The 113658-nt window shown below is 65.4% G+C and carries 106 protein-coding genes and 1 pseudogene (2 of these 107 cut by a window edge); 64 read left to right on the top strand and 43 right to left on the bottom strand.

Annotated elements, in window-relative coordinates; genetic code table 11:
* The 3 genes in view from AC07VM_RS01610 to AC07VM_RS01600 are tightly spaced (at most 44 nt apart) and all read right to left on the bottom strand, a layout consistent with a single transcriptional unit that may run on beyond the window.
* Positions 1 to 872 carry the 5' portion of a hypothetical protein gene (locus tag AC07VM_RS01610; protein WP_494909740.1) on the bottom strand. The gene continues 112 nt to the left of window position 1, outside the view, so 872 of the gene's 984 nt are visible here — the first part of the coding sequence; its start codon is at positions 870 to 872; its stop codon lies beyond the left edge, outside the window.
* Positions 869 to 1495 carry an RNA polymerase sigma factor gene (locus AC07VM_RS01605; RefSeq protein WP_494909739.1) on the bottom strand — a complete coding sequence of 209 codons (627 nt, stop codon included), beginning with the start codon at positions 1493 to 1495 and terminating at the stop codon, positions 869 to 871. Before AC07VM_RS01605 ends, AC07VM_RS01610 begins: the two co-directional genes overlap by 4 nt.
* A gap of 44 nt (positions 1496 to 1539) precedes the next feature.
* On the bottom strand, positions 1540 to 1995 hold the full coding sequence (locus AC07VM_RS01600; protein WP_494909738.1) for a hypothetical protein: 456 nt from the start codon (positions 1993 to 1995) through the stop codon (positions 1540 to 1542).
* Between the two features lie 339 nt (positions 1996 to 2334).
* On the opposite strand from AC07VM_RS01600, the gene AC07VM_RS01595 reads away from it, so the two are divergent.
* A complete protein-coding gene (locus AC07VM_RS01595; protein WP_494909737.1) occupies positions 2335 to 3021 on the top strand; it encodes a hypothetical protein in 687 nt (228 codons plus the stop codon).
* On the opposite strand, the gene AC07VM_RS01590 is transcribed toward AC07VM_RS01595, so the two are convergent.
* Complete coding sequence (locus AC07VM_RS01590) at positions 3014 to 5071, bottom strand: serine/threonine-protein kinase (protein WP_494909736.1); 2058 nt, start codon at positions 5069 to 5071, stop codon at positions 3014 to 3016. The two genes, AC07VM_RS01595 and AC07VM_RS01590, sit on opposite strands and share 8 nt — an antisense overlap.
* Positions 5072 to 5442: 371 nt before the next feature.
* On the opposite strand from AC07VM_RS01590, the gene AC07VM_RS01585 reads away from it, so the two are divergent.
* Both AC07VM_RS01585 and AC07VM_RS01580 read left to right on the top strand, forming a co-directional pair.
* Positions 5443 to 5787, top strand: coding sequence for a hypothetical protein (locus tag AC07VM_RS01585; protein WP_494909735.1), 345 nt, complete (start codon positions 5443 to 5445; stop codon positions 5785 to 5787).
* Positions 5788 to 6025: 238 nt separating this feature from the next.
* Positions 6026 to 6340 carry a hypothetical protein gene (locus AC07VM_RS01580; RefSeq protein WP_494909733.1) on the top strand — a complete coding sequence of 105 codons (315 nt, stop codon included), beginning with the start codon at positions 6026 to 6028 and terminating at the stop codon, positions 6338 to 6340.
* A gap of 165 nt (positions 6341 to 6505) precedes the next feature.
* On the opposite strand, the gene AC07VM_RS01575 is transcribed toward AC07VM_RS01580, so the two are convergent.
* The 3 genes from AC07VM_RS01575 to AC07VM_RS01565 form a co-directional block, all read right to left on the bottom strand.
* A complete protein-coding gene (locus AC07VM_RS01575; protein WP_494909732.1) occupies positions 6506 to 7453 on the bottom strand; it encodes an AbaSI family restriction endonuclease in 948 nt (315 codons plus the stop codon).
* 90 nt (positions 7454 to 7543) lie between these two features.
* A complete protein-coding gene (locus AC07VM_RS01570; RefSeq protein ID WP_494909731.1) occupies positions 7544 to 7990 on the bottom strand; it encodes a hypothetical protein in 447 nt (148 codons plus the stop codon).
* Positions 7991 to 8373: 383 nt separating this feature from the next.
* Positions 8374 to 8643 carry a hypothetical protein gene (locus AC07VM_RS01565; RefSeq protein WP_494909729.1) on the bottom strand — a complete coding sequence of 90 codons (270 nt, stop codon included), beginning with the start codon at positions 8641 to 8643 and terminating at the stop codon, positions 8374 to 8376.
* A 322-nt stretch (positions 8644 to 8965) separates the two neighbouring features.
* On the opposite strand from AC07VM_RS01565, the gene AC07VM_RS01560 reads away from it, so the two are divergent.
* The 5 genes and pseudogenes from AC07VM_RS01560 to AC07VM_RS01540 form a co-directional block, all read left to right on the top strand.
* Complete coding sequence (locus tag AC07VM_RS01560; RefSeq protein ID WP_494909728.1) at positions 8966 to 9559, top strand: hypothetical protein; 594 nt, start codon at positions 8966 to 8968, stop codon at positions 9557 to 9559.
* 38 nt (positions 9560 to 9597) lie between these two features.
* A complete protein-coding gene (locus tag AC07VM_RS01555) occupies positions 9598 to 10362 on the top strand; it encodes a hypothetical protein (protein WP_494909727.1) in 765 nt (254 codons plus the stop codon).
* Entirely contained in the window at positions 10349 to 10960 is a 612-nt protein-coding gene (locus tag AC07VM_RS01550; protein WP_494909726.1) for a hypothetical protein, read from the top strand. Before AC07VM_RS01555 ends, AC07VM_RS01550 begins: the two co-directional genes overlap by 14 nt.
* 2628 nt (positions 10961 to 13588) lie before the next feature.
* Complete coding sequence (locus tag AC07VM_RS01545; protein ID WP_494909725.1) at positions 13589 to 14089, top strand: hypothetical protein; 501 nt, start codon at positions 13589 to 13591, stop codon at positions 14087 to 14089.
* Positions 14090 to 14979: 890 nt separating this feature from the next.
* Positions 14980 to 15084, top strand: a pseudogene (locus AC07VM_RS01540) (Lsr2 family DNA-binding protein); the annotation flags it as partial.
* Here AC07VM_RS01540 and AC07VM_RS01535 read toward each other — a convergent pair.
* The 6 genes from AC07VM_RS01535 to AC07VM_RS01510 all read right to left on the bottom strand — a co-directional run bounded on the left by AC07VM_RS01535 (position 15085) and on the right by AC07VM_RS01510 (position 20886).
* Positions 15085 to 16011 carry a helix-turn-helix domain-containing protein gene (locus AC07VM_RS01535; protein ID WP_494909724.1) on the bottom strand — a complete coding sequence of 309 codons (927 nt, stop codon included), beginning with the start codon at positions 16009 to 16011 and terminating at the stop codon, positions 15085 to 15087.
* Positions 16012 to 16287: 276 nt separating this feature from the next.
* A complete protein-coding gene (locus tag AC07VM_RS01530) occupies positions 16288 to 17037 on the bottom strand; it encodes an alpha/beta hydrolase (RefSeq protein ID WP_494909723.1) in 750 nt (249 codons plus the stop codon).
* A 313-nt stretch (positions 17038 to 17350) separates the two neighbouring features.
* On the bottom strand, positions 17351 to 17947 hold the full coding sequence (locus tag AC07VM_RS01525; RefSeq protein ID WP_494909722.1) for a GNAT family N-acetyltransferase: 597 nt from the start codon (positions 17945 to 17947) through the stop codon (positions 17351 to 17353).
* Positions 17948 to 18124: 177 nt separating this feature from the next.
* Entirely contained in the window at positions 18125 to 18592 is a 468-nt protein-coding gene (locus AC07VM_RS01520; RefSeq protein ID WP_494909721.1) for a GNAT family N-acetyltransferase, read from the bottom strand.
* A gap of 2 nt (positions 18593 to 18594) precedes the next feature.
* Positions 18595 to 20004: an APC family permease gene (locus AC07VM_RS01515; RefSeq protein ID WP_494909720.1), complete on the bottom strand. Its 1410-nt coding sequence runs from the start codon at positions 20002 to 20004 to the stop codon at positions 18595 to 18597.
* Positions 20005 to 20007: 3 nt separating this feature from the next.
* Positions 20008 to 20886 carry a carbon-nitrogen hydrolase family protein gene (locus tag AC07VM_RS01510; protein ID WP_494909719.1) on the bottom strand — a complete coding sequence of 293 codons (879 nt, stop codon included), beginning with the start codon at positions 20884 to 20886 and terminating at the stop codon, positions 20008 to 20010.
* A 99-nt stretch (positions 20887 to 20985) separates the two neighbouring features.
* Between AC07VM_RS01510 and AC07VM_RS01505 the strand changes: the two genes are divergently transcribed.
* Together AC07VM_RS01505 and AC07VM_RS01500 are read left to right on the top strand one after the other, a co-directional pair.
* Positions 20986 to 21597, top strand: coding sequence for a TetR/AcrR family transcriptional regulator (locus AC07VM_RS01505; RefSeq protein ID WP_494909718.1), 612 nt, complete (start codon positions 20986 to 20988; stop codon positions 21595 to 21597).
* 111 nt (positions 21598 to 21708) lie between these two features.
* Entirely contained in the window at positions 21709 to 22584 is an 876-nt protein-coding gene (locus AC07VM_RS01500; RefSeq protein WP_494909717.1) for a carbon-nitrogen hydrolase family protein, read from the top strand.
* 489 nt (positions 22585 to 23073) lie between these two features.
* On the opposite strand, the gene AC07VM_RS01495 is transcribed toward AC07VM_RS01500, so the two are convergent.
* The 3 genes from AC07VM_RS01495 to AC07VM_RS01485 form a co-directional block, all read right to left on the bottom strand.
* On the bottom strand, positions 23074 to 23841 hold the full coding sequence (locus AC07VM_RS01495; protein WP_494909716.1) for an isocitrate lyase/PEP mutase family protein: 768 nt from the start codon (positions 23839 to 23841) through the stop codon (positions 23074 to 23076).
* Positions 23838 to 24545 carry a GNAT family N-acetyltransferase gene (locus AC07VM_RS01490; RefSeq protein WP_494909715.1) on the bottom strand — a complete coding sequence of 236 codons (708 nt, stop codon included), beginning with the start codon at positions 24543 to 24545 and terminating at the stop codon, positions 23838 to 23840. The genes AC07VM_RS01495 and AC07VM_RS01490 overlap by 4 nt, the downstream gene beginning before the upstream one ends.
* A 380-nt stretch (positions 24546 to 24925) precedes the next feature.
* Positions 24926 to 25186, bottom strand: a complete 261-nt coding sequence (locus AC07VM_RS01485) for an isocitrate lyase/phosphoenolpyruvate mutase family protein (RefSeq protein WP_494909714.1) — start codon at positions 25184 to 25186, stop codon at positions 24926 to 24928.
* A 200-nt stretch (positions 25187 to 25386) separates the two neighbouring features.
* Here AC07VM_RS01485 and AC07VM_RS01480 point away from each other — a divergent pair, with 200 nt between their 5' ends.
* The 6 genes from AC07VM_RS01480 to AC07VM_RS01455 all read left to right on the top strand — a co-directional run bounded on the left by AC07VM_RS01480 (position 25387) and on the right by AC07VM_RS01455 (position 30346).
* Positions 25387 to 25839 (top strand): GNAT family N-acetyltransferase, encoded by a 453-nt coding sequence (locus AC07VM_RS01480; protein WP_494909713.1) that lies wholly within the window; start codon positions 25387 to 25389, stop codon positions 25837 to 25839.
* A gap of 147 nt (positions 25840 to 25986) precedes the next feature.
* Complete coding sequence (locus tag AC07VM_RS01475) at positions 25987 to 26913, top strand: ABC transporter substrate-binding protein (RefSeq protein ID WP_494909712.1); 927 nt, start codon at positions 25987 to 25989, stop codon at positions 26911 to 26913.
* 92 nt (positions 26914 to 27005) lie between these two features.
* Positions 27006 to 27848 carry an amino acid ABC transporter permease gene (locus AC07VM_RS01470; RefSeq protein ID WP_494909711.1) on the top strand — a complete coding sequence of 281 codons (843 nt, stop codon included), beginning with the start codon at positions 27006 to 27008 and terminating at the stop codon, positions 27846 to 27848.
* The gene (locus AC07VM_RS01465) at positions 27845 to 28612 is read left to right on the top strand and encodes an amino acid ABC transporter ATP-binding protein (RefSeq protein WP_494909710.1); all 768 of its coding nucleotides are present in this window, start codon (positions 27845 to 27847) and stop codon (positions 28610 to 28612) included. Before AC07VM_RS01470 ends, AC07VM_RS01465 begins: the two co-directional genes overlap by 4 nt.
* On the top strand, positions 28609 to 29760 hold the full coding sequence (gene alr, locus AC07VM_RS01460; RefSeq protein ID WP_494909709.1) for an alanine racemase: 1152 nt from the start codon (positions 28609 to 28611) through the stop codon (positions 29758 to 29760). The genes AC07VM_RS01465 and alr overlap by 4 nt, the downstream gene beginning before the upstream one ends.
* A 13-nt stretch (positions 29761 to 29773) precedes the next feature.
* Positions 29774 to 30346: a cupin domain-containing protein gene (locus tag AC07VM_RS01455; protein WP_494909708.1), complete on the top strand. Its 573-nt coding sequence runs from the start codon at positions 29774 to 29776 to the stop codon at positions 30344 to 30346.
* Positions 30347 to 30864: 518 nt separating this feature from the next.
* Here the strand turns inward: AC07VM_RS01455 and AC07VM_RS01450 are convergent.
* Positions 30865 to 32214, bottom strand: coding sequence for a flavin monoamine oxidase family protein (locus AC07VM_RS01450; RefSeq protein ID WP_494909707.1), 1350 nt, complete (start codon positions 32212 to 32214; stop codon positions 30865 to 30867).
* A gap of 96 nt (positions 32215 to 32310) precedes the next feature.
* Positions 32311 to 33705, bottom strand: coding sequence for an APC family permease (locus AC07VM_RS01445; protein WP_494909706.1), 1395 nt, complete (start codon positions 33703 to 33705; stop codon positions 32311 to 32313).
* Positions 33706 to 34040: 335 nt separating this feature from the next.
* Here AC07VM_RS01445 and AC07VM_RS01440 point away from each other — a divergent pair, with 335 nt between their 5' ends.
* The 8 genes from AC07VM_RS01440 (at position 34041) to AC07VM_RS01405 (ending at position 42987) form a co-directional block, all read left to right on the top strand.
* Positions 34041 to 34625 carry a TetR/AcrR family transcriptional regulator gene (locus tag AC07VM_RS01440; protein ID WP_494909705.1) on the top strand — a complete coding sequence of 195 codons (585 nt, stop codon included), beginning with the start codon at positions 34041 to 34043 and terminating at the stop codon, positions 34623 to 34625.
* 255 nt (positions 34626 to 34880) lie between these two features.
* Entirely contained in the window at positions 34881 to 35987 is a 1107-nt protein-coding gene (locus AC07VM_RS01435) for an ROK family protein (RefSeq protein WP_494909704.1), read from the top strand.
* 105 nt (positions 35988 to 36092) lie between these two features.
* Positions 36093 to 37091 (top strand): sugar ABC transporter substrate-binding protein, encoded by a 999-nt coding sequence (locus AC07VM_RS01430; RefSeq protein ID WP_494909703.1) that lies wholly within the window; start codon positions 36093 to 36095, stop codon positions 37089 to 37091.
* Positions 37088 to 37468: an ATP-binding cassette domain-containing protein gene (locus AC07VM_RS01425; protein WP_494909702.1), complete on the top strand. Its 381-nt coding sequence runs from the start codon at positions 37088 to 37090 to the stop codon at positions 37466 to 37468. The genes AC07VM_RS01430 and AC07VM_RS01425 overlap by 4 nt, the downstream gene beginning before the upstream one ends.
* Positions 37435 to 38598 carry an ATP-binding cassette domain-containing protein gene (locus AC07VM_RS01420; RefSeq protein ID WP_494909701.1) on the top strand — a complete coding sequence of 388 codons (1164 nt, stop codon included), beginning with the start codon at positions 37435 to 37437 and terminating at the stop codon, positions 38596 to 38598. Before AC07VM_RS01425 ends, AC07VM_RS01420 begins: the two co-directional genes overlap by 34 nt.
* Entirely contained in the window at positions 38598 to 39593 is a 996-nt protein-coding gene (locus AC07VM_RS01415) for an ABC transporter permease (protein ID WP_494909700.1), read from the top strand. The genes AC07VM_RS01420 and AC07VM_RS01415 overlap by 1 nt, the downstream gene beginning before the upstream one ends.
* Positions 39586 to 40554 carry an alpha/beta hydrolase gene (locus tag AC07VM_RS01410; RefSeq protein ID WP_494909699.1) on the top strand — a complete coding sequence of 323 codons (969 nt, stop codon included), beginning with the start codon at positions 39586 to 39588 and terminating at the stop codon, positions 40552 to 40554. Before AC07VM_RS01415 ends, AC07VM_RS01410 begins: the two co-directional genes overlap by 8 nt.
* A gap of 189 nt (positions 40555 to 40743) precedes the next feature.
* On the top strand, positions 40744 to 42987 hold the full coding sequence (locus tag AC07VM_RS01405; RefSeq protein WP_494909698.1) for a glycoside hydrolase family 97 catalytic domain-containing protein: 2244 nt from the start codon (positions 40744 to 40746) through the stop codon (positions 42985 to 42987).
* A gap of 240 nt (positions 42988 to 43227) precedes the next feature.
* On the opposite strand, the gene AC07VM_RS01400 is transcribed toward AC07VM_RS01405, so the two are convergent.
* Positions 43228 to 44160: a DUF2971 domain-containing protein gene (locus AC07VM_RS01400; RefSeq protein ID WP_494909697.1), complete on the bottom strand. Its 933-nt coding sequence runs from the start codon at positions 44158 to 44160 to the stop codon at positions 43228 to 43230.
* Between the two features lie 997 nt (positions 44161 to 45157).
* Here AC07VM_RS01400 and AC07VM_RS01395 point away from each other — a divergent pair.
* Complete coding sequence (locus AC07VM_RS01395; RefSeq protein WP_494909696.1) at positions 45158 to 45604, top strand: hypothetical protein; 447 nt, start codon at positions 45158 to 45160, stop codon at positions 45602 to 45604.
* A gap of 292 nt (positions 45605 to 45896) precedes the next feature.
* Here AC07VM_RS01395 and AC07VM_RS01390 read toward each other — a convergent pair whose 3' ends face one another.
* The 5 genes from AC07VM_RS01390 to AC07VM_RS01370 all read right to left on the bottom strand — a co-directional run bounded on the left by AC07VM_RS01390 (position 45897) and on the right by AC07VM_RS01370 (position 48087).
* Positions 45897 to 46214 carry a hypothetical protein gene (locus AC07VM_RS01390; protein WP_494909695.1) on the bottom strand — a complete coding sequence of 106 codons (318 nt, stop codon included), beginning with the start codon at positions 46212 to 46214 and terminating at the stop codon, positions 45897 to 45899.
* Positions 46215 to 46275: 61 nt separating this feature from the next.
* The gene (locus AC07VM_RS01385) at positions 46276 to 46506 is read right to left on the bottom strand and encodes an antitoxin VbhA family protein (protein ID WP_494909694.1); all 231 of its coding nucleotides are present in this window, start codon (positions 46504 to 46506) and stop codon (positions 46276 to 46278) included.
* Positions 46496 to 46891 carry a hypothetical protein gene (locus AC07VM_RS01380; RefSeq protein ID WP_494909693.1) on the bottom strand — a complete coding sequence of 132 codons (396 nt, stop codon included), beginning with the start codon at positions 46889 to 46891 and terminating at the stop codon, positions 46496 to 46498. Before AC07VM_RS01380 ends, AC07VM_RS01385 begins: the two co-directional genes overlap by 11 nt.
* 101 nt (positions 46892 to 46992) lie before the next feature.
* Positions 46993 to 47397, bottom strand: a complete 405-nt coding sequence (locus AC07VM_RS01375; RefSeq protein ID WP_494909692.1) for a hypothetical protein — start codon at positions 47395 to 47397, stop codon at positions 46993 to 46995.
* 168 nt (positions 47398 to 47565) lie between these two features.
* The gene (locus tag AC07VM_RS01370) at positions 47566 to 48087 is read right to left on the bottom strand and encodes a hypothetical protein (protein ID WP_494909691.1); all 522 of its coding nucleotides are present in this window, start codon (positions 48085 to 48087) and stop codon (positions 47566 to 47568) included.
* Positions 48088 to 48846: 759 nt separating this feature from the next.
* Here AC07VM_RS01370 and AC07VM_RS01365 point away from each other — a divergent pair.
* The 12 genes from AC07VM_RS01365 (at position 48847) to AC07VM_RS01310 (ending at position 62928) form a co-directional block, all read left to right on the top strand.
* On the top strand, positions 48847 to 49812 hold the full coding sequence (locus tag AC07VM_RS01365; protein WP_494909690.1) for a hypothetical protein: 966 nt from the start codon (positions 48847 to 48849) through the stop codon (positions 49810 to 49812).
* Positions 49802 to 50671, top strand: coding sequence for a hypothetical protein (locus tag AC07VM_RS01360; RefSeq protein ID WP_494909689.1), 870 nt, complete (start codon positions 49802 to 49804; stop codon positions 50669 to 50671). Before AC07VM_RS01365 ends, AC07VM_RS01360 begins: the two co-directional genes overlap by 11 nt.
* Positions 50671 to 51705 carry an ImmA/IrrE family metallo-endopeptidase gene (locus AC07VM_RS01355; protein WP_494909688.1) on the top strand — a complete coding sequence of 345 codons (1035 nt, stop codon included), beginning with the start codon at positions 50671 to 50673 and terminating at the stop codon, positions 51703 to 51705. The genes AC07VM_RS01360 and AC07VM_RS01355 overlap by 1 nt, the downstream gene beginning before the upstream one ends.
* 87 nt (positions 51706 to 51792) lie before the next feature.
* Positions 51793 to 52428, top strand: coding sequence for a multiubiquitin domain-containing protein (locus tag AC07VM_RS01350; protein WP_494909687.1), 636 nt, complete (start codon positions 51793 to 51795; stop codon positions 52426 to 52428).
* Complete coding sequence (locus AC07VM_RS01345; protein WP_494909686.1) at positions 52425 to 52817, top strand: hypothetical protein; 393 nt, start codon at positions 52425 to 52427, stop codon at positions 52815 to 52817. Before AC07VM_RS01350 ends, AC07VM_RS01345 begins: the two co-directional genes overlap by 4 nt.
* On the top strand, positions 52799 to 54256 hold the full coding sequence (locus AC07VM_RS01340; protein ID WP_494909685.1) for a HesA/MoeB/ThiF family protein: 1458 nt from the start codon (positions 52799 to 52801) through the stop codon (positions 54254 to 54256). The genes AC07VM_RS01345 and AC07VM_RS01340 overlap by 19 nt, the downstream gene beginning before the upstream one ends.
* Before the next feature lie 810 nt (positions 54257 to 55066).
* On the top strand, positions 55067 to 55837 hold the full coding sequence (locus tag AC07VM_RS01335; RefSeq protein WP_494909684.1) for a TnsA-like heteromeric transposase endonuclease subunit: 771 nt from the start codon (positions 55067 to 55069) through the stop codon (positions 55835 to 55837).
* Positions 55834 to 57858 (top strand): hypothetical protein, encoded by a 2025-nt coding sequence (locus AC07VM_RS01330; RefSeq protein WP_494909683.1) that lies wholly within the window; start codon positions 55834 to 55836, stop codon positions 57856 to 57858. Before AC07VM_RS01335 ends, AC07VM_RS01330 begins: the two co-directional genes overlap by 4 nt.
* A complete protein-coding gene (locus AC07VM_RS01325) occupies positions 57858 to 58940 on the top strand; it encodes a TniB family NTP-binding protein (RefSeq protein ID WP_494909682.1) in 1083 nt (360 codons plus the stop codon). The genes AC07VM_RS01330 and AC07VM_RS01325 overlap by 1 nt, the downstream gene beginning before the upstream one ends.
* Before the next feature lie 359 nt (positions 58941 to 59299).
* Positions 59300 to 61060 carry a zinc-ribbon domain-containing protein gene (locus AC07VM_RS01320; RefSeq protein ID WP_494909681.1) on the top strand — a complete coding sequence of 587 codons (1761 nt, stop codon included), beginning with the start codon at positions 59300 to 59302 and terminating at the stop codon, positions 61058 to 61060.
* Between the two features lie 292 nt (positions 61061 to 61352).
* Positions 61353 to 61871 carry a GNAT family N-acetyltransferase gene (locus AC07VM_RS01315; RefSeq protein WP_494909680.1) on the top strand — a complete coding sequence of 173 codons (519 nt, stop codon included), beginning with the start codon at positions 61353 to 61355 and terminating at the stop codon, positions 61869 to 61871.
* Positions 61872 to 61881: 10 nt separating this feature from the next.
* A complete protein-coding gene (locus AC07VM_RS01310; RefSeq protein WP_494909679.1) occupies positions 61882 to 62928 on the top strand; it encodes a hypothetical protein in 1047 nt (348 codons plus the stop codon).
* Here the strand turns inward: AC07VM_RS01310 and AC07VM_RS01305 are convergent.
* A complete protein-coding gene (locus AC07VM_RS01305; protein ID WP_494909678.1) occupies positions 62900 to 63511 on the bottom strand; it encodes a flavodoxin family protein in 612 nt (203 codons plus the stop codon). The two genes, AC07VM_RS01310 and AC07VM_RS01305, sit on opposite strands and share 29 nt — an antisense overlap.
* Before the next feature lie 66 nt (positions 63512 to 63577).
* Here AC07VM_RS01305 and AC07VM_RS01300 point away from each other — a divergent pair, with 66 nt between their 5' ends.
* Positions 63578 to 63805: a hypothetical protein gene (locus AC07VM_RS01300; RefSeq protein ID WP_494909677.1), complete on the top strand. Its 228-nt coding sequence runs from the start codon at positions 63578 to 63580 to the stop codon at positions 63803 to 63805.
* 39 nt (positions 63806 to 63844) lie between these two features.
* On the opposite strand, the gene AC07VM_RS01295 is transcribed toward AC07VM_RS01300, so the two are convergent.
* Genes AC07VM_RS01295 through AC07VM_RS01285 form a run of 3 tightly spaced genes read right to left on the bottom strand, consistent with a single transcriptional unit; the run spans position 63845 to position 65280 of the window.
* Complete coding sequence (locus AC07VM_RS01295) at positions 63845 to 64447, bottom strand: GNAT family N-acetyltransferase (protein ID WP_494909676.1); 603 nt, start codon at positions 64445 to 64447, stop codon at positions 63845 to 63847.
* 44 nt (positions 64448 to 64491) lie between these two features.
* Positions 64492 to 64881 (bottom strand): ImmA/IrrE family metallo-endopeptidase, encoded by a 390-nt coding sequence (locus AC07VM_RS01290; RefSeq protein WP_494909675.1) that lies wholly within the window; start codon positions 64879 to 64881, stop codon positions 64492 to 64494.
* 24 nt (positions 64882 to 64905) lie between these two features.
* Entirely contained in the window at positions 64906 to 65280 is a 375-nt protein-coding gene (locus tag AC07VM_RS01285; protein ID WP_267415413.1) for a helix-turn-helix domain-containing protein, read from the bottom strand.
* A 94-nt stretch (positions 65281 to 65374) separates the two neighbouring features.
* Between AC07VM_RS01285 and AC07VM_RS01280 the strand changes: the two genes are divergently transcribed.
* Genes AC07VM_RS01280 through AC07VM_RS01270 form a run of 3 tightly spaced genes read left to right on the top strand, consistent with a single transcriptional unit; the run spans position 65375 to position 66986 of the window.
* The gene (locus tag AC07VM_RS01280) at positions 65375 to 65605 is read left to right on the top strand and encodes a helix-turn-helix domain-containing protein (RefSeq protein ID WP_267415411.1); all 231 of its coding nucleotides are present in this window, start codon (positions 65375 to 65377) and stop codon (positions 65603 to 65605) included.
* A 29-nt stretch (positions 65606 to 65634) separates the two neighbouring features.
* Positions 65635 to 66564 carry an aldo/keto reductase gene (locus AC07VM_RS01275; protein ID WP_494909674.1) on the top strand — a complete coding sequence of 310 codons (930 nt, stop codon included), beginning with the start codon at positions 65635 to 65637 and terminating at the stop codon, positions 66562 to 66564.
* Between the two features lie 38 nt (positions 66565 to 66602).
* On the top strand, positions 66603 to 66986 hold the full coding sequence (locus AC07VM_RS01270) for a PLDc N-terminal domain-containing protein (RefSeq protein ID WP_267415408.1): 384 nt from the start codon (positions 66603 to 66605) through the stop codon (positions 66984 to 66986).
* Here the strand turns inward: AC07VM_RS01270 and AC07VM_RS01265 are convergent.
* Genes AC07VM_RS01265 through AC07VM_RS01255 form a run of 3 tightly spaced genes read right to left on the bottom strand, consistent with a single transcriptional unit; the run spans position 66983 to position 69240 of the window.
* Positions 66983 to 67951, bottom strand: coding sequence for an epimerase (locus tag AC07VM_RS01265; RefSeq protein WP_494909673.1), 969 nt, complete (start codon positions 67949 to 67951; stop codon positions 66983 to 66985). The genes AC07VM_RS01270 and AC07VM_RS01265 overlap by 4 nt on opposite strands.
* The gene (locus AC07VM_RS01260; RefSeq protein ID WP_494909672.1) at positions 67948 to 68595 is read right to left on the bottom strand and encodes a DUF4166 domain-containing protein; all 648 of its coding nucleotides are present in this window, start codon (positions 68593 to 68595) and stop codon (positions 67948 to 67950) included. The genes AC07VM_RS01265 and AC07VM_RS01260 overlap by 4 nt, the downstream gene beginning before the upstream one ends.
* Positions 68596 to 68604: 9 nt before the next feature.
* Complete coding sequence (locus AC07VM_RS01255) at positions 68605 to 69240, bottom strand: TetR/AcrR family transcriptional regulator (RefSeq protein ID WP_494909671.1); 636 nt, start codon at positions 69238 to 69240, stop codon at positions 68605 to 68607.
* A gap of 108 nt (positions 69241 to 69348) precedes the next feature.
* On the opposite strand from AC07VM_RS01255, the gene AC07VM_RS01250 reads away from it, so the two are divergent.
* Both AC07VM_RS01250 and AC07VM_RS01245 read left to right on the top strand, forming a co-directional pair.
* Positions 69349 to 70155 (top strand): sugar phosphate isomerase/epimerase family protein, encoded by an 807-nt coding sequence (locus tag AC07VM_RS01250; protein WP_267415404.1) that lies wholly within the window; start codon positions 69349 to 69351, stop codon positions 70153 to 70155.
* On the top strand, positions 70155 to 71309 hold the full coding sequence (locus AC07VM_RS01245) for a Gfo/Idh/MocA family protein (protein WP_494909670.1): 1155 nt from the start codon (positions 70155 to 70157) through the stop codon (positions 71307 to 71309). The genes AC07VM_RS01250 and AC07VM_RS01245 overlap by 1 nt, the downstream gene beginning before the upstream one ends.
* Before the next feature lie 43 nt (positions 71310 to 71352).
* On the opposite strand, the gene AC07VM_RS01240 is transcribed toward AC07VM_RS01245, so the two are convergent.
* The gene (locus tag AC07VM_RS01240; protein ID WP_267415402.1) at positions 71353 to 72546 is read right to left on the bottom strand and encodes an ROK family transcriptional regulator; all 1194 of its coding nucleotides are present in this window, start codon (positions 72544 to 72546) and stop codon (positions 71353 to 71355) included.
* 114 nt (positions 72547 to 72660) lie between these two features.
* Here AC07VM_RS01240 and AC07VM_RS01235 point away from each other — a divergent pair, with 114 nt between their 5' ends.
* The 8 genes from AC07VM_RS01235 to AC07VM_RS01200 all read left to right on the top strand — a co-directional run bounded on the left by AC07VM_RS01235 (position 72661) and on the right by AC07VM_RS01200 (position 80929).
* Positions 72661 to 73770, top strand: coding sequence for a Gfo/Idh/MocA family protein (locus AC07VM_RS01235; RefSeq protein WP_494909669.1), 1110 nt, complete (start codon positions 72661 to 72663; stop codon positions 73768 to 73770).
* Positions 73767 to 75290, top strand: a complete 1524-nt coding sequence (locus AC07VM_RS01230) for a sugar ABC transporter ATP-binding protein (RefSeq protein WP_494909668.1) — start codon at positions 73767 to 73769, stop codon at positions 75288 to 75290. The genes AC07VM_RS01235 and AC07VM_RS01230 overlap by 4 nt, the downstream gene beginning before the upstream one ends.
* Positions 75287 to 76381, top strand: coding sequence for an ABC transporter permease (locus tag AC07VM_RS01225; RefSeq protein WP_494909667.1), 1095 nt, complete (start codon positions 75287 to 75289; stop codon positions 76379 to 76381). Before AC07VM_RS01230 ends, AC07VM_RS01225 begins: the two co-directional genes overlap by 4 nt.
* A complete protein-coding gene (locus tag AC07VM_RS01220; protein ID WP_494909666.1) occupies positions 76378 to 77436 on the top strand; it encodes an ABC transporter permease in 1059 nt (352 codons plus the stop codon). Before AC07VM_RS01225 ends, AC07VM_RS01220 begins: the two co-directional genes overlap by 4 nt.
* 14 nt (positions 77437 to 77450) lie before the next feature.
* Positions 77451 to 78644 (top strand): substrate-binding domain-containing protein, encoded by a 1194-nt coding sequence (locus AC07VM_RS01215; protein ID WP_494909665.1) that lies wholly within the window; start codon positions 77451 to 77453, stop codon positions 78642 to 78644.
* 78 nt (positions 78645 to 78722) lie between these two features.
* Positions 78723 to 79574 (top strand): sugar phosphate isomerase/epimerase family protein, encoded by an 852-nt coding sequence (locus AC07VM_RS01210; protein ID WP_494909664.1) that lies wholly within the window; start codon positions 78723 to 78725, stop codon positions 79572 to 79574.
* Positions 79575 to 79607: 33 nt separating this feature from the next.
* Positions 79608 to 80615, top strand: coding sequence for a sugar phosphate isomerase/epimerase family protein (locus tag AC07VM_RS01205; RefSeq protein WP_494909663.1), 1008 nt, complete (start codon positions 79608 to 79610; stop codon positions 80613 to 80615).
* A 20-nt stretch (positions 80616 to 80635) separates the two neighbouring features.
* A complete protein-coding gene (locus tag AC07VM_RS01200) occupies positions 80636 to 80929 on the top strand; it encodes a Dabb family protein (protein WP_494909662.1) in 294 nt (97 codons plus the stop codon).
* Between the two features lie 40 nt (positions 80930 to 80969).
* On the opposite strand, the gene AC07VM_RS01195 is transcribed toward AC07VM_RS01200, so the two are convergent.
* From AC07VM_RS01195 to AC07VM_RS01165, 7 genes are all read right to left on the bottom strand, one after another.
* Positions 80970 to 81410, bottom strand: coding sequence for a hypothetical protein (locus AC07VM_RS01195; RefSeq protein ID WP_494909660.1), 441 nt, complete (start codon positions 81408 to 81410; stop codon positions 80970 to 80972).
* Positions 81394 to 82050, bottom strand: a complete 657-nt coding sequence (locus tag AC07VM_RS01190) for a hypothetical protein (RefSeq protein WP_494909659.1) — start codon at positions 82048 to 82050, stop codon at positions 81394 to 81396. The genes AC07VM_RS01195 and AC07VM_RS01190 overlap by 17 nt, the downstream gene beginning before the upstream one ends.
* A gap of 167 nt (positions 82051 to 82217) precedes the next feature.
* On the bottom strand, positions 82218 to 82472 hold the full coding sequence (locus tag AC07VM_RS01185) for a DUF7660 family protein (protein ID WP_494909658.1): 255 nt from the start codon (positions 82470 to 82472) through the stop codon (positions 82218 to 82220).
* Between the two features lie 26 nt (positions 82473 to 82498).
* Positions 82499 to 82735 carry a hypothetical protein gene (locus AC07VM_RS01180; protein ID WP_494909657.1) on the bottom strand — a complete coding sequence of 79 codons (237 nt, stop codon included), beginning with the start codon at positions 82733 to 82735 and terminating at the stop codon, positions 82499 to 82501.
* Positions 82736 to 82746: 11 nt separating this feature from the next.
* Complete coding sequence (locus AC07VM_RS01175) at positions 82747 to 89664, bottom strand: polymorphic toxin-type HINT domain-containing protein (protein ID WP_494909656.1); 6918 nt, start codon at positions 89662 to 89664, stop codon at positions 82747 to 82749.
* 74 nt (positions 89665 to 89738) lie between these two features.
* Positions 89739 to 92837, bottom strand: coding sequence for a LamG-like jellyroll fold domain-containing protein (locus AC07VM_RS01170; RefSeq protein ID WP_494909655.1), 3099 nt, complete (start codon positions 92835 to 92837; stop codon positions 89739 to 89741).
* 206 nt (positions 92838 to 93043) lie between these two features.
* Entirely contained in the window at positions 93044 to 93343 is a 300-nt protein-coding gene (locus tag AC07VM_RS01165) for a hypothetical protein (protein WP_494909654.1), read from the bottom strand.
* 45 nt (positions 93344 to 93388) lie between these two features.
* On the opposite strand from AC07VM_RS01165, the gene AC07VM_RS01160 reads away from it, so the two are divergent.
* Together AC07VM_RS01160 and AC07VM_RS01155 are read left to right on the top strand one after the other, a co-directional pair.
* Positions 93389 to 93598, top strand: coding sequence for a hypothetical protein (locus tag AC07VM_RS01160; protein ID WP_494909653.1), 210 nt, complete (start codon positions 93389 to 93391; stop codon positions 93596 to 93598).
* Between the two features lie 698 nt (positions 93599 to 94296).
* Positions 94297 to 94758, top strand: coding sequence for a DUF4265 domain-containing protein (locus tag AC07VM_RS01155; RefSeq protein WP_494909652.1), 462 nt, complete (start codon positions 94297 to 94299; stop codon positions 94756 to 94758).
* A gap of 51 nt (positions 94759 to 94809) precedes the next feature.
* Here AC07VM_RS01155 and AC07VM_RS01150 read toward each other — a convergent pair whose 3' ends face one another.
* Positions 94810 to 95781, bottom strand: coding sequence for an NYN domain-containing protein (locus tag AC07VM_RS01150; RefSeq protein WP_494909651.1), 972 nt, complete (start codon positions 95779 to 95781; stop codon positions 94810 to 94812).
* A gap of 2 nt (positions 95782 to 95783) precedes the next feature.
* The gene (locus AC07VM_RS01145; RefSeq protein WP_267415389.1) at positions 95784 to 96770 is read right to left on the bottom strand and encodes a Gfo/Idh/MocA family protein; all 987 of its coding nucleotides are present in this window, start codon (positions 96768 to 96770) and stop codon (positions 95784 to 95786) included.
* 105 nt (positions 96771 to 96875) lie between these two features.
* On the opposite strand from AC07VM_RS01145, the gene AC07VM_RS01140 reads away from it, so the two are divergent.
* The 8 genes from AC07VM_RS01140 to AC07VM_RS01105 all read left to right on the top strand — a co-directional run bounded on the left by AC07VM_RS01140 (position 96876) and on the right by AC07VM_RS01105 (position 105845).
* A complete protein-coding gene (locus tag AC07VM_RS01140) occupies positions 96876 to 98282 on the top strand; it encodes an NtaA/DmoA family FMN-dependent monooxygenase (protein ID WP_494909650.1) in 1407 nt (468 codons plus the stop codon).
* 163 nt (positions 98283 to 98445) lie between these two features.
* A complete protein-coding gene (locus AC07VM_RS01135; RefSeq protein WP_267415387.1) occupies positions 98446 to 100080 on the top strand; it encodes a TIGR04028 family ABC transporter substrate-binding protein in 1635 nt (544 codons plus the stop codon).
* Positions 100081 to 100096: 16 nt separating this feature from the next.
* Positions 100097 to 101065, top strand: a complete 969-nt coding sequence (locus AC07VM_RS01130; protein WP_267415386.1) for an ABC transporter permease — start codon at positions 100097 to 100099, stop codon at positions 101063 to 101065.
* Positions 101062 to 101958 (top strand): ABC transporter permease, encoded by an 897-nt coding sequence (locus AC07VM_RS01125; protein WP_494909648.1) that lies wholly within the window; start codon positions 101062 to 101064, stop codon positions 101956 to 101958. Before AC07VM_RS01130 ends, AC07VM_RS01125 begins: the two co-directional genes overlap by 4 nt.
* The gene (locus tag AC07VM_RS01120) at positions 101955 to 103571 is read left to right on the top strand and encodes a dipeptide ABC transporter ATP-binding protein (protein WP_494909647.1); all 1617 of its coding nucleotides are present in this window, start codon (positions 101955 to 101957) and stop codon (positions 103569 to 103571) included. The genes AC07VM_RS01125 and AC07VM_RS01120 overlap by 4 nt, the downstream gene beginning before the upstream one ends.
* Positions 103568 to 104608 carry a putative FMN-dependent luciferase-like monooxygenase gene (locus AC07VM_RS01115; RefSeq protein ID WP_494909646.1) on the top strand — a complete coding sequence of 347 codons (1041 nt, stop codon included), beginning with the start codon at positions 103568 to 103570 and terminating at the stop codon, positions 104606 to 104608. Before AC07VM_RS01120 ends, AC07VM_RS01115 begins: the two co-directional genes overlap by 4 nt.
* On the top strand, positions 104605 to 105240 hold the full coding sequence (locus AC07VM_RS01110) for a CMD domain protein (protein ID WP_494909645.1): 636 nt from the start codon (positions 104605 to 104607) through the stop codon (positions 105238 to 105240). Before AC07VM_RS01115 ends, AC07VM_RS01110 begins: the two co-directional genes overlap by 4 nt.
* A complete protein-coding gene (locus tag AC07VM_RS01105) occupies positions 105237 to 105845 on the top strand; it encodes an alkylhydroperoxidase domain protein (protein ID WP_267415377.1) in 609 nt (202 codons plus the stop codon). The genes AC07VM_RS01110 and AC07VM_RS01105 overlap by 4 nt, the downstream gene beginning before the upstream one ends.
* A gap of 9 nt (positions 105846 to 105854) precedes the next feature.
* On the opposite strand, the gene AC07VM_RS01100 is transcribed toward AC07VM_RS01105, so the two are convergent.
* Together AC07VM_RS01100 and hrpA are read right to left on the bottom strand one after the other, a co-directional pair.
* Positions 105855 to 106799 (bottom strand): quinone oxidoreductase family protein, encoded by a 945-nt coding sequence (locus tag AC07VM_RS01100; protein WP_494909644.1) that lies wholly within the window; start codon positions 106797 to 106799, stop codon positions 105855 to 105857.
* Positions 106800 to 106838: 39 nt separating this feature from the next.
* Positions 106839 to 110756, bottom strand: a complete 3918-nt coding sequence (gene hrpA, locus AC07VM_RS01095) for an ATP-dependent RNA helicase HrpA (protein WP_494909643.1) — start codon at positions 110754 to 110756, stop codon at positions 106839 to 106841.
* A gap of 43 nt (positions 110757 to 110799) precedes the next feature.
* Here hrpA and AC07VM_RS01090 point away from each other — a divergent pair, with 43 nt between their 5' ends.
* The 3 genes from AC07VM_RS01090 to AC07VM_RS01080 all read left to right on the top strand — a co-directional run.
* The gene (locus AC07VM_RS01090; protein ID WP_494909642.1) at positions 110800 to 112098 is read left to right on the top strand and encodes a heparan-alpha-glucosaminide N-acetyltransferase domain-containing protein; all 1299 of its coding nucleotides are present in this window, start codon (positions 110800 to 110802) and stop codon (positions 112096 to 112098) included.
* A 73-nt stretch (positions 112099 to 112171) separates the two neighbouring features.
* Complete coding sequence (gene msuE, locus AC07VM_RS01085; protein ID WP_267415372.1) at positions 112172 to 112741, top strand: FMN reductase; 570 nt, start codon at positions 112172 to 112174, stop codon at positions 112739 to 112741.
* A gap of 47 nt (positions 112742 to 112788) precedes the next feature.
* Positions 112789 to 113658 carry the 5' end (the start) of a thioredoxin domain-containing protein gene (locus AC07VM_RS01080; protein WP_494909641.1) on the top strand. 933 nt of this gene lie beyond the right edge of the window, so only the first 870 of its 1803 coding nucleotides appear in the window; the start codon lies at positions 112789 to 112791; its stop codon lies beyond the right edge, outside the window.

Genomic DNA, 113658 nt, shown 5'->3' with positions numbered 1-113658 from the left:
AACGTCTCCTGCCTGTCCGGGATCACCTGAGACACTTCGACTCCGATGACGCTGCGCCCCAGGCGGTCGGTGGTTAGCCCACGGACGGAGAGTTCGTCGGTCTCGTCGAGCATGGCGAGAAGCGTTGCGTGTTGAGCGTCGTCTAGCGTCCAGTACTGCAGGAGGCCGGTGATGGCAGCGAGCAGGTCACCGGAAGAGGATTCTGGGGTCGCGCCGAAAGCGGCTAGCGCTGCAGCGACGCCGTCGCGCGAACTGCCGGTGAGGTTCAGGGCGGCAGGTGGGAGGGCCAGGTCCTCGGCAGGCATGACCGACTTCTCGATTAGCTGCCCTGGTTTGTAAGGACTGGGCTCAACTCCATCGGGTCGTACATTGTCCGACCAATAGGACTCGCCGGCGTAGACCGTGGTCGTTGACGGTTGCCCGGGGGCCCATTCGAACGTGACCCGCTGCGGGACGATCTCGACTTTCGCCGTGGCCATCTCGACGTTCCATCCCCAGATCGCGGACGCAACCTTGGAATCCTGAAGGATGTCGGGTTCTGAACTCAATTGCGCTTGCGCTTGTCGGAGGACATCGTCGAGGGGAGCAGACGGAGAGTAGTGGAGCGGTGGCGGGGTGAGGGCGACGGCGCGCTGCGAGGGGATCAGGACTGCCGTGGCGACGACCACGGCAATCAAGACGGCTGTCACTGCCGTGCTCAGCCCCGCCCAGACAAGCCGCTTCCCTCGGACACGACGACGAGCGCCGTACGTTCCTCGGATGATGCTCTCGCGAATCGCGATGGCGGCGGCGCCGGAGGCATCATTGCGGTCGCCCGCAGCGGGCCTCGACCGTCGGATAAGGTCGTCAAGGTCGTCGTCTGAGTAGCTCACGCGTCACGACTTTCCAGGTAGCGTCGAAGTTTGGTGCGTGCGCGGGTCAGTGTGGTCCATACCGCTGGTTGGCTGGTGCGGAGGACTTCGGAGATTTCGCCTGCAGTGAGCCCATCCCAGTATGTGAGGATGATCACCTGCTGTTCTCGGGCGCTCAGTGACCGAATAGCCGCGCGAAGCGCAAGTACCTCAATCGGGTCCAACGACTCAGCGGGTGTTTCCAGGCCTCGGGAGAGAGCCTCCATTGCCCGCTCGCGGGAGCGAGCGCGGCGGAGTCGGTCGCGAAGCTTGTTGTTCGCGGTGCGCAGCAGCCATGTCGTCCCGAAGGGGCGGTTCGGATCGAGCTTTCGCCAGGCGACGACGAACACCTCGGCGCTGATCTCGTCAACTTCGTCCGGATCGTCGACGAAGCACTCCACGTGGTGACGCACCCGCCCCCAGTGCGCGTCGAACAATCGTCGAAAAGCGACTTCCTTCTCTGCGGAGTGGTGCGGGTCCGCTGCACGCGTGCTCGCGGTCGTACCTGCCTGCGTCCCGCGCAACTCCGGCACCAACCGCGTCGGGTCGGACGCCATCCCTGCAAGAGCTGTTCGTGGTGAGAGCAGACGCTGAATGACGAACATCTCACTCACCTCGCTTAGCTCCGCCTTGGCCAGAGTATCGGGCGCTAGAGCGCGCAGCGCAGCGTGCTGACAGCACCTGCAACGTTGACACGGTTCCCGGCAGTCGCCGTCGCGAGCACGGTGCCGCCGGCGTTTCGAGCCTGAACCGTTCCTGACGAACGAGCATTCGCTATAGAGCCCACAGCACTCAGAGCGGCAGTGCTCACGACGGTGCAGGTGCCGAACGTCAGTCGCGTGCCGACACCGCCCGGAGCCGAGTAGGCGCAGTACTGACCGGTAGCGCACGAACCGACGGCACGGGCGAGTGAGTTAGGCACCGTCAGCGTCATCGCCAGGTCCGGCCACTCCACCTTGTGAGAGTCCACAATTGTGCCGCCGGGTACTGCGCTCATGGCGTACTCAACATCGGGATGCAGGCTTTGTGCATTAGCGTGGGCGGGCCCCCCGAAACCCATCAGCAGGGTTGCTGCGGCCGTAGCTGCGATGAGCTTCTTCTTCATGTCTGTCCGTTCGAGAGCTGGCGAGCACACTCTTCAACTCTCACCCGGTTTGGCGAGCGGATGGCTTGCGCTTCAGACGCTCTATTGCCGAACGACCAGAATCCTTACAGAAGTATTTCAGGCGAGGCAGCGCTCGGGTCAAGACAGCAATCCACAACGCGCGGTGAGGTGCGACAGAAGTCAGTTTCCGATTGGACGAGCAGCCGGCAGTTGTGTCGAGGCGCATAGGGGACGCGCATGTGACAGACGCGTAAGCTCAATACTGTTCCGACGAGACGTGCTCCCTTCTCTTGGCAAGAAGGACTGGGGCACTCACGCTGGATGTTCGGAGGAGACCAGATGTTCACCGCAGAGACAGAACTCGGCAGCCCCGTCGCCGCGTGGCTGCGCAGCACCGGCGGGGTCTGCATCGCCGAAGAGGTCGCCGTCGGCTACGGTGTGCCTGACATGGTGGCCGGTGTTGGCGAGCGTCGTCAGCTCAGCAACCGTCGCCGGCAGGCGGGGCCGGTCACAGACACGTTGCAGCTTGCCCTTCTCGAGTACTGTCGGACGTCTCGCACCGAGGATGAGCTGCGGGAGTGGGCGCCGGGGGCATACTCCGATCTCATGCGCCGCGCCCTGCGGCCGCTCCTCGAGCAGGAGCTTCTCACGGCGACCCTCACCGGGTACCGCGCCCGTCGCCAGCCGCGGGATCCGTTTGACCGTCTCGTAGCCGTTGAGTTGAAGCTGCGGGTGTCGGAGCGGGGGTTCGCCCAGGCCTACGCGTATCGGCTGTTCGCGGAGTCGTCATACCTCGCAGTGCCAGCTGCTCGCATCCGGCAAGCGCACATGGAGCGCGCCCGTCATCTCGGCATCGGTCTGCTCGCTGTATTTGAGCACGGGTGCGAAGAGGTCGTTGAACCGGAGGCGCGTTCGCTCGCGACCCCGAACCGACGAAGGCTCGCAAGCGAGCAGATCCTCGCCGCGAGCCTTCGCGTGGATGGGCTGCGTGCTGGTTCGCCAGCACGCAGCCCCTTGCTCAGCTGAGCGCCGCCTCCCACGCGGTCAGGAACCCGAAGTCGTCACGCAGCGGTGGCAGCTGCCTCACCGTGTCGCTGGCCTCACGGATCCAGTCGCGCATCTGCGAGATCCGTCGGCCAGACGGCAGGCCCGACAGGCGCGCTGCGTGCTCATGCTGAGCGACCTGGTTGTGTCGATGAAGAAGGACTCGCTGCTCGGGTGTCAGACTCTCGAGGTCCGTGTTGAGGGACGTGAGCTGACGTCCCTCGGGGGTGCCGAGATCCGCGACGCTCGCATGCTGCTTCGCGATGAGCGCGAACGCGGGCGCGGTGACCTGCGTGAGCAGCCGAGGGACGTAGACACGCTCGGTGGCCTGACCCCCGCGGCCGGTCGCCTCGGGGTGAGGTGCAGAGTTCATCTGGTTGCCGCTGACTCCCGTCGCCCAGCCCTGAGCGCCCATCGCGAGCAGCAGAAGGCCACTGCTCGCACGCTTGCCGACGACGACAGGCACATCCGCATCCCGCATCACCTCCAGAAGGTCCCGGAGCCCACGGAGCGTGTCCACGTCCGCGAGGGGCGCGAACGATGGCTGCATCGTGTGCATCAGCAGGTACAGGCGTGTCATCGACTGACCGGTGAGCAGAGTGAGAAGACGGTCGCGCTCGTCGTTGTCACTCAACCACTTCGAGTGCACGAGGACCGAAGTCCACAGTTCGCCCTGAAACAACCCGCCGGCGGCGATGTCCGTGTAGTCGGAAGCACAGGCTAGCGACGTGCGCACCCAGTTCAGCTCGCCCTCGCCCGCGTAGAAGTAGGGCGTGATGTACGCGTCGCCGCCCGTCGCAGCGTGCGTGTCCCACACCTGTCGGGTCCACTGGCGCCTTTTCGCATCATCGGCGAATCCAGTCAGTGCCGGACGGTCGCCATACGGCAGCTTCTTGAACCACGACGGCTGCACCTTCTTCGGGCTGCGGGCCATCCATGTCGAAGGGTCGATGACGACGGTGCCGCCAGCTGCCCTCGTCTCGGAGACGAACTCATCGGTTCGCTCACCCACCTGCGCCTCGATGATGGTGCCGGTGGCTCCGAGACGCGCCAAGAACCCGTCTGCAGCCCACGACTTGAGCTGTCCGACCGTGGGGTAATACTCGGCGATCTCCCCGTTTTCTTCAGCAGATTCGTGCCACGCGGCTAGCGCCGCATCGAGGTCGGCAAGCAGTTCCGCAGACTTCAGGTAGCGGCGATGCGGCTTCTTGTGCATCATCCGCTCGACGATCTCCGCGACCGGTGCAGGCACGGCGGGGACGACCGACCTGATGGATCGAGGTGTTACAGTCGCCGGCGCCGTCCAGCACTCGAAGACGTTGCGCGAGTAAAACGGCGCCACCCCCGTCAGCAGCAAGTAGGCGATGGACCCGAGGACGAACTGGTCGCTGCGCCAGTCGCCGTGCGTAGGGCTGGAACCCACCTGCTCGGGGCTCATCCAACCTGGCGTCCCCGGGGTAGGCAGGGCCGTCATCGACTCATCGTCCACGTGACGTGCAAGGCCCAGGTCGACAATCACGGGTGTGGTGTCGGCCCGGAGCATGATGTTGCGTGGGGTGAGGTCGCGGTGGGCTGTGCCCTGTGCCCAGATTGCGCTGGCAGCAGCAACCAACTGTCGGATCAGACGGAGGGAGTCACCGATAGAGAAGACCTCACCGCCGTCGAGGGACGTCCGCAGCGTGTGACCCTCAATGAAGTCCATCGTGATCCACCGATACTCGACATCCCCGAACTCGAAGGAACCCATTTCACGGAACTTCACCACGCCCGGATCGTCCACACGCCGTAGCGCGGCGAGCTCGCGTTCCACACGCTCGCTCTCCCCGATATCCGGGTCGATGACCTTCAAGGCGTAGACCTCGTCGGTTGTCGTCACGCGGAACGTGCAGGCGAACCCTCCCGTCCCCAAGTGTTCAATGCGGGCATCAGCTGGTGCGATGCGTTGAGCGACCTGCTCGAGCAGATCCCGGTTTGCGGGCACGAAGTTCTCCGATTCGTTGCTGTGTAGGAGGCAGCGTCGGGTGGCTGCCACGCGCGACTTTAACGGCCTAGATCCATCGAGTGGAGCGGCCGCGCGTAGCCTCGACGAGGCATGTCAGGAATCGGTCGGAACGGCAAAGGGGTGCGAGCGCAGCTGCTGAGCCGGCGCCTGGGGAGGAGCGGATCTGCCGTCGGGAGGCCCGAGCGCGGCACCATTTTCCCGGGGCTGCGCCGGGCTCCGTCGCGGTCCCGGTTCCACGCCTTTACAGGCGGCATGATGAGCGAGTGAACGATGCGAACGAGCGGGCCGAAGTATGACCGGTTTGTCCTCCTTTTGGCCTACAGACACCCGACCAGTCCCGCTATACGATCCGGGAACCGTTCTTCACCGTCAACGTCACAACTTGGTCAAAGGAGAGAGCAATGAAGACAAAGCGTGCCCGGCAGACAGCGCTAACCGCCCTGATAGTCGCTGTCCTGACACTGGGGGTTGCGCCCAGCGCCTCCGCCAACACTTGGCTCGGATACGGCGACAACTTCAAGACGAAGCAGACCTGCACGAATCGTGGCGTCTTCTTGCTTCAGGCCCAGCCTTATCCCGGCACGCGCTTCCTGGACTATCACTGCCAGAAGAGCAACATAGCCGGACGCTGGTCCTTGCTCATGCTGGTACAAGACAACCAGGGATGCCGTGTGGCGAAGTCCGATGACGTAGGAAGCACTTCGAGCGGACTACCGAGCCTCGTGGCGGTGCCGGCTGGCTGCTGACCGGACTGGTCGGCGGCAGGCCGTAGCTTCGCCGGGGGGTGGCCTCCGCGGGTCATATTGTGGAATCGAAAGGACTGAGATGACTTCGCAGGCGACCGACCTCTCTCGAGAGCGCGTCAAGTTTCTGCTAACTACCGCCTGGCCCACTTTGGTGACTGAGGTCGATGACTGGCTCAGGAACGCGCCCGAGGGGCGACTGACAGACCCTCCCGCAAGTAGCCTGATCACGCCAGCGACGGTGAACATCTACGAAGGACAGGTCTCGGGTTTCAGCTGGTTCGCTAGTTACTCGGATTCCGCGGATCTTATCGAAGCGCATGACGCACTGGGTGGCTTGATCACTGCCTTGCTCGGTGTGCCTGGTATCCAGGATCGTGAGCGTGATCACTCCAGCTATTGGGTGTCCGCACAGTTCGCGGTCGAAACCTACGCGCATGATGTATCCGCACGGGAAGTGTCCGGGCCGCTGAAGCCAACCCTGCAGGTTAACGTGGCGGACGCAGCGTTGGCCGCTTCCCAAGAGGCCGCTGTCAGCGGCCTGAATCCGCAGTAGACCTTCATGGGCGCGCGGTGTCCCGGGATGACACTCACTCCGCCGTAGCTCTCATAGGAAGTTCCACTCCACCGTTTCCCGCGGCATCGCACCGGCCTGGCCGAGCGCCTGCGCGTTGGCGCTCATCTCGCGCCCGAGAAGCTCGATGGCATGCGACGCTCGTCGTCACAGGTAGGGGGAGAGGTCGATCTCTTTTTCTTCGCGTCGGAAGGCGACGACTCGGCCGGTCTCGTCGAGGCTGTCCACGGCGAAGACGCCCAGGAACCGGTAGTAGGTGTCAAGGAACACCGGGTCCTTGAACTTCGCGAAAACGATGTTGCGCATCTGGTCGTTGTGCGGTCCGGGCTCGCCCTCCAGTTGGGTCTGGGTGAGGGTTTCGCCGTCGTCGCTGAGGACGTTCTTCCAGTCACTGCGGGGCGTGACGTTCTCCTGATGCAGGCCTGGCATCCACACCTGGAAGTTCTCACCGAGAGAGAAGGTCGCCATCTGCCAGTGCGCGACGTCCTTCCCGAATAAGGCGAGGACCTGCCTCATCCGTGGCATCTGAATGTCATCATCGATGGTCACCGTGCCGCGAGCACGCCAGTAGTCCGGCCGGTACCGGTCACCGTAGGAGTACGGGACGAATGTGCCAGCGTCGACCGCATCCGCCTTCCATCTCCGGATGTCGGCGATGAGCGCGTCGGTCTTCTCCTTGAGTGTGTCAAGCGGGTCCGTGGTCGGCACCTTTAGGTGCACGAGGGGCTTGATGTCGGAGATCTCCAGGACCGCCTGCTCGCGGAGCTTGTCCGCCTCCGGGGACCCCTTGGCAAAGTGGTGGCCCTCGTCGACTTCGATGCCCACTCGGAACTGCGGCAGGTACAGGTCCAGAAGCGCCATGCTCTCGTCGGTGAGACGAACGGGCTTCTGCGTAACGAGCTCGATCTCCGGGTCATCGAGCAGGTGCACGATGCGGCTGACCGCGTACACCTCGTACTTCTTGCCCCGAATGGATCGAAGCATCTTGCCGTAGTAGTCGACCTCCGAAGGCATCGTCCATGGAGTGCGCCTCTTCTTCTTGTCCTGCGTGTCGGACCCCGCCGCCTGGCGACTGTCGTCGGTTGCGATGCTCACGTCTCTCCCTCTCTCGGCTTCTTGTGGTCGTAAGGCGTTGGCTGAGCGTGTTTTGAGTCAGATTCACGAGGACCCGATGCGCGACAGCAGCTACGTGGCCCTGCCATTGTGGACGAGGGCCAGCGCATCGCGGAGCTCTTCGCGCCGTGTCGGTGGGGTTTCCAGCGGCCAGAACAGGAGAATCGCAGGAGCCCAGAGGAGCCCGCCAAAGATGTGTACGGTGCTCATCGCTAGGACCATCGAGAACGGGTCCCGGCCTTTGAAATGCGACACGGTGGCGTGGAACAGCACTGCGACGGCAATCGTCAGAAGGACCGACCACAGCGGCGAGCTGTACGTCGCGATGGCGGCGATCAGCCAAACCGTTGCACTCGCTCTTGTTTTCGCGACCACCCCGGAAGGGGTGTAGGCGAACCACGTGACAACCGCCGTGAGCACGAGGAAGACGCACGCCGGCTCGCTGAGATAGCGAGCTGCCCACTCGTCAGCGTACGCAAACGGCTCGGCGATCCAACCCCAGGACAGGTTGGCGGTCACTGACGCCCAGAATTCGAGTGGGCGTAGTCCGCTGAGAGAATCCGCCAGAGTTGCGATACCCAACAGAGAAGCTATGAAACGGAATGGAGCGTCCCAGCGGACGTTGAGGAGTGATCCGAAGTCCATCTCTATGCACCTCGAGCCGACGCGCATAGAGGGGCTGACTGACTACTCATCGGAGGCAACAACATGCTCATCTCATTCATCATTCTTGGTGTGCTCGGCCTCGGGAACGCTCTTCTGTGTCGCGCGCTGGCGGACCGCTATCGCGCGCAGCGCGCGGAGGCAAAGGGCGGCAACAGCTAACGAGCCGGACACGTTCTGGCTCGGGGTGTTCGTTGTCGGCGTCCGCGCGTTCGAACTGACGACGCGACTGCGTGATCTCAGAGGTTCTTCTGGATCCATTCGCTGGTCGCGTCGCGCAGACCACGCCACGCGGCTACGCCCGTCAGTTTGACGACGAGGAGCTTGTCGTCAGAGTCGATGTACTTCAGAGCAGCGTCACGAACTTCCTTGGTGGTCTTGTCTGTCACGATGAGCCAGGTGCTCTCGAGAGCGTGTGAGTACGTGCCGTAGGACTTCAGGTGCTCGATGAGCGCGTCATAGTCGCGTCTAGGGGCGGTCAGGTCATAGGTGACGAGATAACTGGTCATGAAAGTTCCTCTGGCTGGGTACGTAGCTCCAGGTTGGCAGCACCCGTCGACCCTGACACCGAGGTACGAGACCTCTCTTTGCGGCTCGATCCAGTTCCTTGCATTGTTTTGCCAACACAGCACGCAGGGCGGTCCGTGGAGAACGTGAACCCATTCTTGTGGTGGTACTTCGAGAGTGGCCGCCCCATCGGGAACCTCGCCAGCGGGCGCCTCAAGGGAAAGGAGTGTCAGGATTCGCTGTGTCGTGCCAAGAGCTGCCGATTTCCGTCTTGAGCGCTTGACCAAACTGGTGGAAACAACGCACAACGAGGAGTGTCAACCAATGAACATCAGAAAGATCTTCGCCATCGCTGCCGTCGCAGGGCTGGCCACGCTGGGCGCGACCGGGACGGCGTTCGCCTCGGACTACGTCGAGCCGGAGGTCTCGGGACCCATCGACCTGGACACGTTCGAGGGGCCTTTGACCGTCGAGGTCGACGGCCAGCTGATGGAGATCAACGTCGAGTACGGCCAGGCCGAAGAAACAGTCGCGGCGATTCGCGCGGGAGAGCCGGCCGCAATCCAAAGCGCACTATCTGACACGACAGTCGCGCCATTGGCTCTCTGCATCGATACTTGGAAAAACGCGGTGGCCGGCCCAGGCACGTACTGGACGTCCGCGAACGGTTGCTCGATCTGGGGTTCGAAGGGGTTCAAGAAGGGCTACGAGGTCTATAACGCTTCCGACATGAACGTCTGCTCACAGGGCAAGGGTTTCAACTCGGCCGGAACGCAGGGCTGGTACGGCTTCGGATGTGTCGCTTCCGGCGGTCGAACCGGAGGCTCGGTCGCCTGGGGTGAGGTCGCGGCGAACTCGCAGGTCCGTGCCCAGTCGGGGTCACTGGTGACCGGTGCCGCCTACCAGTGGAAGGGCTGAGTTCGCGGCTTCGGTGACGTGACGGAATACTGAAACTGATGCGAAGACTGACCACGATTGCGTTCGGCCTCCTCTTGTGTGCGCTTCTCACAGCGGGGTGCACATCGGGCGATGAGGCGAACGAAGCCGCCGATCCCGCCGATCCCACGTCAATCGGCTGGAGCAATCGTGAGGCAGCCGTCGCGGATGTGCTGGAAGGGGCGCCGTGCTCTGATGCGCGCCTCTTCCAGGGCGATCCCTATTTTCAAGACGAGATGTATGGGTTCGGTTGCTACGACGCCGATGGCACGCCGCTCCACTTCCGCATCTACAAGCACGAAGGGTCCGCGCAGAACGTTGTTGCGGAATGGACGGGGCTTGTCACGGTGGACTATCAGCTGACGTTGGGCGCAGACTGGTTCGCCGTCGGAGCGCCAGAGTCTCTGGACCAGCTCGGGAGGATCCCGCAACTCAGGGCGGCTGAGCGATTCTCTGCGGCCCCGCCGCCCGCCAGCCCGCTCTCCGACCGTGACATGAAGCAGCAGATATGCATCGCCTACGTCACGTCCGCGGTTGAGATGGCAGCGGAAGATCCGGCCGCGCTCAGCGATGTTGCGGATTTGGACCAGCTGTACCCGGAGATGTCCTCGCTGATACTGGACACACACGAGCAGGTGCGAACTGCAGTTGGAGCTGACACTCCCGACTCTCTGGACGTCTTGGCAGCCATCAGCGAGCACTGGCACACCATCTCTGATTACTGCACGAAGAACTCCCAAGGGGTCAAGGTCGTCGGGATGGGGCGAATTGATGGCTGGTCCTGACGTGATCATCTTGGGAACGCAACGCCGAACGCGCACGCTGTGGGTTGTGGCGGCAACACTGTTCCTTGCGTCCGCCGCTCTGTTTGCTCTTCAGAGCATGCCTGGCAGCATGGACAGCGAGACTCTCACGATCCTTGGCTGGCTAGTGACGGCGGTGTTCGCGCTGGCGTGCATTTCCTCGGCCGCAGCCCTCTGGCCGGGCCGCAGGGGTTCGACGGCGCTGCGGGGAGCGTCTGTAGCCAGTGCGATGTTTGCCGTGTGGACGCTCATCAACCCTTTGGTGTTGACTGCTTTCGCGGGGGACACCGTGCGCATCATCGACGCGCTGCTGAGGATCGTGACCGGCGGTATTGCGGTTGGTTGCGTCTTCCGCAGTAGCCTTCGCGCGCCGTGGCGTGTCATGCCGATGGTCGTTTTCAGCATCGTCGTAGTGGGCAGTCTTCTGGCGCAGGTGCCGTTGACGACTCGGGGGACCATGGACCTCGCAATTTTCGGAGGCAACCTTCTGATCCTGACGAAAGTCGGTGCGTCTGTCATCCTCGGGCTTGTCGCGTTGCAGTTTGCCCGCCTCGGGAAGACAACGACGCCCATCATCTAGATCGCGTCTACTCCAGGACACCTAGCTCGTTGCGCCATCGGAGATAGGCCTCGTGACGCTCGTGGCGCCATCGAGAGGCGTGCAGGGAGACTCTCACCCGAAAGGTGTACGAATTGCCGCCAGTTGCAAAATAGGCTAGACCTAAGCATCAGATCTCACAGGCATCTGTGTTGATTTCTTGCCCAGTGAATGTCAAGCGCCAAAAAGGTCTGTAAGGAATTGGAACGAGCTGCAAAGAGACAGAAATACGACAACGCGGACAGTGGTTCGAGCACCTATCATGCAGGCCAGACCGGGTTCTATCACGGATTTTACGGCACTGTCGCGGATGCCCTTGTTCAAGCTCGGCCAGGCTGATACCGTCGGAAGAACGGTCGCTAAGGTGCACGCAGATGTGCAGAAAAGATTGACGCAATGGACGTAAAAGTAGCAGGACCTCTCGCGATAGGAGCAACACTTATCGGTGCTTCCATCCTTCTTCCAGGCGCAGCGGTTCCCCCGGATAGCACCCCAGAAGACTTTATCCCGATCCTGTTTTCCGAACAGTCAGCGGAGGACACGATTCCCAGTCTCCTTGAGGCATCAGACCTCGACGTCGAGACGAAATCCTTGAGATTGTTGGGAACAGATGACGTCGCAACCTACTGGGTGGGAACTAGTGCGACCAACGATCTCTGTCTAGTGGCGTACATTCAATCGGACCAGTGGGTCGCCGGCTCATCTTGCGTTCCCATCACAGACTTCTATCAATCGGGTCTCGGCATTGGGTTAGAAAGCAGTTCCGGTTCTACTGAGGCGTACCTGCTCCCGGAAGATGTCGCGCCCTCGAATGTCGGGCTCACTCAAGGGGGCGACCCTGGCCTCAAGCGGGAAGGGTTCCAGGCGAATCTGGTAACAGTAGCGCTAGATACAAAGCCACCTGCTGTAACTAACTTTGTCCGCCCCAATGGTGTTGGATTTCAGCTCATTCCACTAAGGACGGAAGATCATGTCGACCACAAATAGATCGCCGCGGAGGGGGGCCACGCTCGGACGGGTCGCGGTCGTTGCTGCTGTCGCCCTGACATTCGCTAGCCTCGCCACGCCGGCCGCCGAAGCCGCAGAGTACCGATATGCGAATAAAGTCGATACTAACGACGGTGCAGTACACAGCACCGGGCTTCGCTCAAGCATCACGGGGGGAAGATCCTCAACGCACGGGGTTTCACTCGCGATCAATCATGTAATCACGTACAACCCTGCCCCGGGGTATGTAGAACACGGGCATGCCTATGGGGGAGGGGCAACTAATCTGTCCCACACGCGTGTTTCCAATGCATATAGCAAATGTTATTGGTTGCGACAAGGTACTGGTGGGCGCACCGAGATTAGCTGCTGGGTGACATATTGAAGATCCGCACTTCTTCAGGACGTGTAGTCCTAGCGATTGTGATTGGGCTGGCGCTGGCAGCCAGCCTGGTCGCTGGGAGTGGGATCTTCGGAATCCAGAAAGCCGGCATGCAGATTGGTGCGGTAATGGATCCCCTGAGTAATCAACTGGTATCGGTCACAAATCCGCGACAACAGACTCTACCGGCCATAGGGCTCGCCGCCCTCTGCTCTACCGTGATGTACGTGCTCGCGGTGGGGTATCGACGATTTGATGCCCGCGGTATGGTCTCCCTCTACTCATCCTTTGTGGTTGGGAGCATCGTCCTAGTTTTGTGGGGATGGCTCGCAGGTCCGATTACGGGCACGGCGACGGCAATTCAAGCGGGAACGATTCCGCTCGCATTTCCGGGTTGGATTGCGAGTGGCAGCAAAGAATCAGCAGTCCATCTAGTCGTCATTATCGCCACAGTCGTTCTGTTGCTGTCCTGGCGTCATGCCCCGACTCGCCAATTGCTCCCGTCCACACCGGTTGCAACGAGAGACGAATCTACGACGAGCTAATCTCTGCTTTCATGTCCGGGTCTCTCAGATGAGAAGCGTGTACCGCCCCCTCCTCGTTGGTCTGATTCTGCGGTTCACCGATGCGAGTGGCCCGATCAGGGGGGTTCCTTACAGACCTTCTGGAACTTGTTGCGATCTATGGCGTTTGTGCCCAGCGTCCGCTGTGATGGTTGCGTTCGTTCACGGTTCAATCTCCGGCAATGAGGCCAAAACAAGGAGGAACGGCATGGTCAGACCAAGTTCCAGAAGCAAGTTGTCGAGCACCGTACTCGTGTGCCTACTCGTCGGCGCGCTAGCGGGAATCGTTCCGCAAAGCGCGACGGCTGCGAGCAACCGCACCAACGACGGCTACTACACCATCGGCAGCCGAACATGGACGAGTTTCGCCCTCGTCCAGTCGGCGAACAAGTGGGCGAACGCCCACACCCAGACGTACTCTGACACAAGCGCAACGGGGACCTCCGGCTCTCGAGGCAGGCTCTTCAGCGGCTATGCGCCCAACGGGCCGATGAGCTGTGAAGGAAGCAACGTCTTCAACAGCGGAAGCAAGTTCGCGAGCGCGTGCTCTTGTACTCGAACCACTACGAACACCTGGTGGTCGTGGGGAGTGTCCCTTGCTTGGAACGGCGGGGGATACCAGAGCTTCTACACGTTCAAGACCACGAGCGTGAACTCGTAGAGAGGATGTGAGTCGTCATGAACAAGCGCACAAGCACTCGAATCAAGTCCTTGTCCGTCATCGGTGCAGGAGTTGCCGCAGTTGTCGTTGGATTCACTGCCAGCAACGTCGTTGCCGCAGTCCCGACCTTGATCGCACCGGCAGGAGTCACAGCCGACGTGCCCACGCAGCCGATGGCTCCCGGCGAGTATCCGACGAATCTCGCTGGCGAGACTTTCGGGTCTGCTGGCCAGGCGAACTCCCCCGAGAATGAACCTGACCTGATCGCGGCAGTCGCTGAGAACGGCGCCGAAGGTTTTGTCAGAAAGTCTGAGCTCGACGAGGCCAACGGGACGAACGCACTGAAAACCTTCAAAACGCCCGAGGATGCTGTCCATTGGCAAGAGACTGCAGGGGCGGAAGACCGTCGTGTTGCGGTCTACTCAGTCGATGGAGTCACTGTGGTGGGGGAATATCTGATCGTCGGGTACAACACTCAGATGGAGATGGAGAAGGAGTACGGCGAGAAGAAGCCCTAGACGCGGCGAGATTCCCGTGGGGACGGGGTGAGGCGCGCGGCTGAATTGGCAGACATGCCGCGCTCTGCGTCGGTATGGTCTGCTTCCATCCGTCGAGTATCCGTAGCGAGCGCACCAGCCGGCGGTTGGTGGCGCAGCGTCGAAGGAACGGTCCCGTCTGGCGCGTCACGACGCACGAAGGCCTGATAGTCAGAAACCTGAGGCGCTCGATGGTGATGGTCTCGAACTTCGAACAGATGCTCTCGCGGTGACGAGGGTCGACGGTCCCCGTCCGAGGCGCACCGGACAGGCGGATGGCTTTCATGAGACCGTGCTTGGCATAGGCAGATTGCTCTCGCTACATAGCCGCCAAACACGTGTGTAAGGACTCTCGCCGAGCGCCGAAAAGGCGCGGGCGGGTAACCGTCGACTTCAGTAGGCTCGGCGACAACCCGCGTGGGCGCGTAGTGACCGCGTTCAAGCACCGTCGCTTGTCAAAGGAGAGCACAATGACCACCTACATCGTGAACCGCAACTCGCAGGCGAACGGTGACTACGAAGTCCACGATGCATTGTCGACCCGTGGGTGCCTCCCCGCACCGGCTAACCAGGTTTCGCTCGGGAACTTCTCGTCATGTTCGGGAGCTGTTTCGGAGGCGAACAGCCGCGGGTACCGTCCGGCCAACGGGTGTTACTACTGCGCGAACAGCTGCCACACGAGCTGAGCCTAGGCGCTGACGCAGCGGGCGCACGTGTGACGTAGTTCAGGGCTTCCACTGCACCGACGAGTCGCTCGTCGCGGGAACGAGTCCGGAGCTAGGGCCGCCTCCCCTTGTCTGCTCTGAGACCGCGGTTCGAAGCGGCCCAGCGCTTCTACGTCCGCTCAAGGCCGGACACGATCCAAGAGCGAGACGGACGCCATCCGCGGATGGGCACGACAGAACGGCTACGAAGTCGGTGACCGCGGACGTATTGCAGAAGCGGTGGTCGGCGCGTATCGAGGCCGTTCTCACTAGTCAGTGCGGCGTGCCATGTGTTGAGGGGTCTGGGGCCGGGTTGAGCAGCAGGTGCGCACACTCGCGAGCCAGCGTCGTTCGCCGTCGGCCCTCTGCACTGGTGATTGATAGCCGGACGACGGCTCCTCGATCCGACCAATCCGTGTAGCCACGCATCCGGGGCGCGCTGTAGAGATCGGTCATCGAGCCGTGGGTCCGGGCGAACGTCCGTGGCGAGACCCCCGCACGTCGTCGGAACGCGGCCGAGAACGCGGCGAGCGATTCGAAGCCGACCGCCCGTGCTGTGCGTCCCACCTCGGCCCCGTTCGCGAGCATCGACATCGCCAGTTGCAGCCGCAGCTCCGCCCGCCAGTGCGAGAACGTCGTCCCGGTCTCCGCGGCGAACTGGCGCATGAAGGTGCGCACGCTCACCGACGCCTGGGCCGCCCAGGTATCGACCGTGCGTCGGTCTGCCGGGTCGGCGATGAGCGCATCCGTCACCGCACGCAGCCAGTGGCTCGCCGGGGTGGGCAGCCCGACATCCGTCTCCCGCGCGTCCGCGAGCAGGTCGAGGGCGAAAGCCTCCGCCCGCGCCCGGCGGGGAGGATCGGTGTAGCGCACCAGCTCGGCGAGTACCCGATCGAGCAGCGGGGGCACCGTGGTCACCACCACACGGCTCGTGAGCATGGCGACGGCATCCGGCTCGAACCAGGTGCACCGCATGCTGTTGCCGGGAACCGTGGTGACGTCGTGCACCACACCGGCCGGAATCCAGATGCTGGTCCCCCGTGGCGCGATGTACACGGCATCCGGAGTGACCACGGTCACGGAGTGGGTGATCGCGGAGAGCAGTTCGTGATCGTCGTGCACATGCGCCGGCCACTGCGCCCCGTCGGCCGTGGTCAGGATGTCGATCGAGTCCAGCAGCGGATCCGGGTCGATCGTCATGACCGCTCCAGATGCGGGAAGGGGGAAGGGGGAAAGGAAGGTGCCGGCATCAGTGTAAAACCGGACGTTCCGTCCGTCTGCGGCGGGCGTGAGCCTGACGGGTACTCTCCCCGCGACGATCTGGGGCTCTGATCGCATGAAGTAAGGAGTCATCTGGTCGTCGCTTTCTAGGTCCAATGAGCAGTGGGCAAGCCGCCGGAAGGATGACCGCGCTACCTGGCCGTCCTCGTGCGCCTCCCGCCCAGCGGGAATCGGCTAGCCGTATTAACGGGTTACTCAGATCGACTCGATGGCAGCGATCCTCTGCGGACGCCAGCTACGCGCGAGCTCGGAGGTTGGTGCGAGCCAGTCGTAATCGTGCGTGCAACCGGGGTGAAGGTGCAGCTCGACCTCCACCCCGGAGGCGAGCAGATTTGTCGCGTATGCGAGCGACTCGTCGCGAAACAAGTCGAGCGTCCCGATCTCGATGTAAGCCGGCGCAAGCCCTGTGTGATCGCCACAACGCGCGGCTGCGGAGTATGGAGATACACGCTCCGTACCGGCGGTGTCGCCGAGCAGTGCGCGCCAACTCAGTTGATTGTCTAGATGATCCCAGGTGACGAAAGGCGCGATAAACGGATCTGTGGCCTTCGTGTTCCGGTCGTCGAGCATGGGGTAGATCAACAGCTGTTTCGCGACGGCCACGTTGCGATCTCGTGCCCGGATAGCGCACGACGCAGCAATGCCTCCGCCGGCGCTATCTCCCATGAGAGCGATTCTGTTAGGGTCCACGCCCAGCCTGACGGCATTCGCAGCCAGCCACCGAAGGGCATCGAAGGCGTCGAGAGAGGGCTCTTCGCTGTGGGCGCTCGGAGCGAGCCTGTAGTCGATCGCGAGAAACGGCACCCCGGTCCATTCGACGTAAGTGCTGACGACGGGATCGAACAGCTCGACACTTCCGGCGACCAATCCGCCGCCGTGAAGGTAGACGACGGCGGAACTGAATCCGCGCGACCGGCGCGAATCTTGGTCGTACCAGCGAGCCATTAGCGGTGCTCCCGCCCGCGCGATGCTGATCTCTGTCCGCTGGACGGACGTGGACCGCGGAAGGTGCGAGAAGAGTCGAGCGATATCGTCGTCGGCGGTGGATCGCATCTCGCTGTCGTTTGTCGTTGACGCGGTCTCGAGTACCGTGGCGTCCTGGCCGACTCTTGAACGCTCCAGACTGCGGTGGAGTCTCATCATCCCGGATTGCGATTTGGACATGGGCATGGAGGCCTTTCAGAGCAAGGCCACGGGTTGTGGTGTGTCATATGGTACACCTTCAGCAACGCAAATTGGTGGCTGGGTTGAGGTTCTCTCAGGGGTGGCTAGCGTCTTTGAGGCGACCTTCAAGGCGCTGTCGGACGTCGGGCCACTCCTCGTCAATGATGCTGAAGCGCACGGAATTGCGTTTGCGCCCGTCGGGCATGATGCGCTCGTTGCGAACGACGCCTTCTTGCTTAGCGCCGAGGCGAAGGATCGCGGCACGCGAACGCTCGTTGATCTCGTCGGTCGTGAATTGCACGCGGACGCAGCGCCGCTCGTCGAACGCTTCCGTCAGCATCAGTAACTTGGTCTCCGTGTTCACGAACGTCTTCTGCCATGACGCGGCGAGCCACGTGCTTCCGATCTCCAACTTCCTGTTGGCGGGGTCGATTTTCCAGAAGCGGGTGGATCCGATGACGTTCCCGCTATCGCGGAGCACGATGACGAATGGCATTGCCGTTGCGGCGGCCCGCTCAGCGAGGGCTCTCGCGATGTAGTCACTGACGGTGTCAGAAGAAGGCACGACCGTATATGGCAGCTCCCAGAGATTCCCGTCTGAAGCCGCTTTGACGAGCGCCACGTCGTCGTTCGCCTTCATGGGGCGCAGAAGAACTCGAGTACCGATGAGCGAGGGGTTTGGGTGCACCATGAACCGGACGATAGCTCAAGCTCCTTCGCGTGGCGAACCCGGACCAGCGGCGGGGTGCACACGTCGCCGAGGTTCGTCGGTGAACATCTAACGAGGAGCTCGGCGTGAATGCCCAGCTCCTCGTTGATGATTTGGAGCTCCATCACCAGAGTGCGGGTGCTTGGTGCGCGCGCTTGTCTATGTCTTTATGTCGTAGGTGACCCATGACGTGGCATCTGCTACCGCGTCATACAGGGCGCGAGCGCGAGCGTTGTCGCTAGCCGTGATCCAACGGACGACGGAGTAGTTTTCGCTGCGCGCCGTGGCTTTGAGATGGTTGATGAGCGCTCGGGCGGCCCCAAGGTTTCGCGCGTCAGCACTGGTGAAAAGGTCGTCGAGATACAGTCCGACGGTGCCGGATGATGGGCGGCCGAACGCTCGAAAGTGTGCGAATCCGATGGGCTTGCCGTCGACGATTGCCAGCGCTGCTCGGATGCCGTGCGTCTCGTGTTGGATCCACTGCCAGACACGATCGACAACTGCGTCGTCCGGCTCTAGGGAGTAGAACTCCCGATATCCCCGGAAGAGGTGTTCCCATGTCTCTCGATCTGTGTGCTTCGGTGCGCGAACTTCAACGCTCGTTGTTTCGTTGTTTGGTCCTGACATCTCTAGCTCTCCTTCTCGACTTTCAGTGTGTCATTCTCGGCATCGGGTCCCGTGACATGGTTGAGCTCGAGCGTGGGTGGCTTCCGGCGGAAACCGCGGGTGAGGACGGCCAGATACGTTAGTCCGACTAGGAGCCATCCAACACCGAGGATGAGTGCGTTGGTTCCCAAGTGCACAAGGAGGTACAGGTCCACAGCTGCGCCGGCGAGGGGAATGAGCAAGTACCCAAACCGGGACGAGGGGATGCCGTCCTTTCGGCATCGAATGTAGTAGGCGACGACACAGACGTTGACCATGGCGAAAGCGAGGAACGCGCCGAAGTTGATCAGAGAGGCTGCAGTTTCCAACGAAAGACCGATCGCCAGCGTAGACGCGGCTCCGACAAGGAGGATGTTGAAGACCGGAGTGCGGAACTTGGGGTGGAGGTAGCCGAAGAAGCGCTTGGGGAGGACGCCGTCTCGTCCCATTACGTACATGAGGCGGGTGGCGCTCGCTTGGATCACGACGCACCCCGCGAACCCCCCAAGAATCTGGAGGATGTTCAGTACGTCGGCGAAGGTGGCACCGCCAACCTGCACTGACATCGTGTAGCCCACGGTGGACTCGTTCTCGAAGATGCCGCCGGGGTGGACGAACTGCATGACGAACGCAACGAGTGTGAAGAACGCGCCTCCGGCGAGCACGGTGATGACGATACCGCGGGGGATGTTGCGTTTCGGGTTGTGGGTTTCCTCACTCAACGTGCTCACGGCGTCGAAGCCGAGGAACGAGTAGGCAGCGATCGAGGCTGCGGCGATGACGCTGTTCAGCGTCGTGCTGGTGTTCCAGAATGCGCCCGTTGCTGCGCCTGGTGTTGCGCCGCCCTGTCCCAAGTAGATCACGCAAGCCGCGACGAACACTACGACGACCGCGATGGCCAGCGCGAGCAATGCCCGGTTTACGCGGTCGATGATGGTGATGCCCAGTACGTTCACCAGGGTGGTGAGCGCCGCATTGATCAGCAGCCAGGCCCAGATCGGGATCTGAGGGAACTGGGCGTTGAGGTACAGCGACTGGACGAGCCATGCGACGACCGGCAGGAAGAAGTAGTCCAGCATGATGGACCACCCGACCAGGAACCCTACGTGACGACCGAGTAGGCGGCCGGCGTAAGAATAGGCGGAACCGGAGGTCGGGAAGACCTTGGCAAGTTTTCCGTAGCTCAGGGCTGTCAGGAGCATGGCTCCCATGGCAATCAGGTACGCAGTCGGTGCGGCTCCGCCACTGGTGCCGGAGATGATTCCGAACGTCTGCATGACGATGGATGGGGACATGTAGCTGAGTCCGAACAAGACGACGCCGACGAGCGAGAGCCTTGTTGCGAGAGTCACTTTGGAAGCGCCAGAAGCGCTTTCCTGGGTGGTGGAAGCCATAATCTACGCTCCCAGTGCGTACGTCGGCGTCGCAGGTGTCCACCGCGCTGCTGACATTTCACCAGCATAGAGAGGTAGATCGATCGACTCTTTGCGCTCTGCGAAGAAGTCCCAGGGGCGGGTGACGCTCGCCGTACCCAACCTTCGCGTGTTCGAGACCTCATCCAGGTCGATGACTTCGGTCAACACGATCGACTCGTTGCTATTCGAGTCGATGCGGACACGACCGGATGGGTCTGCGAGGAGAGTGCGACCGTGGCTCCACGGGCCGGCGCCATTGATGCTTGCGACGAAGAGCTGATTGACAATCGCGTTGGCCTTTGCGATCGTGATCTCTTCTGTGCGGTCCGCCGTGTCAGTAGCAACGACGTTGAGGATGAGTTCTGCGCCTTTCCAGGCGAGGTGGCGGGCGTGTTCCGGGAACCAGCTGTCGTAGCAGATCGAGAGGCCGATTCGGCCGTGCTCGGGCATGTCGAAGACGACGAACTCGGTTCCGGATGCGACGGTTTCGACGGGGCGCCAGGGGAAGATTTTCCGGTAGGAGGCGACGAGTTTGCCTTCGGGTGAATAGACGACGGCGGTGTTGTAGACGGTGCCGTCTGCTGCGCGCTCGTGGACGCTGCCTGGGACAAGCCAGATGCCGAGGTCGCCGGCCAGCTCTGCAAGAACACGCCCCCGCGGCCCATCGAGTGCTTCCGCAGAATCGGCAATGAACCCGTCGGTCACCTCGTTATCCTGCGGTGTCGTCAGGTGGAACTCCGGGTAGGCGAACAGTTGGGTCGAGGGGTGTGCGCGTACTTCGTGCTCAAGGCGGGTTTGAAACTGGTCGAAGTGTGAGACGGGTGGAAGCTGGGCAAGAGCTAGTGACAGGGGTCTGGACATTTGGGGGCACCTCTCCTCATTGAACGGCAATTAACGAAAATATATTTAACGAACTGGGACCTGTCAAGGGGTGCGTCATCGTGTGGCACGATGGGGTCCGTGGCTAGACCGAAGGATCAAAGTCGGAGACGCGAGCAGCTCGTTGAGGCAGCCGCGCAGGCGATACTGCGCAAAGGCACGATCGACACCCGCCTCGCAGACATTGCTGCGGAAGCGGGCGTCACCTCGGCGAGCGTGCTCTATTACTACCCGGACACGCGGGATCTGTTTGTGAGTGTTCTAAGTGCGGGGACGGATGAGTACTGCGTCCGGAGGGAGGAGGCGGTTGAGGCAGCGGGTACGGCGACTGAGAAGCTTCGCGCATGCGTGGTGCATGGGGTGCCCCACGATCCGGCCTCTCTCGAGACCGTGCGGCTCTTGTTTGAACTCAGCTCCGTTGCGCTCAATAGCGCACCGGCCGCCGAGCTGAGTCGAGCATTCTCGGACCGCCAGGTCGCGACCTATCGGGACGTCCTCGACGCCGGTGCCCGCACTGGAGAGTTTGCGCTCGACGGCCCGACCGACGAGCTGGCGAGATCGTTTGTTGCGCTCGAGGACGGCTACGCCTACATGGTGCTTACGGGGGGTATCGCGACGGTCGATGCCGAGCGGTGGCTCCTTGGACACGCTCGCAGGGTGACAGGTGCTGACCTCTCGGGGGTCGAGAGGTAGGGCGTCGAGGGTGTGGCACGGTCGCTGCCAGGCTCGCTCACCGCTCTTGACGGAAACCGACTGATTAACTAATCTTTATTTAATCTAAGTTTCTGTTCGAAGGAGAGCCCCGTGTCCAGAAAGTCTTTGCCGCTGGCGATGGTCCAAGCGCCTGCCGAAACGCTCGAACAGTTTGCCGAAGGGCTGAGGAGGCGGGTGAAGGCGAACCCCGATGTTGTCCTGTTCGTGTACCCGGAGCTGCACTTGTGCTCACTTGGCGCGGCAGAGGCGGACTCCTACGCGGATTTCACTGAGAGCATGGCCGAGCCCTTGGATGGGCCGCGGGGGCGTGTTCTTGCAGAGCTGGCCGGCGACCTCGGCATCTGGCTTGTCCCAGGCAGCGTCCACGAGCGCGCAGCAGACGGCACCGTCTACAACACCGCCGTCGTCTATTCACCCGAAGGCAAACTCGTCGCCTCCTACCGGAAAATCTTCCCCTGGCGCCCCGTCGAAACCGTCGCATCCGGAACCGAGTTCGTCGTCTTCGACATGCCCGAGCACGGCCGAATCGGCCTCTCGATCTGCTACGACAGCTGGTTCCCGGAACACGCCCGCCACCTCGCCTGGAAAGGCGCAGAACTCATCCTCAACGTCGTACAGACGGCTACGGGTGACCGTGTTCAAGAGCTCGTTCTTGCGCAGGCAAATGCCATCGCGAACCAGCTGTTCATCGCAAGCGTCAACTGTGCAGCACCGACCGCTACGGGGCAAAGCCTGCTCGTCGACCCTGAGGGCCGTGTTCGCACCTCCACTCTCGGAATGGACGACCTTACACTGGTCGACGTCATAAACCTGGGCCAGGTCAGTGACGTTCGTAGGTTTGGAACAGCGGGAGTAACGCGACCATGGGCGCAGTTCTCCGACGCGGACCAGCCCATTCCCATGCCGTTCTACGCCGGGGAGATTAGCCCCGCACGATGGGCGGAAGCCCGTCGTGGTGAGGTGTAACCGGAAGCGTGGCGCGTAGTGCAAGCCAGATCGCCCAACACCGCGACGCGTCTCTCAGTTTGCCTTCAAACCCCGGGTAAGCCGGAGCGTTAACAAACACTCCGCGCAGATTTCTCGGACAGGAGACCTTCAAGTAGTGCGGTGAACGACGACAAGTGAGCGACACGCGAGATCAACGCGATCGAGAGATGCCTGAGGAGTTGGATCTGGTTCTCGTATCGTGCACGACCCACAACCCCGGATGCCAGCGAACGCGTTGGGGTGGGTCGAGGTGAGCTCGTCCTCCCGGCCAGACCAGCCGTCCCCCCCCGGACTGGTTTGACCGGGAGGACGACTTTGAGCTTTCGGTGCCAGGTACGGCTCGCCCGGTCAGTCCGGTGCCTCGGCTGTTCTCGAAACCTGGCAGCGATCGCCGAGTTACATCCCTGACAGGTGCCCCATCGGGGCGCACCAGGCCGCGGCACCGGCAGGCGCGCGAAGCTCGCATGGCTAGCGGTCTGTGGAGGCCCGGGTTTCCAGGTTCTTGAGTTCCCCGACGGCCTGGTCGAATGCTGCCCAGCTACGGCTGGCGAGACTGCCACCGACACTGCACCGCCGCACTCCGAGCTCCGCAAGCGCGAGAATATCCTCGTTGTACTCGTGCAGGACAACATTGACGGGCTTGGGGGCGACTGCGCTTACGAGCTCCGCTAGAGCGCCTCGGTCTGTGATGAACGGAACGAACAGGCAATCGGCGCCTGCTTCGGCATATTCGATCGCTCTTGCGATGCTGTCGCTTGTCGACATCTCGGGAACACGGAAGTTCTCATTGCGCCCGATCAACATCACTGCCGGATCTATGGCGTCGATGGCTTCTCGTGCAGCGAGGATTCGGTCTGTGGCTAGGTTGAGCTCGTACATCGTGCTCCCCGACCAGTCCTCGATCGAGACGCCAGCGATCCCCGTCTGAACCGCGAGTGAAACATTGCGTGCCACGTCATCAGGCGAATCAGCGAATCCATTCTCAAAGTCAGCATTCACGGGCAACGGTGTGGCGTTTACGAGCATTCGGAGATGCTCGAGAGTGGTCAGCAGGTCGAGTTCCCCGTCTTCCAGTCCCAGAGCCCAGGCCGCACCGGCACTTGTGGAGGCGATTGCCTTGAATCCTGCCTTCGCGAGCCTAACTGCGCTACCGGCGTCCCACGCGTTCGGGAGCACGAAGAACCCGGCTTCGTGCATCTGGCGGAAGGCGGCCGCCTTCTCCGTTCGTGACTTCATGGCCGATACTCCTCAAGTCGTCGTACTTGGCTGCCGGCCTGGTCGAAGTTTCTTGGATCGAGCCACGCGCGTAGCGCGGCGGAGAGCCCGGGCCACTCGTCCGCAGTGATCGAGAACCATGCAGTGTCACGGTTCTTCCCCTTGATGACCATGTGGTGACGGAACACGCCCTCGGGGGTGAAACCAAACCGGCGTGCTGCTCGCTTCGACGGCTCGTTCCCGTCGTCACATTTCCATTCCAACCGCCGGTAACCGAGGTCGTCGAAGATGTAGTGCGCAAGTAGGTAGAACGATTCCGTGGCCGCCCGTGTCCGCGCGAGCTTGGCGCCCCAGAGGATGCTCCCGAGTTCGATCACGCCGTTCTTTTCGTCAATGCGCATCAGTGCCTGGCGACCTTCCGCGCGACCCGTCGAGCGATCAATCACGGCGAAGAAGAGAGGATCCTCGGATGCCGTAGCCCCCCTTGCCCAATGCTCCATGTCTCCGAAGCTGGTCGGCGCATCCTCAAGGAGGAAGCGATATCGCTCGCTCCCGCCAGGTTCTTGCGCAACGTCGAAGAGATCGAGCAAATGGTCATTTGGGTTCAACGGTTCGAGGCGGGCGTACTTCCCCTGGAGTACGACGCGCTCTGGCCTGGCGGGCGAATTCCAACCGTGAAGGTCGGTACAGGAATCGTGAGCGGGCGAAGGCATTGCGTCTCCCATGGTGCGATCCTAGCCGTGCGTCCAGCTATGGAGCGAGAGATGTCGTAACTTGCGGGTTGACAGCCGTGCACTGCCCCGCCCACTCCTTTCGGCGTTCGCCGTTTTGGGGGATTTGTGATCATGACGTGACCCGATTCCGGTGAGGCGCTGTCGCAGCCGGTGCAGGGTGAAGCGCGCGGCCCGTGCCGATTCTCGGCTGGAGATACGCCGATACACGAGGAACCAGGTTTCGTGTTCGCTGCCGCCCGACCGAGCGATGGCTATGCGATGCGTCAGCTCGCAGAGGTTGCCTAACATGTCTACGTTGTTCGTATCGGGAGAAGCCCCGCCCGATGCTCGCGAACTACGACGCTCTCGCGGCTTCGCGATTCCCCCCCTTCTTATGCGGACGGATGAAGACCTCGTTGGGATGCTCGTGACCGGACTCGAAGATGCTGCCTCGTCGTCGCGAACACTGCTGTATCGCCCGTTCGAAGATGGGCGAGAACCGCCCGAAGATCAAGTTCGCCGTCGTTGAGTCCATACGCCCATGCCGCTCCCGCGCTGGTCGACGCGATCGCAGCGAATCCTGCTCGGGTGAGCCTGACCGCGCTCCCCGCGTCCCACGCGTTGGGGAGGACGAAGAAGCCGTCCTCGTGCATCTGGCGGAACCGGGACGCCGTATCCGACTGAGGTCTCATGTTGATATTCCCTCGGGTCGCGTCGCTTGACGATCATAGTTGTCGCACCGGGGCTAGCGACGTCGGACATCCGGGACACCGTGTGTTGCACTGGAGGTATGACTCTTCCCGAAGATGCCGGTTTCTTACTTGTAACTGCCTGCCCCGAAGACGCTGATGCTATGCGCCGTCTCGCTCGGGCGGCATATGGTGTCTACATCCCGCGACTCGATCGAGAACCCGCTCCGATGCTCGCGGACTATGAGACGATCGCGTCGTCCGGCCAGGCGCTTCTGGTGTGGCGCGCGGATGAGCTTGTCGGGATGCTGGTGACCCGCCTCGAGGAGGACGCGCTGCTCGTGGAGAACATCGCCGTCTCCTCCAGCGTCCAGGGGGTGGGCCTCGGGTCGGCCCTGCTGGCGGAAGCTGAAAGCCTCGCGCACGCTGCAGGGCGAGCGGAAGTGCGTCTCTACACGAACGAGGTGATGACGGAGAACGTCGAGTACTACTCGCGGCGTGGATACCGCGAAACCCATCGAACCGCTGGCGACTACCGACGGGTGCACTTCACGAAAAAGGTCGACGAAGGCGGGACTCCGCCGCGTGTCTTTCGTGGGCGCGAACCCTTGTCTTAGAGCGGCTGAGCCGTTGCCAGGTCGACCCCGGTTCGGCCTGTTGTAGGCGCAGCCCGAACTGGAACTAAACTAGTCCTTTTGAAAACAATAGTTGACAGTTGCCTTGACTCGGAGGAGAGTGATTCGACCCCGTCAATAGGAGACGCAATGATCACTGACCCGTACCGCAGTCCACTGCCGAAACGCTCCGCCCGACCTTTCGTATGGTCTACCGCCGTCTTGGCCTGTTCCCTCGCAGCCCTGACAGCGTGCGCCAGCTTGCCGGCCGACGAACACGCGACGAGCCCAACGACTGACGCGAAGGCTTCAGCGCTGTTGCCCGCCGACATCCGGAAGTCCGGAGAGATCGTGATCGCTACGGATGCCTCGTACGCCCCCATCGAGTTCTTCGACACAGACAACAAGACGATCATCGGACTCGATCCTGAGCTCGGCTCGGCAATCGGCTCCGTACTTGGTGTCCAGGTGAGGTTCGTCAATACCAACTTCGACGGAATCATCGCCAGCATCCAGGCAGGTCGCGCCGACCTCGCGATGTCGGCGATGACGGACAAAATTGATCGACAGGAACAGATCGACTTCATCGACTACCTGAGCTCCGGTACTGGCGTGATGGTCAAGGCGGGAAACCCCAGCGACATTGCGGGTTTCGCGGACCTCTGCGGGAGATCAGTCGCGGTCCAGACCGGCACGAACGCGGCGGACTACGCTGACGAAGCAAGCGCAGAATGCTCGAGCACGGGGAAGGGAGCTCTCGAAGTCCAGCGCTACCCGAACCAGAACGGTGCGACTCTGGCGCTCGACAGTGGTCGCGCAGATGCAGTCCTCGGAGACACCCCCCTGCTTGCGTACACGGTCACCCAGACCGGCGAGAAGTTCGAAACGGTCGGAGATCAGTTCGAGGCCGCCCCTTATGGCATCGGTGTTTCCAAGGACAACGCGGGCCTTCGGGATGCGGTTGCAGCGGCACTTCTGGTACTCCAGAAGAACGGCACCTACGCGGACATCCTTGAAGCGTGGAACCTGCAGGACGCTGCCCTGGAAGGCGCGACGATCAACGGCGGAACCTCATGAGCGAGCGACGAGCCGCCGTGAGGCTCACTCACTCACCCGGTGACCCGCCGGACAAGGGTATGGACGTCGTTCGCCTTCGCCACCCTGGCCGCTTGGTCGTCGTCGGAGTCGTCGTCATCCTCTGCCTCGCGATGCTCGACTCGCTCGTCAGAAACCCACGATTCCACTGGGATGTCGTCGGGCAGTACTTGACTGCTCAGGTCGTTCTGGACGGTCTCCTGCTCACCTTGCAACTGACGCTGCTTTCGATGGTTGTGGGCGTTGCCCTCGGCGTGGTCCTCGCCGTGATGCGCCTCAGTGCGAATCCGGTTCTGCGCGGTGCAGCGGCGCTCTACGTGTGGTTCTTCCGAGCTACGCCCGTCCTCGTGCAATTGCTCTTTTGGTACTTCTTGGCATCGGTCTATCCTCAGATCGAAGTCGGCTTCCCGTTCCTGCCGGCATTCGCTTCGTTCGACACGAACGCGCTCATCACACCGTTGCTCGCGGCCGTTCTTGGTTTCGGGTTAAACGAGGCTGCCTACATGAGCGAGATCGTCCGAGGCGGCATCTCATCCGTCGACCCAGGTCAAACCGAAGCCGCCAAAGCACTCGGCATGCCCGGACTCACGATCATGCGACGAGTGATCCTGCCCCAAGCGATGAAGGTAGTCATCCCGCCGACGGCGAACGAAGCCATCTCGATGCTCAAGACGAGCAGCGTCGCCATTGTGATTGCACTCCCCGAACTGCTCACAAGCGTGCAGATCATCTACTCGAGAAACTTCATGCAGGTGCCGCTCCTGATCGTCGCGAGCATCTGGTACCTGGTGATGACCACAATCGCGACCGTCGGGCAGCACTACCTCGAGCGCCGGTTCAGCCCTGAGGCGAAGGGACGTAAGCCCGCGAAGGACATCTTCGGCAGTCTACGAGGACTGAGAGGACGACAGGCATGAACGAAGAATGGATGGTCGAGGCAGTCGAGGTGAGGAAGAGCTTCGGTCACGTCGAAGTCCTGTCGGGGATCAACATGCAGGTCCCGCAAGGAACGGTGACCTGCCTATTGGGACCCTCGGGATCCGGCAAGAGCACGTTCCTTCGGTGCATCAACCACTTGGAACGCATCGATGCGGGCCGGTTGTCCGTCGCCGGCCGTCTGGTTGGTTACCGTGCAGTCGGGTCGAAGGCGTACGAGATGCGCGAACGCGACATCGCCCGCCAGCGGTCCCGCATCGGGATGGTGTTTCAGCGTTTCAACCTCTTCCCCCAGTACACGGTGCTGGAGAATGTGGCGCTGGGGCCGACCGTCGTGCTCGGCGAGTCCCGGGCAGACGCCACCGAACGCGGCAGAAGACTCCTCGACCGTGTGGGGCTCGGTAGCCGTGAGGGCGCTTACCCTCACCAGTTGTCAGGGGGGCAGCAGCAACGCGTCGCAATCGCTCGTGCCCTCAACATGCGTCCTGAGCTCATGCTGTTCGACGAACCGACGTCAGCTTTGGACCCGGAATTGGTCGGCGAAGTTCTCGATGTGATGCGAGACCTTGCCGCTGACGGGATGACGATGATTGTGGTCACCCACGAAATCGGGTTCGCGCGGGAAGTAGCGAACACCGTGACCTTCTTGGACTCGGGCCGGATTCTGGAGAGCGGGTCGCCGAGCGAGGTCTTGTCGCACCCGCACCATGCGCGCACGCGAGCGTTCCTCGAGCGGGTGCTATGAACCGCCTGACACGTCCGAACGAGATCGTCATCGACAGCGAGGCCATCCACCACAACGTCTTCCGGCTGCGTCACATTCTCGGCTCGAACCGCCTCCTGTTCGCGACGCTCAAGGCCGACGCCTACGGGTTCGGACTGATTCCTGCGGCGCAGACGGTGCTGCAGGCCGGTGCCGATGCCGTTGCTGTGGCGGATCTCGACGATGCTGTGCGCCTGCGAGAAACGGGAGTGGTCCAACCGATTCTGCTCTTTGCGGGAAACCTGTCGGGTGTCGAAGAAACCGCTGCGATGGAAGAGCACCGCGTCATCGGGACGGTGCACGACGACGAGTCGCTGGCGAGCCTGTCGCGGAACACGCGGCGGGCACTGGACGTCGTGGTGAAGGTCGATGTCGGCCAGGATCGCCTTGGACAGCTTGCCGAACAGGCCGACGACCTCGTTGCCGCAGTCTCGGAGCACAAGAAGCTGCGTCTGTATGGTGTGACAACCCACTTGCACACTCCCGAGCTCGACACGTCTGTGTCCTACCTGCAGTGGCAGGATTCACGTTTTCGTGCCTTGCTCACCCGCCTCGCCGAGCGTGGGGTGATCGTTCCGTTCGCAATGGCCGCGAGCAGCAGCACCATCCAGGCGGGCGTTGACAACTTGCTGGACGGCGCTGACCCCGGGAGCCTCCTTTTCGGCATGCGCCCGCCAGGGGAGGTGCGTGTCGATTTGGACCTTCGCCCCGCATTCACGGAGTTGAGCAGCCGGGTCGTCCATGTGAAGGACGTGCATCGCAATGCGTTCGTCGCAGAGGGGCTCGCGGGTACCGGACCGACCCGCGTCGCCGTCCTTCCGATCGGCCAGTACGACGGCATCGACCGGTTCCACGCCGGGCACGTGCTCATCGACGGCATCCGCTGTCCCATTCTCGGCAGCCCTGCCCTGGAGTACATGCGCGTGGACGTCGGGCATGTATCTGGTGTTCACGTCGGTTCGAAGGCATCGTTCGTCGGAGAGCAAGGCGGGGTTCGCATTTCTGTCGAGGATGTGATTCGCTACCAAGGTCACCGCGACGACGAGGTGTTCCCGCTCCTCGTGAGGGACTCTGTTCCGCGGCGCTACGCTCGGGCGCCGGCGGTCCAGGGAGTCGAGCGCGAGGGTTGAGAAAGGTATGTCCGTGACTGTCACGAGATCGAGCAGCGCCAACGAGAACCTCGGCGCCCACTTGGCCGAGGCACGCAAAGCCAAAGGGCTGAGCGTTTCAGAGCTTGCTGCTCGTACCGGCCTCTCCCGCGCGTACCTAAGCAAACTCGAGAAGGGGCAGAACAGCCCAACTGTTCACACGTTGAATGTTGTGCTCCAGGCGCTTGGACTATCCCTCGCGGAACTCTTCCTTGGATTGGAAGGTCCTCAGCGTCCCTTCGTGGGCGTGGCGGATCGCAGGCTCATCGAGTTGCCGCAGACGCCTGGAGTTTCGTGGGAGATGGTGACCCCTCCGGGAGCGAAAGTGGAGATGTTTGTCCGTCGCGTCGAGCCGGGAGCCGAATCTGGGGCTGAGCCGCACACTCATGGCGGCAGCGAAGTCGGCATTGTCACCGAAGGGGAGTTGCATCTCGACCTGGCTGGGGAGCTGTTCGTTCTCGGACCCGGAGACTCGATCAACTTCGCTTCCAGCACGCCGCACCGCTACTGGAACTCCGGAGACGAGACGTGCGTAGCGGTGTGGGCGAGTACCGAGCCTCGGCCCTAAGAGGGCATGACCGACCTGCAGCGCATCCTTAGCCTCGGTGGCATCAGAGCCGGCGCGAAAAATATGGCGAGATCAGGCCTATCGAGTCTCCCTAATGCTGAGACTTCAATTTGCCTCAGTGTCTCCATGTGTGTGCCATGTTGGAGTGGTAGCCAGCAGGACTGCTCCACTACGGGCATGCTACGCAGTTCGTGCTACAGCGGCCGCTCGCGTTTCACGCGAAGTTTCGCGCGAGAAGCCGCCATAGACCCGCGGTGGACGCGGCGCGCGCCATGATAGCTAAGGCACCGACTTGTAAGGATCCTGTTCGCGAAATGCCAAACGGAGTCATGGCCGCCCGATGCGTCGCGACTCCGCGCAAACTGTGCGCAATCCCCTTGCCGTCTTGGACGGAGTGAGAGGGCGGCGCGGGATATCGCGAAACTCATCCAACCATCGACGATTACCGACGGGTGCACTTCTCGAACGCGTTGATGGAGTGCGAGGTCAGGGCGGCTTCTGCCGCGACAAGCTCAGGACTATTCATTGGCTTCCGCCCAATCAAGGCGGGAGTCGGGGTGTCCGACCAAGAAAGGGCGGATAGATTGCAACGCCTCAATAGCGGCGGTCCGTCCAGTCTTCAAGGCGGCCTCGATGGTCTCTGCGTGTCCGTCCGTCGCACAAGCTTCGCCAGCCCAGAACAGGGGAGGAGTCGGCGCAGCAAGCGCCGCCCTCAAGTGATAGCTACCGACAGGAACAGAACTCGCGTAACCCCTGACAAAGGGATCCGCGGCCCAGTCCTCAACGAAGAGCTCGACGAGATGCTCGAGGACGATCGAGTGTCCGAACGCGATCTCGAGGTCCTGCAGCACGGCGTCCTGGATCTTCTCCGGGCGGCCGGTGAGTTCCTCGCTCCCTGCGCCGAGGAGGGCGACGAGAAGCGGCGTCCCGGTTTGTGCAGGGTATGTGAGATACCAGAAATCGACGTACTTCGCTCCGGGGACGGAGAAGGATCTCCCCTCGCGAACGTTCTCGGCCCAACCCGTAGCGTCTTCCCAGACGGGGTACGAGAAGAGTGCGCCGACCTTAATCATCGTGCCCATCTTCAGCCCGTGCACGGCCTCTGCTTTGGTACTGGGAATCGCTGGATCGAACGCAATTGTCCCTGACTTCAGCACGCCGACGGACGGGGTGACGATCGCCGTGGCGGCGAGGAATGTCTTCTCATTTGCGATGACCTCGACATTGCTCGCTGTGTGGCGGACGTGGCTGACCGGCGACTGGAGAATGACGCGATCGGCGAATGGTGCGGACATCCTTCGCCAGAGTTCGGAGTATCCATCGGCGAGTTCGAAGATGCCGGTGCGCGGAGCCTCGCGAAGAAGGATTTCGCCGGCGCTGGTGGCATCGATCTGTCGCGGATCCCGCTGGATAATGCCGGAGAATTCCCAGAGCAGCGCCGCCTTCATGTCTGGCAGCAGGTCGGTCTCCTCGATCACGTCATGAAGGCTTCTGCCCCTGTGGGAGTAGTCCAGCAGGGAGTCCACCAGTAGGGTCACTGCATCCTGGTAACCATCGATATCCAGCCCCGGGGTGACGTGGTTGTGCTGCATCGCCGGTGCGCCGTACCAGTCGCGGTGGTATCCGCCGTGGGTCGCCATCCCGTGTTTGATCACGGCATCCCAGGTAGCGATGCGAACGCCGTGCAAGAACATCGCACCGCGCTCGAAGAAGCCGCCTCCCGGCAGTGATCTCGTCTTCGCTCTTCCACCGATCTCGTCGCTCGCCTCGAGGATCGCGAAGTCCACTCCGGCCTCATGCAACACCTCTCCCGCGGCGATACCTGCGGGACCGCCGCCGATGACGAGGCAATCGTATTGCTTCTGCACACTTCCACCTTCCGCAGGCTCACACGTCGTGGCCTGTCGCATTGTTGTTTCCACTCGGTCCTTCTATGGGTCTCGTCAGCACCGCGGTGCCGTAGGTCAGCCTGAAGCTGCTTTCTCTTCGGCCCGCCGTGCGTCTCGTTCCCGACGGTGATCAGCAATTGTGAATCCGAGGAAGCCCGCCACGGTCAGGGTCAGCATCACAGTCGGAAGGAACCCGCTGATCCCGCCGGGGTTCTCAACGAAGCTCGACACGAGTAGGTACGCGAAGACCAGGACTCCGACGGTGATCATCCCCGCGCGAATCGGGCGGCGCTCGCCACGGCGGCGCATCTCAGCGATTGCCGCGATTCCAATCACGGCGTATGGAACGACCCAGAACAGCGAGTACAAAGTGAACAGATGCGTCGACGACTCGAGCGGCGGCGCGGACGCGACCAGCTGCAGGCCGATAGGAATGAGCACTGCGAGCACGGTCAAGGTCACCACCGCGAAGGTCGGCGAACCGAACTTTGGATGCAGGCTCTCGAAGCGCCGCGGCAGGTAGTGATCCGCGCCGGCGGCGGCGAGGATCCGCGCAACGTAGTTGAACAGGGTGATGAGGCTGGCGAGCGTTGCAGCGACGAGCAGGAGATCGATGGGTATCTGTAGCCAGGGCATCCCTGCAGCTCGAGAGAGCACAGCTGTCGGTGAGGCACCTGCGGCTAGTTCGTCGGCGCGAGCCATGAGAGTCGGGATGGTCAGCAGGATTGCCACGAGGTATGAAATCAGGCCGACGGAGATGACCAGTGTGAGCATCCTTGGGATGTTCCGCGTCGGATCGCGGGTCTCGGCGGCAAATGAGGCCAAGCCGTCGAAGCCGACGAAGAACGCAAGCGCCACCGTTGCGCCTGCTATCACGCTCGGAACTGTTGCGCCTACCAGTGTGAACTGACCAGCCAAATCAATCCCGGAATTGATCGCCGCGCCGACCGTGACCAGCAGGACGAGAGGGAGAGCAGCAAAGCCGAGTATCAGGGACATGGCGATTGAAGAGTCGAGGCCACGATGCGTGACTACCCCTGCAATTAGGGCTACGACTAGCGCGGATGCGGCCTGGAACCATCCCTCGGCGGCGAAGTTCACTCCCACACTAGCGAGAAAGCTGCTCGTGAAAATGACGACGCTTGTTGTCATGGCCGCACAGGACACCGCGTAGCCGACGAGGTAGGAAACTGCGACAAGTCGCTGCGGTACCCGTCCGAGCGAGATCCCGACGTAAGACAGCATGGACCCTGTCTCGATGTAGCGTCTCGCGAAGTAGTTCACAGCGACGCAGATGAGCATAGAAGCGGTACCCGCGATCAGCATCGACAGCCAGGAGGCGTTGCCTGCGTAAAGGATCAGGTACCCGCCTGCAAGCGCGATTCCCGGGACGAGTTGCTGTCCGGACAGGCCAAACAGTGTGATGCGTAGGAGGCTCTCGTTGCCTTGAGGAGCGCCGAGTGCGCTCATCGTTGCACCGGGGTCTGCAGCCAGACCACTGTCGCCGGAGCCGTTCGAACGGTCGCGATTCTCGGTGGCGCACCTTCGAGAACGGCCATGTGGGGAGCCTCGGCCTTGCTCCGAGGGCGGACCGCCCTGGCTTCTCGAGTCGGACGTGCTGCAGCGCTCATGAGTCCTCCTTTGGACTGAACGGCCACCTTGGCTTGGCTGGATGTACAAGTTCAATGCTGATTTGAGACGGCCTTCGCCGAAATTAAGCAGTTGCTTAGGCGTCACTTTAAGCAGTTGCTTAGTGAAAGTCAAGTGTTCAGCAGTCGCAATGGCTCGGGGCTATCCTGAGTGGCGTGACGGGTGCAACGAGGGGTGTCAGCCATGGCGAGGGGCGCGAGGCGCTGCTTCGGGCCACTGTGAGGGTGGTGGCTGAAAGAGGCCTGCGAGGGATGACGTTCCGGGCCGTTGCGGAAGAGGCGGGCGTGAACAACACCCTGATCGCGCACCACTTCGGTTCGCGTGACAACCTCATTTCCGCCGCTCTGACTTGGTCAGCCGATCGCTCCCTGGGAGCAGCTGACCTTGCCGAGTACGCCGTTGGCACCACGTCGTTCCGGGACGCGCTCGTTCGAAACGTTCTCTCGGATCCTGACGTCGAGCTGTTTCAATTCGAGATGACGTTGGAGGCCAGCCGCCGACCCGAGTTGCGGCCAGCGATCCGAGAGCTCTACCGGCGCTACATCACCGAGTTCACGTCCGAGCACGCGAAAATCACTTCGACACGTAGTGACGGTCTTAACCTTGCCCTCTTCGCTGCTCTAGATGGCTTGATGCTGCAGTACTTGAGTCACGCCATTACCGTCGAAGAGCTCACTGGAGCCCTGGATGCCTTGGTGGCGGCAGTAACCCCGGGCGTTGCACCGGCGAGAGGAAACTGAACTCCGGTCGGTCGATCGGTGCGTGAACCTCTCTGTTGCTCGATGATGAGGTGCATGCAAAAAGCCGTCGCGAGATGACTGAATGCTCCTCGTGTAGGCCATGATGTCAAGCACACACGCGCTGGCCAGGACGCCTCTGAGCCACCTTTCCGATGAAGTCATGGAGGCTCGATGGACCCTAGATCCGGGTACGCGCCACGCAATCCTTTTGCCGTTCTCGACGGGGTCAGTGGTCGTCGCCGGGAGACGCTCGCGATGCTCATAAATCTCATCGCCGCCCAAGGTCCGGTCGCGCGAGCTGACGCGATGTCGCAGCTCAACTGGTCACGCGCACTCGTGACACGAACCGCCTCCGAACTGCTGCAAGAGGGTGTGCTCACGGAGATTGTGCCGGAAGCTCCCGCGCGCCGCGGGCGACCGACTGCGCTATTGAAGCTCGTCGTGGGTTCGGCTGCGACCATCGGTATCGACTTCGGGTTTCGTTCGGTGCGAACGATCCTCGCGAGTGTCGACCACACCTTGCTGGGGTCCGACGAACGCCAACTGTCCCGCGATTACGGTCCGGATGAGGGACTCAGCGCCGCGCGAGAAATGCTCGACGCGAGTATGGGCGCTGCCGGAATCACCTGGGCCGACATCGTCGGGGCAGGCATCGCCATCAGCGGCCCGATCGACTACGCGAACAATGCCGCCTCGCTTCAGAGTCTTCTGCCTTACTGGGAAGGCGACATCGTCGCGCGGGCACGCAAGTATCTGCCGTGTGCGATCACCCTCGGAAACGACACGCGTCTGGCTTGCTACGCGGAGCTTCTCTGGGGCGCTGGTCGCGGACTCGAGAGCTTCATCTACTTCAAGCTGCATTCCGGGGTCGGTGGCACGTACGTGCTCAATCGGAAGATCGTGACAGGTGCGACAGGCGCCGCGGGCGAGTTCGGGCATATGACCGTCGATCCCACGGGAGAGATCTGTCGATGCGGAGGTCGTGGCTGTCTGGAGACGGTGGTCGGCGTTCCTGCAATCGTGCGGCGGCTGCGTCCGGCCTACGGACACGACCCGGAGTGGGGCGAGATTCTGCTGAACCTCCAAGCCGGGGACCCGCCCACAGTTCGCGCATTCTCCGACGCTTACGAGGTCATCGGGCGTGCCACCGCTTCGCTCTGCAACATCCTCAACCCGCAAGCCGTGATTCTTGGCGGAGCCCTGAGTCGAGCTTCCGATCAGATTGACCGGGTGGTCGCTGAAGGCGTGGCCCACAACGCGCTCTCGATCAGCGCGGATACGCCGGTCTTGCTCGGCGCGCTCGGCCGCAATGCGGCCGCGCTGGGCGCCGTTGGAGCAGTGCTGATGAAGGGCGTCGTCTGAACGGGAATTTCTGTTCATTGATGCAAAAAAAGGCGGCCAATAGCCTTCCTATCGGGCAAGAGTGAAGCACTTGACCTGCGCTCGTTCCGTCAAAGGAGACTGACAATGAAGATTACTCGGCTTGCAACCGCAGCAGCGGCTGCGACTGCCATCGTCCTCGCGCTTGCCGGTTGCCAGACCGCCGCCGGTGGCGGCACGGCTGACAAACCAGCGGAGTGTGACGGAGTGAGCCTGACGAAGGTTGGCTACTCGCCGTATTCCAACACAGGAGGCTATTTCCCCTTCGTCGAGCAGGGCCTCAACGAAGTGCTCGGGGCCTGCGGGATCACGGTCACCACATCAGACCCTGATGCCGATTCCGGCAAGCAGGTGTCGGGCATCGAGAACCTCGTCGCCGGCGGGGCGAAGGCGGTAATCGTCACTCCCACCGACCCCAAGGCCATCAGCCCGATCGCCAACAGACTCCACGATCAGGGAGTCCTCGTCGTGGGGCTCGCGACCTCGATCCCCGAGGCGGACATCACATTCAACCTCGACGATTCTGCCTTCGGGGAGCTCGAGGGCACGAGCGCCGGCGACTGGCTCGCCGCCAATCGTGAAGGCGAGAAGCCCAAGGTCGCTATCTTGCATCAGGATTCTGGAGGCGACCCGCTCCTGCTCCGCCACCAAGGCGTCATCGACGGTATCGACGCAGTTCTGGGAAAGGGGAACTGGGAGTTGGTGAGCGAGGTGGAGGCGTTCCAGGAGGACACCGGCAATGCGCAGACATCAGTGATTCTTCAAGCGCACCCGGACCTGGACCTGATCGTCGGTCTCAACGATTCCAGCGCGCTGGGAGCTGTCTCCGCGATCACATCGAGTGGGCGTGTGCCCGGTAAGGACGTCGGGGTCGTTACCGGCGGTGAAGACAAGCGGATTCTCGACTACGTGTTGAGCGGCGAAGTCATCTCGACGGTCGGTCTCTTCCCGGTCAATCAGGGCCGAATCATCGCTGAGCAGATCCTCAAGGCTAGTTCTGGCGAGGACGTGGAGCGAGAGCAGATCGTCCCTGCTGAACTGGTGACGAAGAAGAATGTCCAGCAGATTCTCGACGCGTTGAAATGAGCGACACCCGCCTCGCACAGAAGGTGCCCGCACTGGAAGCACGTGGGATCGAGAAGTCCTTCGGTGGCATAGCCGCCTTGACGGGCGTCGACTTGATTCTGCGGGAGGGCGAGATCCTCGGACTTGCCGGTGCCAACGGCGCCGGCAAGTCGACGCTCATCAACATCCTGACCGGACAGTTGCAGCCGGATGCCGGTGAGTTGGTCGTGCATGGTTCCACGGTGAGTATCGACTCGCCGCGAGCCGCGCAGAACCTCGGTATCGGCGTCGTGCGCCAAGAACTCGATCTCGTGCCTGATCTCACGATTGCTGAGACCTTTTCCTGGGGGATGAACGTCCGTTCATGCGGCGCTTCACTCTGGACCGGCGTGCGATGAGCTCGGCGGCCGCAGCACTGCTCCGCCGAGTGGGGCTCGCCAATGACCCGACAGAGCTTCTCCGTGATCTGTCGATCGGCGACCGCCAATTGGTGGCAGCCGCGCGGGCTCTCCGGTCAGCGGGTTCCGTGCTCCTTCTTGACGAGCCGACGTCGTCTCTCACTCCTGTCGAAGCGGAGCGGCTCTTCGGAGTGATGCGCTCGCTGCGATCAGCGGGAATCGCCGTGGTCTTCATATCCCACCGGCTCAACGAGGTGTCAGAGCTCTGCGACCGCGTGGTCGTGCTTCGAGACGGGCAGGTCGCCGGAGAATTCCCGCCAGATCGCGGCAGCATGGGGGCGGTTGTCGAAGCCATGGTCCCCGGTTCCCAGGCGCTCACTCGTCAGGAGCGCAGCGGCGTCATCGGAGAATCCGTCTTCCACGCGCATGCCGTCCAGATCGGACGACGAGTGCCTTTCGACCTTGAACTGCGTGCCGGCGAGGTAGTCGGCATGTTCGGTCTCGTCGGGGCAGGGAAGTCTTCGATCGGCAAGGCGATCGGCGGCTTGCTGCCCGTGACGCGCGGCCAGATGCTCATCGACGGCGCACCCTACCGACCGAAGGGTGCCGCAGATGGGTTCGAACGAGGCGTCGCGTGCCTCTCCGAGGACCGCAGAGCCGAAGGAATCTTGCCCGAGCTGAGTGTGCGTCAAAACATGATCGTGCGGACACCGCGAGGCACCACGACCGGCGGAGTACTCCGAAACGGACCGATCCGGACCCTTGTGCGCGAGATGTTCGTTCGGCTCAACATCAAGGCCGCCTCGGACGGCCTGGACATCCGCGACCTCTCGGGCGGCAACCAGCAGAAAGTCCTGCTTGCCCGTCTGCTGGCTGAGGATCTGCGGGTTCTGGTGTTGGACGAACCCACTCATGGGATTGACGTGCGCGCGAAGCACGACCTGTTGGAGACCGTGACGCAGCTGACGAACCGAGGGATCACCGTGCTCATGATTAGCTCGGAAATCCCCGAGCTAATTGCGGCATGCGACCGCATTCTCGTGATGCGAAACGGCGCGATCGTGTACGAGACACCCGCAGGTCTCGCCACCGAAAAGAACTTGCTGTCCGCTGCCACTGGAGGAAACTGATGAGCACCACCGAGACCCCGACCGACATGGCGGCGATGAAGACCGGATCCAAGCCGCGCGCGGATCTGACGCTCTTCGTTCTACCTGCCGCGTTGATCATCATGGTCATCGTTTTCGCAGTGAGTTCGACGACGTTCTTCAGCGTAGACAACCTCTTCGTCATCCTGCGCCAATCCGCCGTTCTCGGGGTTGCGGCTATCGGGGCGACCATCGTGCTCGTCGCGGGGCGCCTCGATATCAGCCAAGGAGCAATCATCGCCGTTGCGGGCATCGCCACGGTTTCCCTCATACAGGCGGGGGTTCCGACTGCTCTCGCGATGCTCGGGGCTGTCACGCTCGGAGGCCTTCTCGGCCTCGTCAACGGAGCATTGACGGAAGGGCTCCGTATCCCCGGATTCATCGCAACCCTGGCGACGGCGCTCGTGATCCGCGGAGCGGCGTTGCTGTTCACGGGCGGACAATCGATCGCCGCGCCTGTGAGCGACGGTTTCGATCTGCTTGCCTGGGTGGGTATCGCGTCGATCGGACCCTTTCCGGTTTCCGTGCTCCTTGTCCTGGGGCTGTATCTGGTCGCGTGGTTCGTCATGCGCAAGACTGCGTGGGGCCTGCGGAGCTATGCCATCGGCTCTTCCGCACGGGCCTCACGGACTGCCGGGCTTCGCGTTCGTTCGCAAGCGATTCAGATCTTCGTTGTTGCAGGCGTGCTTTCCGCGCTCGCAGGCGTACTTCTTGCGGGCAGGCTCGGTTCGGCCTCACCCAGCAACGGAGCCGGTGCAGAGTTCGATATCTTCGCGGCGGTCGTGCTCGGCGGTGCGTCCCTGTTCGGCGGGCGGGGGAGCGTGATGCGAACGCTGCTCGGCATCGTCTTCCTCGCGACACTCAGCAACGGGCTCGTGATCTTGAACGTGTCCTCCTACGTGCAGGGAATCGCAACGGGTGCTGTGCTGCTCATCGCCCTCGCGATCGATCGCTGGAAGGCTCGCGAGGATGAATGACGATCGATCGTCACCGACGCCTGCGGGCGGGTGGGCAGCGGATGCGGAACTGAATCGCGCGGTCCGATCGATGCAGCGGCCCGACCTTGATGACTTGCCCGCGGCCCGAATGCTGATGGGGTCTGAGGGACTCGTCACCGCGCAAGCCGAGGAAGCCTTCGGCGCAAAGGTCTCAATCGAGCATCGGATGGTCCGCTCGCAGGACGACCGCATGATTCAGGTGCGCATCTATCGGCCCGTGGACACTGCCGCGCAGTGCGCAGGCGTGCTGCTGCTGCACGGCGGCGCGTTCGTCGGAGGCGATCTCGCCACTGAACATGCGCGGAGTCTTCGCTACTCCGCCGAGGCCGGGGTCGTTGTCGTGTCGCCGGAGTATTCGCTCGCTCCTGAGCTCTCCTACCCAGACGGGCTGAACGACTGCGTCGCGGTGCTCGCGTGGATGTCAGAGACCGCCCAATCCCTCGGCATCGATGCCGAGAGACTGGCGGTCGCAGGGGTCAGCGCAGGAGGTGCGCTCGCGGCCGGCGTCGCTCTTCTTGCTCGCGATCGAGGGGGCCCATATATCCGTGCGCAGATGCTGCTCTACCCTGTGCTCGACGACCGGCTGGAGAGCGACTCGATGCAGCGCTTCGTCGATACTCCCGTCTGGGACGCGGACAACAGCCACAAGATGTGGCGACTCTACCTTGGAGACATGCCGCCAGACGGGTACGCAGCTCCGGGGCGCGCCTCTGATCTGCGTGGCCTTCCTCGTGCGTATCTGCTGGTCGCCGAGATCGACCCGTTGCGCGATGAGGCTCTCGAATACGGATCGCGGCTGCTGGCGGCGGGCGTGCCGGTGGACATCCGGTTGTGGGCTGGTGGGTACCACGTGTTCGACCAGCTGGTGCCTGACGCTGCCATCTCCGGTACGAGCCTCAGCGACCAAGTGGCTTTCATCCGTCGCCATCTCGGCCGGTGAGCGAAGCAAGTCAATGGTTGCGATATTCGTTCATTGTCGGTCAAAAATGCTGGCACCTACTCTCACATCGTGGCCCAAAGGCGTTGGCCGCGGGCCACTCCCTTTCCATGCCGATGCCGGGAAAGGAGTCCTGTGTCCATGTACAGGAATGAGCGCGAACGCCCAAGGGGCCGCGTGAACGTGAGACCGATGGCGGCAGCGCTGACGGTGGCTGCCGCTCTCGTCGCGGCGATGATTGTGCCAGCCAGTGCCGGCGCCGCGACGCCGGGATCCTGGTCGACCGCGCAACCCGGCGCATCAGCAGGCGGATGTGATGGTGTGCGGGCCACCGTCGCTCTTGACGCCGCTGGAGCGCTCCGGCTCAGCGCGACGTCCGACTGCCAAGCCGCACTCGATCCGGGACAGTTGGGGCTCACGACCTCAGCGGTCGACTATCGGTCGGGTCTGGAGTTCATCAGTCGGACGGATGCAACGGTCACCGATAACTACACGACGGTCACCGGAAAAGAGTTGGTGCGCAATCGTACAGCGAATGTGACCACGCTCACGTTCGACAAAGCGGGTCATCGCTTCACCGTCATCGTACGGACGTCGAGCTCGGGAATCGCGTTCCGCTATGAACTTGGCACCGAGGGGACGATCACGGATGATGCGACCGAGTACTCGTTCCCGGGTGACACGGCGGTCACGTCTTCTCCCTACCACGATGCGCACGAAGATCTCTGGTCAAACTCGACGCTCTCTTCCCTGCCTGGGGGCGCCTACGACTTCGGAATGCTGCTTCGGCGAACCAACGGCGTCAACGTCCTCCTCGCCGAGTCTGACGCCACCGGCTCGTACGCAGGAGGTCGCCTCAACAAGTGGGGGAGCGGTTTCGAACTCGCGTTGGCCACTCCCTCGATCGCCGTTGCATCTGGCTTCAAGACTCCGTGGAGAACGGCAGCGATCGGCACCGCGTCGAACGTCTTCGAGTCGACGTTGACGGACGACGTGGCGCGCCCTTCTCAGATCACAGACACCTCGTGGATCCGGCCTGGCGTTAGCGCCTGGAGTTGGCTCGATGGAGGCGAAGCCACAGGCGCGAGCCTGAGCGCGCAGAAAGCGTGGGTCGACTACGCCGCGTCTCAGGGGTGGGCATACTCGCTCGTCGATGGAGGATGGAAGGGTCAGACTTGGATGCCCGAGCTGGTGCAGTACGCGGCGGATCGCGGCGTAGGGATCTGGGTCTGGTACCACTGGAGCGATCTCGACACCGCGGCTAAACGCGACACTGTGCTTAGCCAGCTGAATACCTGGGGTGTCAAGGGCGCGAAGATCGACTTTATGGACAGCGATAGCCAGTCGCGGTACCAGTGGTACGACGCCATCCTCGCGGCTACCGCAGCGCATCACATCATGGTCGATTTCCACGGTGCTCGTCTGCCTCAAGGGGTCTACCGCACCTGGCCGCACGTCCTTACGCAAGAAGGGATCCGCGGGAGCGAATTCGGGCCTGGAGCGCGCAACAATGCGCATGTCACGGCCGTACCGTTCACCCGTGGCGTACTGGGAGGCAGCGACTACACGCCATTCGGGTTCCAGACCGGAAAGCCGAACAGCGATGCCGTCGAGCTCGCATTGACGGTCCAGCTTGACAGCGGGCTGCTCTGCCCCGCAGCGACCAGAGAGGTCTTTGCCGCTCGCCCCGAGGCGCAGTGGTGGTCGCGACAGATTCCCGTCGTGTGGGATGAGACGAAGCTCCTCGGGGGCGGCCCCGACACCGGAGCGATCGTCGCCCGACGCAGTGGCGCGAACTGGTACGTCGGCGCGAGTAGGTCGGGCCCCGCAGGGGCGATCTCCTACTCGACCTCGTTCCTCGGCTCCGGCACCTGGCACGCGGAGATCATCAACGACACCGCGGGTGGGGGGCTGGTTCGCACATCTCAGACGATCTTGGCTGGCTCGACACTGAGTATCCCGTCAGTTGTGACCGATGGCGGCCACGTGGTCCGGTTCAGTAAGGTGGTCACCCCGCCGAGCGGATACGGTCGGCTCCGCATCGACAGTACAGATCAGGTGCTCAACGTCGCTTACGGATCGACGGCGAATGGAGCCTCCATCGTGCAGTGGTATGCGGGTGCCGACTCTAACAGCCAGTTCCAGGCGCAGTCGGTCGGTGATGGCTTCTATCGTCTCGTCGCTCAGCACAGCGGACGGGCAGTGGTGATCGATTCCGGGTCGACGAGCTCTGGTGCTGGCGCGATCCAATGGAGTTATGAGGCGGGGGCTGTTCAGAACGATGAGTGGCTTCTCGAGGACGCAGGAAGCGGTCGTTTCCGACTTCTGAACCGTGGAAGCGGCCTCTACCTCACCCAGCTCGGTTCGGAGGCGGGGAGTCAGTTCGTTCAACGACCGTCAACTGGAATCGACAACCAACTGTTCTGGTTCGACTGAAGCCGCTCGACGGGCGTCGAGTAGCGAATTCCCTGCCCCCGGATTCCCCCCCCCATCCGGGGGCAGGCCCAACACGCCTCGCCATGGTGACACGGCCGCTCCTCGCGAACGCGATCCAGTCACGGAGTAGATTTTCACCGACCGGTCGCACGATCCTCTTGATGACGACACTGAACAGCCAATCATCACCTCCGCGGAAACCAACTAGCGTGCGACCCCTCGGCGCCGGGGTCTGACGCCTCAGCGGTACGGAGACGCGGTCCTGCCGACCATGGCAAGCCATCCGAACTCGCCGGGTACGAGTGTCCGAATCGCTTCATCCATCGCTCCCGGGTCGAGCGACGGGCCGATCACTGGGTAGAACGCCTGATCACTTGGCTGAACCGCTCCGGTCTCATCCGGATCGCCCGGGCGGATCACGGGGTGGTCGTCCGTGAGTAGCTTGAACTCCCTGAAAACCTTGATCCCCGTGGGGCTGGGGACGTGCTTGTACCCGGCGTCCGCGGTCGCCGATTCTCGGGTTGATATCAGCCGCCATTCGTGCTCTGCGCGGAATGAACTGTGCTTGATAAGCGGAGCGAAACGGTCGAGGTCGCTCAACAGGTCGTGGACGAGGTGAGCGCTAATGCCCTCGCGGGGAAGCTCGAGCGAACGCCGGGCGTCCCAGATGATGAGATGGTGCTTCACGATCTGAAGCACCATCGCCTTCTGCGTCTCGACGTCGTATATGCATGGGCCCAGCAAGTAATTCTGGTCGGCGGCGACGTTCCTCAGGTGCGCAGCCCGGAACCCGAGCGCGACACCACCGCTTCGGGGACAGTACGCTCGCCACTGCTCGAGGGAGTCGCTTTCTGAGGTGAGGGACACGGTATAGGCCTTCGACATACTCACGTGGAGCGGGCGACTCATTCGCATCAAATCGACCGCGTAATCGACCATGCCCTCCCCGATGGACCCTGCAGGGAACTGCAGTCGGAGCAGCTCGGCCTCCGCGTATTCGTGGGCGAGGAGCTGCTCGGTGGAATCGTTCATGTCCGCCGGACGCCCCGCCCAAAGCGTCCGGCTCGTCAAAATACCGATGACTCCGGCTGGCCCGGTGTAGTGGTAGAGGTGGGTGGGTACCTCCCTGTTGAGGACTTCCCACAGAGGGCCAGCGTCGGTCAGCTCTTCCATGCTCCGATGATGGCATGGTCCTCCGGCGGCGCGAGACCGAGCAGCCCGAACAACACACGAAGGTCGCGGTCGGTCCGAGCGCTGTGGAGCGCTCATCGTGACCACCGTATCTCGACAGGCATCGTGGTGGAGGCTCAGCGTTTGTGACATGCGACCGCGGTGCAGAGTGAAATACGCTGCACTGCCCTGGATGAGAATCGGTCCTCGAAGTTGTGTGACGAGCATGTGCGCCTCCGACCAGCCACGGCAGATCGGGCAGGAGCCACTCGCGCCAGCAGGGCAAAGTGCACTAGCCCAGTGGGTATCCAGACGCAGGTTACGTTCGCCATCCGCGGTGTACAGACAAGCCGCGCTCTGCATCGGTATGGTCTGCTTGCAAACCTCGAGTATCCGTAGCCAGTGCACCGGCCGGCGGTTGGTGGCGCAGAGTCGAAGGAGCAGTTCCGTCTGGCGCGTCACGACCCACGAAGGCCTGATTGTCAGAAATCTGAGGCACACGACGGTGCTGGCCTCGAACTTCGACCAGACGCTCTCGCGGTGACGACGGTCCCGGTGATGGGAAAGACCATCGCGGGGACCAATTCGGTCGTGCCGTTCTGCGCCAGAAGGCGGTTCAGCTCAACGCTCGGACGAGCCGAGTCCTGGCACCACGTATGTCGTTCCGGATGCTCCGTAGGCTGTCACGTCTTTTGGAGCTCCGCTCAGAATCACAAGCTCACCGATGGTTGTGGTTGCCGCGGGAGCTCGACTGCTAGATCCGATGGTCGTGCCCTCGACGGCGCGTGCTCCGGCAAATCCCCAGCACGACGCGGGGCCAACCGGGCCGACGACGTTCCGCACAAGCTGTGCTGTACCAGGCTGCGTCGTCGTCTTGGCAACGACGCAACTCTTGCCCGGCTGACAGGCGACGACTTTTCGGACTGAGCGCATAGGGGAGGCCCCGGGAAGCAACCGCTAAGCCGGGAACGACATCGACCCCGACCAAGAGTAGAAGCCTATGACAACGACAAACCCCGCCTTCGCACACCAGGAAAAGGACTCGGTCTACTACACGATGTGCACGTCAACCGAACTGTTCCTCCGCAACGACGGGCAAGCTCTGCTTGTCATCGGCGTCGATGAGCAGCTGACCAATGACGGTGACATCGCGAGACTGCGCGCGGCAAGCGCCGAACTGTCGAGCCGACAGAACGTCACGGTCATCCTGACGCAGAGCGTGACCTATCCGAAAACTCTGAGCCTCGAGGTGTTCAGCGAAGGGCGTCTCCGATGCGAGGTGAGGGAGACGTTCGGCAAGGATATGGACTTCAGGCTCGCGGCGTGGCACGCCGGCGACGACGGCGCGTGGTGCGAGTGGGAAGCCGGGTACGAGCCGGTGCCGAAGCCGCGCGTAAGGGAGTGCAGCGGCCACGGCTGCGAGGTTCACGGGGACATCGAGTTCTGAGAACGGAGGCGGTGTCAGTCGACCCGGCCCGTCGCTAGTAGCACCGGCGCTCCGTGACTGAGATGTAGCGATCGGCGGCCAGGGGCGCGCGCCCCGCCGGTGTCGGTCCGCGTATGTATGCGTAAAGTACCGCTCGACGCAAATGAAAAGCGACCCACGTCGGCGGGGCCGGGTCGTAGGTCGCGCAATCTCTGGCAGGAGACATACAGCTTAACTTGATTCCGGCAGTTGCGGACTGGAGAGTTTCATTCGAGGAGGCCATGTGGGCGCGCGGACCTATCAGCTCGGACCGTCATGAGCCCCACGCCCGCGCGTCGTGCTCGGCCTCGCGGATCACCTCATCGAGTCTCCCGTCGTTGAGGTACTGGATGTTCCGGGGTTGATCCTTATCCTGCAGTTCGGTGTTCAGCCACTGTGCCCAAGTCCATCGGCTCTGGGTTCCGGTCTGGAGGATGCGCACGACTTCCGCTAGGCCTGGGACGACCTTCCCATCGAGTACCTGGAACGACGGAAACAGGAGGTCACCCTCGTCGGTACGTAGCATTAGAAGGCGCAGTTGACCCCCAGCGCCGACGACCTCGGCCTCGCTCCAACCGAGCGAGCGCGCCATGCTTGCCGCCGTTAGCACGGGCCCACGATCTCAGCCCATCGATTCCGCTCCGCGTTGCCGATCAGGGCTCTTCTTGTGCCACGCGAGTGTGGCGAGGAACAACGTCTTCGATGATTTCGTCGAGGGTGCGTCGACCGTCGATGTAGTCCCAGGCGTCACGGATGGCCGCGGGCGTCGGTTTCAGGCCATCCAAGACCCCGGAGTGCAACGCTTCGACTGTGCTGCGAAGTCGTTCTTCGCGGGACCGAATCTTCCCATCGCCGGCGGGCGGTTGCTCAGATTCACTGCTCATCGTCGTGCCTCTCGTGCTGGTCGCAGTAGACAGCCACCCATCCATCGCGACTCCGACGGAGGAAACCGAGACGTCCGCACACCTCGCATGTCACCCGCGATTCGGCGACCGAGGCCTTCAACGCGTCGCGGACCGCGTCCGAGGTAATGGGGCCCTTCATGTTTACCTCTAGGGTGCCAAGCTTCTGTTTTACCTGTGTCAATTGGTAGGTGGGAACAAGCTCTCGCAGACGTTCGTCGAGATGAGCCAGGATCGGCCACCAGCCCTGCAGGATGCCGATGGTCTGCCAGCGAGGGAGCTGGTCGATGCGTTGGCGAATGCTCTCGATGGCGGGCGGGAGTCCGTCGCCGTCCCAGGCGACTAGCTCCTCATCGGTCAGCGTCATGCGGCAACTGTAAACCTCGGTCCCGACATCCGGTAGGGCAATTCATGTGGCGCTGCGAGAGACAGATCGAGGTGTGCGCGGGACGCCTCGCGATCGTCCTCTCACAGAATTCTGAGGTCTCTCTCGCGCAGCAAGAGCCCCTTCGCTAAGAACAGGAGCGGTGTCTGCCGGCGGATGTGCTCTCGGTACTCCGGCGACGAATCGTCGTCGCCATCCCACAACCACTCCGGGGTCAAGCGGGGAACCGCCTCCATCCACGGTTCCGGGGGAAGGCCATGCGAGCTGAGGGCATACGCGAGGCCGGTAGCGAGCAGCGTGTCGTATCGCTCGTCACCTGTACTGTCCGGTTTCTCGAGGACAGGGGAAGGAATCTCCCCGTCAGTATTGATGACGCGCCCGAATAGCTCCGTGATAAGACGGTCCGCCAGCGCAGTCTTCTTCTCGCGCAACGCGACCCCGACCGCTGCGGCCGTTGTCGCGGCTGTCGGGAGGTATGAATCTTTCATGGTCACCTACTCTCACCGCAGCGACTGACACTGTTCGCCCGAAGAGACGACGCACCGATGATAGAGCACAGCAAGCGCCATGCACCTCCGGTCCAACGCGCCGCGAGGTGAACCTTGTCAGTTGGTTGCACGCCCCAGGGCGTGATTGATATCAGGCCGTCACGAGCGTCAATACCTCCCCGAGAACAGGATCTTCCTCGGCATGCCACGCTTCGGAAACCATGCCGGGGCAGGCACGGAGAGTGGGAAGCCGTGTTCGCGGTGGAACGATGCCTGGTTGGGGCCATCGAACTTCGGTAGGGCGCGCGCCTTAGTGACGGGATTCTCTTCTGAGTCGAGCACACCCAGGTTCGGGAAGACCTTGTGGGCGATGAGGGCGGCGGCATCCACCGCTCTCACGCCATACACGTCCGCGAGCCGAAGGACCACATCGAGCTGTTCTGCGCTGTACTCCCAGACAAGGAGGCCCTTGGTCGTGAGCAGCCCATCGGTGTGTACATGGCCGTCGAGTCGCACGTTCTCGCTCAGATAGTGGATGTCGCTCGACTCCGCGAACTCCGTGACAGGAACGAGCGTCTCGTTGGGCATTTCCAGGGTGTTGTGATTGAACGATGCCCACTTTCCCGACTGCCATGACTCGTCGTTGGTGATGAAGAGGGGGAAGGGATGGATGTTGATCAATGCGGTCATGACAGCCCTATGCGCGGCCCTTGGGTTGCCGTCCTTGACCTCGGTGGAGTGAGTGTTGCGTCTTCGCTAGTCGGTCGGCAGATGGTCGCTTCCGAACTCCGCGGACGGTTCCTGCGGCCTGTTCGCTAGATGGGACACAGCCCGCTGGAGCAGCTCGGCCGGCGTTGACAACATCGCTATCTCGCGGCCGCGCTCGATCAGCTCATGGTGCCCACTGCAGGTAAGAGTCACCGCGGGTGCTATGCATCGAATGCGCCGCTCTGTGACGCCGCTTACAACGCTGAGCGATCCTGAAGGCCGCCCGGTCCAACCCGGTCAGCCTTCCTTCGGGCCCTGCGCGGGGGTGCTCACCGCAGGTTTGGGTGCGAACTTCTTATACTTCGCGGATGTATAAGCAGGTGCCACAGGATCCGGACGTATACACCGAAGGGAGCTTGGCTTCGGTTCGGCGAGGATCTGGGCAGTCTCGAAGCCAGCATGCGTCTACGCGGCGCCGGCGCGTGCGCGAGTCAAGGCTGCCTCGAACACGTCTGAGAAATTCTCGCGGCTGACGAGAGCGCGGCGTTCCCTACGCTTGGTCCGTGCAGCGCTCGGGCACTGAGGTCTGCGCTGACCTCAGCTGATGTTCGCGCAGGTTGAGAATTCTGCAATCTGCGGGCAGACTCGCCCTCGTCGTACGGTTGCTCTCTGTCAGGAGACCCCTAGATTTAGTGTGCGGCGAGGCCGTGCGCGACTGGGTGACGCGCGGAGGGGGCAACTGTGGCGACCACACGCATCAAAGAAGAGCTGCGAGCGAGCGGTCGGCTCGGGCGGGCCGCATTCGAGATGATGACCGCCGTGTTCGAGTCGCTGGTCCAGAAGTTCGCCGCGCTCCGCGAGAGGGAGACAGTCGACGATCTCCGGAACGGTTTCTTTCTCGACAAGGGGACTGGATATGTCCTCGCCATCAGTGCTGCTGAAGACGACGCCGCCGCGGCCCGAATCACCTACGCGTGGGGTACACGCTGGCTGGTCGATGAGTCTCGGAAGCTGCCGTTCGGTGCTTTGCGGAATCGCCTGGAAAAGCGGCTCGAACGCTGCGACCTGTTCGACCCGTCCCGAGTGGCGCACCATTGGCGTCTCGCCGATGGCGATGACGTGAGCTACGCATTCACCACCTCGCAGCTGGAGGCCATCGCGGCTGCAGCCGACATCGACCTGCATCCGTGGGGAGAAGGCAATCTCCGGATCGGCAAGGCAGGCGAAGTCGAGGAGCTCATGCGGCGATTGCTGGAGTGCGCCGGACGCCTTCACGTCGCAGAGATCACGGTTATTTGCGCTAACCGATTCCCCGCCATGTTGCAGCTTGGGGACGCGTCGGAATCGACGGTGGATTCGAACTCCGAGATGCTGGACAACACTTCTGCGGAAACTGACTCCGTCTTCGTCACCGCCGAAATGATGCGCGTCGATCGTCTCGCCTCCGCAATCTTCTCGCAGTTGACAGACGTGGAAGTCACCGTATTCCGTTTTTGGGGAGACTTGCCGCGCCTCATCGATGAGCTCAAGCGCTCCCGATCCGGTGTCTACAAGGCCATGGACGATGCGCGCCGGCGCTTGGCGGAACTCGCAGGCGGCGGTCACGAAGGGCGACAGGTTATGTTGGCGTTGATGAAGCCGATACTGGACAGATCGGCTCCTGTCCCGTCTACACAGGACGAAAGGGAGGACACGCGTGCCATCTGACGCCTCCGAGCGCTGGTTCGAACTCGCCGCTCAGTTCGCGATTCCGCAGCTTCCCGTCGTCTCGCCGACCAGCGAGGTCGCACGGGGGCAACTCTGGCAAGCAAGTTGGGCGGACGCCGCAGCCATCGTGCTTGTTGACCAAATCGACACCGACGGTGCCCTCGCCCACGTTTTACCGGTCAGTGTTGAAACAGGAGTCGTGGACTCATTTACGGTTGTGGTGGACGCTGATCAGAACGACCTCCATACCCCGCTGAACGTATGGCCGGCAGCGGGCCGATGGATCTCATACGCTGCCCTGGACGCCCTATTGGAAACGCTGATCCCAGCAGTATTGAGGTCTGTCACTTCGCGGCATACACACGATTCCGGGATTGAGCAGCCAACCCCTGGTTCCGGGGCTGCACTAGCCGTCGATGAACTGTTCGACGCGGTCGCCACATTAGAGCGGGCGCCTCGGCTGGAAGCTCCACAGGCAATCAGCCAGGGACGCAGGCTTGACATCGACCTGGGGCTAGTCATCGAGGCGCTGAGGGTGACCCAGTCACGCGCGATGAACATCTTGAAAGGGCGTGAGCCACTGACGGACGATGAGGCCGAGTCCCTTAGCTCAGCAGCGGGCACATCCCGTGAAGTGATTCTTGCCGCGCTTGATCCTCTGCCTGAGGATCTCGCCCGCGAGCTCCAAGAGCCGCGATGGCGCAATAGCGTCCGGCGGTGTGCTCTGGACGGAGACGAAGAACTCGGGCGGACTCGACTCGGATACACGATCTACCAACTCGCAGCACGCGAGCGAGGCACTGGGCGAGAGATCTGGCGGCAACGACTCGAGGCACATGCCGCGACCGAGGAGCAGTGATGCCTCGCTACCTGGACGGGACACGCGCGCAGGTCGACGCTATGCGCGCTTCCTGGGAATCTGACGGCGGATCGCTCGAGAAGCTCACGCTGGACGCGTTCGACGCTCTCGACAACCACCCCGACCTGACAATCCAGCGAGTTCCCGAGTTTGTGCCCAAAGAGTCGCAGCTCAACTGCTCGGTTGCCGGTGGGTACCGCGACACGCCGCCGACTCTGGTCGTAACTGAGTCCATGTCCCGGCGACGCCAGCAGTTCACGCTGCTGCACGAACTCGGGCATCACATCCAACAGACGAACCTTGAACTGGGGCGGCGTGTCGTGGGCCACACGGACCCAACTGGCTTCGAGGACGCCTGCTGTGATGCGTTTGCTGCGAGCGTTCTCCTTCCCGACGACATGGTTGACGACGCGAGTCGCCCGTTCGGTGGCGCGACCGCGCAGACAGCGGTCGAGCTGTTCGACCTCTCCAACGCTTCGCGCGCGGCCATCAGCGTTCGGCTCACGGAACGACTCAAGGGCTCCGGCGTTATCGCTGTCGTCAATGAAGCCGGGATCGTCACCTTCGCCGCTGCGCGCGGGTCTATGTTCCCGCCGGCGCGAGGCAGCAATCAGCGCGAAAACCCGCTCATCCGTGCCGCGCTCGAAGACACCGACTCGACCCGGGTCTGGTCCCGGGACGACGCGCGAATTTGGTATCTCTCGGGTCACTCCTCGAATCAGCTCTACGGTCATGCGGCCTGGGCGGGTGACCGCCTGTTCGTGCTGATGGTGGAAGAATCTGCGCCCTGGAAGAGTTTCTCGCCGCCTCGCGATTTCACCGCGACTCGTACAACGAGCAAGTGGGCAGATTGTGACACCTGCGGCAGGAACTTTGAAGTGCGGATCCACTGCTTCACCTGCAGTCGGCCGAAGTGCCCGGATGGCCACTGCGCCTGCACGAAGCCCACAGAGATCACGTGCGACACCTGCTACTTCGTAAAGCACGTGAGCCAGTTCTTCGGCGACTCCACCACCTGCGTGGAGTGCTCGTAACCGAAGCCGTGGACAGATCGGGAGTTGTCCCGTCTACCTCTCTTGCGTGGGGATCGCCCCCACCGCAGCAAGAGATTGGAGGCCACCATGGCCCCTTCCGACCCCGTCCACATCTTCATCGACAGTATGCCCGTCACAGTGCCCAAGCGCCGCCTCATCGGCGCTCAGCTTCGCGCGCTGACTGACCCTCCGGCCGAGAACATCTGGCTGGATCTGCCCGACGCTCAGGATCACCTCGTTGGCGAGCAGGAGACTGTGTCGCTCACCCAGGGAATGCGGTTCTTCACAGACCAGGCCCGCACGATCTTCATCGACAAGATCCCCTACCAGGTCCGGTCCGCCACACTTACCGAGGACCAGCTTCGTGCGGTGACGACCCCTCCGATTCCTGAAACACACGGCGTCTGGAAGGACATCCCCGACGAGGTCGACGACCCCATCAGCGACGGTGAGATCGTCCCCATCGCCGACGGTGACAGGTTCGTCACACGCGTCATCACGATCCGAGTCAAGGTCAACCGTCAGCCCGTGACGCTCGAAGGCCGCGGCCACACCGGCCAGCAGATCAAGGACGCAGCCATCGCCCAGGGCGTCGCCATCGGTCCGGACTTCCTGCTCTCACGCAAGAACGGGCAGAAGTTCAAGCCCGTCGGCGACGACGAGCAGATCCGCGTCAAGCGCGACGACGAGTTCCGTGCCCTCGACGGTGACGACAACTCATGAGCATCACCGAAGCGATCCTGAACGCCATCGACGAGCTCCGACACACGTTCGCTGACACCACCGTCACCTCCATTCCCGACGGCCAAGGCGGAGCGTGGGTCACCATCGAAGAGGTCCCCCTCGGGCCGGCCTTCACTCCGGCGACCTCCTGGATGTCCTTCCAGATCACCTACCCGTACCCGGAAGCCGACGTGTACCCGCACTTCGTGCGCCCGGATGTCGTACGTGCAGATGGGGCTGCTCACGGGGAAGGCTTCGCGCTCGCGTCGTTCGGCCCCGACAACATCGCGGCGATGCAGCTTTCTCGCCGGAGTAACCGTCTCAACCCCGCGATAGACACGGCTGCGACGAAGGCTCTCAAGGTGCTGCGATGGCTGGAACAGCGATGAGTAGTACCTGGTCGGTCACCATCACCGGGGAACAGTGGGACGCACTGCACTCCCACTTGTTCCCCGGTGACGGGGATGAGCACGGCGCCGTTCTCCGATGCGGCATCGCGCGCAGTGCTCGCGGTACCCGCCTTCTTGTCCGGGACGTTGTTCCGGCCGTGGACGGCGTCGACTACATCGCCGGCGACCGCGGCTACCGCAAGCTGACGGCGGAGTTCGTCGCCGACAACATCGACGTGTGCGCCGACGAAGGCCTCGCCTACCTGGCCGTCCACAACCACGGTGGCCGCCAAACGGTCGCGTTCTCAGGAACCGACATGGCATCTCACGAGCGCGGGTATCCGGCGCTGCTTGATATCAATGGGGGTGTCCCTGTCGGCGCGCTCGTCTTCGCGACTGACGCCGTCGCCGGAGACATCTGGTCCGACGGGGGAGAGCGAGCACCCATCACGCATCTGCGGGTGGTGGGCCGCTCGCGAATCGAGCTCACGCCGGCTCCCAAGGCGGCAGCCGTCTCCGATCACCGATTCGACCGCCAGACGCGCATCTTCGGCGACCGGGGCCAACAGATCCTCGCCGACTCGAAGGTGGCCATTGTCGGTCTCGGTGGTGCCGGGTCCGTGCTTTCGGAGTACGCCGCGCGGCTCGGGGTGGGGGAGCTTGTCCTTATCGATCCGGATCGGATCGACCCGACAAACCTGCCACGAGTCGTCGGAGCTCGTCGCCGGGACGCGCTCACTTGGCTGCGGAACCCAGCCCGGCCCGCATTCCTACGTACACTCGGTGACCGGTACGCAGCATCCAAAGTGGACATTGCGGCCCGTGTCGCACGACAGGCCTCATCGACGATCCGAATCACCACCGTGCCGAAATCCGTGATGGAGCCTAAGGTGGCAGCGCTGCTCACGGATTGCGACCACATCTTTCTCGCAGCCGACTCCGCGCTCGCACGACGGCTGGTCAACTCCATCACGCACCAGTACCTGATCCCGAACACTCAGATCGGGTCGAAGGTGAGCGTGAAGGACGGCGAGATCACAGACATCTTCTCGGTGTCGCGGATGAGCAGTCCCGGCAGCGGTTGCCTACAGTGCAACGGGCTCATCCCCGCGTGGAAGCTCACCGCAGAAGCCACCAACCCCGAGCAGCGCAAGCGTCAGCAGTACATCGATGATGACGGTGTGCACGCCCCGAGCGTCGTCACGCTGAACGCGGTCGCCGCGTCCCGGGCCGTTGACGACTGGTTGATGTCCGTCGGGGGTCTCGTGGAACTGCGCGCCCCTGCAGACCACTGGGTCAGCTATCACCCGCTCACCGGCGAGGTCGTGGAGATCGAACCGGGTAAGGACGAAGACTGTTTCCAGTGCGGACCGAACCGCTTCGCCCTCGGCGACGGCAAGGCGCTACCGGTCGCGCCGCCCTTCGCCAACGGCCGATGAGGCTGGGAGGTGTCAATCCACCACCTTGCGTAGGCGCACGACGGCGTGCTCACCTGGCCGAACACGACCGGGTGAGCGCGGCGCGCCTTCCGGCGCGGCTGCCCACACAAGCCGAGGGCACGCACGCTGGATGACAGCGCGGCCAAGGAACGCGTGAAGGGTCGCTGGGTCCCGATCCCCGGGCATCCCGCGCGCGGGACTTGTGAGATCGCCTTCGAGGTCCGCGATGATGATGTCAGAAGGCGGGACTGCCGCCACGTCCTCTGGTTTGAGTAGTTCTTCCGCCCAGAGTGACCCGTGGAGACCGGCTTGGCGGATCGCCGACGGCCCGACGAACGTCACGGCGGCTCGCGATGCTCGATTCAGGGGTGTCCACAGGCGAGCGATGAGCCATACGTGGGGTGCGACGGGATGCAGCCCAGCTGAGAGGACTAGCTGTCGCCCTAGCGCGAGTCCAAGGTCCGGGTTGAAGCTGGCGAGGTGAACGTCGGACATGCGCAGTTGGTCGGACAAGGTCTGCACCCAGCGCTTGACCGTCTCGGACGGGAGATGGTCGGTGGAAAAGTGCAAGAGAACGATGGCGTCGGCCCGAGCACCAGTAGCCAAAGTGATCAGATCGAGCGTGTCAGGAAGCCCACGGGCCGCGTTGAAGACGACCATCTTGGTGTCGCCGCTGGCGAGGACTGTGGCTAAAGTGATCGACACTATGGCTAATACAATAGCCGCATTTTTTTGCTCTCAACAGGGTCTTGTGGGTCGGTTTCGAACGGAGTAAGCCTGGTCGGAAGGACCTCGACCCGGGCGGCGACCATGGCAACCAAGACAAAGAGTGACCGCGTCGCATTGCTGCCGTCAGAGGTTCGCGCCGATGCACTGGTCGTTCGGCAGCCAATCAACGGCAAACGACGGTTCACGGCGCGCGATGCCCTCTCGACCGTCGACCTCGTCCACGGGACACCATGGAGTCCGCCGCCGCGAAGCAGGCATCAGCGAGGCCGCTCGGGTGTCTACTTTTTTGCGAGCACGCGTCGCCACGTCGGATACGCGTCTCTGCAAGAGGAATCGTTGCTCCTCGCGCTCGACCACTCGCAATCAGTTGCTGCCGTGCTGGCACAGCCGTTCAAACTGTTCTTCCTCCGCGGCGAAGAGAAGAAGGATCACGTACCGGACTTCTTCGCTATCCACCACGACGGAGCGCAGAACATCTGGGAAGTGAGGCCCTTCGACCTCATCGACGCAGACTTGGCACGAGAGGCGGCGCTGACCCGCGAGTTCTGTAGAGACGTGGGTTTCGGCTACATCGTGTTCGACGGCATGCGCACCGTCACCAAGAAGACGCTCCTGTTCCTTCACGCTTACTCAGACGCTCGCCGCTATGCCCCGCCTCCCATGATGAGGGACAAACTGCTCGAACAGTTCGCGTCGACGTCAACGATGCGCGCAGCGGTCGAATTGCTGCGGGAGCCGCCGAGGATGACTCGGATGTGGGTATACCACCTCATGTGGACGCGACAGCTCGATTTTGACCACTCTCGGGCGCTTTCGGACTCGCGTCCGATATATACCACAGGGGAGTCATGATGCCGGCCTATCGATCCATCAGCCTTGGCGACATCATCGCCTTCGAGGGACTCGAGTACGAGGTGGTCGACATCGATGGCTCGCGGCTCACGCTCAAAGGGCACAACCATTTCGGTCGCCGCAGCGTTCTCGCCTGGCAACTCCTGGACGAGATTGAGCTCGTCGGGCATGTCCCCTACACTGTCGCGCCGGACACGAGCCTCAAGGATGCAGGGATCACGGGGGAGGATGCCCGCAAGGCGAAAATCTGGCGCGACGTTGTGAGCCTGCTCGAGACCGGACGCGATACGAGCGCAGTGCCCGATGATCCGGTGGATCCGGAGTTCGACCCCACACTCGGAAAAGCCGAGCGAGTGCGAAACGCCGTGAAGTACCTCGCGCGACGGGGCATCATCGCCACGGAACGCACCGTCTACAACATGTGTCACAGATGGGCGGCGAACCCCACGCTTCTGAGCTTCGTGGATGGCAGGAAGCTCAAGGACTCGACCTTGGAGAAGAAGCTCAAGGACTCGACCTCAGAGGAGAGCGCGCCGAAGCTTCTGTGGAAGAAGATCGGCGATGTGCTTGACGCGCACTGGCGCGGTCCGGACATCGACGACAAGTTCCTCCTCGCGAAGGCTCGCGACCTCGTGACTGCCGAGGAGCCCGGCTTTGACTTCCCCAGTCGCTCCACACAGAGTAAGTACCTCAAGATCATCAAGCGCCAAAAGCGATGGAAGAAAACGGCGAACCAGCGCAGGGTCGCATCGAAGCGACCCGGCGAGGGCTTCGGAGCAACAGGGGCAAGCCGACCGGGAGAGTTCGTGCATGCGGACACCACGAAGGTCGCTTGCTTCCTCATAGATCAGCACGGCAACCGTGCCCGCTACGAGCTCTCGATCCTCCTCGATGTCTACAGCACCACCGTCCTCGCTTTCGCGCTCGCTCGGACTACCACAGCTTCAACCATCGTGCGGCTACTGGCCCGGGCATCGTTTCCCCGACAACTGCGACCTTACGAATCCGCAGCCAGAGAGGAGGTCGAGTCGGCTGCCGCCGACTATCCGGAACTCGTTGACTTGGTCGACCGCTGGAGCCCCGACGACGACATCGCCCCTTTCGTTGCAATCGAAACCCTCGTCATCGACAACGGAATGCCATTCGTTGCCGAACTCACGCGACGCGTTGCCGAAGCGTTCGGCTGCGGTGTGCGGTACTCACGCACCTACACTCCCGAGGACAAAGGAAAGGTTGAGAAAGCGCTCAAAGATATCGAACACCGACTCGTCCAGATCATGCCTGGTTTCACCGGAGCAAGCGCAGAGAACAAAGGGGAGATCCCCGAAACGGAGCTACTCGAACACGTCGTCATGGTGCAACTGCTCCAGGATTTCTTCGACAACATCTGGGCGAACACGCGAAGTCGTGGACTCAGCGATCCGCTCACCCGGAACTCTATCCTGACGCCCAACCAGGTACTGCGGACGGCTCTGGCCATCGCCCCGTCAATTCCGGTCCCTGACGTCGCAGAAAACTACATCCGCCACCTCGAGTCTGGTTACCGGCGGATCGAACACTACGGTGTGGATGTCATGAGCGGCAAGTACGACTCGAGGGACCTTGGACCACTCTTCAGACAGTCTTCAGGTGACCCTCGGCATGACGACGAGTACCTCGTGAAGTGGGACCCTGATTACCCCACTGTCGTATGGGTCATGGATCCGCATCGAAAGACGTGGATCGTGTGCCCCTACAAGCGGATAGGGGACTACGAGCGGCCGTTCGCCCGAGAGATGCTCCGTGGCGCTTCGAAAAGCACTGAGGGTGTGATCAAAGACGAAGTGCGTGAAGCGATGGACCTTGTTGCGAGGTACGACCGCTATCGCACGCCTGTGAACCTGGCAGGTGTGAAGCAGTCCAGCAACAAGAGGGCTGCGAAAGGCCCTGCCGCTAAACTCCCGCCCCGGCGCCGGATGACGAAGGGGGCTGGTGTCGAGGGCATCAGGTTGGTCAGCCCGGACGAAGAAATCGAGACCTGATGGCCCTCTTGCACAGGACTGCGGTGCCGCTCATGAGTCGAGAGGGACTCGAACGCCTCTATCAAGAGCGGGTCATTCGCCCGGACGTGCTCACAGCCGGGCAGTACCTACGCATGACTGAGGGGCAACGCCAAACCTACGACGAACGTCGCATCCGCTACATTCACCACGGGCTGACCATCGGCACCGAGTCGTTCAACGCGGCCAAGAAGCGCCTTACTTCTCTCTACATTCACAATGAAGCCACACTTCACGACCCGCTGAGCCTCGCGTTAAGCGGAGCACCGTACTTGGGGAAGAGTCACACCCTGACCGAGCTCGCTCGCTTCACCGCGAACCGACTGCGGCGCGACACCCCAGACTTTATCGAGAAGGACATGATGCCGTGCGTCATCATCACGGTCCCCGCACCCACTACGTCGAAGGGGATTCTCCAGGAGCTACTGACGTTCATCGGCATGGAGTTCACTAGGGGCTACACCGAGCAACAGCTGCGAACGACGGCAGTTCGCGCAATGAACGAACATGGCACCCGTCTCTTGGCGTTCGACGAAGCGCACAACATGACGCGCGGCGGCCCCGCTCAGCGGGAAGCGGCGAAGAACATGATCAAGAAGCTCATGGGCGATGTCGAGGCGACGCTTGTCTTTGCGGGGATCGACCTGAACGACAACGGCCTGTTCGAGGGAATTTCCGGCCGTCAGCTCAGCAGCCGCACCCAGATGATCGAGTTGCACCCTTACTCGGCGGCGACCGAGGGTGATCGAGAGGTGTGGAAGACCACAGGTGACTACTTTGAGGATGCGCTCGGGCTCATCGGCAACGAGCCGGGCACGCTGAGAAGCCTGGCTTCGTATCTATTCAACAGGACAGGCGGGGTCATGGGCGAGCTAGCGAACACGCTGCGAACTGCGGCCGTGATTCTCATCAAGAGCGATGCTGTGGCACGTTTCGGGCGTGAGCAGATCACCCAACATCTCCTGGAAGAGATCCCGATGGGCGACGCCGCTGAGCAACGAAGATTGTTCGACGCCGACCAGTACGACTGGCCGACGTTCCCCGCGGAGAGCTTGGCTGGCTAGCGATGCGCGTTTCGGCTGCGCGCGTCGCCGAACTGCGAGAGCGTTCGTGGCGTCTCCCGTTCCGAGCTCGACTGCACGCGCTGGAGTCCCATCAGAGCTTCTTCGCACGATTGGTGCGGGCCAACTACTGCGAGTACGTCCACCTCGATCATCGCGCTCAGTTGGCGGGCATGGCATATCCGGACCAGGCCTGGCGCAAGAGCGAACTCGCCGTGGAACTGATGAGCGGGCTGCCGGTCGGTACCTTCGACGGATCGACCCATGCGCTTCCTCAAGCTTGCGCGGACCGCGACTGCCGATGCTCAGCTTCACTAGTGGGCCCCCGCTACCTCTGTCTTCAATGTGCCAGAGGGGAAAGCGTGGGTCTTGTCGACAACTTCGAGCCGTACGTCTGCATACGCCATCAGCGGTGGACAGGACCGGGCGCCGGCATCGACGGGCAACTCTCGGTGCGAGGGTTCCCAGAGTTCGGGCGCGCCGCATCCAAGCACCGACGGCTGCTGAGAACTGGACTACTCGACCCGCTGCGATTCCGCGCTATATGGAAGTTGCTGTCGGATGAATACCTTGCAGGCCGATTCCTGCCTCGAACCGGCGGTATCGTCGCGGACTGGCGCTTCAGAGCTGAATCGCACATACGCGCGGTCGTCTACCCCGACGCAATAGACCTCTATTTGGCGTTCGAGACCGGGCATGTGCTTGAGCGTGTGCTTGATCCGCGCAACGACCTCCAGGCAGTGGAAGCCATCCTCGCGGAGATCGTTGAGGTGCGCACCGGAGTGGCATGTGCCCGCGAGGTCGCGCAACGCTTGCGGTACCATCTTCGCCCCGATTTCTACCGCGTCGCGTTGGCCACGACCCCTGGGTGGCATGACGGCCTGTCGACGGTTTACCCGCCTCCAAGAATGTTCCCCCACGACCGAGACTTGTCTGCCATCGACTTCTCACGATGGCCCACGACGCGAGAAGGCATCGCCCCGGGCTACCCGGGCTTCGACCGGCCAGACTCCCCGATGTACATCGTCTCTCGAGCGTTGAAGGAGTTTCGGGACGAGTTCTGGTTCGACGTCCATGGGGATCTTTTCGATGAGATACGACGAAGCCAGAGGATCAAATCCTTTTGGATCTGCCGAGCAGGGCACGCGTTTGAAGCTTCAGTCGTCTCCCGTGAAAGGACTCCACGCACGGGATGCCAGGCATGCGCGAAAAAAATCACCGTGCCTGGGGTGACCGACATCGCAACGACCGACCCCGAAGCTTTCAGCTACTGGGACCACTGCGCAAACTTGGTCCGCGGACTCCGGTACTGGGAGGTGACCGCGAAGCGCGAAGAGGTGGCAGCTTGGACATGCCGACGCGGTCACTCGTTCGAGATGTTCATCATGCTCTTTACAGCGGATCCGCGATGTCGGCGTTGCTATCCGCCCAATCAGGTACGAGTCGACCTCGTGCTCGACCACCCCGATCTTTTGCCGCTATGGGATGCCGACGCCAACGACGCATTCGACCTCCGCTCGTTGGCGCTGAACGTCGACGTTGTCGCATGGCGGTGTCAAAGGGAGGATCATCCATTCACCTCGACGGTTTATGACATGCTGCATCGACGCCAACTATGTCCCATCTGTTCCGGCAGGAGAATCGTCTCCGGCATCAACGACTTCCAGACGCTCTATCCCGAGGAAGCGGAGGAGTTTTCGTGGGCGCTGAACGACGGCGTGACACCTGACCAGCTGTCTCCAGGGAACCAGGGGGATGTGTTCCTGTGGGTCTGTAGGAAGAAGGGGCACATCTATCGCAGCACTGTGCACCAAAGGGTCCTAGGGTTCGGCTGCGGGCACTGCACTGGCCGGCGAATGACTCCGGGAGAGACTGATCTGGAATCGACGCGTCCGGGTGTAGCGGAGCGCTGGCACTCGGTCGCGAATGGCACTCTTACTCCTCGCGACGTGCACAGCGGATCGACCGCCAGGGCTTACTTCACGTGCCTGTGCGACCGACCCTATAGGTGCGTGATCAGAGCTATGCGCGAAGACCAGTATTGCAGGGCGTGCGCGAACAAGATCAGGGGCTGGAAACGGCGAACAGGTTTCATGCAGCCCAAGCCATCCACAGGCCGCTGACGCGACGCGGCGAGGCCCGGGCGTCGCCGCCGCCGCCGAGCCCTTGCAAGATAGCGATGCGGACCTTCTGGAGCGTAGGCGCGTCAGCTTCGCTGAAAGAAGCGGGTTCGATTGAAAGATTCGTCGAGAACCTACACCCCGTCGGTCGGCGGACTCGCTGACATGACAACGGCCCCCGGCCGGTCGCTCCCCTCGAGCACCGGCCGGGGGCCCTTCGCATCTGTCTTGCCGGTCTCAGCGGGATGCGAGACTCCGGGACGTGGATGTCCCCGGTCCGTGCGACCATGCGGGCATGGAATCCCTCCGACTCCGGCGATGGACGGCAGACGACCTCGACCTGCTGCGTGCCGCGAACACCCCCGAGATGACCGCGCACCTCAACGGCCCCGAGACCGAGCAGGAGCTCGTCGAGCGGAATGCGCGCTACCTGCGCCTGTGGGAGGCGGGGGAGGCGAGGATGTTCGTCGCGGAAGACGTCGCGGGGCGCTCCCTCGGCTCGATCGGCTACTGGCACGTCGAGTGGCGTGGGGAGTCGGCCCTCGAGACCGGGTGGTTCGTCCGTCCCGAGGCCCAGGGCCACGGAGTCGCATCGAAGGCGCTCGCTCTCCTCATCGACGATGCGCGCGCCTATCGCGACGGCCGACGGTTCGTGACCGCCTTCCCCTCGGTCGAGAACGCGGCCTCGAACGGCGTGTGTCGCAGAAACGGGTTCGCGCTGGTCGGCACCCTCACGGAGACGTTCCGCGGCGCCGAGCTGACCGTGAACGAATGGGCCCTCGACCTCGCGGACGGAGACGAGGCCGCGCCCTAGGATGGGCGTGATGACCGCCGAGACCGACGCCGAGAAGCGTGTGCGTACGACGGTCACGCGACACCTCGTGCGCAACCCGCTCGTCGGGGGCGCGGTGCTGCTGCTCGCCGCGATCGGATTCACGCTCGCGGGCGACGACCTGAGCTTCTTCCCGTTCCTCCTCATGCTGGTCGGAGGCTGGTGCTTCGGCTTCGCCTTCGTCAACGCGACGATGGGCATGGTGCCGGCGCGGAACGGCGTGATCCTCCACGTCGGGGTCGCCGTGGTCCTCGGCGCCCTGGTCGCGTTCGTGATCGAGTTCGGGGGCGACCTGCTCGATCCCTTCCCCGAGGCCGTGCGCGGGATCGCGGTGGTGCTGCAGCTCGCGGCGATCCCCGCGGTCGGGTGGATCTGGCTCGGTGTCCTCAGCCGCGTCACCGATCTCCTGTCGCGGCGAGACACCAAGAAGCGTCCGGTGCCGGTGACACCGGAATGGGAGCGCGAGGAGAGCGGGGACGGGTCGATCGTGCGCTTCCCCGGCATCGAGCTCCGGATGCGCGCGCTCACGCAGGCGATCGTCGCGGTCGTTCTGGTCGCCGGGCTCGCGGGGGTCGCCCTGCTGATCGCGTTCGACGACATCACCATGAGGATGGGCCCGCGCATCGCGATCCTCCTCCTGGGCATCGTGATCGGCCTGCCGGTGTACCTGGTGTTCACGGCCATCGTGCGACGACGCACGGAGGCGTGCACCGTCGCGTTCGGCAACGACGAGCTCCGCGTCCGCGTGGGGGACGCGATGCACAGGATCTCTTATCGGGAGCTCGACTTCCTCCGTTGGCGGTGCCGCAGCGACTACGCGCGCATCGAGGTGCGCGGCGATGCGGGCGTCGACCTCTCGATCCTCGCCGGGCTCGCCAAGCCGCCGCGCGGTCTCAGCGCCGAGCTCCCCGCGCTCCCGCGTCGCGTGTATCGACGGTTCGAGCTCGCAGGGCTCTCGGTGGAGAAGTCACGCCGGGACGAGGTCATCACCTTCCGCCGGGAGGCATCGCCTACGCTGCGGGATACTCCTGCGCCTTGAGCAGCCGAGCGAGGTGCGCGGCGTTCCGGGAGGCCGTGCCGATCGCCGACGCGACCTTCTCGGGCGTCTCGTCGAGGTCCTTGTAGTCGGTCGTGTGCATGGCCTCGCCGTTCCAGTAGACCGACCCCTGGGCCGGCACCGTGAAACCGACGTCGTTCAACGACTGGAACAGGATCGCGGCGATGTGATGCGCGCCGTCCTCGTTCCCGACGATCCCGGCGATGGCGACCTTGTCGAACAGCGTCGGTCGTCCTCGCGCGTCGGTCTCGCTCAGCTCGGCGTCGAGCCGCTCCAGCACGCGCTGCGCGACGCTGGAGTGCTGTCCCATCCAGGTCGGGGTGACGAGCACGAGGATGTCGGCATCGAGGACGCGTCGTCGGATGCTCGGCCATTCGTCGTCGCCGCCCATGTCCTTCTCGACGCCCGGACTCACCGTCAGGTCCACGGCGCGCACCAGGTCTCCCGTCACGCCGTGCCCGGCGAGCGCGTCGAGCAGCTGCGTCGCGAGGAGATCGGAACTGGAGGATGCGGGCGAGGGCTTCAGCGTGCACGAGATCGCGACCGCGGTCAGGGGAGTCTTCATGCTTCGAGGACACCAGACGAGGAGCGGGGTGCACAGGGGCTTTCCGAGTCGACGCTATCCTGGTAAATGGCACCGACGACAGGAGATCCCGTGATCCTCAGCTTCCTCTTCTTCATGATCCTCTTCCTCGGAGGGTTCTGGCTGATGGGCACCTCGTTCGAGCTGCCGGACTACAACGCCCTCGCGTTCTGCGGCGGTCTCCTGCTGGTCACCCTCGCCCTCGCCTTCATCCTGCGCGAGCGCGGCTCGGCCACCCGCCGCAGCAAGAACTGGTCGGGCAGCCCCACCGAGTGATCCCGGGCGGGTCTGTCGTCGCTCGGCGACGACATCCGCTCAGCGTCGTCTGGCGAGTCTCGCCTCCAGGTTCGCCCTGACTGCCGGCCACTCCGGCTCGATGATCGAGTACTCCACGCTGTCGCGCAGCGCCCCGTTCCGGAAGCGGCTCATCGCCCGCATCACGCCGTCCTGTTTGGCCCCGAGCCGCTCGATCGCCGCGCGCGACTGGAAGTTCACCCACTGGGTCGTCAGGCCGACGCGGAACACTCCGAGCGTCTCGAACGCGTGCTGCAGCAGCAGCAGCTTGGACTCGGCGTTGGTGCCCGTGCCGTGCGCGGACGGACGGTTCCAGGTGAAGCCGATGTGCAGCCGTGGCACGTCCGCGACGATGTCGTAGTACGACGTCAGGCCCAGGATGCGGCCGGTCGCGTCGAACGTCGTGAACGGCACCATCTCGCCCTTCTCGATGAGCCCGATCCGGCGGTCGACCTCCGCCGCGACCCCGTCCGGCGCGGGGACCGACGTGTACCACGCGGTCTGCCACAGATCGCCCTCCTGGACGGCCTCGATGAGTCCGTCGACGTGCGAGCGTTCGAGGGGGCGGAGCTCGACGAGATCTCCGGTGAGCGTGACGGGAGCGGGGGTGACGAGGAAGGCCATGACGATATTCAACCAGCGTCGAGGAGTGGTCCACGCCACCCGGATCAGGCCGTTGCGACCGGGATCGTCCCCTGGCGCAGCAGTCGCTGGTAGGCGGTCACCAGCTCGATCGTGACGCCCAGCTCGAAGGCCAGGCTCGCCAGGTGCGGCCCGCGGAGCGCCTCGGCCTCGGCGTAGGCTCCGGGGGTGATCAGGCGGCACGCGGCCCACTCGTCGGCCTGCCGCTCCTGCCGTCGACGACGAGCGGGGACGAGGTCGTGGCCGAGCTCGGCGTGACCGAGTTCATGCGCGAGGACGCTTCGTGTCGTGCGCGCGCTCATCCCCGGGCTGAGACGGATCGTCCGCGTCACCGGATCGAAGCCGCCGCGGGTGCGACCGGGGCGCTCGACGATGCGCAGCCGCTGTTCGTCGGCCAGACGGAGGAGGTGCTGCACGGCGGACCTCCTCGGGCTTGCGGACTATTCGTAGAGATCGTCCGTGTCGGCGTCGTGCCGGACGCGGGACTCGAAGGCGACCTCGAGGTCATTGTCGCGCGAGGTGGCGACATCGGGGGTGCGGCGGATCGGAGTGATGCGCGCGGTGGGCTCGGCGTCGGCCTGGAGGCGCTCTTCCGCGCGGGCCAGCAGCACATGGGGTTCGATGCCGGCGGCCGCGCAGACCGCGTAGACGACGGGAATCGGGATCGCGCGCTTGCCGGTGACGTAGTTGTCCAGAGCGCTTCGGGCGACGCCGATGGTCCGTGCCATCGCGGCGACGCTGCTCCGGGAGGCGGCGATCTCCGCACGCAGCTGGCGCCCGACGGCCTCGTTGAACTCCTCGGCAGGTGTCTTCACCCGGCTCACGATAGCAGCGCCCCGACTCCATAATGCCGACATACTGCCCACAGGCGCCGACGCGGGTGTCCGTGTGGGGAGGTATTGTCTGCGTATGGGGACAGAACTGCGTCGCATGTTGGCATCCGAGGTGGATGGGGCACGGATCCACGCCGGAGTGTCCTTCCTGCAGCTCGCCGATCGCTCGGGCATCGCGCCCGCCGCTCTCGCCGATCTGCTGGACGGGCGAGAGGACTTCACCGTCGTCGATCTGGCGGGCATCGCTGCGGCGATCGGCGTCCCGGTGACGACGCTGCTGCCCGCTTCGACGCCGGACGACCGCTGACGTCGGTGGTGCGGAGTAGCGTGGGGCGCATGAAGACAGTGTCGTTCGGAGCAACCACCGCCCCCGCCATCATCGCCGGCATGATGCGCATCGACGACAAGGACGACGCGCACATCCGCACGCTGTACGACACGGCCCGTGCGGCCGGCATCGACTTCTTCGACCACGCCGACATCTACGGCGGCAGCATGCATCACTGCGAGGCCCGATTCGCCGACGCTCTGCAGCTCAGCGCCTCGGAGCGCGACGAGATCGTGCTGCAGACCAAGTGCGGCATCGTGCCGGCACAGGGGATGTTCGACTTCTCCTACGAGCACATCGTCGGTCAGGTCGAGGGATCGCTCACGGCGCTGCGGACCGACCGCCTCGACGTGCTCCTGCTGCACCGCCCGGATATCCTCGTCGAGCCGGACGAGGTCGCTCGAGCGTTCGACGACCTGGAGGCCGCGGGGAAGGTGAAGGCCTTCGGTGTCTCGAACCACACGCCGCGTCAGATCGATCTGCTGCGCACGGCCGTCCGTCAGCCCCTCGTCGCCAATCAGCTGCAGTTGTCGATGACCCACGCGCCGATCCTCGCCCAGCCGGTCGCGGCGAACATGGCCGGACACGACCAGAGCATCGTCCGCGACGGCGGAGGGATCGTGGAGTACTGCCGCATCAACGGCATCACGATCCAGGCGTGGTCCCCGTTCCAGGACGGGTTCTCGCACGGCGTCTTCCTCGGCAACCCCGAGTACGCGGAGCTGAACGCCGTGATCGATCGTCTCGCGGACGCGCACGGCGTGACCCCCATCGCGGTCGCGACGGCCTGGATCACCCGGCACCCCGCGGGCATGCAGGTCGTGCTCGGCACCACGACGCCGGAGCGGGTGCGGGATGCGGCGGCCGGGGCCGACCTCGAGCTCACGCGCCCCGAATGGTACGAGTTGTTCCGTGCTGCGGGGCACCTGCTCCCGTAGTCGCAGCGGCCCGTCGCGGCGTCGTCTACCCTGAACTCATGCCGTTCCTGTTCTCGCTCCTCATCATCGCGCTGATGATCGGTGCACTGATCGACATCATCACCCGCGACAGCGCCCTGGTGAAGCACCTGCCCAAGATGGTGTGGATCATCATCGTGATCCTGCTGCCCTTGATCGGCAGCGTCCTGTGGTTCGCGATCGGCCGCGAGTACGGCGAGGCCGGCATCCCGATCCCGCGGATGCAGCGGGCCCAGCGGCCGTCGGCGCCGACCGACGTGCGCCCGGCTCCGCCGACGGACACGCGGACGACGGAGCAGCAGATCGCCGACCTCGACCGCGAGATCGAGGAGTGGCGACTGCGCGAGGAGATCGAGAAGCGCAAGGGCGAGGGCGGCGAGACCGCGACCGGCTCCGGCGCCTAGGCCGCCTGCCCGCGGTCGAACGACTCGCGGACCGCGCCCTCCAGCTCCGGGTAGCGGAACTCGAAACCTGCCGCGGTGAGCTTCTCGGGCAGCACCCACCGGCTCTTCAGGATCAGCTCGGTCTCGGTGCGGATCCCGATCGCCCCCAGCTCCAGCATCCACCGCGGCATCGGCGGACCGATGCGAGCGCCCAGCACGCGCCGGACCGTGGCCATGAACTCGACGTTGTCGACGGGGTTCGGCGCTGCGGCGTTCACGGGCCCGTCGAGCGAGGGCGTCCGCTCGACGAAGTCGATGATGCGGGCCACATCCTCGATGTGCACCCAGCTGAAGCGCTGGTGCCCGCGACGTGCTCCCGGGAAGTGTCCGGTGCCGGCCGCGCGACGGGCAGCACTCACCGGCCATCGCCCGTCGTACTGCGGCCCGCCGAGGCCGAGGCGGGCGAGCCCCCGGAGGGGTTCGAGGACGCCGCCGTGGCCGAGCACGATCGTGCTGCGCAGGGCGACCCGACGGGTGGCGGGAAGCTCATCGGTGAACAGGGCCTTCTCCCACGCCTTCGCGACCTCGACCGAGAAACCGGTGCCGATCTCGCCCGAGGACTCGGTCATCGGGCGGTCTTCGGCATGACGGTAGATCGTGGCGGTCGAGGAGTTCACCCAGACGGCGGGAGGTGCGGAGGCTCGGGAGATCGCCGTGCTCAGTGACGCGGTGGTGTCGAGTCGCGAGCGGAAGATCTCCGCGCGGTTCTCCGGCGTGTAGCGGCAGTTGACGCTCTTGCCCGCGAGCCCGATCACCAGCGCCGCGCCGTCCACCGCGCGGTCGATCCCGACCTGGTCGCCCCAGCGGAGATCCGCACCCGAACGCGAGATCGTGACGACCTCGCGGCCCTCGGCGCGGAACCGCGGCAGCAGATAGCGGCCCATGAAACCCGTGGACCCCCCGATGACGACCCGACCTGTACTCATGCGGACTGCTCCTTCTCTCCGGCGCTCTCTCCGGCGGCCTGGATGCGATAGGTGAAGTCGCCCCGATACTCGTACACGCGGCCGAGGAGCGGGGCGTCGACCGTGAGGGACACCCGCTGTCGGTCGAGAGCGTCGTCGAAGCGCTCCGTGAGACGGACCACCGGCGCGACGAGGCGGGGGATGCGGAGGCGCAGGCGGCCGAGGCGCACGCCGACCGCGCGACTCGTGAGACGGAGCGCACCGTCGCGCACCTCGACGTCGAAGCAGGCGGAGAGGACACCGGGCTCGCCGAGCTCGTCGACCACACGACCGTGCCGCGTGAGGGCGACCGCGTCGTGCATGACCCACGGCCCGCGGGGGAACAGGAAGGTGCGCTCGCCGATGACCCGGGAGGCGATCGTGCGGTTCTCGACGCGGAACGGCACGTCCCGCTCCCACCCCGCGGCGACCACGCCGCGCCGTTCCAGGATGCGCAGCAGCGGCCACAGCCACCGACGCGGCGTCCCGACCCGCTGGAAGACCCCGTCGCCGACGCCGACGGCCCCGTCCGGGATCGCGGCGAAGTAGGTGCGCAGTCGGGGATGAAGGTCGTCGATGCGCTCGCCGAGTGCCCGGGCGTAGGGGGACTGCGGCACGGGCGTCACCCTTCGAGCCTAGCCGGGCGTCGGGGCCTCGCCGGTCGGCCGCAGCAGCCGGTCGAGGAGCGCGAGCGCCTCGTGCTGCGGCGCCCTCTCGTCGAGCAGCCATTGCGTCTGCAGGCCGTCCGACGCGGCGACCACGAGCGCGGCCACGGCCTCCGGATCGACGTCGTCGCGGATCCGTCCGCTCTGCTGCTGCTGGCGCACGGTGTCGGCGAGCCGCATGCGCAGCCGGTCGAAGCGGCCGGTCGCGAACGTGCGCGCGGCGGGGTGCCCCTCCTCGAGGGCTGCGGCCACGAGGGTCGAGTACAACTGCACGAGCCCGGGGACCTCACGGTTGATCCGGGCGGACTCGATCATCATCTCCACGGGCGTCACGTCGACCGTGGGATGCGCGGGCTGGCGCCCCGGCGCGTTGCTCTCCTCGTACACGGCGACGAGGAGTTCCTCGAGGGAGCCGAAGTAGTGGGTGAGCGCGGCGTGGGTGACGCCGACCTCCCGGGCGATCGCGCGGAGGCTCGTGCGGTCGGAGCCGCGCTCGGCGAAGACCTCGATGGCGCGGTCGAGGATCTCCTGCCGTCGGGCGATCCCTTTGGCGTAGGTGCCCCGCGGTCGCGACGGTGCGGCGTTCTCAGGCGTGTCGGCGGGCATGACCGGAGTCTAGCGAACCAAAACTTCCGCGTGGAGGTATTTGGTGATAGCGTGCCTGCACGGGACCCCTGTCCCCACCCGTCGCCGAAGACCGAAGGAGCACGACCGATGACGATTCAGACCTCCCTGCAGCTGTTCACGATCAAGGAGGAGCTGGAGGCCGACCTCGAGGGCGCGCTCACGGCGGTCGCCGCCCGTGGCTTCTCGGCCGTCGAGCCCTACGACTTCGTCCGGCGCGCCGAACCCCTCGCCGCCGCGCTGTCCGCGGCCGGTCTGGTCGCCCCGTCCGGGCACGCCTTCCTGGCATCGCCGTCGTTCGTGAACCCGGACGGCAGTGGCACGACCGTGCCCGTGCCGACGCCCGCCGAGGTCTTCGCCGCCGCCAAGGTGCTGGGCATGGACACGGTCATCGACCCCTACACGGAGCCGGCGCGCTGGGAGTCCGTCGCGCAGATCGAGGAGACCGCGCGCCTGCTCAACGAGGCGGCCGCGATCGGGGAGACGGTCGGCGTGCGCGTCGGCTACCACAACCACGCCCACGAGCTGGAGGCGGTGTTCGACGGCGTCACCGGCCTCGAGATCCTTGCCGGCCTGCTCGACGACCGCGTCGTGCTCGAGGTCGACCTGTACTGGGTCGCCCGGGGCGGCGTCGACCCCGTCGCGCTGCTCGAGCGCCTCGGCAGCCGTGTGATCGCCGTGCACGCGAAGGACGGCACGCTCGACCCGGCACTCGCCGGCGCCTATCCGCCCGCCGACCAGGTGGCCGCGGGTGAAGGGTCCGTGCCGCTCGTCGAGGCGATCGCCGCGGCTCCGGCACTCGAACTCGCGATCGTCGAGTTCGACCACTACGAGGGTGACCTGTTCGACGCCATCGAGCGCAGCCGCGTCTACCTCGACGAGAAGGTCGCCGGCTGATGGCGCTCGGCGCCCGCTCGTTCGGGGATGGACCCGTCGGCGTCGGCATCATCGGCGCGGGCAACATCAGCGATCAGTACCTGTCGAACCTCACGACCTTCCCCGACGTGCGGGTCATCGCGGTCGCCGACCTCATCGAGGAACGCGCGAAGGCGCAGGCCGAGAAGTACGGCGTCCCGCGCTCCGGCGGCGTGGACACGGTGCTCGGCGATCCGGAGATCGACATCGTCGTGAACCTCACGATCCCGGCCGTGCACGTCGAGGTGTCCGAGGCGATCATCGCGGCGGGCAAGCACGTCTGGACCGAGAAGCCGATCGGCGTGAGCCGGGAGGAGTCCCGCCGGCTGCTCGAGAAGGCGGACGCCACCGGGCTCCGGGTCGGTGTCGCCCCCGACACCGTTCTCGGACCGGGCGTGCAGACGGCGAAGCGGGCGATCGCGCGCGGCGACATCGGCCGCCCGCTGTTCGCGCAGACCACGTTCCAGTGGCAGGGGCCGGAGATCTTCCACCCGAACCCTGCGTTCCTGTACGCGAAGGGCGGGGGACCGCTGCTCGACATGGGGCCGTACTACGTGTCGGCGCTCGTGCACGTGTTCGGTCCGGTCGCGTCGGTTGCGGCGCTCGGGCTGCAGGGCACGCCGACACGTCGCGTGCAGGTCGGCGAGCTCGCCGGGCAGGAGTTCCCTGTCGAGATCCCCTCCACGCTCAGCGTGCTCATGGACTTCGAGGAGGGCGGGCAGGCGCAGAGTCTCTACAGCACCGACTCGCCCGTCATCCGGCAGGGGATCGTCGAGATCACCGGAACCGAGGGCACGATCGTGATCCCCGACCCGAACACCTTCGGCGGCGCGATCTCGATCACCCGACCGCTCACGCGCCTGTTCATCCCGCCGGAGCCCGTGCAACAGGAGATCGTCGACGTGGAGCAGGAGGGCGTGCTCTCCGGTCGTGGGGTGGGACTCCTCGACATGGCGCGCGCGATCGCCGCGGGACGCCCGCACGTCGCGACCGGCGAGTTCGGCTACCACGTGCTCGACACCCTGCTGTCGATCGAAGAGGCCGCCGAATCGCGCGACTTCGTCACGGTCGAGAGCAGCCTGGATCAGGTGGGATCGATCGCCGCGGACTTCGATCCGTTCGCATCCACGCTCTGAGCGCCGTCCACGCGGACACCGCTCGTGGCGGTGCGGGTGCGGGTCACCGCGCCTTCGCCGCCACGTAGCGGTCCACGCTCGCCGGGGACAGGACCTCGCGGGCGACCATGATCGCGGCGCCCAGCACGGCCGCCCGGTCTCCCGCCTGCGACTGCACGATCGCGAGGTGCTGCGTGGCGAGCGGGATGGAGCGGCGATAGACCACCTCGCGCACGCCCGCGAGCAGGTGCTCGCCGGCACGGGCGATGCTGCCGCCGAGCACGATGATCGAGGGGTTCAGCAGGTTGACGACCGTGGCGAGCACCTCGCCCACGTCGCGACCGGCCTGTCGGGTCGCCTCGATCGCGGCGGCGTTCCCGGCCCGCACGAGGTCGACGACGTCGGATCCGCTGTGCACGTCGAGCCCGGCCTCGCGCAGGGCGAGGGCCAGGGCCGAGCCGCTGGCGAGCGCCTCCAGGTCGCGGTCGTCACCGGGGGAGCGGCTGGATCCCGCTCCGGTCGGCACCTGCACGTGGCCCATGTCGCCCGCCGAGCCCTGGGCGCCGCGCTGCAGCTGACCGCCCGCGATGATGCCGGCGCCGATTCCGGTCGACACCTTCACGAAGATCAGGTCGTCGACCCGCGGCCAGCTCGTCGCCTGCTCGCCGAGCGCCAGGATGTTGACGTCGTTGTCGACGAGCACCGGAACGTCGAAGGTCTTCTGCACGTAGGCCGGCACGTCGAAGCGGTCCCACCCCGGCATGATCGGCGGGTTGGTCGGGCGCCCCGTGGAGTGCTCCACCGGGCCGGGGACGCCGATGCCGACTCCCACCAGGGGGAGGTCGGCGGCGGTCGTCCGGAGCAGCTCGGCGGCATCGGCGAGGATCGTGTCGAGCAGGGTCTCGGGGCCGTCCGCGATGTCGATCGTGCGGGTGCGCGCGTCGAGGATCACCCCGGCGAGGTCGGCGACGGCCACCGTGGCGTGCGTCGCGCCGAGGTCGACGGCCAGCACCAGCCCGGCCCGGGGGTTGAAGGCGACACGCGCGGGCGGGCGCCCACCCGTGGACACCGCTTCGCCGGCGGGACGGAGGAGGTCGGCGGCGAGCAGCGCATCCACGCGGAGCGCGACCGTCGAGCGGGCCAGGCCGGTGAGTGCCGCGAGCTCGGCCTTGGTGCGGGCGTGGCCGTCGCGGAGGATCTGGAAGATCTCACCGGTGCCGGAGGAGAGCGCCGGCGCCGGCCTCAGAACGTCAACCATTGCGTCAGTAAACCACAGCACTTCGGCGTCTCGTCGATTGACTTCGGATTTGGTGCAAACAACTTTTGACGAAAGTCTAGCAAAAGTCGGAAGGTCTATGTCAGAATCAGCGACATGACAACGGATGTCACTGACACCGGTCTCGGGACGATCCGAGCCGGCATCCTCGGCGGAGGATTCATGGCCCGCGTGCATCGCACCGCGGCACGAGATGCCGGCGGCGAGCTGCGTGCCGTCGCCACCCGGTCCGCCGCGGGAGGGCGCGATGCCGCCCAGGCGCTCGGGGCCGACCGGGCCGAGACCGATGCCGCCGCGCTCCTCGAGGCAGCCGACATCGATGTCGTGCACATCTGCACGCCCAACGCCACGCACGCGGACCTGGCGCTGCAGGCCCTGAACGCCGGCAAGCACGTCATCTGCGAGAAGCCGCTCGCGACGACCGCCCGTGATGCCGAGGTGCTCGCGAGGACCGCCGAAGCCCGGGGGCGCGTGGCAGCCGTTCCGTTCATCTACCGCTACCACCCGATGGTGCGCGAGGCGAGGGCGCGGATCGCGCGCGGCGAGGCCGGTGACCTCCTCACGCTGGACTGCTCCTATCTGCAGGACTGGATGCTCCTGCCGAGCGACGACGACTGGCGTGTGCGCTCCGAGTCGGGCGGCGCCTCTCGCGCCTTCGCCGACATCGGCTCGCACCTCTGCGACCTCATCGAGTTCGTGATCGGCGAGCGGATCCGCACACTCAGCGCCCGCACCCGCCGCGTCTTCTCGGAGCGCTCGGGGCAGGCGGTCGACACCGAGGACATCGTGGCCGTGCTCGTGGAGACCGACTCGGGCGCGCTGGGCACCCTGCTCATCTCGCAGATGGCCCCCGGACGCAAGAACGCTCTGACCCTGGAGCTGCACGGTTCGAAGCAGAGCCTCCGCTTCGAGCAGGAGCGCCCCGAGGAGCTCTGGATCGGCATGCGCGAGGAGTCCCGGCTGCTGCTGCGCGACCCCGCCGCGTCCGACCCGGATTCGGCCCGACTTCAGCGGGTGCCCGCCGGACACTCCATGGGCTACCAGGACGCGTTCAACGGATTCGTCGCCGACGTCTATGCGGCCATGGCCGGGGGGACCCCCGACGGGCTCCCCACGTTCGTGGACGGCTACCGCTCCGCCGTGCTGACGGAGGCCGTGCTCGACTCGGCGGCGGACGGCGGACGATGGGTGGAGGTGGCGGCATGACCACGACCACGACGCAGCCGGTGCTGCAGGTGACCGGTATCCGCAAGTCGTTCTTCGGCGTCGAGGTGCTCAGCGGCATCGACTTCGACGTGCGGTCGGGCGAGGTGCACGGCCTCGTCGGCGAGAACGGTGCCGGCAAGTCCACGCTCATGAAGATCATCGCGGGCGTGCAGCCGGCGGATGCGGGCGTGATCGCGTACCGCGGAGAAGAGGTGCATCACGCGCACCCGCGGCAGGCGATGGATGCCGGGATCGTCACGGTCTTCCAGGAGTTCACCCTGCTCCCGGAGCGCACCGTGGCGCAGAACGTCTACCTCGGCCGCGAGCCGCGACGCGGGGGCTTCGTCGACCAGCGGGCGATGAACACGCGGACGGCGGAGCTGCTGTCCGACCTCGGCGTCTCGTTCATCGAGCCGCAGGCGCGGGTCGGCTCGCTCACGGTCGCCGAGCAGCAGATCGTCGAGATCGTCAAGGCGCTCTCGTTCGACGCGCAGGTCATCTCCATGGACGAGCCGACCGCGGCCCTCAGCGACCGCGAGGTCGAGCTGCTCTACGCGATCATCCGGCGACTCACCTCCCGGGGCGTCGCCGTGATTTACGTCTCGCACCGGCTGAAGGAGATCTTCGACCTGTGCGACCGCATCACGATCCTCAAGGACGGCGCGCTCGTCTCCACGGACGAGACCGCCGCCCTGACCACCGACGAGCTGGTGCGGCGCATGGTCGGCCGCTCGATCCAGTCGTACTTCCCCGACGCGGTCGAGGGCACGACGGTGGGCGAACCGCGTCTCGAGCTGGAGGGCTGCGGCAACGCCTACGTCGACGGGGTCTCCCTGACGCTGCGCGCGGGCGAGATCGTCGGCATCGCGGGGCTGCAGGGCTCCGGGCGCACCGAACTCGTGGAGGGAGTGTTCGGCATCCAGGCGTTCACCCGCGGCACGATGCGCATCGACGGGGCGTCGGCGCGCATCACCAGCGCCCGTGCGGCCGTCCGCGCCGGACTCGCCCTGGTCTCCGAGGACCGCAAGGCGCAGGGGCTCGCGCTCGGACAGTCGATCCTCGACAACGCCCTGCTGGTGGTGCGCGGCGTGTTCGCCGGACGCACGGCCGCCTCCCGCCGGGAGGTCCCCGGCGTCCTGAGCTCGCTCGAGGTCAGCTCGCAGGGCGTCGACCAGGAGGTGCGCTTCCTCTCCGGCGGCAACCAGCAGAAGGTCGTGCTGGCCAAATGGCTGCTCACGCAGCCCCAGATCGTGCTCTTCGACGAGCCCACCCGGGGCATCGACGTGGGCGCCAAGTACGCCGTCTACCAGCTGATGCGAGACCTCGCCGCCGAGGGGAAGGCGGTACTGATGGTGTCGAGCGAGCTCCCGGAGGTGATCGGCATGAGCGATCGGATCCTCGTGATGCACGACGGCGAGCTCGTCGCCGAGCTTCCCGCAGGCTCCGCGGAGCACGAGATCCTCGGGGCCGCGACCGGTGCGAGCGATCCGGGCACCGCGACGGACGGGGGTGCACGATGAAGCGCCTCAAGATCGACTCCACGGTCATCGTCCTCGGCATCCTGCTGCTGGTCCTCGTCGTCGGCGCGATCCTCGTCGGCACGGTCGGGCGCAACTTCCTCAGCGCCGGCAACATCCGCGACATCCTCACCGGCATGAGCGTGCTCGGCCTCGTCGCGATCGGGCAGACGCTCGTCGTGCTCGGTGCCTCCCTCGACCTCTCCGTCACGTACGTGATCAGTCTGTCGAGCCTGCTCGCGGCCACGATCATGAACGGGAACCCGGGAAACATCCCGCTGGCCGTGATCGTCACGCTCCTCGTCTGCGCCGGCGTCGGCCTCCTGAACGGCCTCATCGTCACGGTCCTCAAGGTGAACGGGTTCATCGCCACCCTCGGCGTCGGCCTCATCCTGCAGGGCATCCTGAACACCAACTTCGAGGGCTCGGCCGGGAACGTCCCGTGGGCGTTCCAGCTCATCGGCGCCACCGGGGTCGGACCCATCCCGGTCTCCACGCTCATCATGGTCGTGCTGGCCGTCGTCGTCTGGGTCCTGCTCAACCGCACCCGCACCGGCGCGCACCTCTACGCGGTCGGCGGTGATCCCGAGATAGCCCGCCTGTCGGGCGTCCGCACCCGGATGCCGCTGATCTGGGCGCACGTCCTGTGCTCGGTCTTCGCGGCTCTCGCGGGGCTCCTCCTCGCCAGCAGGCTCGGCGTCGGCAGTCCGACCGTGGGCCAGCAGGGCGGTTACGCGCTGCTGTCGATCGCGGCGGTCGTCCTCGGCGGCACGCTCCTGCTGGGCGGCCGCGGCTCCATCTGGGGCACCATCGGCGGCGTGGCGATCCTCGCGGTCGTCGACAACGTGATGAGCGTGATGCAGGTCAACCCGTTCCTCAAGGACGTCGTGCGCGGCGTGGTGATCGTCGCCGCGGTGGCCGTGTACAGCCGGCGCTCCATCGTCCGCCGCCGGCCGCGCTTCGGCGCCGGGGGCACGCGCACCGGTGGGGACGACGCCGCCAAGGCCGCAGCGCCCGAGATGGCGGCCGCGGTGTCGCAACTCGCCGACCCCACCTCCGATACCACTCTCCCTGCGGAAGGAGGGCGCTCATGAACGCGCTGCGCACACTCGTCAGCCCGCGCGGGGCGGTGTTCCTGCTGCTGGTGATCCTGCTGGTGGCGGTCACGATCCTCAACCCGAGCTTCGCGGAGCCCGGTCAGTTCATGCGGTTCCTGCAGCGGGTGGCCCCCATCGCGATCGTCGCGATCGGCCAGTACTTCGTGATCATCGCCGGGGAGTTCGACCTGTCGCAGGGCTCGCTCATCACGGCCCAGGTCATCATCGCCGGCAACCTGGTGGGGCAGGACGACGCCCGCACCGTCCCGGTGCTGCTGCTCATGGCCGTGTTCGCCGTGGCCGTCGGACTCGTGAACGGCGTGATCACGACCCTGCTCAAGGTGCCGTCCTTCATCGTCACGCTCGGCATGATGCTCGCCCTCCTCGGAGGGGTCATGTGGTGGACCGGGGGAGCGGCGACCGGCAACCCCGCCGACAGCTTCCGGGAGATCGGCCGCGGGGGGATCCGCGACATCCCCCTCCTCGACTTCCTCCCCTGGGCCGTGCTGCTGCTGATCGCGTGGCTCGCGCTCGGCATCTGGATCACCAAGCGCCCGCTGGGCAAGACGCTGATCGCGGTCGGCGACAACGCCCGCGCGGTCGACTACGCCGGTGCGCGCCGCGCCTGGGCGACCACGCGCGCGTTCATCATCTCGTCGCTGTCCGCCTCACTGTCGGCCGTGCTGCTGGTCGGATACGCCGGCGTGCACCCCTCGGTCGGTCGCGGCTACGAGTTCACGGCGATCACCGCCGTCGTGCTCGGTGGCGTCGTGCTGGGCGGTGGGCGCGGCTGGATCGTCGGCGCGGTCGCCGGCGCCTTCGCCCTCGAGGCCCTCTTCATGCTGCTCAACATCGCCGGCGTCCCGTCGACGCTGCGCGATGCCGTCCAGGGGGTCATCATCATCGCGGCCGTCGCGTACTCCGCCGTCGCCTTCCGGGCACGACGCAAGCGCGGCCCCCAGCCCCCTCCCGATCTCACCACCGAAGAACCCGCACCAACCAGAACGATCCACACCAACAGCACCATCCACACAGAAACCAGAGGAGATTAGCAATGCGACGATCAATGAAGATCGCCACCGCAGGGGTGGCCCTCTTCGGCCTCATCGCGCTCGCCGGGTGCACGACCGACCCGTCCGTGGCGCCGGCCGAATCGGAGAGCCCCGAGGCGGCGGAGACGACCGAGTGGTTCGACCAGGAGCTCTTCGACAAGCAGGACGAGGAGCGCGGTGTCGACCCGCAGGGACCGGCCGATGAGCCGTACCTGCAGCACATCAACGCCGAGATGGTGGACACGTCGGACTTCGCCAGCGAAGGAGCCAAGAAGGCCTGCTTCGCGAACGCGTCGATCTCCAACCCGTGGCGTCAGACGGGCTGGATCACGATGAACGAGCAGCTCAAGGCGCTGCAGGCGGACGGGGCGATCAGCGAGATGGAGACCCGCGATGCGCAGGACTCCGATGACACCCAGATCGCTGACATCGACTACTTCATCTCCGAGGGCGAGTGCGATGTGTTCCTCATCTCGCCGAACAGCACCGCGGCGATGACCCCGGCCGTCGAGCGGGCGTGCGACACGGGCAAGCCCGTCATCGTGTTCGACCGCGGCGTCAACACCGACTGCCCGGTCACGTTCATCCACCCGATCGGCGGCTTCGCCTGGGGGATCGACACCGCCGAATTCCTGATCGACAACCTCGAGAAGGGCGACAAGGTCGTGGCGCTGCGCATCCTCCCGGGTGTCGACGTGCTCGAGCACCGCTGGGCCGGCGCGAAGAAGCTGTTCGACGAGGCCGGCATCAACGCGGTGGACCACTTCACGGGTGCCGACCCGGCCGAGATCAAGAGCATCATCAGCGATGAGCTCGCGAAGGGCGACGTCGACGGCATCTGGATGGACGCGGGTGACGGCGCCGTCGCCGCCATCGAGGCGTTCGAGGACGCCGGAGCGGACTACCCGGTCATGACGGGTGAGGACGAGATGAGCTTCCTCCGCAAGTGGAAGGACACGGGTCTCACGGGGCTCGCGCCGGTGTACTCCAACTTCCAGTGGCGCACCCCGCTGCTCGCAGCGCAGATGATCTTCGCCGGTACCGAGGTGCCGAAGGAGTGGGTGCTCCCGCAGAAGCCGATCACGGAGCCGGAGCTCGACGAATACCTGAAGGCCAACGAGGGCATGCCCGACGGCCACTACGCCAAGTTCGGCGGGGAGAACCTCCCCGGCTACCCGACGGTGTGGCAGCAGCGCCAGATCCCGTAACCGAAATCCGCTCCCGCCCTTCCGCTCCGCGCCTGTGGAGTGGGAGGGTGGGAGCGCTTCACGATCACAAGGACAACGATGCCCCGCACGATCGCCGTCAACACCTGGGTGTGGACGTCTCCGCTCACGGACGCCACGCTCGAACCGCTCGCCCGCAAGGCCGCCGGCCTGGGCTACGGGGCCCTGGAGCTTCCGCTCGAGAGCGTCGGGGACTGGGATCCCGTGCGCACCCGTGACGTGCTCGACGGCCTGGGGCTGGGGGCGATCGTCGTCGGAGCGATGGGACCGGGCCGGTCTCTGGTCGCCCGCGCGGGCGACGTCGCGCCAACGCAGGACTATCTGCGGGCCTGCATCGCGGCGGCGCAGGTGCTCGCGGCCGACGTGGTGGCCGGACCGTTCTACGCCCCGACCGGTGTGACCTGGCGGATGGAGGCCGAGGAGCGGACCGCGGTCGTGGCGGAGCTGCGCGAGAATCTGGCCCCGCTCGCCGACGACGCCGCGGCCGCGAGCATCACGCTCGCGATCGAACCGCTCAACCGCTACGAGACGAGTCTGCTCAACACGGTCGAGCAGAGCCTCGATGCCCTGGGGCCGCTGCTCGGGGGAGGGGTCGGCCTCGCGCTCGACACCTACCACCTCAACATCGAGGAGAAGCGCCCCGCCGACGCGATCCGCGCCGCGGGGTCGGCGATCGCCCACGTGCAGGTATGCGGGAGCGACCGCGGGGCGGTCGGTGACGACCACACGGACTGGCCGGGTATCCTCGTCGCGCTCGACGACGCCGACTATCGAGGGCCGCTGGGCCTGGAGAGCTTCAACGGCGAGAACGCGACCATCGCCGTCGCGGCGTCCGTCTGGCGCCCGCTCGCCCCGAGTCAGGACGAACTCGCCGCGCGCAGCATCGCCGCGCTGCGGGCATTCGGGACCTGAACCCCTGCACGAGTCCGAGACGAAGGAGTCCTCATGAGCAGTCACCCGGTCACCCTGTTCACCGGCCAGTGGGCCGATCTGCCCTTCGAGGAGGTCGCCCGTCTCGCTGCGGAGTGGGGTTATGACGGGCTGGAGGTCGCCGCCTCCGGTGACCACCTCGACCTGCGGCGTGCCGATCAGGACGATGCCTACGTGGCGTCGCGCCGGGAGATCCTCGACCGGCACGGCCTGAAGATCTTCGCGATCTCGAACCATCTCGCCGGTCAGGCCGTGTGCGATGCGCCGATCGACTTCCGGCACCAGGCGATCCTCCGCGAGTACGTGTGGGGCGACGGCGAGGCCGAGGGTGTGCGGCAGCGCGCGGCGGAGGACATGAAGCGGGCGGCCCGCGTCGCGCGCAAGCTCGACATCGACACCGTGGTCGGGTTCACCGGCTCGTCGATCTGGCCGTATCTGGCGATGTTCCCGCCGGTGCCGGCATCCGTCATCGAGGGCGGGTTCGACGACTTCGCCGACCGATGGAACCCGATCCTCGACGTGTTCGATGCGGAGGGCGTGCGGTTCGCGCACGAGGTGCACCCGGGGGAGATCGCGTACGACTACTGGTCGTCGGTGCGTGCGCTGGAGGCGGTCGACCATCGCGAGGCGTTCGGGTTCAACTGGGACCCCTCGCACATGATGTGGCAGAACATCGATCCGGTCGGGTTCATCGTGGACTTCGCGGACCGGATCTATCACGTGGACTGCAAGGACACCCGGATGCGTCCGCACAACGGCCGGGCCGGCGTGCTCGGCTCGCACCTGCCGTGGGGCGATCCGCGACGGGGATGGGACTTCGTCTCGACGGGGCACGGCGACGTTCCTTGGGAGGATGCGTTCCGCGCTCTGGACGCGATCGGCTACTCCGGCCCCATCTCCATCGAGTGGGAGGACGCCGGCATGGACCGCGTGCACGGCGCCCCCGAGGCGCTGGCCTACGTGCACTCGCTGCTGTGGCCGCAACCCGAAGCCTCGTTCGATGCCGCGTTCAGCAATCAGTGACATACCCCGACAGGAGCCCCATGTCGATCCAGCACACCGTCGTCTTCCGCCTCGTGCACGCGGAAGGATCCGCCGAGGAGCGTGAGTTCCTGGCGACCGGCCACGCCGTGCTCACGTCGATCCCCGGCGTCGAGGACTTCACGATCCGCCGTCAGGTCAGCGCGAAGAGCGACCTCACACATCAGTTCTCGATGGTGTTCGCGGATCAGAGCGTCTACGACGCCTACGACGCCCATCCCGCGCACCGGGCATTCGTCGCGGAGCGCTGGCTGCCCGAGGTCGCCGCGTTCCAGGAGTACGACTTCGTGGAGTGAGGATTTCGGTTCGGAGTGAGATCGGCGTCGTCGCGCGACGTCACGATTTCGAGTGCGTCCCCCTCATCCGCTTCGCCACGTGACGCGTGTGCTGCGATGCCCAGTCGGCACCCACGACAAGCGCGAGGAGACGCTCCGCCTCTTCCTTGGAAGCCATGTCCGGCAGCCATTCCAGTGCGCGCCGAGCCCAGTGGTCCATTCGAACGTCTACGGCAAGTCGTGGCAGCGCACCGAGCGGCACTCGGCTCAGGAGCTCTCCGGGCCGAAGCCCCAGTTCCGCCTCGCGCGCCGCGAGGTCGGTGACGACGTCTCGGTACGGGCGCTCGAGGCAGGGGAGGAGACCGACGGGGTTCGTGATGTCGACGTCACGTTTGGGTGCGATTCGATCGCCGAGGGCGAGCGAATCGTCGCGAAGCCCGAGCCACACATCCGGGCTGATCGCCAGGATCGGAGTCCAGGAGCCTTCAGTTGCTCGAGTCATGCGCGTTCGCCATTCTCCATAGTTGCGAACTCAGGTCCCGGTAGACCTCGAGATCCGTCAGCGAGAGGTTGTCGGCGGTGTCGCTGCCTCCGAGGAAGAGCGGCACGTCGTAGCCGGCGCATTGCGATCTGAGGATGGGTGTGACTGCGGAGGGCTGGCTGCTGAGCCACTCGCGATGGAAGGAGCTTGCTACTGCGGCGTCGGATTCCACGACGAGCTCGACGTCATGGAACTCCGTGAAGTTGACGGGTACCTCCAAGGCCTCGCCAGCGCCGGGGTCGATCAGCAGAACTTGTGGTTCATTGTGCACCACGCGCCGGAAGTCGCACAGGAAGTGTCGCCCCAACCAGTCGTATCCGAACGGCAGGGTACGCTCCGAATACTGGGGGAACGTCTGGTTGATGAACGTCGCCGCAAGTGCGGCCGAGTGCTCATCGTGGAACCGATACAGCCCACCGTTGAACGACGCACCGGTGAACTCTTCCGCGAACTGATCGAACCCGTTGATCCTGTCCGACCCTCGCGGCCGCCACGGGTGCGTGTCCGCTCCTGGCTCGCGGGGATCGACCTGATACGCCGACCGAAACTGATCAAACATCGAACCTCTCTCGGTCTCTGTAGTAGCCGCGCAGTAGTTCAAGGGTTTTGTCGCTGGCCGGTTCGAGAGGTTGTCCTGGTGATATCGGAGATCCGTACTCTCCTCTATCGGTGAGCCAGGTGAGCGCTCCGCCTCCCCATTTCACGACATCGATGTGCGTGGTCGTCGGGAGATGTTGGGGGAGCGCGGCACTCGCGTGGCTGGCCATCCTATTCGTACACTCGAGCGGCAAGAAGGGACTGCGCGATCAGCTGCCTTGAAGCTCCCCGGGGGATGTCCTGTCCGCTGTTCAGGAAGTATCCATCCATATCGCTGATCCATCCCGCCCATGCTCGAAGGAAACCAGGAACGGTAGCGTTCTCCCACGCTTCAGCTGTCTCCTGCGCCGAATTCGCCAGCCTCGCGAGAAACTGGGCGAACTCGTCGCGATCCATGTCCTTGAGGTCGACACGTTCATCCTCCATGCTGGCCCCTTCCTCTTCTGGTCGGCTCACTGTCGCGCCGCGTCGTGCCGCAGGATCTCATTGATCGTCGCGTGGAGTGCTCGCGCCTCGTCGACCGAGCTACCCAGCCTCGTATCGAACTCCCAGTCTTCAACGGCCTCCAGCGCCTCATTGAGCGAATTGGCCAGCAGTATGAGCTCATCCCTCGTTGCCGCAATCGTGACTTCTTTTTCATCGATATGCTGCTTCTCAGCATTACGACTATCGGGTTTCAAGAGTTTCATTCATCGTCTCCTCAGTTCATTCCAAGGAAGTAGTCGTAACCATCCCTCGGCCGGAATGCAGTTCCGCCGTCAACTGATTTCGGATTTCGGATTACAACCGTTCCGCTCTGCCAGAACGCAGTACGGCCGCTTCCCAACGTCCGCGTCACGCCATTCGAGACGACATCTTCAATGTGTTGAGCGAACTGCGAACGCGTTGTGATTCCAGGGAACTCACCGCCCTCTACGACGTGCTTGCGGAAGGCATGGCCTCCCGCGATCTCCTCGCCGGTCAGCTGCGCTCGAAGTCGTACACCGTTCAGCGCATCATCAGCCCCAGAAGTTGCTATGGGGGCATTCACGCCGCAGTTGTGGGTGACAACAGCGTCGGCACCAGCGTAGACGCTGTACGTGTGGGTGGTGTTGATGGTGAGGTTGTGGACGGTCTGCTCACGGTGATCGTGCTCGATCGCGGTGACCTGCACCCAGGTACCAGACGAGGTCTGCACCCACATCCCCGGACGCAGCTCTCCCGCGTCCACCCACTTCTGGATGTCGGGCACCCAGAACGGGTGACCCGCAGTCGCGGTCACCTGCCCCGTGTACCCCGACCTATCCGTGACCGACACGGTCACGAGATCCTTCACCCCGGTACCGGTGATCGTGGTCACCACCGCACGCGCGGACGTCTTCCCCGTCTCCGGATCCGTCGCCAGCACCAGGTCACCGAGCTCGATCTTCTCGATTTCCTTCTTCGCCCCGTCCGCCATCAACACCGACGTGCCCGGCACAAAACTATTCGCCGCACACGACGACATCGGCCGACTCCCACCCGACGACGACGGCTTCGCCCCCGCGGACGGACGAATGCTCTGCAACGGCGAACTCGACGGACGCACCGACGCCCCCGCCACCTGACCCCCACGGGACGCGAGCGGTTTGAACGCACTCGACACCGCAGCCGTCACCCTGTTCGCCACCGGAGTGATCGCCTTGCCCACCACCGCAGCCACCGGACCCAACGCCCACCCGACCGCAGCACCCATCACCGTGTCCCGAGCGAAACTGCCGATATTGAATGGCTTCTTCGACTGCGACTGCTTCCACACGTTCGTTGTGGCCGCACCCGCCGCGCCGCCGGCGATCGCGCAACCGACGCTGCCCGCACCAGCCGTCACCGCTAGGCACCCGGCCGTGACGAGGGTTCCAACCACCGCACCTGCGATCTCCGCCTGGTACTTCTTCACGAACTTCTTCGCGGACTTGAAGATATCGCCGAACCAGTTCCGCCCCGACGGGTCGGACCACGTCAACGGGTTGTTCCCCGAGTACACGTACGCATTGAATTGCGCCGGCACGCCCGCGGTCAGCTCTGGATCCGGGCTGAGGAAGGTGCCGGTATCGGGGTCGAAGAACCGCGCCCCCAACAACGTCAGACCCGAGGAGTCTGCCGGTGCCCCCAAGAATCCGCGGCCCGCCAGCGTCCCGGCCGCGCCCGCCCTCGCCGCCCCAAAGGGATCCGTGCGAACACGCCTCACCGCTGCCGCCCAGTCCGTGTTGTGCACGTAGGCGAGAGGCGTACCGTGCGCATCGGCGACCACGCTGCTCACTCCGGCCATGCCCGTGCCGGTCCGCACCGCGACGTTCACACCGCCGAACGAGTACCACCTCGTCGCCGAAACAGCGGTCGCGGTCGCGCGTACTTCCTGACCGCCGGGGAGGAACAGGGTCGCCCCTGCCTCATCGGTGCGAATGAGCCGAACGCCGTTCGCGTCGAAGACGTTCGAGACGTCTTCGTCACCACCTGAGATCGAGACGAGCTCGCCCTCGGCGTCCCAGGTCTGCGTCTGCAGATTGGCATCGGCGGTGCGCGACGTCTGGTTCCCTGCGGCGTCCCACGTGAAGCCGGTCGTCACGGCGACGCCGCCGGTCGTCTTGGTCATCGACGTGAGCTGATGCGGGCCTGCTGCACCGTCACCGTGGTCATACGTGGTGACGGAGTTGCCTGACGACGCGTGCTCCGTCATCTTCGTGCGATTGCCGAGCGGGTCGTACTCGTAGTCGGTCCAGTACGGTGACGCACCGCCGACTACGGCCTGGGTCACCTGACTTGCCGAGCACGCCTTGTCAGCGGCAGTCCACGCGGTCTTGAGGCGACGCAGGCTGTCGTACGCGAAGCACTGAGCGTCGAAGGCACCGGCAACGGCAGCGTTCACCGGAGCATCGATGAGGCTCGTGACGTTGCCAGCCGCATCGTACGAGTAGCGTGTGTCGAGCTCTGTGCCATCCACTCGCTCTCTATCGAGACGAATGGTATGCAGACGGTTCGTGCCCGTTTCCCAGTCGTAGGTGACTGCCGCACCATAGGTGTTCCCGAGGTCTTGCAGCAGCGGCTTTCCGTCGTGCGTCCACCTCGCGTCAGCGACGTAGACGCCCCATCCGAATCCGCTTCCCATCCAGGACGGCATCGAGCGCTGATTGAACCGAGTGGTTACAGTTTCCGCACCGAGGACGGTCGTCTCGCCGTCCTTCACCTGCGGGTAGGTGACCTGCGCGACCTGCCCGTCCGCGGCGTAGGAATACGCCGTCGTGAACTCCGCGCCGGACAAGCCGTTCAGCGCGCTGTCGGCGGGCAGACTCGTCTGAACTTCCAAGGGTCGATAGGCAGTGTCGTATACGGGGAAGGATGTGATGTACTCCTTCCCTCCGATGATCCGCTTCGAGGTGCTGAGCTGACCGAGCGCTCGCGCGTCGCTGCCGTCGAGCAGCGACGCGTCGTATTCCCAGGTCGCCCGGACGGGTCCGCTCGCACTGCTGTCGCGCAGGCTCGTCACACGCCCGAGGGCGTCGTACGTGTAGGCGAGCTTCGCGCCGTTCGCGTCGGTCTGCGTGGCGACCCGCCCGAGGATGTCGTAGGTGCTCGTTGATACCCCGGCGTCGGGATCGGTGGAAGACACGAGTTGCCCGGCCACGTCGTATGTCTTCTTCCAGACATCCCCGGCAGGGTTCTTCATCGTCAGCATTCGACCAGCTGCGTCATACGTGTACGCGGTCGTCTGCTTCGTCAGCGCTCGCACCCCGGCAGCCGTGACCACGTTGGCCTGAGATACCGGGTCTCGGAGGTATTCACGAAGCTCGACGGTTCGTCCGAGAGCATCCACGACGGTCTCGGTGGGCACCCCTCCCCTGGGCGGGATCGTCAGCGTCGCCGCGCCGTCGTACGCGGTCTTCGTGCGCCACTTCTCATTCGTCGGCTCGGAGTCCGTGCCGACCCACAGCACCTCGTCGGTAACTCGCCCGGCTTTGTCATAGACATAGGTGGTGTGTGCGGGCGGAACAGCGATCGGAACGATCGCTTGGCCGCTCGGCCAACCCTGAGCAGACCAGGGAGCGGTCTTCTTGACCGTGCGGCCAGCCGAGTCGTAGTAGATATGCGACACCGATCGACTGCCGCTGGCATCCGTGGCATCGGCGCTCTCGACTTGGGATTGGAAGGGGCGCAGCATGCCGTCGTACAGCACGACCGACGCGTGCTGGCGCTTTCCGTCTGCGCCGAGGGTCCGAGTGATGACGGCATTCAGTCCGTTGGTCGCCACCACGTATTCGTACTGAACGGACGGCTTCGCGGTGTCAGCATGCTGCGGGTATGTCACGCTCGTGGGCCGGCCGAGCGAGTCATACGTGCCCTTGGTCGACTTGCCGTTTTGATCGGTCGTCGAGATCGGCATCCCCGTCAGCGGGTTGAACACCTGGGTTGAGGTGAAAGACGTGACCTCGCCCGCACCGTCCGGGTCGGGCGACGTCGTGACGACCTTGGCCACCTGCCCGCCGGCGCCGAGCGTGTAAACCAGGGTCGTCACGTTCCCGGCAGCGTCATGGCTCGTGAGGGTGTGCCCCGACGAGTCGTACGTGGCCTTGGTGCGGACAATGTCGGCAGCGCCGTTGGCTGGGTCGACTGACTTCGTCTCGACCATGCGTCCCGCATCGTCATACGTCGCGGTCTCCCGAGAGATCAGCGTGGCTGAGGTGAGCGTGCCACTGCACGATGCCGCGAAGCTCTCGGTCTTCGAGGCGTAGGAGAGCTTGTTGGCCTCGGAGAATCCACCATCGCGACGATATGTCGTCTTCGTGCACACATCGTCGGCAGTCGATGTGAGATCGCCTCGATCTTCGACAGAGACCGGCAAACCACTCGAGTCATTGGTGGTCGTCGCCGAGGTGCGATGGACGAGGGCGCCTCCCGCGCTGTACGTGAACCCGAAGGTCGTCGTCGACGGAATCCGCGTCGCTTTCAGACCACCCGATCCGGTCGCCACGACGACGGGAGTGGCCGGTTCGCTGACGGTCTCCGACACTTTGGTCGAGCCGTTGAGCTTCTCGCTGGCGAACACCTGGCCCGCGAACTCCTCGCGATCAACCGCGCTGATGGTCTGCCCTGCCGCGCCGGCCGTGAGCGTCGCACCAGTCCCTCGGAAGTACGTGCTCTTCTCTGCAGTGGTCTGTTCTGCGCCCTCTCCGAGAACCGTTGCGACCTGCGCGAATCCACGGAAGTCAGAGTACGTGACCTGGTTGGCGTCGACCATCGGCCCGGTCGGCTTGACCCACTTGGCGCCGCCCAGGTACGTGAACCTGGTGGTCGTCGAGAGCGACCCCGTGATGAGTGATTGGCTCTCGCCGACATGAGGTGCAGCGTCCTCGACGATGCTCTCGACCACGTACTTGTGGAACCAATGGTTCTGAGCGACCAACTCGCCATCGGGCTGCCACTTCACCAAGTAACACAGCTTGGGGTTTGCAGCCTGTGCCGCATCCGTCGTCGCCGGCACAGTCGCCGCTTCGCACTCCGTGCGATAGGCAACGTTCACCGCGCCGCCGGAGTCGGTGCGCACGCGGATGACACGAGGACGCCAGAGGCCGGTTTGGCCGTCGCTCGCCGTGTCGACACGATTCGGCATGGACATGTACGTGAACTCGACCGGGGGCAGGGCGATGTCGTCGGCCGTCGATGCCGTGCCGCCGCGGCCCGTCCGAGTGACGCGGTCCAGACGCAGAACGGCCGCGTCCGCGACGTTCGCCAGACCGGAGTCCCCCTCGCCGACGTAACGCTGAGTGAACGCCCAGGCATCGATGTCCTGATACGCGCTGCCGTCCCAGCTCTGCGCAGTGATCTTCGCGAGACGAGTGGTATCGAAGAACACCGGCGTCACGCTCTTGCACTCCGCAGTGCTCGCGGTGCATTGCAGGTCGGTGGGCGTGTCAAGCCAGCGACTCTTGTCGGTCTCGACGTGCCCTCCGGAGCATACTGAAGCGCCGTCCGCGCGGTCCGTGACGCACCGAGCTTCGGTTCCGAGCACGATTCGGTATGGTGCGCTGCCGGAGGATCCGGTGCGCGTTCCGTACTCGATCTTCGTCAGTCGCCCGCCCGATACATACGGCGTCGTCGTCCAGGCAGTGTTGTTCGCGTAATCGGCGACGTAGCTGTTCGTCTCGGTCGCGTAGGAATATGTCATCGTATTGCCCGAAGGATCGACGACATGATCGAGGTTCCAGCGCCAGACCTGGTTGCACCGCGAGGAGGCGAACCCGCCGTCTGCAGCCGCCTTGTAGCAGGCCTCACCACTGTCGTTGCCGTACACCGGAACCGACCAGGCCGACTTGAGATCTGCCCCGGCGGAAGATGTCTTGCCACGGCCGAAGAAGTACTGGGTACCGTCGACAGTCGTCACTTTCCAGTACTCAGCTGACCCGACGCCGTTCCAGCCGGCCGTCAGCAACTCGACGCGCGACCCATCGACCGACTTGGACTGCCATGTCTTCGCGGCAGAGTCGTAGACGAGCGGATTCGAGGCCCCGTTGAGGACCAACGTCGCGTTCGCCGGGCCCCAGCACAGATCGCCGTTCTCACGGTTTACGTTGTTGGAGCCGCTTCGGGCGTCCTCCGTGCACGGCTTGTACTGACGCTCGACGTAGCTCGATGTCAGGTCGAATCCCTCACCTATCCAGCCTGCTTGGTTGTTCGCGGAGGGAACGCGGCCGTCGGACACTGCCGACGAGTACGACAGCGAAAGGTCGGGTGACGGCCCTACTGCCTCAGGGAGCTCTAGCGGGTAAGACCAGGTGAATGCGCCCGTGTTCCCCGATGCACCCCACGACGAAGATGGGGAGAACCCGGTCTGTGTCCAGTCCCCGGATGAGCCTGACGCTCCAGCGGCCAATGCGATTGAACTGCCCTCCGCAGAGACCGCGGTCGGCACCAGGAGCGCGCCCGTCGTCGATGCAGCAGCTGCCCCTCCCCCCGATGCTGATGCGGACTCGACCGGAACCGTGCCGGTGACCGTGCGCGCCGTGGCATCGTTCGTCGACGGGATCGGCTCGGGCCGACATTCCGGAGCGTTCGGAGTTTCGCGTGCACAATCGGGGACTCGGACGAGCCGGAGTCGCGACGCCCAGTCGCCGCCGATCGCGCCCGCGAACTGCTCGTACGACAGAGTGAGATCGACCGTGAGATCACCCGTTGTCCCACCGGCGCTCGCATCGATGACGTCGAGGAGCACCCCTGTCACACCGGCAGCTTCAGCGGTCGCCGCATCTTCGACTTTCAACGTCACCGCATCAGGAGACGCGCCGCCATCGGTCCCGGCAACCTCGACTGTCATTCCGCCCAGGTCAGTGCTTGCCGCCGAAGAGGCCGGCACTTCGACGGTCGCCTCATCGGGGACGGGCAGGTCTGCGCCCGGCAGGGGAAGACCCGCTGCTGCTGTCTGGGGCCAAGCGCCTCCGAGCGGCGTCGCCGGCGCAGTGGCTTCGCCGACGACTTTCCCGAGCGCAGCGGCGAGGTTCGAGGAACGGTCCTCCGGCGACGTCGCCGCGCGAGCCTCCCCGCTGGCAACGACGCCGAGTCCGACCGGATCCACAGCGATGACGACCGCGAGCCCTGCGGCGACGCTCATCGTGACGAGCTTCGACCGGAGAGTGCGGACTGCTCGGTTTCCCGAGCGAACCATGGCGTATTTCCGTCCCATGCTCATTCTCCGTTCGTCGTCGTGGGGTCAAGGGCGTCGAGCCCGGTGCTGAAGTCTTGAGCTTCGGCGCCCTGGCACATCCTCCGGATCTTTGCCTCTGACAGAACCTGACCGGAGAAGACTCGAACGTTGTCGATGCGTCCCGGCCACCAGTTCGCGCCAATACCGTCTACCAGGCCGCGCCCGATGACCAGCCCGCCGGTGGCCGACCATGCGGTCGATGATCGCGGCGCAGAGACGGAGACAGGAGAACCCGCTCCAGGAACTGCGGGCGTGCCGATCTCGCAGACCCAGAGCTTCACTGTCTTTGCCGTAGCGTCGTGGGCTCCCACGAGATGCACCCATTGATCGCCGACGACGGGGTTTTCGGATGTGGCCGTGGTCGACGGCGCAGCATTCGAGTCCGTGTTCTTCATCCCGAACGTCCAGCACCCCGTCGTCGTGACTGTGCACGACGGTACGTACGTCATGTCGAACCCGGACTGAGCGACCCCGTCTTGGGATACCGCGGTGTAAGTGCCGGTCTTGATCTTCTCCGCATCGAGCCACACGTATGCGGACACAACGAAGGACTTGCGCGTGTCGACGATGGGGCCGGTGCTGGCGAGGTCATCGGCGCCGTCAAAGGTCAATGCGCGATCGCCGGTTCGGGATCCGAACAGCGCGTGCGGACCGGTCGTCCAAGACGCACCATCCACCGTCATGCTGCGAGCTGCGCCCTTGCCACTCGTGTCGGCGGCCTCTGAGCCGTCGCCTTCATCAAGCATCCAGATGCCGTCCTCTTTCGCTGCTCCCACGTCGAACGCGTAGCTTGTCGTCTCCGACTTGTTTCCCGCACTATCCACGCTGAGAACTCGCAGCACCACCGGTCCGGCTGCCGTGGGTGAGAAGGGGATAACCGCAGTGCCTGCCGCGTCGGGCACGACGCTCGTAGCGAGCGTTGTGCTGTTGTAGGAGTATGAGAACGACTTGACGTCAGTGGCGCCCGCTCTACTGAGCGTGAACTTCCCGTCGAATCCGACTCCCCCACGCTCGACGCCCTCGTCGTATACAGCGGTCACGCCCCCCGTTCGCACGGGAGCGATCGCGGGTGCTGCAGGCTTGCTGGTGTCAACGGAGAACTCGCACAAGGCTGTCGACCACCCCGACCATTTCGAACCATCTGTGGCCGTGACCCGGTATTGATACGACTGCCCGTTCACAAGCTTCCCGGCCGTCACGGCAGCGCTGAAGGCAGATCCGGACGCCTTCGCAGCGAGGGTCCCGCTGTTCCAGACTTCGGTTGCCGTCCCCGCCTGCACGATCTGGAAGTGGGCCTGCACCGTCCCACCATCGGGATCGGAGACAACACCGGTCAGCGTGGGCGTCGTCGTCGCGATCGCCGGGCGGTTGACCCCGGAGGTGCAAGCGACGGACGGCGATGCGAGCTTGACACCCGTCGGCTTGTTCGGCGGACGGTTGTAGACGATCGTCAAGCGCGCGTCGCTCTTGTACGTCTTGTATCCGCTCGAAGTCGTCTCGTTGTTCGCCTTCAGTCCGAAGGTCATCGAACCGTAATTCGAGTCCGCCGCCGTTTTGACGCCGGCGAGGACGTTCCAGCCTCGACGAACGCCTGCGTCCGTACACGCATCGCCTTGCGGCGCGGTGATGTTGGCCTGGTACACCGAAAATCGCAAATTACCCCAGTTCGACGCGGTCCCCGCGATCGAATCGGTCATGTACGCGTCTGTGCGAGAGGACGTGCAGTTTCCTCGTTGGCCCGGATCCGCCGAAAACTCTGCGGACACGATATCCGCGCCCGAAAGCGTCTTCATCCAGGAAGCGAGCGTGCTGTCGCCGAACTCCCACACCAGACGGGACGTGAACGTGGTGACGCAGGCCGATGTCCAGGTCGTGGAGCAGTATCCCATCGACTCGCCCACTCGACTCGCGGTGTCAGCCCACTTGTAGATCGAAGACGTGTATCCGCCCGTACGGATCGCGATCCACTCGGTCGGCGTTCGTGCGCCGAGAGACGGGTCGATGTGCATCGGCCACGCCGCGTCCGGATCCGTCAGCATCTGTTCGTTCGGTTCTGCCACCACGTATCCGGCGCCGCCGTCGGCGCCCACCACTCGCACTGGCATGTCGAACACTCGATCGCCGGGCGTGGGGAACTCGATACGTTCCACAAGTTCCTCGGAAGCCTCATCGGCAGCGGAGTCCCACATCGACGACTGCGGCGACCAGAACACCGAGTTCTCGTCACCGTCAACGATCTCGAATCCGACCTCATCGATTCCTCGCAAGGTCAGCCCCTCAGAGGAGTACACCCGATATGGCACATCAAAGCCATCGCCCGGAAGATCGGCAGCCTGTCGCACCGAAGCGAGTGCGGTCCGCCACCATTCGGTCGCATCCGCAGAGTCCAGTTCGAGGATCGGACGGAATCCGGAGCCGTCCTCCATCACGGAAAGGGTGAGCCGCACGCCATCAGCGAGCGGATAGGTGACAAACCGCCCATCGACGACAGGCGTCGGGAGCGCGAACGGGAACCGCATCGCCACCCACGCATCGTCCCTCTGAACCACGCCCAACGGCATGCCTATTCCGGTCTCGCCGCCCGGGTTGAACCACATCGGATACACGGGAGCTTCGACGGAGAGCATCCGATCGGTATCAGGGGCTACGGTCTCATCAACGTCATCCGGGATGACATCGGACGCGGCCGGCGTGCCGGTGGGGCCCTCGGCGGCATCAGCCGCGTCGGCTGTGGTCGAGGGTTCCGTCGCGATGGCGGGGTCGACGTCTTGCCATTCGCCGTTGATGCTCGTGCGGCCGGCGACTGCGTCGACCGTCATCCTCGTACGACCATCCGGCTGGGCGTAGACGGACACCCACGGAGTGCGCTCATCCAACACCTCGACGTCCGAGTCGCACGCCGCAGCCTTGACACCGGCTTCGTTCGCGCTCGACGCGCGCAACTCGGCGCAGTCGGCTCCCGGAGAGCCAGCTAGGTTGACCGCCACGACGATTCCGGTGGCGGCGAGAACAGCGACGAGTCCGCCCGCGATCCAGCGCTGGCGCGCGGTCGAACGCTCGATTGAAGACAGCACACCCATGATTGCTCCTCGCAACGCCAGCTAAATACCGCTCAGCGCGCGACGAGGTGTCGCGGTCGATCACATCGACCCGGCCTCTCAACCATTGAGCGAGCTGATCATATTCTGTGAATCTTCTGAATGTCAAACGATTGGATTTGGCAACGTCCCAACCGTCTCTCAGGCGTGGTGTCGAGTGCGTTCAAACCTCTTGCGTCTCGCGGCGGTCAGGTGGCGGGGGCGTCGGTGCGTCCGTCGAGTTCGCCGTTGCAGAGCATTCGTCCGTCCGCGGGGGCGAGGCCGTCGTCGTCGGGTGGGAGTCGGCCGATGTCGTCGTGTGCGGCGAATAGTTTCGTGCCGGGTACGTCGGTGTTGATGGCGGACGGGGCGAAGAAGGAGATCGAGAAGATCGAGCTCGGTGACCTGGTGCTGGCGACGGATCCGGAGACGGGGAAGACGTCCGCGCGTGCGGTGGTGACCACGATCACCGGTACCGGGGTGAAGGATCTCGTGACCGTGTCGGTCACGGATGGGTCGGGTCAGACGGGTCAGGTGACATCACTCAGTCGAACATGAAGATCGCGAACATGATTCGCGAGAACGATACGCTGCAGGTTATCGGGACCTCACTCACCCGTGGGGAGTCTCGCGCCGTTGAACAAGCGCTCATCGTTCAGAATTCGGGATTTGAGAACCTGATCAACAGTATCTCGCCGCGACATTCTTTCTACGATCAGGCTGTCGAGTGGGGGCGACCATGGCTGACAGCAAACGGGAGATGATATGAACCTGGAACTGCTGAAACGCAGCAGACATCGACCTACTGATGGGGACATGTTCGAGATGCAGGTCTCCGGAGGACCTCGGCTCTTGGGCCGCGTCGCAGTGGCAGATATACGTGATCTGACTCGCACGCCAATGCCCGGAGCGAACCTGATCTATGTCTTTCAGCCCGGCATCGAGATCGAGGATCTGCTAACTCCGACCAAGCAGCAACTACTTCTCGCTCCGATCTTCACGAATCGCATGGGATGGACGAGAGGGTACTTTCGTCATCTCGAGAACCGTCCCCTCGGGGAAGAGGGCACGCTTGTCGACCTCTGCTTCTGGGACGCGTTTTGGAAGTCGCACGTAGACGAAAATCGGCGAAGGATTTCTGCGAGAAGGGGGCCTTGCGGTCCGTGGGGGTTGGCAAGCTATCTGTGGATAGATGACCACGTCAGCGATGCCCTCGGCATCCCCCGCTCAGAGTGAAAGCCGGGCGGGTATCCGGATATCAGTCACATAGTGGTCGAATTGCAGCCTCGATATGCGGGCGGACGGGGGCTCATGGCTGCGGTCGTGCTCGAGCCCACAGGCCAGAGGTGCAGCGCCAACGCTGACCTTGACTTATGTCCGAGAGGGTCCTGCGTCAGGCCGTCCGGTTACCCCACCCGCCAGGGTATAGAGGGGCTTGGCCTCCAGAACGGTGGTGAACTAGATGGTTCAGAAGGAAGCAACGCACCGCGAGCCCGTGTGGCGTGAGCGCTCGGATTTTATCATCGGAATTCCAATCGATCCGGGGAATACCGATGTCACCACTGAGCAGTTGTGGGCCAGAAGAATTTCTGAGACTACCTTCGAAATCTGCTGCATACCGTTTTTCGCGTATGACATCGCTCTAGGTGACGTGGTCGAAGTGGACGCGTTCTTCGCGGTCAAACGCGTGGTAGAACGCTCGGGTCGATATGTCTTCCGAGTTCACGTAAAGGACTCGGTATCCTCGGGTGCCGCAGATATAGTTCGTTCTATCGAAGCGCAAGGCGGGTTGGTCGAATGGTCATCCCCGCGTCTATTCGCGGTCTATGCCGACAACCATATGAAGGCTCAGGAAATCGCCGATCTGCTCCAGCAGATGGAAGCACAAGGAGTCCTTGTGTATGAAACTGGTAGAACGGCATAAACAGGAGGCGAAGCGGCGAGGTGCCGACTTCGTGGAGTGACGTCGTCGCGATCAGGCCGTGAGCTCGCGCAGGCGCACCAGGCGCTCGTGCCCGGTCTCTTCGAGTTCCGCGATGTCGTCGCGTGACTTGAGGAAGTCGGAGAACGAGCGGTAGCCGAGGGCCTTCTCGCTGAACGAGGGGTCCATGCGACGCATGTGCGTCTTCACGGCGGAGCTGTGCAGCCACTCGTCGGCGTCGGCCTTGTCGTGGCCGAGACGCAGGGCACGCTCCAGCAGCTGTGTCGCTTCGCCCTGCTCGTCGAGCTTGGGCTCCTCGACCTTGGGGGCGGCGGCCTTCGACTTCGCGCGGCGCGGGGCCTTGGCCTTGGGGGCGTCGGCCGCCTCCGGCACGGCCTCGGGCGCGGGCTCCGCGACGGCCTCGGCCTTCGCGGCGACGGCGGGAGCCGCCTTCACCGGACGCACGACGCCGGGTAGCGAGTCGTACGACTCGAACTCGTCGCAGGCCGCGGCGAGCGACTTGGCCGTCGAGCCGGAGACGCCGACGCCGATCACGTAGCGTCCGAGGCGCTTGCAGCGCTGCGCGAGCGGCACGTAGTCGCTGTCGCCGGCCACGATCACGACGTGCGTGAGGTCGGGCAGACGGAACATGTCTTCGACAGCATCCACGGCGAGGCGGATGTCGGCGCCGTTCTTGGCGTAGGCCGCGGCCGGGAAGAGCTGCACGAGGTCGACGGCGCGGGCCACGAGCTGCGAGCGGTACTCGGCGTTGACGGGCGAGGACCAGTCGGCATAGGCGCGCGTCAGCACCAAAGTGCCGAAGGAGGCGGCGTAGTCGATGATCGCACCGACCTCGATCATGGCGCGGCTGAGCCGATCGACGACGTCGGGATCGTTCGGGTTCTCGGTGATCCGCTGCCGGTCCTTGCCGTAGGCGTTGCGTCCGTGCACCCGGTCGTACCAGGAGATGACGATGTTGTCGAAGTCGAGGTAGACGGCGACGCGGGCATCGGTGGTCTCGGCCATGATCAGATCTCCTCGCGGGGGTAGCGGACGCCGATCTGCGCTCTGATCTCATCGAGGGTGCCCATGATGGCCACGCTCTCCGCGATCGGGAGGATGTCGCCCTCCAGGACGCCGTCGCGCACCAGACGTTCGGCGGCGAGGGCCTGGAACTGCATGCCGCGCCCCTCGACCTGGGAGCTGTACTCCTCCTGCACCGTGCCGTCCGGCAGGACCACGCGGAACGTGGTGGGCGTGTACCAGACGGTGTCGATGTCGATGCGCGCCGCGGTGCCGATGATGCTGGCCACGTTGGGCCCGGCCGCTCGCGAGGACGAGAGGCTGGTGGAGACCGCTCCGCCCTCGTGCGTCATCACCGTGGCGACCTCGGCATCGGCACCGGTCTCGATCAGGCGACCGACCGCGTGGATCGTCGTCGGTGCGCCCAGGATGTCCCAGATGAAGGAGATCGGGTAGATGCCGAGGTCGAGCAGGGCGCCGCCGCCGAGCTCGAGGGCATTGAGCCGGTGCGTCGGGTCGGTGGGCAGCAGCTGCGTGTGGTCGGCGCTCACGGCGCGGATCTCGCCGAGGACGCCGTCGGCGATGAGCTCGTGGATGCGGAGCATGTGCGGCAGGTACCGCGTCCACATCGCCTCCATCGCCAGCAGCCCGCGCTCCGCCGCGAGCGCCTGCAGGTCCTCCGCCTCCGCGCGGTTCAGCGTGAACGCCTTCTCGACCAGCACGTGCTTGCCGTTCTCGAGCGCGAGCCGGGCGTTCTCGTGGTGCATCGGATGCGGCGTCGAGACGTAGATGATGTCGACATCGGGGTCGGCCACCAGGGCCTCGTACGACGGGTGCGCGTGCGCGATGTCGAAGCGGGCGGCGAACGCGTCCGCCGACTCCTGCGAGCGCGACCCCACGGCGACCAGGTCGAGCCCCGCGGTGCGCAGATCGGATGCGAATGCGCCGGCGATACCGCCGGTCGCGAGGATTCCCCAACGAAGACCTGTCATGGTCTCAGCGTAGAGGGTGGGGTGGTTGTGTCGGACTGTTACACCCCATGACCTCCGGCATCGGCGCCCTCGCCGCGGGTTCTTGTCGCCTCCTACCGTGACGGCATGACCGAACCCCTCATCGTCGGCGCCATGGTGCGAACCCTGGGCGCCTACCCCTCGGGCTGGCGCCAGCCCGGAGCACACCGTGACCCCGCCGCCGACGCCGACATCCTGCGGCACATCGCGCGCGAGGGTGAGGATGCCGGTCTCGACTACCTGTTCTTCGGCGACTGGCTCGCGACCGGACCCGACCTGGAGTTCCGCGATCCGTACCTCCTGGCGCGCATCGATCCGGTGAGCGCCGTGCTCTTCCTCGCCGGCATCACGTCGCGGATCGGTCTGATCGCCACCGTCAACACGACCTACGCCGACCCGTACACGACGGCGCGTTCGCTGGCCTCACTCGACGTGCTCACCCGCGGTCGCGCCGGCATCAACCTCGTCACGGGCGCCGAGCCGCGCGCCGCGGGCAATCACGGCCGCGACGCGCACGCCGACAACGAGACGCGCTACGACCGCGCGGAGGAGTTCGTCGAGGCGCTGCGACGGCTGTGGGACTCCTGGGACGAGGACGCCTGGATCGCGGATGCCGAACGCGGCGTGCTCATCGATCCCGAGGGGCTCCGCGCCGCGGACCTGCACGGGGAGCAGGTGCGGGTCACCGGACCTCTCAACGTCGCGCGGCCACCGCAGGGACGGATCCCGATCGTGCACGCCGGGACCTCGCCCCGCTCCCGGGCGCTCGCCGCCACCGAGGCCGACCTCGCCCTGACCGCGGCCCCCACGCTCGCTGACGGCATCGCCACCCGGCGCCTGCTGCGGGACATCGCGGCGGAGGCCGGTCGCTCTCCGGACGCCCTGAAGGTGATCGCCCCGGTGCTCCCGGTCGTCGCCGACACGGATGCCGCTGCGCACCGCATCGTCGAGCGACTGCTGGCGCTCGTCCCGCTGGCCGAGGGGCACCAGCCGTCGAGGACCGCGTTCCCGCCGAACCGCACGGTCGCGGCGCTCGCCGACGCCCTGGATGTCGCTGCGGACGACCCGCTGCGCGCCGTCGCGTTCGACGCACCCGTCACCGCGGCGGAGGCCGCACGTCTCGGCGAGCGCGGCGCGGCGCTGATCGAGCGTCTCGCCCGCATCGCCGGGCTGCACGTCTCCGGGCTGCACGTCTCCGGAGCGGGCCGCGGGGAGCCGCTCACCTGGCGCCACCTGGTCGCGGCGCACGCGGTGCCCGCCGCGTTCGCCGTCGGCGACGCCCGGACGATCGCCGACCATTTCGAGACCTGGCGCGACGAGGGGGCGGCGGACGGCTTCAACGTGCTGTCGGCCTTCCAACCCGCCCAGTTCGAGGCGTTCACACGCCTCGCCGTCCCCGAGCTGCGCCGCCGTGGACTGGTGCGCGATGCGGGGGAGCGCGAGGGGGCGACGCTCCGCGACCGCCTGGGCATTTCCTCGTATGTCGACGCGTGACCGCACGTTTCGTCGCACGACATCCGGAGTCCGCCGCTTCGCGCCACGGCATCCGCGATTCCTACCGTGAGATCACCCTCACCACTCGAACCACCGCACCTGATCCTCAGCACCTGATCCACAGCACCCGAACCACAGCACCCGAAGCCAGGAGGCTCTCCGCATGAACCGTCGTCTCATCCGCGCTGCCGCAGTCGCGCTCCCGCTCATCCTCGCGGGCAGTCTCGCGGCCTGCGCGTCGTCGCCCGTCCCGGCGAACTCCGCCGCCGAGGCCGGCGACCCGGTCACCGGCGGGACGCTCACGTATCTCGAGCACCAGGCCTACACGAACCTGTACCCGCCGCAGGCCGGCTTCTACCCGAACGGCGGCATCGTCAACAACATCGCGGCGCGCCTCACCTGGCAGAACCCGGAGACCCTCGAGATCGAGCCGTGGATCGCCTCGGACTGGACCGTGAACGACGACGCCACCGAGTACACGTTCAACCTGAACGCCGACGTGACCTTCTCCGACGGCACCCCGCTCGACGCCGCCGCGGTGGCGAAGAACTTCGACACCTACGGTCTGGGCGACGCGGAGCGCGGCCTCACCGTCTCGGAGGCGATCAACAACTACGCCAGCAGCGAGGTGGTCGACGAGGACACCGTGACGTTCCACTTCACGGCGCCGTCGCCCGGGTTCCTGCAGGCGACCTCGACCATCAACTCGGGACTGCTGTCGCCGGAGACGCTGGACGGCACGATCGAGGACTTCGGCGCGGGCAACGCGGCCGAGATCATCGGCTCCGGACCCTTCACCGTCACGGACGAGAAGCTCGGCACCGAGTACACCCTCACCGCCCGCGACGACTACGACTGGGGTCCCGACAGCGTCGACAACGACGGACGCCCCTACCTCGACGCCGTGCACGTGCTGATCACCCCGGAGGACTCGGTGCGCATCGGCTCGCTGCTCGCCGGTCAGGCCGACTACGTCCGCTACGTGCAGGCGTTCGACGAGGACCGCGTCGAGAGCGCGGGCTTCACCCTCTACGCCCCGCAGACCCGCGGCGTGAACAACTCGATCGCGCTGCGCCCCGAGAACCCGCTCCTCGGCGACATCCGCGTGCGCCAGGCGATCATCGCCGCCGTGAACGCGCAGGAGGTCGTCGACACGCTCTTCACCGAGAACTACCCGGTGGCGACATCGGTGCTCTCCTCGCAGGCGGTCGGCTACAAGGACGAGTCCGCGCACTACGCGTACGACCCGAAGAAGGCGGAGAAGCTGCTCGACGAGGCCGGCTGGAAGCCCGGCGCCGACGGCATCCGGGAGAAGGACGGCGAGCGCCTGTCGATCACCGTCTACGAGGCCAAGCCGCAGCCGCTGTCGAAGCAGACCCTGGAGCTGGTCGCGCAGCAGCTGGCGACGGTCGGCGTGGAGCTCTCGGTCAAGCCCGGCGATGCCGGCAGCGCGGCCGAGGACACCCGCGATCCGCTGAAGACCGGCTTCTACCACTCGATGGTCGGCCGTGCGGACCTCGACGTGATCAAGAGCCAGTACTTCACGAAGAACCGCGACGTGCTGATCTCGAAGGACGCGAAGCTCGACGAGCTCCTGCTCGCCGTCGCCTCCGAGCCCGACGCCGACAAGCGCATCGCGGCCTCCCAGGCCGTGCAGGACTACATCGCCGAGCAGGCGTACGTGATCCCGCTGTTCGAGGAGCCGCAGGTGTACGGCACCGCGACCTACGTGCACGGCGTGGCCTTCGAGTCGGTCGGACGCCCCACGTTCTCCGGCGTGTGGCTCGCCGAGCACTGAGAGTCCCGGTGACACGATGAGCTTCGTCCTCCGACGAGCCGGGCAGGCCGCGATCGTTCTGATCGCGGCCTTCACGGCCACCTTCTTCCTGCTGCAGCTGCTGCCCGGCGATGCGATCCTGATCAAGTTCTCCGACCCCAGCCTCGGGCTGTCGCCGGACCAGCTCGACAGCATCCGCGCCACCTACGGGGCGGACCTGCCCTGGTGGGAGCAGTACCTGCACGCGGGTCTCGGCTTCCTCGCCGGAGACTTCGGCTTCTCGACCCAGTTCGGCACCCCGGTGCTGACGATGCTGGCCGAGGCCCTGCCGGCGACGCTGCTGCTCGCGTCGCTCGGACTCGTCGTCGCGCTGCTGCTGGCCGTCCTGATCGCGGGTCTCTCCTCGCTCGCCCCGTTCGCGTGGCTGCGCGACGGTCTGCGCCAGGTGCCGGGCCTCTTCGTCGCGGTGCCGGTCTTCTGGCTCGGCATCCTGCTCATCCAGGTGTTCTCGTTCGGATTGGGCTGGGTGCCGATCGTCGGCGCCGATCCGGTGCGTGGGCTCATCCTCCCCGTCCTGACCCTCGCGGTGCCGATCTCGGCGCCGCTGGCCCAGGTGCTCGTCCGCGCGATCGATCAGGTGCAGGCGCAGCCGTTCGTCACGGTGGTCCGCGCGAAGGGCGCGCCGCCGCTCTGGGTGCTGACGCGCTCGGTCGCCCGCAACGCCACCGTGCCGACCCTGACGATCGCCGGTGTGCTGTTCGGCGAGCTCGTCGGCGGCGCCGTGGTGACCGAGACCGTGTTCGGACGCACGGGCATCGGCCGGCTCACCGAGCAGGCGGTGGCGAACCAGGACATCCCGGTGCTGCAGGGCGTCGTCCTGCTCTCCGCCCTGGGGTTCGTCATCATCAGCTTCGCGGTCGACCTCGTCACGCCGCTCATCGATCCGCGCCAGCGCACCGTCGCCTCGTCCCGCTCGCGGCGCGCCCTCCAGGAGGTGCCCGCATGACCGCTCCCGCGATCACCGAGCCGCTCGTCGCATCCGACGGCGCTCCGGCCCCGGTCCCGCCGACCCCGCCGACCACCGCCCCGCGGCGCCGTGTCCTGCGCGGCCGCTCCTGGGGACTGTATCTGGCGTTCGCGGTCGTCGCGCTCGCCGTGCTCTGGGCGGTGATCCCCGGGGTGTTCGCACCGGGCGACCCGCTCACCGGCGTGCCGGCCGACAAGCTGCTGCCGCCCAGCGCCGCGCACTGGTTCGGCACCGACACGCTCGGCCGCGACCTGTTCGGCCGGGTGGTGCACGGCGCGGTGCACTCCCTCTCCGGAGCGCTCATCGCGGTCACCGTCGGCCTCGCGCTGGGCACGCTGCTCGGCGCGATCGCAGGTGCGGTCGGGGGTGTCGTCGACGACGTCCTGATGCGCGTGGTCGACGTGCTGCTCGCGATCCCCGGGCTGCTGCTGTCGCTCTCCGTGATCATCCTGCTCGGCTTCGGCACGGTGAACGCCGCGATCGCGGTCGGTCTCGGCAGCGTCGCCGCGTTCGCCCGCCTGATGCGGGCCGAGGTCGCGCGTGTGCGCCGGACCGAGTACGTCGAGGCGGCCTTCGGCAGCGGGGCGACGTTCTTCGCGGTGCTGCGCCGCCACGTGCTGCCGAACTCGCTGACCCCGATCGTCGCGCTCGCCGCGCTGCAGTTCGGCACCGCGATCCTCGCGATCTCGACCCTCGGCTTCCTCGGGTACGGGGCGCCGCCGCCTACGCCCGAGTGGGGGCTGCTGATCGCGGACGGCCGCAACTACGTCGGCACCGCCTGGTGGCTGACCGCGCTTCCCGGCCTCGTCGTCGTCGCCGTCGTCCTCAGCGCCAACCGGATCAGCCACCGCATCGGAAGGAGCGCGCGATGAGTGTTCTCTCCGCGACGGATCTGCGCATCTCGTACGGCGGCCGCGAGGTCGTCCACGGCATCTCGTTCGAGATCGCCGAGGGGCAGACCCTGGCGCTGGTCGGCGAGTCCGGCTCGGGCAAGTCCACCACCGCGCACGCGCTGCTCGGCCTGCTGCCCGCCGGCGGACGGGTCGACGGCGGGCGCGTGCTCCTCGGCGACCTCGACATCTCCGGGTGGTCGGATCGCGCGCTGCGCGGGATCCGCGGTCCCGAGATCGGGCTCGTGCCGCAGGACCCGACGACCTCGCTCGACCCGGTGCGTCCGATCGGCACGCAGGTCGAGGAGATCCTGCGTCTGCACGGACACCGCGATCGGCGGTCGCGTCGTGCGCGCGCCATCGAGCTGCTGGACCGGGTCGGCATCGACGACCCGGACCTGCGGGCGCGCCAGTATCCGCACGAGCTCTCCGGCGGCATGCGGCAGCGGGTGCTGATCGCGACCGCGATCGCCCTGCGTCCGCGCCTGCTGATCGCGGACGAGCCGACCAGCGCGCTCGACGCCACGGTGCAGCGCAAGGTGCTCGACCTGCTCGACGAACTGCAGCGCGAGGAGGGCACCAGCATCCTGCTCGTCACGCACGACCTCGGCGTCGCGGCCGACCGGGCGGAACGCCTCGTCGTGCTCAAGGACGGCCGGATCGTCGAGCAGGGCGACAGCGCGGCGGTGCTCGCGGCGCCGGGCGACGCCTACACGAAGCAGCTGCTCGCCGACGCACCCGCGTTCGCGACCGGATTCCGTCGCCCCGAGGCCCCTCCGTTCCTCCGGGACGCAGCCGCCGTCGCGGCCGAGCATCCCTACGCGATCGTCGCGGAGGGTCTCGTGAAGGAGTTCCGGGTCGCCGGACGCGAGCGGTTCCGCGCGGTCGACGACGTCTCGTTCCGCGTGCGCAGGGGCACCACGCATGCGCTGGTGGGGGAGTCGGGGTCGGGCAAGACCACGACCGCGCGCCTGGTCACCCGCTTCCACCAGCCGGACGCCGGGACCATCGAGGTCGCGGGCGCCGACGTCACCCACGCGCAGCGGGAGCAGCTGCGCACGCTGCGACGACGCATCCAGCTCGTGTATCAGAACCCGTTCGCGTCGCTGGATCCGCGGCAGCAGATCGTCGACATCGTGGCCGAGCCGCTGCAGAACTTCCGCGTCGGCAGTCGCGCCGAACGACGCGACCGCGCCCTCGCCCTGCTCGACCGGGTCTCGTTGCCCGCCGATGTGGCGCGCCGCACCCCGCGCGAGCTCTCCGGAGGGCAGCGCCAGCGCGTCGCGATCGCCCGCGCCCTCGCGATCGACCCGGAGATCGTCGTGCTCGACGAGGCCGTATCGGCGCTGGACGTGACCGTGCAGGCCCGCATCCTCGAGCTGCTCACCTCGCTCCAGGCGGAGCTCGGACTCACCTATCTGTTCATCTCGCACGACCTCGCGGTGGTGCGCAGGATCAGCCACACGGTCTCGGTGATGCGCCGGGGCCGGATCGTCGAGGAGGGGCCGACCGAGGAGCTCTTCCACGACCCGCAGCACGATTACACCCGGGAACTGCTCGCCGCGGTCCCCGGACGAACGGAGACCGTCGTATGACCACCGCGCCCACCGTCGCCTTCTTCACGCGTCTGCTCGACGACGCCGCACCGGCCGACCGCTACGCCCTGGCGACGGCGCAGATCCAGCAGGCCGAGCGTCACGGCATCGGCCGGGCCTGGGTCGCCCAGCACCACTTCCACGCGGCGGAGGGCGGGCTGCCGTCGCCGCTGGTGTTCCTCGCGCACGTCGCGGCGCGCACGAGCCGCATCCGACTGGGCACCGGGGTGATCACGCTGCCGCTGGAGGACCCGGTGCGGGTGGCCGAAGACGCCGTGGTCGCGGATCTGCTCTCCGGGGGGCGTGTGGATCTGGGGCTCGGCAGCGGGGGAACCCCGTCGTCGTTCGCGCCCTTCGGGGAGGACGTGCGCGACAAGGGACCGACCTACGACCGCAAGCTGCGCCTGCTGCTCGACGGTCTGGCCGGGCGCGACGTCGGGGCCGGGAACACGCTGTATCCGGACGCCGGCGACCTGGCCGACCGGGTCTGGCAGGCCACGTTCTCGGTACCGGGCGGACATCGCGCCGGCACCCACGGGCACGGGCTGCTGCTCTCCCGCACCCAGCCGCGCGGGGTCGATCGTCTGCACGCGCCGCTGTCGGAGCTGCAGGACCCCATCATCGACGCCTACCTCGACGCCCTCCCCGACGGCGCGACGCCGCGGATCACCGCCTCGCGCACCGTGTTCGTCGCGGACGACCGCGCCGAGGCCCTGCGGTTCGCCGAGGTCGGACTGCGCCGTGCGGCCGAGGGGTTCCGGCGCCAGGGTCAGACGATCCCGGGCGACGGCATCGACGACCTCATCGCCGCGCTGGACACCCACCTGGGGACGCCGGAGGAGGTGGCGCAGTCGCTCGCGGCCGACGCCACGCTCGCCCGCGCGACCGAGGTGGCCTTCCAGGTGCACTCCGTCGACGCGCCGCACGAGCGCGTGCTGCGTTCGATCGAGCTCTTCGCCGCCGAGGTCGCTCCCGCCCTCGGCTACGCGCTCACCCCTTCCACCGACGACACCCTCACCCTCAAGGAGAACGCATGACAGACGACATCGTGGATCAGATCGCGGGGGTGACGCCCGAGCTCGATGCGCTGCGGCGCCGTCGGCCGGTGACCAGGGAGCAGCTGCAGGCGAGCTTCGACGCCCTGTTCCACCCGGTGTCGGTCGAGCACGTCTCGCCGGCGGAGCGCGAGCTGGTGGCGGCGTTCGCCACGGCCCTCGCCGGCGCCGAGGACGCGACCGCGGCCTTCTACGCCGCCCGTGCGCAGGACGCCGCTCCGCAGCCGGCGGCCGTGGTGCTCGCCGAGGCGGCGGGGGCGGCCGGCAGCGGACCCTTCGGGGCCTACACGGAGCTCGGTCTGCAGGACGAGAACACGGAGGGGACGCGATACACCCCGTCCGAGGCGGTCACCACGGCCGTCGGGGAGCGCCTCGCCGCGGCTCTCGCGCACACCCACCTGCTGGTCTTCCGCCCTCGCGAAGCCTCGAGCGCCGACCTCGGCCGCCTGCTCGACGCGGGCTGGTCGACGGACGGGATCGTGACCCTGTCGCAGCTGGTGTCGTTCCTCGCGTTCCAGCAGCGCGTGGTGACCGGACTCCGGGTGCTCACCGCCGCGGGACTGACCGCGACCGACGCCGCCGCCGCAGAGAACTCCGAGGAGGAGGCCGCATGACCGCCGAGCAGACCGTGCTCCGCCACGACGACGCCCCGCACCCGCACGCGTTCACCCGCGGCGAGGTCGGCTGGGTCCCGCACCTCGAGCCGCTCGCGGAGGAGGAGCTCACGGAGCGGCACTACGAGGGCCTCGTCGAGGCGGCGCGCGCGAAGAACGACTACTTCCGCCTGCTCGCGCGCGACCCCGAGGTGCTCAGGGCGCGCACGCTCGTCGACAAGGACATCTTCTACAACGCGGCGGAGGGTCTGCCCCGCGCCGACCGCGAGCTGGCGGCGACCGCGGCCTCCCGTCGCAACGGCTGCGTCTTCTGCGCCTCGGTGCACTCGCGGTTCGCCGCGCACCACAGCAAGCGCACGGACGATGTCGACCTGCTGCTGGAGGAGGGTGTCGAGGCCGATCTCGGCGAGCGGTGGAACGCGATCGTCGCCGCATCCATCGCCCTCACCGACACGCCGAGCGCTTTCGGCGAGGACGAGATCGCGCGGCTGCGCGCCGCCGGACTCGACGACCTGGAGGTCGCCGACGTGATCCACGGCGCCGCGTTCTTCAACTGGGCGAACCGGCTGATGCTCTCGATCGGCCGACCGGTGGCGCCGGCCTGACCGGAGCCGCTACGGCACCAGGATGATCTTGCCCGAGGCGGCGCCGGACTCCATGAGCTCATGGGCCTGCGCCGCTTCGGCGAGCGGAAGCTGCGGGCCGAGCTCGATCGTGAAGTCGCCGGAGTCGAGGAGGGCGATCGTCTCGGGCATCGCCTCGGCGCGCCAGGCGAGCTCCTGCTCGGTGAGCGGCACGGGAGAGCCGCCGGAGAAGGCGCGGATGCCGAAGGACGCGGCATCCGGTCCGCGCACGATCGTGGCGATCCGGTCGCGGTCGGCCACGAGGGCGAGCGACGTCTCGATCGCCTCGTCGGTGCCCGCGCCGTCGAGCACCACGGTGACCGGCGACGGAGCGGCGTCGCGAACCCGGTCGAGCAGTCCGTCGCCGTAGGCCACGGGGATCGCACCGAGCTCGCGCAGCTGGTCGTGACGGGCGGGGCTCGCCGTGGCGATGACGGTCGCGCCCCAGGCGACGGCGAACTGCACGGCGGCCTGTCCGACGGCTCCGGAGCCCGCGTGCACGAGCAGCACGTCGTCGCTCGTCACACCGAGCGAGCGCAGCGCCTGGTAGGCGGTGCCGGCCGGGATGCCGATCGCGGCGCCCTCCGCGGTCGTGACGGAGTCGGGGAGCTTCGCGAGCTTCGTCGTCGGCACCGCGATCGCCGAGGCGTAGGTGCCCTGCGCCTCGCGGATGGCGACGCGATCTCCCACCGCGAAGTCGTCGACGCCCTCGCCGAGCGCCTCGACCACGCCGGCTCCGTCGAAACCGACCCCGCGGGGCTCGGTGATCGGCGGGGAGGGCCGCTTGTGGGCGCGGAGTTTCGCATCGATCGGATTGGCACCCGCCGCCTCGATCCGGACGACGACCTCGCCGCGCGCGGCGACGGGGTCGGGGATCTCGATCAGGTGCAGGACATCGGGGGAACCGAACTCGGTGTAGACGATCGCGCTGGCCATGCGTTCAGGCTACCGGCGTCGGAGACCTCCGGGCGCGGATCAGCGGCCGGAGAGCGCCTTCAGGATGCGCTGCGGCGACACGGGCTGCGCCGTCCCGAGGCGCTGGGCGAAGACGCTCACGCGATACTCCTCCAGCAGCCAGCGCACCTCGACCAGGGCGGGCGGGGCGCCGGGCAGGAGCGGGATCGTTCCTCCCGCGTCCTCGAACGCCTTCGCCATCCGTTCGTACTCGGTCATGCGCGCCCGGTCCTTGCCCGGCTCGCTTCCCAGCGTCTTCAGCCGGTCGAGCATCCCCTCCAGATATCGCGGGAAGTGCGTGAGCCGGTCGGCGCCGGCAGCGGAGACGAACCCCGGATGCAGCAGGCCGCTGAGCTGGGTGCGGATGTCGTTGAGCGGGCCGAGCAGGGCGAGGGAGTTCTGCGACTTGATGCCGCGTTCGACGTCGCGGGACTTGGTGAGGATGCGCGCGACCAGGGAGACGCAGGCGAACAGCTCGTCGACGAGCACGGCCGAGACCGCGTCGCGCACCCGCGTGAACTCGGCTTCGCTGCGCACGATGCCGTCCGGCACGATGCCCTGGATGACCTTGCGGGCCACCGCCGCGCGGCAATCCTCGATGAGGGCGGCGGCGGACGGGTAGGGCGAGGCCGCGAGCGCGAGCTTCTCCTGGCTCGTGAGGTGCTGCTGCACGTACGAGGAGGGGGAGGGGACGCCGAGCAGCACGAGTCGCAGCACCCCGTCGCGCGTGGCTGCGGCTGCGGCATCCGGCGTCGACTCGACACGGACCGACACGCTCTTGCCCGCATCGATGATCGCGGGGTAGCCGCGCACCACACCGCCGGCGACCCGGGTGTCGAGCACCTCGGGCAGCTCGCCGAAGGTCCAGGCCGTCAGACCGGTCTGCTCGACCGGTGCGGCGGCGACCCGCTCCGCACCGCGGTTCCCGCCCGGCGCTCCGGAACGCGGCGGAGCGGCGATCGAACGGGCGACACTGCTGCGCGCGCGGTCGGAGAGCTGCGTCTGCAGCGCGCGCAGGTCGCGCCCGGAACCGACCACCCGGCCGCGCTCGTCCACGGCGCGGAAGTTCATCCGCAGGTGGGCCGGCACCCGCTCGTCGTCGAAGTCGGCCGCCGAGACCAGCTGGTTCGCGAGCGGCTGGATGCGCCGTGCGAGGGCCTCCTTGAGCGTGCGCGGGGGCAGGCCGCCGTGCGACTCCGGTCCCTCCTCGGTGAGCTCGGCCCCGAACTTCTCGGCCCAGTCGGCGGCGGGGACGACGTGGCGACGGATCGCCTTCGGCAGCGCGCGCAGCAGACCCGTCACGAGCTCGGCCCGGAGCCCGGGGACCTGCCAGTCGAAGCCGCGGTCCTCGAGCTGCGCGAGCAGAGGGAGGGGTACGACCACGCTGACGCCGTCGTCGTCCGCTCCCGGCTCGAACCGGTAGGCGAGGCCGAGCACCTGATCGCCCTGCGTCCACCGGGTCGGGAACTCGCGCTGATCGGCACGCTCGGCGTCGTCGATCAGGTCGCTCTCGCGCATCACGAGCAGCTTCGGCGTCGCCGCCATGGCCTCTCGCCACCAGCTCTCGAACGACCGCACGTCGAACACGTCGGCGGGGATGCGCTCGTCGTAGAACCGGAACACGGCCTCGTCGCCGGCGAGGATGTCGCGACGGCGCTCGCGCTCCTCCAGCTTCTCGAGGCGCTTGCGCAGCTCGGCGTTGCTGCGCCAGAACGCGCTCACACGCTTGTCGATCCGCGTCGGGTCCCACTCGCCCTCGACCAGCGCGTGCCGTACGAACAGCTCCCGCGAGGCGGCCCGGTCGATGCGAGCGAACTGCACGCGTCGCCGCGGGATGATCTCGAGCCCGAACAGCGTCACCTTCTCGAACGCGACGGCGGCGCCGGCATCCTTCGACCAGTGCGGCTCGGTCACCTGACGCTTGGCCAGGTCGCCGGCGAGGGGCTCGGCCCACGCGGGGTCGATCGCGGCGACCGTGCGGGCGAAGGTGCGCGAGGTCTCGACGATCTCGGCGGCGATCACCGCGCGCGGGCTCTTCTTGCGCAGTCCGGAGCCGGGGAAGATCGAGAAGCGGATGCCGCGGGCTCCGCGGTACTCCGCGATGCGCCGCCCCTTCTGCTCCTTCGCGGGGGAGTGCGCCTTGCCGGCCGGTGCCGTGCGCTCGTCGAGGAGGCCGATCTGCGACAGGAGACCGGAGAGCAGGGCGCGGTGGATCGCGTCGGGGTCGCTCGTCCCGTCGGCATCACCGGTGCGGTCGGAGGTCTTCACGAGCGTCCGCAGCTGGCGATGCACGTCGAACCACTCACGCACCCGCACGTAGTTCAGGTGCTCGGAGCGGCACAGCCGTCGGAACGCGCTCGATCCGAGCTCGCGCTGCTGCTCGCGCAGGTGGTTCCACAGGTTCAGCAGGGTCAGGAAGTCGCTGGTCGGGTCGACGAACCGCGCGTGCAGACGGTCGGCCTCGTCCCGACGCTCCTCGGGGCGCTCGCGCACGTCCTGGATCGTCATTCCCGAGACGATCGCGAGCACGTCGCGCGTCACGGTGCCGCCGGAGCCCGCCCTGCCGGCCTCGATCAGCATCCGCGCGAACCGTGGATCGATCGGCATGCGCGAGATGTCACGACCCGTGCGGGTGAGGTGCGGGGCTCCATCACGACGGGACGGTTCGACGGCGCCGAGCTCGGTGAGCAGGTCGAAGGCCGCCTTCACGCCCCGCGAGTCGGGCGGAGTGAGGAAGGGGAACGCGGTGATGTCGCCGAAGCCGAGCGACAGCATCTGCAGGATGACGGAGGCCAGGGAGGTGCGCAGGATCTCGGGCTCGGTGTACTCCGGGCGCCGGTCGTAGTCCTCTTCGGAGTACAGCCGGATGGCGATGCCGTCGCTGGTGCGGCCCGCGCGACCCGATCGCTGGTTCGCGGAGGCCTGCGACACCGCCTCGATCGGCAGCCGCTGCACCTTGGAGCGGTTGCTGTACCGGGAGATGCGCGCCGTGCCGGTGTCGACCACGTACTTGATGCCGGGCACGGTGAGGCTCGTCTCGGCGACGTTCGTGGCGAGGATGACGCGACGGCGCACGCCGGCGACCCTGCTGCGCTCGAACACCCGGTGCTGGTCTGCGGCGGAGAGGCGGCCGAACAGCGGGAGCACCTCGGTGGGCGAGCGGTCGTTCGCGTACGCGCCGCGCACGGCGTCGGCCGCATCGCGGATCTCCGCCTCGCCCGGAAGGAACACCAGCACGTCGCCGGGCGCCTCGCGGTCGAGCTCGCGGAGCGCGGCGACGATCGCCGACACCTCGTCCTCCGGCTCCGCGGGCGCCTCCTGGTCGTCCGCATCCTCGACCGGCCCGCGGTAGCGGATCTCCACGGGATACGTGCGCCCGGAGACCTCGATGATCGGGGCGGGGGTGCCGTCCGCCGCGGCGAAGTGCTTCGCGAAGCTCTCGGGGTCGATCGTCGCCGAGGTGATGATGACCTTCAGGTCGGGGCGCTCGGGAAGGATGCGGGCGAGGTACCCGAGGAGGAAGTCGACGTTGAGGGAGCGCTCGTGCGCCTCGTCGATGATGATCGTGTCGTAGCGCGTGAGCAGCCGATCGCGGTGGATCTCGTTGAGCAGGATGCCGTCGGTCATCAGGGCGATGCGGGTGGCGTCGGACACCTTGTCGGTGAAGCGCACCTTGTAGCCGACCAGTGTTCCCAGCTCGACCTGGAGCTCTTCGGCCACGCGCTCGGCGATCGTGCGGGCGGCGAGACGTCGCGGCTGCGTGTGCGCGATGCGCTCCCGCCCGAGCTCGAGCGCGATCTTCGGGAGCTGCGTGGTCTTCCCGGAGCCCGTGGCCCCCGCGACGATCACGACCTGGTGGTCGCGGATGGCGTCGGCGATCTCCGCCCGGGCAGCGCTGACCGGCAGCTCCGGGGGATAGGAGATCACGGGGGAGGACATAGCCCTCCATCGTATGACGGGATCGGCACCCTACGATCATCTGGTGATCAATGCTCTCCCTCCCGTCCGGTGGTTCCGCACGTTCGGACGGCCTCCGCGCATCCTCGGCCTGGACGTCGCCCGGGCTCTGGCGATCCTCGGGATGGTCGGAGCGCACATCGGCGAGACCGAGCCGTTCGACTGGTTCGACCCGGCGACGTGGACGGATCTGGTGCACGGACGCTCGTCGATCCTGTTCGCGGTGCTGGCCGGAGTCTCGATCGCCCTGATGACCGGCCGCAGCACGCTCCCGGAGCGCGAGCGCATCCCGAGCATCCGGCTGAACCTCGTCGGCCGTGGCGCGGTGATCTTCGTGATCGGCCTGGCGCTGGAGATGCTCAACACCCCGATCGCGGTGATCCTCACCCTCTACGGTCTGCTCTACGTCGCGGTCATCCCGTTCCTGCGCTGGCGGCCGTGGCAGCTGCTGGCCGGGGCTGGGGTGCTGGCGCTTCTCGGACCCGCGCTCCTGGCGTTCCTGAACGCCGTGATGCTGTATCCCTTCGGCTCCGGCATCGGCTTCGTCCTCTACGGCACATATCCGATCACGGTGTGGATGGCCCTCGTGCTGGGCGGGATGGCGCTCGGCCGCCTCGGTGTCGAACGGATCCGCACCGCGGTGATCGCCCTGGGCATCGGGGTCGGTCTCGCCGTGGTCGGGTACGGCCTGGGGGCGATCGGGCAGTCCGCCGGCATCACCGGATCGAGCAGCAGCAGCTCCTTCGTGGACGGCAGCTCCTTCACGGATGGCAGCTCCTTCACGGGCGGCAGCTCCTTCACGGACGGCAGCTCCTTCACGGACGGCAGCTCCTTCACGGATGGCAGCTCCTTCACGGGCGGCGACTCCCTTACGGACAGCAGCTTCGGGAGCATCGTGTCGTCGCCCTCCGGATGGGACGGATACCCGGCGTCGCTCGCCGATGCGGATCCGCTCGGCGCCGCGCTCGCCGCGGTCTTCTCGGTCGAACCGCACAGCGGGGGAACCGCAGAGGTCCTCGGCTCGGGCGGTTTCGCGCTCGCGGTCATCGCGCTGTGCGTGCTGCTCAGCCGGCCCCTGCGCTGGCCGATGCTGCCCTTCGGCGCGCTCGGCTCCATGCCGCTCACGGCATACAGCGCACACGTCCTGTCGATCACCGCTGTCGGCGGCCCCGGCGCCTTCTTCTCGAGCAACGTGTTCTGGGCGGCGACGGCCATCGGTCTGCTGCTGGCGGCGACGGCGTGGTCGATGTTCCTCGGCCGGGGACCGCTGGAGCGCCTGGTCGGACGAGGCGCAGCGGCGATGGCGGCGATTCCCCGACGCTGAGCCGCTTCGAGCCCACATGACGCCGCGTGTCGGATCGGGAGACACGTGGCGGCGTCGCGAGTACCGTCGAGGCATGACAGCTCCGTTCCGCGTCGTCGCCGTGTCGGGTTCCCTGCACGAGCCGAGCAAGACGACCGCCCTCGTCCGCGCGATCACGGCCGCGATCTCCGAGCGCGCCGAGGTCGAGTCGCAGCTCATCGAGCTGACGCAGATCGGCCCCGGCCTGGCCGGAGCGCTGCAGCGCGACCAGCTGCCGCCCGAGGTCGAGGCGCAGCTGCAGGCGATCGAGTCCGCCGACCTGCTGATCGTGGGCAGTCCCGTCTACCGCGCCTCGTTCACCGGGCTCTTCAAGCACCTGTTCGACTTCGTCGGCCAGTACGACCTGGTCGGCAAGCCGGTGCTGCTCGCGGCGACCGGCGGCGGCGAGAAGCACGCGCTCATCATCGAGCACCAGCTGCGTCCGCTGTTCGCCTTCTTCCAGGCGCTCACCCTTCCGGTGGGCGTCTACGCGAGCAACACCGATTTCGACGGGTACGAGATCACGTCGGACGTGCTGCACGCGCGCATCGCGCTGGCCGCGGAGAGGGCCCTGCCGCTGGTGGGCTACGCCGCCTCGCGTCCGGTCGAGCTCCTCGTCAGCTGATCGCGCACCCGTGACCGCACACCCGCCGTGCGGCGTAGCGTGAGGGCATGACCAACCGGCTCGCCGACACCCTCAGCCCGTATCTCCGCGCGCACGCGGACAACCCGGTCGACTGGTTCCCCTGGGGCGAGGAGGCGTTCGCCGAGGCGCGCCGCCGCGATGTGCCGCTGCTCATCTCCATCGGGTACTCGACGTGCCACTGGTGCCATGTGATGGCACGGGAGTCGTTCGCCGATCCGGCGACCGCCGCCCTCATCAACGAGGGGTTCGTGGCGGTCAAGGTCGATCGCGAGGAGCACCCCCAGGTCGACGGCGCCTACATGGCCGCCGCTTCCGCCTTCACGCAGAACCTCGGGTGGCCGCTCACCGTGTTCGCCACACCACGAGGACGCACCTTCTACGCCGGCACCTACTGGCCGCCGGAGTCCCGAGCCCCGATGCCGGCCTTCCGGGAGGTGCTCGCGGCCGTGCGAGAGGCCTGGACCGAGCGCCGGGTGCAGGCGGAGGAGTCGGCGGATGCCGTGACCGACGCGCTCGCCCGCGCGGCGGAGTCCACGCCCTCGCCGCTGCCCGACGTGGTCGCGATCGCGACGGCGGCGGAGACCGTCGCGCAGCGGGAGGATCGGCAGTTCGGCGGCTTCGGCGGCGCACCGAAGTTCCCCGTGGCGACGACGCTGCGGTTCCTGCAGCACCCGGTCGTGCGGCAGGGTGCCCCGGATGCGGCGGCGTCGGCCACCCGAGCCCTCGCCGCGATGGCGGGCTCCGACCTGCGCGATGCCGATGGAGGGTTCTTCCGGTACGCGACCCGGCGCGACTGGACGGTGCCGCACTACGAACGGATGCTCACCGACAACGCGCAGCTGCTCGATGTCGCGCTCGAGGCGGGGGACGAGCAGACCGTGCGCGGCATCGCGTCC

The sequence above is a fragment of the Microbacterium sp. GW821-FHT01D02 genome (genome assembly GCF_059422585.1).
This window is presented reverse-complemented; position numbering and strand designations above follow the sequence as displayed.

Excerpts from the sequence above, each read along its gene's own strand:
- alr (WP_494909709.1), top strand. The coding sequence starts at position 28,609 with ATGAACCGCCTGACACGTCCGAACGAGATCGTCATCGACAGCGAGGCC.
- AC07VM_RS01585 (WP_494909735.1), top strand. The coding sequence starts at position 5,443 with ATGAAGACAAAGCGTGCCCGGCAGACAGCGCTAACCGCCCTGATAGTC.
- AC07VM_RS01485 (WP_494909714.1), bottom strand. The coding sequence starts at position 25,186 with ATGCACGAGGACGGCTTCTTCGTCCTCCCCAACGCGTGGGACGCGGGG.
- AC07VM_RS01115 (WP_494909646.1), top strand. The coding sequence starts at position 103,568 with ATGACCACCGCGCCCACCGTCGCCTTCTTCACGCGTCTGCTCGACGAC.
- AC07VM_RS01255 (WP_494909671.1), bottom strand. The coding sequence starts at position 69,240 with ATGCCCGCCGACACGCCTGAGAACGCCGCACCGTCGCGACCGCGGGGC.
- AC07VM_RS01155 (WP_494909652.1), top strand. The coding sequence starts at position 94,297 with ATGGTTCAGAAGGAAGCAACGCACCGCGAGCCCGTGTGGCGTGAGCGC.
- AC07VM_RS01330 (WP_494909683.1), top strand. The coding sequence starts at position 55,834 with ATGATGCCGGCCTATCGATCCATCAGCCTTGGCGACATCATCGCCTTC.
- AC07VM_RS01560 (WP_494909728.1), top strand. The coding sequence starts at position 8,966 with ATGAACATCAGAAAGATCTTCGCCATCGCTGCCGTCGCAGGGCTGGCC.
- AC07VM_RS01430 (WP_494909703.1), top strand. The coding sequence starts at position 36,093 with ATGAAGATTACTCGGCTTGCAACCGCAGCAGCGGCTGCGACTGCCATC.
- AC07VM_RS01395 (WP_494909696.1), top strand. The coding sequence starts at position 45,158 with ATGACAACGACAAACCCCGCCTTCGCACACCAGGAAAAGGACTCGGTC.
- AC07VM_RS01280 (WP_267415411.1), top strand. The coding sequence starts at position 65,375 with ATGGGGACAGAACTGCGTCGCATGTTGGCATCCGAGGTGGATGGGGCA.
- AC07VM_RS01210 (WP_494909664.1), top strand. The coding sequence starts at position 78,723 with ATGCCCCGCACGATCGCCGTCAACACCTGGGTGTGGACGTCTCCGCTC.
- AC07VM_RS01565 (WP_494909729.1), bottom strand. The coding sequence starts at position 8,643 with ATGACCAGTTATCTCGTCACCTATGACCTGACCGCCCCTAGACGCGAC.
- AC07VM_RS01150 (WP_494909651.1), bottom strand. The coding sequence starts at position 95,781 with ATGGCCGAGACCACCGATGCCCGCGTCGCCGTCTACCTCGACTTCGAC.
- AC07VM_RS01355 (WP_494909688.1), top strand. The coding sequence starts at position 50,671 with ATGCCTCGCTACCTGGACGGGACACGCGCGCAGGTCGACGCTATGCGC.
- AC07VM_RS01515 (WP_494909720.1), bottom strand. The coding sequence starts at position 20,004 with ATGGCTTCCACCACCCAGGAAAGCGCTTCTGGCGCTTCCAAAGTGACT.
- AC07VM_RS01310 (WP_494909679.1), top strand. The coding sequence starts at position 61,882 with ATGACCGCCGAGACCGACGCCGAGAAGCGTGTGCGTACGACGGTCACG.
- AC07VM_RS01475 (WP_494909712.1), top strand. The coding sequence starts at position 25,987 with ATGATCACTGACCCGTACCGCAGTCCACTGCCGAAACGCTCCGCCCGA.
- AC07VM_RS01425 (WP_494909702.1), top strand. The coding sequence starts at position 37,088 with ATGAGCGACACCCGCCTCGCACAGAAGGTGCCCGCACTGGAAGCACGT.
- AC07VM_RS01490 (WP_494909715.1), bottom strand. The coding sequence starts at position 24,545 with ATGGGAGACGCAATGCCTTCGCCCGCTCACGATTCCTGTACCGACCTT.
- AC07VM_RS01175 (WP_494909656.1), bottom strand. The coding sequence starts at position 89,664 with ATGAGCGTCGCCGCAGGGCTCGCGGTCGTCATCGCTGTGGATCCGGTC.
- AC07VM_RS01205 (WP_494909663.1), top strand. The coding sequence starts at position 79,608 with ATGAGCAGTCACCCGGTCACCCTGTTCACCGGCCAGTGGGCCGATCTG.
- AC07VM_RS01510 (WP_494909719.1), bottom strand. The coding sequence starts at position 20,886 with ATGTCCAGACCCCTGTCACTAGCTCTTGCCCAGCTTCCACCCGTCTCA.
- AC07VM_RS01120 (WP_494909647.1), top strand. The coding sequence starts at position 101,955 with ATGAGTGTTCTCTCCGCGACGGATCTGCGCATCTCGTACGGCGGCCGC.
- hrpA (WP_494909643.1), bottom strand. The coding sequence starts at position 110,756 with ATGTCCTCCCCCGTGATCTCCTATCCCCCGGAGCTGCCGGTCAGCGCT.
- AC07VM_RS01215 (WP_494909665.1), top strand. The coding sequence starts at position 77,451 with ATGAAGATCGCCACCGCAGGGGTGGCCCTCTTCGGCCTCATCGCGCTC.
- AC07VM_RS01295 (WP_494909676.1), bottom strand. The coding sequence starts at position 64,447 with ATGGCCTTCCTCGTCACCCCCGCTCCCGTCACGCTCACCGGAGATCTC.
- AC07VM_RS01135 (WP_267415387.1), top strand. The coding sequence starts at position 98,446 with ATGAACCGTCGTCTCATCCGCGCTGCCGCAGTCGCGCTCCCGCTCATC.
- AC07VM_RS01415 (WP_494909700.1), top strand. The coding sequence starts at position 38,598 with ATGAGCACCACCGAGACCCCGACCGACATGGCGGCGATGAAGACCGGA.
- AC07VM_RS01315 (WP_494909680.1), top strand. The coding sequence starts at position 61,353 with ATGGAATCCCTCCGACTCCGGCGATGGACGGCAGACGACCTCGACCTG.
- AC07VM_RS01125 (WP_494909648.1), top strand. The coding sequence starts at position 101,062 with ATGACCGCTCCCGCGATCACCGAGCCGCTCGTCGCATCCGACGGCGCT.
- AC07VM_RS01270 (WP_267415408.1), top strand. The coding sequence starts at position 66,603 with ATGCCGTTCCTGTTCTCGCTCCTCATCATCGCGCTGATGATCGGTGCA.
- AC07VM_RS01555 (WP_494909727.1), top strand. The coding sequence starts at position 9,598 with ATGCGAAGACTGACCACGATTGCGTTCGGCCTCCTCTTGTGTGCGCTT.
- AC07VM_RS01160 (WP_494909653.1), top strand. The coding sequence starts at position 93,389 with ATGAAGATCGCGAACATGATTCGCGAGAACGATACGCTGCAGGTTATC.
- AC07VM_RS01305 (WP_494909678.1), bottom strand. The coding sequence starts at position 63,511 with ATGAAGACTCCCCTGACCGCGGTCGCGATCTCGTGCACGCTGAAGCCC.
- AC07VM_RS01595 (WP_494909737.1), top strand. The coding sequence starts at position 2,335 with ATGTTCACCGCAGAGACAGAACTCGGCAGCCCCGTCGCCGCGTGGCTG.
- AC07VM_RS01385 (WP_494909694.1), bottom strand. The coding sequence starts at position 46,506 with ATGAGCAGTGAATCTGAGCAACCGCCCGCCGGCGATGGGAAGATTCGG.
- AC07VM_RS01345 (WP_494909686.1), top strand. The coding sequence starts at position 52,425 with ATGAGCATCACCGAAGCGATCCTGAACGCCATCGACGAGCTCCGACAC.
- AC07VM_RS01340 (WP_494909685.1), top strand. The coding sequence starts at position 52,799 with ATGGCTGGAACAGCGATGAGTAGTACCTGGTCGGTCACCATCACCGGG.
- AC07VM_RS01525 (WP_494909722.1), bottom strand. The coding sequence starts at position 17,947 with ATGGTGCACCCAAACCCCTCGCTCATCGGTACTCGAGTTCTTCTGCGC.
- AC07VM_RS01145 (WP_267415389.1), bottom strand. The coding sequence starts at position 96,770 with ATGACAGGTCTTCGTTGGGGAATCCTCGCGACCGGCGGTATCGCCGGC.
- AC07VM_RS01530 (WP_494909723.1), bottom strand. The coding sequence starts at position 17,037 with ATGGCTCGCTGGTACGACCAAGATTCGCGCCGGTCGCGCGGATTCAGT.
- AC07VM_RS01185 (WP_494909658.1), bottom strand. The coding sequence starts at position 82,472 with ATGGAGGATGAACGTGTCGACCTCAAGGACATGGATCGCGACGAGTTC.
- AC07VM_RS01275 (WP_494909674.1), top strand. The coding sequence starts at position 65,635 with ATGAAGACAGTGTCGTTCGGAGCAACCACCGCCCCCGCCATCATCGCC.
- AC07VM_RS01140 (WP_494909650.1), top strand. The coding sequence starts at position 96,876 with ATGACCGAACCCCTCATCGTCGGCGCCATGGTGCGAACCCTGGGCGCC.
- AC07VM_RS01225 (WP_494909667.1), top strand. The coding sequence starts at position 75,287 with ATGAAGCGCCTCAAGATCGACTCCACGGTCATCGTCCTCGGCATCCTG.
- AC07VM_RS01180 (WP_494909657.1), bottom strand. The coding sequence starts at position 82,735 with ATGAAACTCTTGAAACCCGATAGTCGTAATGCTGAGAAGCAGCATATC.
- AC07VM_RS01245 (WP_494909670.1), top strand. The coding sequence starts at position 70,155 with ATGGCGCTCGGCGCCCGCTCGTTCGGGGATGGACCCGTCGGCGTCGGC.
- AC07VM_RS01375 (WP_494909692.1), bottom strand. The coding sequence starts at position 47,397 with ATGAAAGATTCATACCTCCCGACAGCCGCGACAACGGCCGCAGCGGTC.
- msuE (WP_267415372.1), top strand. The coding sequence starts at position 112,172 with ATGACAGCTCCGTTCCGCGTCGTCGCCGTGTCGGGTTCCCTGCACGAG.
- AC07VM_RS01435 (WP_494909704.1), top strand. The coding sequence starts at position 34,881 with ATGCTCATAAATCTCATCGCCGCCCAAGGTCCGGTCGCGCGAGCTGAC.
- AC07VM_RS01420 (WP_494909701.1), top strand. The coding sequence starts at position 37,435 with ATGCGGCGCTTCACTCTGGACCGGCGTGCGATGAGCTCGGCGGCCGCA.
- AC07VM_RS01195 (WP_494909660.1), bottom strand. The coding sequence starts at position 81,410 with ATGACTCGAGCAACTGAAGGCTCCTGGACTCCGATCCTGGCGATCAGC.
- AC07VM_RS01300 (WP_494909677.1), top strand. The coding sequence starts at position 63,578 with ATGGCACCGACGACAGGAGATCCCGTGATCCTCAGCTTCCTCTTCTTC.
- AC07VM_RS01105 (WP_267415377.1), top strand. The coding sequence starts at position 105,237 with ATGACCGCCGAGCAGACCGTGCTCCGCCACGACGACGCCCCGCACCCG.
- AC07VM_RS01110 (WP_494909645.1), top strand. The coding sequence starts at position 104,605 with ATGACAGACGACATCGTGGATCAGATCGCGGGGGTGACGCCCGAGCTC.
- AC07VM_RS01240 (WP_267415402.1), bottom strand. The coding sequence starts at position 72,546 with ATGGTTGACGTTCTGAGGCCGGCGCCGGCGCTCTCCTCCGGCACCGGT.
- AC07VM_RS01370 (WP_494909691.1), bottom strand. The coding sequence starts at position 48,087 with ATGACCGCATTGATCAACATCCATCCCTTCCCCCTCTTCATCACCAAC.
- AC07VM_RS01220 (WP_494909666.1), top strand. The coding sequence starts at position 76,378 with ATGAACGCGCTGCGCACACTCGTCAGCCCGCGCGGGGCGGTGTTCCTG.
- AC07VM_RS01335 (WP_494909684.1), top strand. The coding sequence starts at position 55,067 with ATGGCAACCAAGACAAAGAGTGACCGCGTCGCATTGCTGCCGTCAGAG.
- AC07VM_RS01400 (WP_494909697.1), bottom strand. The coding sequence starts at position 44,160 with ATGGAAGAGCTGACCGACGCTGGCCCTCTGTGGGAAGTCCTCAACAGG.
- AC07VM_RS01130 (WP_267415386.1), top strand. The coding sequence starts at position 100,097 with ATGAGCTTCGTCCTCCGACGAGCCGGGCAGGCCGCGATCGTTCTGATC.
- AC07VM_RS01535 (WP_494909724.1), bottom strand. The coding sequence starts at position 16,011 with ATGACGATCGACCCGGATCCGCTGCTGGACTCGATCGACATCCTGACC.
- AC07VM_RS01325 (WP_494909682.1), top strand. The coding sequence starts at position 57,858 with ATGGCCCTCTTGCACAGGACTGCGGTGCCGCTCATGAGTCGAGAGGGA.
- AC07VM_RS01235 (WP_494909669.1), top strand. The coding sequence starts at position 72,661 with ATGACAACGGATGTCACTGACACCGGTCTCGGGACGATCCGAGCCGGC.
- AC07VM_RS01405 (WP_494909698.1), top strand. The coding sequence starts at position 40,744 with ATGGCGGCAGCGCTGACGGTGGCTGCCGCTCTCGTCGCGGCGATGATT.
- AC07VM_RS01600 (WP_494909738.1), bottom strand. The coding sequence starts at position 1,995 with ATGAAGAAGAAGCTCATCGCAGCTACGGCCGCAGCAACCCTGCTGATG.
- AC07VM_RS01100 (WP_494909644.1), bottom strand. The coding sequence starts at position 106,799 with ATGGCCAGCGCGATCGTCTACACCGAGTTCGGTTCCCCCGATGTCCTG.
- AC07VM_RS01230 (WP_494909668.1), top strand. The coding sequence starts at position 73,767 with ATGACCACGACCACGACGCAGCCGGTGCTGCAGGTGACCGGTATCCGC.
- AC07VM_RS01250 (WP_267415404.1), top strand. The coding sequence starts at position 69,349 with ATGACGATTCAGACCTCCCTGCAGCTGTTCACGATCAAGGAGGAGCTG.
- AC07VM_RS01550 (WP_494909726.1), top strand. The coding sequence starts at position 10,349 with ATGGCTGGTCCTGACGTGATCATCTTGGGAACGCAACGCCGAACGCGC.
- AC07VM_RS01545 (WP_494909725.1), top strand. The coding sequence starts at position 13,589 with ATGAACAAGCGCACAAGCACTCGAATCAAGTCCTTGTCCGTCATCGGT.
- AC07VM_RS01445 (WP_494909706.1), bottom strand. The coding sequence starts at position 33,705 with ATGAGCGCACTCGGCGCTCCTCAAGGCAACGAGAGCCTCCTACGCATC.
- AC07VM_RS01390 (WP_494909695.1), bottom strand. The coding sequence starts at position 46,214 with ATGGCGCGCTCGCTCGGTTGGAGCGAGGCCGAGGTCGTCGGCGCTGGG.
- AC07VM_RS01265 (WP_494909673.1), bottom strand. The coding sequence starts at position 67,951 with ATGAGTACAGGTCGGGTCGTCATCGGGGGGTCCACGGGTTTCATGGGC.
- AC07VM_RS01170 (WP_494909655.1), bottom strand. The coding sequence starts at position 92,837 with ATGGGTGTGCTGTCTTCAATCGAGCGTTCGACCGCGCGCCAGCGCTGG.
- AC07VM_RS01520 (WP_494909721.1), bottom strand. The coding sequence starts at position 18,592 with ATGTCAGGACCAAACAACGAAACAACGAGCGTTGAAGTTCGCGCACCG.
- AC07VM_RS01480 (WP_494909713.1), top strand. The coding sequence starts at position 25,387 with ATGCGCCGTCTCGCTCGGGCGGCATATGGTGTCTACATCCCGCGACTC.
- AC07VM_RS01200 (WP_494909662.1), top strand. The coding sequence starts at position 80,636 with ATGTCGATCCAGCACACCGTCGTCTTCCGCCTCGTGCACGCGGAAGGA.
- AC07VM_RS01465 (WP_494909710.1), top strand. The coding sequence starts at position 27,845 with ATGAACGAAGAATGGATGGTCGAGGCAGTCGAGGTGAGGAAGAGCTTC.
- AC07VM_RS01605 (WP_494909739.1), bottom strand. The coding sequence starts at position 1,495 with ATGTTCGTCATTCAGCGTCTGCTCTCACCACGAACAGCTCTTGCAGGG.
- AC07VM_RS01380 (WP_494909693.1), bottom strand. The coding sequence starts at position 46,891 with ATGACGCTGACCGATGAGGAGCTAGTCGCCTGGGACGGCGACGGACTC.
- AC07VM_RS01495 (WP_494909716.1), bottom strand. The coding sequence starts at position 23,841 with ATGAAGTCACGAACGGAGAAGGCGGCCGCCTTCCGCCAGATGCACGAA.
- AC07VM_RS01410 (WP_494909699.1), top strand. The coding sequence starts at position 39,586 with ATGAATGACGATCGATCGTCACCGACGCCTGCGGGCGGGTGGGCAGCG.
- AC07VM_RS01350 (WP_494909687.1), top strand. The coding sequence starts at position 51,793 with ATGGCCCCTTCCGACCCCGTCCACATCTTCATCGACAGTATGCCCGTC.